This window comes from Pseudomonas sp. ERMR1:02 (assembly GCF_002277815.1).
Classification (GTDB): domain Bacteria; phylum Pseudomonadota; class Gammaproteobacteria; order Pseudomonadales; family Pseudomonadaceae; genus Aquipseudomonas.
In genome coordinates this window covers 57,672-173,014 of the sequence record NZ_NKJI01000009.1, presented here as the reverse complement: position 1 = coordinate 173,014, position 115,343 = coordinate 57,672, and the positions used below count along the sequence as shown (strand labels likewise).

Genomic DNA, 115,343 nt, shown 5'->3' with positions numbered 1-115,343 from the left:
CTCCCGAAAGGATCAGCACTCGAACACTCATAGATTAATAGCAGGTAACCCGGGATGACGCCTGTCGCCAACCGTATGTCCCGATGGTCGCCCCACCTGGCAGCCTTTCACTGGCCATCCAAAACCTACACAATTGCCGGCTTTTTCACGGCAGGAAGTCCTCATGCAACGGATTGTAATTCTGGGCAATGCCGGTAGCGGCAAATCTACCCTGGCCCGCGCCCTCGGCAAGCGCTTGAGCCTACCCGTGATACACCTGGATACGCTGTTTTGGGAACCCGGCTGGGTCGAACCTGACGCAGAGCAGTTCCGCGCACGTGTCCGCGAAGCGCTCGCACCGGATACCTGGATTTGTGAAGGCAACTATGCGCGGCGTACCTTCGACCTTCGCCTGCCCCGAACCGACCTGATCATCTGGCTCGACACGTCGCGGCTCACCTGTTTTACCCGGGTGATCATGCGCAGCGTAAGGAAACGCCCTCGCCCTGACCTTGCAGCAGGTTGTGCAGAGAAGCTTGACCGGGCGTTTCTGACCTTTCTCAACTTCGTGTGGAATTTCGATCGTGGCTACCGCCCAGGTATCGAGGCGGTGCGCCTGGCAATAAACCCGCAAGTTCCTACGGTGCACTTGCGCGGTAGCAGGCAGATTGCTGCTTTGTCGATAGCTTGCCGGTAACGTTTGGAGTCTGCGCTGAATAGATGGATGGTGACTTGCAAAAATGGGGATGTATTTATTCGCAGTAAACCAGCCGGGTCCTCACCTTGCCTTGGACTGAAAAATAAATCCGTCCCTCTTCCCTAGTCCCCTTTTCCCTATGCGTTCGGATTCAAGGCGTTTGAGCCAAAGGCAAAAGCCGTTGCGTTCCCAATACAAAATCTTCACCCGATTGCGGGGTTTGTTGAGAAAGACGAAAAGCACCGGATCGAACACCGCCACTTTGATATCCAGCTCCACCAGTGCGGCTAGGCCGTCGATGGATTTTCGAAAGTCTGCGTGTCTAGGGTAAAGGTACACTTTTTCAATTTTGGCATCGGGACGCATCATGGCCGCTGGCTTCTGAAAGAGATAGGGAGCACAGCGTCAGGCATCAAATCGCGGCTTTGAATGTGGGGTTCGTGGAGCAGTTACGCTACACCGGCTGATCACGACCCAGTCAATTCCATCCCTGGACTTCACGAACACATTACATCCCCACCGGTATAATGCCGACCGTTCCCGTTTTTTAGGTTTGGTCGTCATGGTTAATCGCCGGAATTTATTAAAACTCAGCGCACTCGGTACCGCCTCTTTCGCGGCGCCGCTGGCGTACTCTGCGAGCAAGATAACCATGGCCTATAACACCGGCAACCCGCCAGGCTCATCCTCTCCGAAAGATTTAATTGATAACGCAGAAGACTTCGATTTTCTATTGACCGGAGCTGGCGTGTCTCATCCAAACCGCCTAGGTGTTCCACTCAAGTCATGGAAGGGGATGGAGGCTGAGTTTGATGCCGATCAGGCCGAGCGCGTTGCCGAATTTGACGACTCGCAGGACCTTCGTGAAGTGCAGTTCAATACCTATTTGGACTCGACCGGGTTTGAAAACCCTCCACTGAATTATGTGGACGGTACGCCGCTTCAAGTCGACAGAGCTACGCAGCTGGTAGTGCGCGACGGCAACCTTTACACAGTAAAGCGTCCCGCATCATTCCCGCACACTCTGACCGGGACATGGGGTGCTGACCAAACCCACTTAGTTTTGCGTAGCGATCAAACTGTACGACAGGACTTGGCAGACCCACTAACTGGGCCTGAAATGCTTGGGTTTCGCCAACTTTCAACCAACGCGTCAAGCCGTACAGTCGCTGATAGATTGCGTGAAACTGTTAGCGTGAAGGATTTTGGCGTTAAAGGTGATGGGATCACAGACGATACAGCGGCTATTCAGGCGGCATTGGACTCCATTACCAATGGTTTTTTGACCACGCAACAGAGATATGGCGGCATATCGCTATTCTTCTCGGAAGGCATTTACCTGATCTCTAAGCCATTGGTTATTAAGTCAGTAAATACGACTCTTACTGGGGCGGGCGCAGGCGCCACGATAATCCAAGCAACCTCCGGCACCTTCTCCGCTGATACGGGATCAGCCCTCATGGGCAAGTGGATGATCATATGGGAAGCGGCGTACGTATTAAGCGGTGACGACTTATATAATTGCCATGTCTTTGACATGTCGCTTGATTTCAACAACAGAAACGACGTGAAGGGAATTTGGATTGGCGGTGGTCGAAACTCATCGTCTATTGAACGAGTCCAATTCATTCGATATTACACGCACCTTATCGAGCTGGGTAAGTCCGCAAGGGACTTTCATTCGATAACCCAAGGTTTTCTTGTAAGCAACTGCCTTGCTATTTGGGATGGTAACGTTGGACAACACACGGCGGATCGAGATGGGCTGTTGTTCGTTATATCCGCAGGTAATGAAAATACGTTTTTTAATGTAGACGCTGCATCCGGCTCAGGCGAAACCTCTATCGGCACCGCGTTTATTGTTGGTAATGGGAGTTATCAATGCGGCGGAAACAAGTTCATCGCTTGCGGGGTTGCTAACCTAAAGGCCGCTCATGTCATTGCAAGTACCGTTAGCGGGTTTGTGGTGGGGGAAACTGTCACCACAGGCGACGGCTTCAAAGGCGTTATCACGTCCATTGCCGGCTTAACCCTTAAAATGACCGTTCCTGTAGGGGGCGGATCGGCGTATGTCCCGCGAACTGCTGACTCTATCGTCGGCGGAACTAGCGGCGCAACCGCTACTATTACTTCAGCGGTATTCGGGAAGGCTTGGCATCTTTCCAACTCTTGGGGTACTGTCATTGAGAGCGTCAAGGCCATTGAAAGCACGGCTTGTGGGGTTTTCATGGACAACAGCGACGCGTCGAAATGCACTCAGAACGTTGTGCGCGGGGGCCGCTTCTTTGGTTTTACCGCATCTTGTTTTGTAGCCTTCGGTCGCAGTCAATTCAACCGTTGCGAAGCGGATGTATATTCGTCTTCGGTGTCGGTATTGTCGGGAGCGAAATTTGCTACAGCGCAGTTTTATACGGTTGGTTCTGCTAATGCCAGCTTAGTAAAGTTCGTCTCAACTGAACCGAGCAACTCAGCCATCGAGTACCTGTCCATTGGCGGATTAAACGTCCGAAACTCTGCCAACACAGCCATATTTGCAGGAAAGAATGCTACGGGGGGTGTTCGCGTCGATAACTTCAGAACCGATCTTTTCGACGCTAACCAAGTCCGTCTTCTTGATCGTGAAGGTAACGTTCGTGTTTCGACCGAGAACGGGGACAACGGCAAGCTCACCTTGCATGATGGCACTGGAGCCGCACGGGTTATCGTTGCCTATGACGGCTCGATTACGGTTAACAGCGCTTCTGGCAAGACTGTCGCAATACAACAAAACGGTGCGAGCAAGATCGTTATCGATGCGGCAGGGTTGATACGTTTTTTCGGGCTGACCACCGCAGTCCCTGCCGCAACCGAGGCCGTATATAAAGACGCTAGCGGTTTCGTGAAGGTTACGCCGCCGTAAAACTTTAAACTGCACGGCCTCTAATGTCAGGGGCTCACTTTATTTAGGGGCACTTATGGCTCTTAAGCAAACCATAAATTTTCGAGGCATCTATGTCGCGGACGCCTATATCAAGACCAGCGGAGTCACGATTAGCCTTGGAAATGAGCGCATCGATTTCGTCGCGTTTTACATGGCGTCCAGCACTGATGCGCCTTTCAACAACGGGAGCATTCAGTGTGCCTATAACCTAAACGGGGACAACCCGATCAAGCAGGGTTATGAATACCTTAGAACGCTATCAGAGTTTGCGGATGCAATCGACTGCTGACCGCTATCCGAACAACAAGCAGCCTGCCGTCGTGCGGGCTTTTTTTCGCCTGGAGAAAAGTTGTGACAGTAAATGAAAAAGAGCGCAACATTTTCGCCCGAACCTTGTGGGCTGAGGCCCGAGCAAAGAAAGGGGACTGCAAAGAAAGGGGACGGATTTATTTTTTGCGAAAAATATGCGCAAAATAAATCCTCCCCCTTTTCACTGGTTTGAACCCAACGCAGAGCGTTCCACGCACGTGTCCGCGAAGCGATCGCCCCTGATGCCTGGATTTGTGAAGGTAGCTATGCGCGGCGTACCTTCGACCTTCGCCTACCCCGAACCGACCTGATCATCTGGCTCGACACGTCGCGGCTCACCTGTTTCACCCGGGTGATCATACGTAGCCTAAGGAAACGCCCTCGCCCTGAGCTTGCAGCAGGTTGCACAGAGAAGCTTGACCGGGCGTTCTGACCTTTCTGAACTTCGTGTGGAATTTCGATCGTGGCTACCGCCCTGGGATCGAGGCGGTGCGCCTGGCAACAAGCCCGCAAGTGCCTACAGTGCACTTGCGCGGTAGCAGGCAGATTGCCGCTTTTGTCGATAGCTTGCCGATAACGTCTGGAGTCTGCGTTGAATAGATGGATGGTGACTTTCAAAAATGGGGATCAAATTGTGCGCAGCGAACCAGCCGGGTCTTCACCATGCCTTGGACTGAAAATAAATACGTCCCCTTTTTCCCTTTTTCCATACGCGCAACGCTGTTCACTTAAGACCGTGTCCATACGAAAGCATGGGAAAACACGTAAACCTGTAGGAGCAAAGCTTGCTCGCGATAGCGGTCTGTCAGCCAGGATCCCTGTTGAATGTACCGCCGTCATCGCGAGCAAGCTTTGCTCCTACGGAGGCAAGCCTTTTTATCGTGTCTTAAGTGAACAGCATTACCGCATACGCGGGCCTTTCTCGTTTTACATGGCGACTCTCGTCAAACGCTGCAGATCAGAGATGACGACAGGGTTTCTATGTTCAATCACATCCTCCTGGATGTGCCAGATCACAGACTTGAGAAGATCTGTGCGAGTCATATGGGTCGCCTCGAGGAGTATTATGAAGTCGTCTGCCACATAAGAATTCACCTTCATCGACAGCCGCTTCATCGAGCGCGAGGGAGTCAAGTGGCGACACGTCATCTGCTTCGAGAACCACTGAGAAAATTCGTAATGTGTTCTCTGCAAGCGGTCAGCAGCTTTTGTCTCTACCAGCTCTCTCAAGTAGTAACTGATGAATAACTTTCGAGTCTGCACGCTAGCCTCTTTGGTCACCACATGCATAGCTGCATCCAAGACATCAAGGTAGATCGCTGGCAGTCGCGCTTCGATGGGGGTCAATTGATGCTTGCGCGCCTCTTTGATCGCCGGAGTCGATTGCGCCGGGATTGCAACGACAGTTTCACAAACGTCGCAAATCCCAACCAAGACGTCCTTCGCCTCGCCGTGGCCATCACTGAAGGGCACATTACGGCGCACATAAGTCGTAGTGACAACCTGTTGGCAGTGCTCACATAGAGCCTTACCGTGATCGCCTTCGAATAGAAGCTTCATGAAGTTCACTCACCGATGGACGCTAATGAACCAAGCGCTTGGATCGATAAAAAAGAATTTTATGTACCAGGTCCCTGTCTTTAGCACATGGACTTCGATACCGGGGACAGAATGATGTGGGCTACAGCTGTGCTGCGTGCCGCTGCATTTCTTGATGATCTCAATCACCTCCTGAGCTGAGACCTCCCCAGTTGCCAGTAAGTTTTTGACATTGATCGAGCCGCGAGCAACATGCTGATAATCGCCCGTCTCCAGAGCCGCTAGCACATCGCGCTTGGCTTTTTTGAAGCCTTTTTCCATTGCGACCCTTAATGTGTACGAGGATTATCGTACACTATGTGTGCGACATCCAGCCGCTATTTTGTCGCTGGGTTTACCCGAAGGAGGGACAAAAAATGGGGACAGATCTATTTTCTCGCAGAGCCTTGTCCCCTCCCTGCTCTCGCTTGCCTGAACAACCACCACTAGACTCCCTTCAGCCCCGCTAGCCCCATTCCTGTTAAACTCCCCCACCTCCCAGCCTCACCGATTCCAGATCCCCAATGCCCGCACCCATCGCCACACCCGCCCCGCTCTCCCGCCGCTTTTCCGTCGCTCCGATGATGGACTGGACGGATAGACACTGCCGTTTCTTCCTACGCCTACTGTCGAAAAACGCCCTGCTCTACACCGAAATGGTCACCACCGGTGCCTTGCTCAACGGCGATCACGAACGCTTCCTGCGCCACAACGAAGCCGAGCATCCGCTAGCCTTGCAGCTCGGCGGCAGTGTGCCGCTGGACCTGGCCGCCTGCGCACGCATGGCCCAGGAGCACGGCTACGACGAGGTGAATCTGAATGTCGGCTGTCCGAGTGATCGGGTGCAGAACAATATGATTGGCGCGTGCCTGATGGGGCATCCGCAGTTGGTGGCTGATTGTGTGAAGGCGATGCGCGATGCAGTGTCGATTCCGGTGACGGTGAAGCATCGCATCGGTATTAATGGGCGCGACAGTTACGAAGAGTTATGTGATTTCGTCGGTACGGTTCGCGAGGCCGGGTGCACGAGTTTTACCGTGCATGCGCGGATTGCGATTCTGGAGGGGTTGTCGCCGAAGGAGAACCGCGACATTCCGCCCCTGCGTTATGACGTGGCGGCGCGGTTGAAGGCAGATTTTCCGGAACTGGAGATTATTCTCAACGGCGGGATCAAGACGCTGGAGGCCTGTCACGAGCATTTGCAGACGTTCGACGGCGTGATGCTGGGCCGCGAGGCGTATCACAATCCTTATGTGATGGCTGAAGTGGATCAGCAGCTGTTCGGCAGCACGGCACCGGTGATCACTCGCGCTGAGGCGCTGTCGCAGTTGCGGCCGTATATCGCCGCGCACATCGACGCAGGCGGTTCAATGCACCACATCACTCGACATGTGTTGGGGCTGGGCACCGGGTTTCCGGGGGCGCGCAAGTTTCGGCAGTTGTTGTCGGTGGATATTCACAAGGCCAAAGAGCCGTTGGCATTGCTGGATCAGGCGGCGCAGTTGCTTGAAGGGCGTTAAACGTTCTTCAACACCAGGCTGCGGGCTCCGCAACCTGGTGCGCATGTTCAGAGCGCCGCCGCGTCAGTCCAATTGACCCAACCGAATCCCCATGTCGCCAGGGTCAGCAAGCCGAATGCAATCCGATACCACGCGAATGCGGCGTAACTGTGGCTGGCAATAAACTTGAGCAAGCCACGTAAGGCGATCACGGCGAAAAAGAACGCTGTCACGAAGCCTGGGGCAAAAACCGGCAAGTCACTGGCCTGGAACAGGTCCGAAACTCCCAGACAACAGCCAGGATAGCGCCCAGTTGATAATGATATTGAACGCCATCGCTCGTTCACCGCCGAAGTCGAGCAAATCCGCAACAATAATCTGATGCGGTACTGATATGGCAAAAACTCGGTAAGTCCTACAACCAGTCCAAAATCAAACAGTTACGGTAGTCCACAGATCCATTAATCCCCCGTTCGCCCGTTGATCGCATGAGGGCCTGTTGCTATTCAAACACCTGGAACTCATCGCAACTGAGCTTATCCAACCCCCGACAAAGACCACCTGGCGAACGCGAAATTAAAACGCATCAGGCCGCGTAAGAAAATCCTTTGTTATCAAATGTCTATCACCAAAATTAACGCTTGAAGAGTTATATATCGCTTATCACTGGACATATTGTTAGGCAAAAACACCAAAACTTTAGCGCGAAAAGGCAAAGTCCCAAGGGTTGATCATTTCTGTTAAAAAACTGAAAACCAATCTACGCTTCATCCACACGTACCGCTTATTGGTTCGGGAAATCAGGAGATCGGGACAAAAGATAGCACAATGCTATGTCACGTTAAAACCAGAAACGGACCTGGAGAGCTCGGCATCCAAACCTCACGAACCCAATCGATCACGTCATATTCGCCCCCAATGTTAAAAAAAACGTGACGTCCACTTCAAAATTCGATGAAATGTTACCAATTGTCAGTCACAGATGAGAATCAGTGCTTTAACATCCAACCGTCAGCACCCAGCCGAGTCAAAGCATGATGCTTACAGGGAACAAAACGACATTGAGTCACAGCCTAGCAAAGGAGCAGACAGGGATTCTCACCATTGGGCGGACCCCAATGTTAGCGGAGGGTTTCAGGGAATTAGTCGCCAGCCACGTAGGTAACGACGTAACCGTTGATGCAACGTGCTACAGCAACTCATTCAACAGAAACCAGCACCTTGAGTTCTACCGTGCGGTCTTTATCGTCATTGATAGCCCCCAGGCGTTTACTGAGAGCGTTGCCTTGATTGAAGGTCTTCGTGCCAACAATATGGCGTCAATAATTTTTGCAGCTATCACCGGTTCAGGCACCTACAACAAGATGAAATATTATCTTGCTGGCGCCGACTACTGCATCAAAGTCAATAGCACGTTAGTCGATAGCGGTGAAGAAATTTCCGGCATTTTGAGTAGTCCGGAATTGCAGGTAAAAGACAGCCTGATGTTAGACCCGACTCGCATGTGCCTCATCGCAGATGATAAAAAACTCGATGTATCGTTTGCGGAAATGAAAATCCTTGAAGCTTTTTCCCAAACAAAATCGCATATATTAAGCCATGATGAAATCGCCAGAATCATGGGCCTGAATATAAATTTTTATGACCCAAGAGCCTTGGAAAAATCGATCAGCCGCCTTCGTGGTAAAATAAAAGACATGTATGGCACCAACGCCATTCATAGTATTCGCGGATATGGATATCGTTTAATCAGGGGTCTGATCTCTACAACCTGATTACTTAGGTGCAACGGAGTTTTTGCATTATGAACGCAATCGAATGCGTACCTCGCTTCGAGCGTGCGAATCACTACTTGTCTCGGCAATTGATTCTTACACGCGATGACCGCCCATTTGGCAGCGAGATCAGAATAAAATCCGACGACAGTCAGATCCTGTCCGCTCTTGCATCTCATGCACCAGCGACGAATCCGATGAGTGGCATCTACAGCGAAGCCCTGATGCAGACTCGACTGATGGCTTTCTCGTTAAAAGATCGCACCACCTCGAGCCAGAACAAATATCTGAGCCGTCGATTTGTCTGTGTAGATCAGTCAGCACTCGCCCATGCCGCGCTCACTGAAGAATTGATCCAGTGCAGCGACGCCCTGCGTGGTCTTGGACAGACGTTGGTGGTCGCGCTAAACGAGCTACCCTTGCCGGCGGTCAGATTCACTGACAAAAAGAAAATCCTCCATAACGTGTATCTATTGAAAGATCACGGTATCGAAATCGCATTCGATGGATTTAATGTTTACGACGAAAGTATCGAAATTTTTACAAGCCTGAATCTATTCGACTATATAAAGATTTCGATTTCGGCCCTAGACTTGGGCTTTAAACTCGGTGAAAAACCCGAGCTATTCAACCGACTCTACGAACGCATGACCCTGCAAGCTCACAATACCAAAGTCAGCTTTATAGCAGACAGAGTCGAGCATGCTGCGGGTCACGTACTGGCGCGAGCGTTGCCCTTTGATTACTTCCAAGGGAGCCACTACTCCCCTGCCGACAACATTTAAACCAACTATCAGGCGTTGCAATTAAGGAGAGATGGCCATGGAAAGCAGTTCAACCCCCCCAGAAAATATTTTGTTGTAGTCACCCACAGCCCCGCACTACAACTCGAGCTGGAGGCGCTGCTATCGAGCAAGCGCTACAACTCGTTCGGTACGTCACAAGCAAAAATGTTTGTAGAAAATGTGCCCGCACACTTCTCCCCCCCTAAACTCATGGAGTTTATTTACCCACACGTGGAAAGAATTGCCCCGCCTGTTATCAAACATGATACACAGCGCATTCTTTCGACATTCAAGACCGAGTGGCAAGCGGCGCAATTCAACACTCTGTACAACAACATTACCTCTATGACGGATGAAGCCCAGGACGACACCCGGAATTACACCCCCAATTTGGCCGAACCGCGCACTGTAATTGCTGAAACCTGGCGATTCAGCAATGGCGGTGGTGCGTTGATCAAAGATGATATGGAAATTGTCTTGACCGGACTGGAGGCCACCCTGCTCAAGAAAATGCTGCATCATGAAGATCGCGTGGTCAGTAAAGAGGATCTTATCCGCAGCATCGGCAGGGAACCCGAACACTATCGAGGTCTCGAAATGTGCCTGAGCCGACTACAGGAAAAGTTCAAGAGTGCCAGCAACGGCGAACGTCTTTTTCGTGCTGTCAGGAATCGTGGGTATTGCTTGATACAAAAAATCGCACGCGGGAAAAGCCCGAGCTGAGCAAATAATACGCTCATACTGGTAGTGCACTACAATAATAATAACGCACTCCGGCTTCCTGTCAGCTCCTACCCTCGACACATGTAAATCTGTACTACCCCCAGCTATTTTCCCGACCTTTTATAACGCACCCTGCCTCCCAAAACATATTAGCCAGCGATACTAACCTCTCGTTAGAAGTCGTCAGACAGCCTTCGCACCGATAACTTATTCTATTTACTGATAACAGCGCCGCCATTGGCGCTTCAGTTCGTCGGCGCATGACCATTTTATAAAAACAATAACGCATGCCAGATCAACTTTGGCTTTGTCTGTCGACACGCAAATGGACGTATTTTGAGGATATCGCATGGTTAACAATCTTCGTATCAATCGAAATACCACTCTCAAAGGATTGACCTTCTGGGGACAGTGGGTACTGGGCCTGGGCTTTGTTGTCGCCCTGTTACTTCTATTGGTTTATAACCAGACGGGAACGGTAGAGTTCTATTATCGAGTGTGCGCAACACTGACCGTACTGGCATCGGTGCCAGCATATTCCTGGTGCGGCGTTTATGCCAAGAAGGACAATTACCTGGAGGGCTTGATCAGACTATTTATGGGCTGGTCAATGACTCTGGCAGCGTTAGCTATTGTCGCCTTCCTCTGCAAGGCCAATGAACTGTTTTCCCGTCAAATCATTCTGGTATGGGCTGTCTGCAGCTACATCGGGCAGGCGTTGTTGTACGTCCCACTGCAAGGTTTCTCGAAGTACTACCAACGGTCACTTCAAAGTGAGCGCAAAACGCTGATCGTCGGTACCGGCGAGCTGGCGTTGGGACTGGCTAACAAGCTTCGTACCCTCGAGCACTTCCCGTTGGTCGGCCTGGTAAGTTGCGACACCAGTCCCGTCCTGGAGGCGGGTGCGCCACCTGTTGTAGGTCCGCAAGAAGCACTACTGGAGCTGATCAAGACCCACGACATTAGTCGTCTGTACATCACATTGCCCCTGAGTGAAGCGGCACAAATCGAAGCCATGTATGGCGACTTGCTGGATGCCCACGTAGACGTCGTCTGGGTTCCGGACTTGAACAGCCTGACCCTGCTCAATCATTCGGTCAGCGATGTTGACGGCCTTCCGGCGATCCATTTGAATGAAAGCCCGCTGACCAGCCAACCCACCGCCGCATTGAGCAAAAGCCTGCTCGACAAAAGCGTGGCACTGATGGCCATTGTCGTTCTAAGTCCATTGCTGCTGGTGATTGGCCTGACGGTGAAACTTACCTCCCAGGGTCCGGTTTTCTTCAAACAGGATCGTCATGGCTGGAATGGCAAGGTCATCCAGGTGTGGAAGTTTCGCTCGATGCGCGTTCATGACGATCACGAGGTCAAGCAAGCCAGTCGTAATGACTCGCGGATTACCCCGATCGGGCGCTTTATCCGTCGCACTTCCATCGATGAGTTACCGCAGTTGTTCAATGTCTTGCAAGGCCATATGGCTCTGGTCGGACCACGTCCGCATGCCATTGCACACAATGACTACTACTCCGGCAAAATTCTCGCCTACATGGCCCGCCACCGAATCAAACCGGGGATCACCGGGCTGGCTCAAATCAGCGGCTTCCGCGGCGAGACCGACACACTCGACAAAATGCAGAAGCGCGTCGAGATCGACCTTAAGTACATCAATAACTGGTCGTTGTGGCTGGATGTGAAAATCCTGGTAAAGACGCCCTTCACCTTGCTGTCAAAAGACATCTATTGATAGCGAGACTTCAGTTTATTGATGGTGCGCCATCGGTTTAATCAAGGGACGTGAGTCGGGACGCGGCCCCCTTGCACTGTGCGATTGCGCCGTCACTCGTGACGGCGCTTTCCCCAGCCATGCTTGCAACGGCGCCAACCCCGGCAGGCTGTTTTGCTATCGATTTTCAGGGCGGTGTACAACGCCGACTTCTGGTAAATCTCGCTCGATACCGCACAGCTTGTTGATCCGATTCAGGGCGATATCGGCACGCCAAGTGATGGCGCACCCAAGACGTTTTAACCTGCGTAATCGTCGGCATCAGGTAGCCGCGATAACCTTTAGGCAAGCGCACCGGAAGCAGGCGAACGTTAATAAAGTGAATGCCGGGCAATCGCGCGACGTTAAAAGCCGTATTCGGGAGCCGGAACATGAGGTGCGCCGCAAGGTTGCGGCCTTGGTGGAGAGCACTGCTTTCTTGATGCTACAAAAGAAGCTCAATGCCTACTGGGGAAGCGACAACAACGGCAACTGACCTTGTGGCTAGAACCGTATCCGCTCGTTAGCTGACTGACCGAGGCTATTGCAGTGCGCGCAGGCGCACGATAACTACCTTGGCTGATGATGAGAGCAATGCGCCATCTCAACGTTTACTAATACCCACCAAGGGCACACTGATTCTTTGCTCACGTTGCAGCAGTGTCATCAGGAGCAACACTCGCTGCTCTCCCTCCATCGCCAGGAAAATCGCTTCCAGATCGACAAAAGGCCCTCATTGATACGCACCCTGTCTCCACAAGCAAACCGCGCCTCCACAGGGGCACCACCATCGTGCTCATAAAGTTGCGCGATCAAGGCATCACCTACGGGCAGCGGCTTGCCTCCAAAACTGACAACTCGCAGAACACCGCGGGTAGAACGCAAAGGCGCCCAGCTTTCACCCGAACCGAGCCGGATAAACAGATAACTGGGAAACAGCGACTCGCGAACAATCCTCCTGCTCCCCTGTAAAACACGCTCGCGCCGGTGTGTAGGACGAAAACAGGTATATCCCTGGTTAACCAGATTGATCTCCGCACGCTCGTCTTGGCTCGCCTTGCATTGAACCAAATACCAAGCGCTGGCAGTAAGGCTCTCACGCAAGGTCGTTTGAACAGCCGCAGTATTATGGATGGACACAATCGGCACCTTTTCCGTCTATGCGGTCATGCAGCTCCGTGGTTATCGCCTGCATAGAATCCTCGACCTTGCTACGGATTTCTCCCAAGGATGGAAACGCACCTGAAAAACGGAGTTGGCGGGTCATGGAAATTTCGCCCTTTAAAAACATAAAAAACTTATAAGTAATGAGCGAACGATAGAGATCCCTCCACGCAAGGCAATACTCCTCACTCTTAGCATCAAACTAAACATCAAGATATTTAACACACCTCCAATACTGGACAACACATAAAAATCCGAAACGTTAAAATTCGTCCGACAAAAACCAACAATGTTATTTTTTATCTGACTTTATACATGGCTATTATTTTTGCCATGTGGCATTCAATAATTGCATGACATTTAATGGTTGATGTTGTCGTGGGTTGGCAGTTATGATTTTTAGCATAGCCGTTGTTAACCACGCTCGACCTCCAGATTGCAGCAGGTCAGGGTCTTTGCAGTGGAAAGGCTCATTCAGTACGGTAAACCTCACGGAAAGAGGCGCACACCCAATAGCTGCAAGCCGTCAAAGAAGTGCCATTGAAGAAAAGCATAATTGTAGTCTTTCCAATTGCACCATCACAGCAAGTGTGGAATTTCCAGGGAGGTTGCCTTGTTTAACAATATTCTAATCGTTTGCATTGGCAACATTTGCCGAAGTCCTACTGCAGAAAATTTGCTGCGAGAAGCACTGGGGCAGTCTGATATCAAAGTTAGCTCCGCGGGTCTTGGCGCGCTACAAGACCACCCGATCGAACCCACCGCCCGGGTCGTACTGGAAGAGCATGGCCATCTGCCAAAAGAGCACAAAGCCAATCAACTGACCCCTGCCGTCATCAGCGAATCGGACCTGATCCTGGTAATGGAGCAGTCGCACATAGACCGTGTTCTCAAGATCGCGCCTGAAGCGCGAGGCAAGGTCTTTTTGCTGGGCAAGTGGCAGGACAACCGCGAAATCAGCGACCCCTACCGTCAAGGCAAACCTGCTTTTGTGCATGCGTACGCGTTGATTGAAGAAGCAGTAACCGCCTGGGCAAGGCGTCTCGCACGCTAAACCATTCCTCGAATACCTGTTAAAAAAGAACCCACTTATGCAGCAAGCTCCAGCATTAACCTCACATGACGATGATGAAATCGACTTGATGGGCCTACTCGGGACACTGGTCGATCATAAATGGTTGGTTGCCGGGATCACTGCCGCCGCTATGGCCGTTGGAACGGCGTATGCGGTGTTGGCCACTCCTGTTTACCAGGCAACTGCCTTGATTCAGGTGGAGGCAAAAAAAAATGACATGCTCGGTTTCTCCGATATCAACAGCATGTTGGGTAAAGAGTCACCTTCAGCCACAGAAATCGAATTAATCAAGTCGCGCGCCATCATTGGCAAGGTTGTCGACAATCTATCGCTTGATATTACGGTCGAGCCGAACCGTTTTCCTGTGATCGGCGACTTTATTGCTCGTCGGTTCAAACCAGACGCTGATAATACGGTCGCGAAGCCCTGGCTTGGCATGAGCAGTTTTGCCTGGGGCGGCGAAACCCTGAAAATATTTCAGCTCGAGCTCCCACAAGAGCTCCTGAGCCAGGAACTAACCTTGGTCAGCGGTGAAAACGGTCACTTCACGTTGCTGGACGAGGACGACAATGTCCTAGTCCGAAGCCAAGTGGGTCAAGCCTATAACCAAGATGGCATTAAACTGCAGGTCGAAGTGTTGCACGCCAATCCTGATACAACGTTCAAAATTGTGCGTGACCCACGCCTGACCAGTATCTTGAAGTACCAAAAGGTACTTGATGTGTCAGAGCGTGGTAAGGAATCCGGCATGATCGGGCTTGCTCTTGAGAGCGAGGAACCGGCTGAAGCCATTCAAATCCTCAATGAAATCGCCAATCTCTATGTACGGCAGAATGTTGAGCGGACATCGGCCGAAGCCGCTCAAAGCCTGGAGTTTCTGAAAGATCAACTGCCTCAGGTCCGTAAAGACCTGGAAACTGCCGAAAACGCCCTGAACAAGTATCAAATTCGTAGTAAATCCATCGATATCAGCCTGGAAGCCAAAGCCATTCTCGATCAGATCGTGGCGCTTGACACCAGCATCTCCACACTGAAATTGCAGCAAGCGGAAATGGATCGCAAGTTTACCCCCAGCATCCCGCCTATCGGGCCTTGCTCAGTCAATTAGGCGAACTGACAGCCAAGCAGAATAACTTGGCCAAAAAAGTCGAGGGCCTGCCTTCAACGCAGCAAGAACTCCTTAGTCTCACCCGCGATGTAAAAGTCAGCACCGAAATTTATACCCAGCTCCTGAATAAATCCCAGGAACTGGATGTGATGCGTGCCGGCACCGTGGGCAACGTGCGCTTGGTCGACACCGCCGATGTTGATTTGCGCAAGCCCGTTAAACCCAAGAAGGCCTTGATTGTACTGATTGCTACCCTGCTTGGAGCATTCCTAGCGATTGCATTGGTGCTTTTTCGCAAAGCCCTTAACCGCGGCGTGGAAAATCCGGATCAAATTGAACAGCTGGGGTTGCCGGTATACGCATCCATTCCTTTCAGTACGCTGCAAAAAAGTGAAGAAAGCAAAATCCTCCGCAGTGGCCGAGGCCGCGCCAACAAGGCCGCCCCCATACTGGCCAGCAGTCACCCGACCGACTTGGCCATAGAAGGATTACGCAGCCTGCGCACCAGCCTGCACTTCGCCATGCTAGAAGCCGGCAATAATCGCCTGATGGTCTCCGGCCCGAGCCCCAAAGTAGGTAAAACGTTCGTTTCCGCCAACCTCGCCGCAGTCATCGCTCAAACCGGCCAGCGTGTATTGCTTATCGACGTGGATATGCGCAAAGGCTATCTGCACAAGGTATTCGGAACTCCAGCTGAAAACGGACTTTCTGATTTACTAGTCATGCGCTGCGACCTGGCTACCGCGATCAATAAAACTGAATTCGAGCACCTTGACGTTATCGGCCGCGGACAAATACCGCCCAACCCTTCAGAACTGCTAATGCACGCGAACTTCAGTGCCTTTCTGGAACAGGTCAGCGCCCAGTACGACTTGGTGATTCTGGATACCCCACCACTGCTGGCAGTGACGGATGCTGCGATTGTCGGTCGCCAGTCAGGTACCAGTTTAATTGTGACGCGGTTTGCGCTTAACCCGGTTCGTGAAATTGAATTGACCATGCGTCGCTTTGCTCAAAACGGCATTGATTTGAAAGGCGCCATTCTCAATGGCGTTGAAAAACGCGCCTCGGCCAAATATGGCTATGCCGATTACGGTTATTACAACTACGAATATAAGTCAGAGAACGTTTAGCTCACTAACTGTACCGATACCTCACTACCGCCAAGCAGAAGTGCATGGCGGTAGCAATTTAACTCAGCCTTGCTACTGCAGCTGAAAAAAAAGATGCAGAGACATCAATAAACAATGTGGCTTTCAGGGACTAGCAATTAATCCTGGGGCGGTAGCGTGGCAAAAATCAAATTCGTACAGCCCCACGTCGATGGTTATCCGTTAATACGGCGTAGTTCTATGGACAAACAAAAGCTGGGTACAGATCTTTTAACAGCATAGATCTGAAACGACATTTGTTAGTCAGTCCAAACATACCCTCACCTTCAATTACGAACATATGGACCGTCCTATGAAGACCTTATGCATTTTTGGCACCCGTCCTGAGGCCATTAAAATGGCTCCTCTTGCGTTGGCATTGGCGGCAGATGAACGCTTTGAGGCGAAAGTCTGCGTCACCGGCCAACACCGTGAAATGCTCGATCAAGTGTTGGGATTGTTTTCCATTGAGCCGGACTTCGACCTGAACATCATGAAACCCGGCCAGGACCTGACCGATGTAACTAGCGCGATCTTGCAAGGGCTGAAAAAAGTCCTGGCCGAATTCAAACCCGATATTGTGTTGGTTCACGGTGATACCGCCACCACCTTTGCTGCCAGCCTCGCGGCCTACTACCAGCAGATTCCGGTTGCGCACGTGGAAGCCGGTTTGCGCACGGGAAACCTTTACTCTCCGTGGCCAGAAGAAGGCAATCGTAAACTCACAGGGGCGTTGGCCAACCTGCACTTCGCGCCTACCGAAACGTCGCAAGCCAATCTGCTGCGCGAGGGCATTAATCCAGACACTATCGTCGTCACGGGCAACACAGTGATTGATGCCTTGCTGGATGTCGTCAAACGCCTCGATCAGGACCAGCAACTGCTTGCCCAAGCCTCTGCACCGGCCGCCTTCCTAAACCCGGCTCGAAAATTGATCCTCGTTACAGGCCATCGCCGGGAAAGTTTCGGTGACGGCTTCGAGCGCATCTGTCAGGCGTTGATGGAGGTTGCCCAGCAACATCCAGAGGTTGATATCGTCTATCCCGTACACCTCAATCCCAATGTGCGCGAGCCCGTCAATCGACTACTGACCGGCATTGACAACATCTACCTGATCGAGCCCCTGGACTACCTGCCTTTCGTCCACATGATGAGCCGTGCGCATATCATCTTGACCGACTCCGGAGGCATCCAGGAGGAAGCCCCGTCGTTGGGCAAACCCGTGCTGGTGATGCGCGATACAACAGAACGGCCAGAGGCTGTTGCCGCAGGCACGGTCAAACTGGTCGGGACCGAAACCGCCGATATTGCCCGCGAGTTGAACCGCTTGCTGTCCGATACCGTGGCCTACCGCACCATGAGCTACGCCCATAACCCTTACGGCGACGGTAACGCCTGCCAGCGCATCATCGAGGCGCTGCTCGCTCGTTAACCCCTTCCTTACTTAACAGCCGTTGCTTTGCTCGGCTGTTATCTAGATTGAAAAACGTATCTACACAACACATTCAAGGACGCACCATGCCTTTTAAACCATCTCCGTCGTTGGTCTCGGGTATATCGGCTTGCCCACTGCGGCTGTCTTCGCTTCGCGCAAAATACAAGTGATCGGCGTCGATGTTAATCAAAACGCGGTTGATATCATCAACCGTGGTCAGATTCATATCGTTGAACCGGATCTGGATATGGTGGTGCATGCGGCTGTGACCGAAGGCTATCTACGTGCCACCACCCAACCAGAACCCGCCGATGCTTTCTTAATTGCCGTGCCTACGCCGTTCAAGGGCGACCATGAACCCGACCTGAGCTACATCGAATCGGCCAGTAAAAGCATTGCCCTAGTGTTGAAGAAAGGCGATCTGGTCATTCTTGAATCGACCTCCCCGGTCGGCGCCACCGAACAGATGGCCACATGGCTCGCCGAAGCTCGCCCAGACCTTAGCTTTCCGCAAACCCACGGTGAAAGCTCCGACATCCGCATTGCTCACTGCCCGGAACGTGTACTGCCAGGTCATGTGCTGCGTGAACTAGTACAGAACGACCGTGTTATTGGTGGCATGACACCGAAGTGCTCCGAATTGGCCATCAGCCTTTACAAAATTTTCGTCCAGGGCGAATGCATCGTCACAAATGCCCGCACTGCGGAAATGTGCAAGCTGACAGAAAATAGTTTCCGCGATGTAAATATTGCTTTCGCTAATGAATTATCGATGATTTGCGACAAACTGCAAATAAATGTTTGGGAGCTAATTCAACTGGCCAATCGGCATCCGCGAGTAAATATTTTACAACCCGGCCCTGGGGTCGGTGGACACTGCATAGCAGTGGACCCATGGTTTATTGTAAGTAAAACCCCGGAACAAGCTCGCTTGATCAGGACTGCACGAGAGGTAAACGATAGTAAGCCACAGTGGGTACTCGGTAAAGTTAATGAGGCAGTTAACGATTTATTGCGGACAAACCCTAAAAAAACCGTACGCGAATTAACGATCGCATGTTTTGGATTATCCTTTAAACCAGACATTGACGACCTTCGAGAAAGCCCTGCAGCATCTATTACGAAAAATATCGCTACTAACCACCCCGGACGCACTCTTGCAGTAGAACCTAATATTTCAGAGTTACCAGTTAAGCTCAAAAGTAACTTAACGCTTACTAGCCTTGATGAAGCATTAGCTGAAGCGGATATAATAGTCCTCCTCGTCGACCACAACGAATTCAAGTCTGTACCACGTGACAAAATTTCTGGAAAAATCATTGATACCCGTGGAATATGGAAATAATCTCGCGTGTCAGAGGTAAGGTAGAAAACCACGCCGCCGCTCTAGCCCTTATGGCTGGGGCGGCAGCCTTTTTTATAGCAAATGCTTCACTATCCAAGATAATGAATAGCGTCGATTATGGAGCTTACTCTTTAATAGCTACGCTGCTAACGATATCAACATCGTTTGGACTATTAGGGCACGAACAAAGCATTTTAAGACTATCTTCCATAAAAAACAAAAGTCTTGAAATACCCAAAAAAGAGCTTCACACGTCTGTATCACTCTGTTTTATTTCGCCAATTGCAGGGATATTGTATCTATATAACTTTACAACCACCCCCATCATTGGAATATTAGATATAGCGATAGTATACACGCTATATACCCTAGGGCTCGGAGCTACATTATTCTGCTACATTGACCGAGGAAGAGACCTAAAATTTCACTCACAACTACACGCTGCGAGCTGGAAGATCTCGTTCCTGGCTGGCGCAGTTACTTGCTTACTTCTGCCATCCCCCACACTAACCTCGCTGCTTTTACCAAGCACAATATTTCAAATAATATTCGTAGCAATCACACTCAAAACATATCCAATCTCAGCCCCTCGTGCAACCATCTCCAAGGACAACAAAACATACAATTCAAGTTTAAATTTCAGCTTCCTTCTAACTATGCTTACAGGAGCGGCACTTTCATTTGGCGATAGATTATTTATTCAGACAAATTTTGGACTGGAAACACTGGGTCAATTTTTTCTATACCAAAACCTTTTACTCTCCCCTCTACTGATAATTTCAAGCTACTTAGCAATAAACCAAACACAGCACATTAAAAATGGAAAATGTAAAAAAGATGTTATTACCACGATAAAAAAACAAGCATATACATCAGTCGTCATCTACACTTCAATTCTACCAATAATTTTATTCGTTCCGCTTTTCGACGACGAGCATAAATTATCGTGTTTGATTATGCTAGCAATTGGCGCCAGCAGAATTCCGTACTCAACAATTTCTGCTATCCAGAGCATAGGATCCTCACCTCGCTCTCACCACATAGCCAACATTATATCTTTATGCCCTTTACTATTATTTCTATTATTTTATCATTTTGACTACCTAACAAATAATGCGATCACTCCAACCCTTTATTTAAGCATTCTTGCAGGCTGGCTTTTAAGATCAGCTTACATACTAAAAACATACGTCGGAGCTACAGATGTCCATATTAGTTAAAATGACTAAAGCACTTGGTCTCTTAGAAGAAAAAAACAAAAAGCTTTCAATGAAAAAACACACCCATGCGCCCTGCATCCGATGAAATATGTTTTCCACGAAGAGAAAGAGAGCCGAAGTCTTGTTGTTGTATTTTCTGCTTTCCCTGCCGCAAACAGCACAGCGCGCTATAACTACATGCGCAGCCTCAAGGATGTAACCACAAATAGACTCTTCATCTTAGATGACTTCGGCTTCGACCAAAGGGGTCTTACTATCTAGGCCGAGACGGAAACTTTCAAATACAAGACGCTACAATTTCCTTAATCAATAAAATAAGAGCAGAAAATAAAATAGAAAAGATGGTATTTGCTGGCTCTAGCAAAGGTGGGTATGCGTCAATTTTTTTCTCATCCTTCTATGAAAATACACATATAATAGCGGGTGGCCCTCAATATTTACTGGGGGAATATCTCAATACCCCAGATCACGCACATATACTCAAGTTCATATGCGGGGATAACTCGATAGAATCAGTCAATTCTCTTAACTCATTATCAAGAAAAATCCTTGAAAAGAAAATAAGCGCAACTTGTACCTATGATATTTTCTGCTCAAAAACTGACAGCATGTATCCATTACATATTAAAGAACTGCTTAACGACTTAGAACGCAACAAGTTGAACTTTGTGTTCAACCTAGGGACTTATGCGACACATGACGACTTGGCGGTAGAATTTCCTGCCTTTCTAAAAACAACAGTTCAGAATATTCTTTGCCCAAAGAATAGTGGCGTGCATAGTTGAGGAGCAAAGTCCAAACCAAAAATCTTGATGGTTAGATTTTTACAGCAAATCAAATCATGCATATGCACACCTTCAAAAGGTTTTCTCCAGGCACAACTACATTTGAATAGAAACGCTGTGCTAAAGCAGCTTAACCCCTTAAATAAAATAGAATATATGTACGCGATATACTCATTAGCTGCACTAATGACAAGTCTACTGACCCTAACTCATAAAAGAAAATCTCTAAAATTTTTTATAATTTTGAGTTGCGTCATTCCTTCTTCTTTCGCATTTGAAACGCAAGTGTCAGTTCTTGGCATATATTTTTTTGAGCACTTTTATTGGGTTGCACTGCCAATTTCTGCAATTTTTGTTGTAAAAAAAGGAATACCAAAAAAACTAAAAATTGTGGCAATAGCAATCCTCATATATTTCGCATATATTTTATCAGCCATATACCTCTATAACGGCGAGCCAAAGTACCTTATAAGAGACATTAGACCCTTAATAACTTTAACGGCCCCACTACTACTAATATGCCTTTTCAGGAAAATTACGTTATCCCCGAGTGAAATTGATAAAATCATCGTGATTTCCTCGACAGCCACAATAGCAACTTACCTTACGATCTTATTAGGCATACTGAGCTTTTCTAATGCTTTTTATGATGAGGAAAATAGATACAGATATTTTGGTATCTGTACTTATCTATGCTGCGCATATGTGATTAGTGCGTTCACAAATCCTGCCACAAACAAAACCAATCTCCGCCGACTAGCAATTGCCTTGAGCCTTGTAGTGGTTTTGATTTCAGGTTATAGAGTTTTTATCATTGCTGTCCTTTTGTCTGTAATCATGTCCAACATTAAAAATCCAGCCACTGTTATCAAAGCAGCATTTTTATCTATCGCCATGTTATTCACTGGTGTGCAAATCGCAATAAACTTAGGAATTGAACGAATTACAAGCGCCTTAAGCCTATCCGGAATTTTAACGCAACTAACTACAAGATTCTCTCCCGCAATGGCTCACATCAATGACTATGAATTTAGCAATTACATTTTCGGATCTGGACTAGGCACAACATTTTAATTCCTTGGTTTGACTACCAGAATCTTGACACTAGGAATAACACAGTAGACTCAACATATATAACCCTATACGTAAAAATCGGAATATTCTCGATAATTTATGTTTTAGCCTTGCTAAGGCTTGCCTCATTTGATGCACCAGATCGAGCAAAGACTGCATCTCTTATATTTTGTGGAATAATCATGCTGACATTCCCAATTGCATACCATCCTGCACTAGCTATATACATCCTTTCCTTTTATCTGATGAACAAACGAGAGCCATTGCAACAATGGAAAATCACAAATTGAAAATTTGTCATGTATCCCATCAAACATGGCCCTCTGTCTGCGGCTCAGTATCGAGACTGGAAAACATATTATCGGCACAGAAAATGTCGGGCATATCAAGTTTTGTTATTAGTTCGCCATTTCAAAAAAGCTTAAATAGTAATGCAGATATCGAGCTGAACAATGGCGTAACATACTACCGCTGCGGACCTGAGAAAGAAGCTGACGGCGTTAAAAATCAACGAACATTACTAGAACGTATTGGGAGAGCATTTTCAATAATACCTTTCACAAAAAGAATTATTGATATTTGCAGAAAAGAAGATCCCGACGTGATTCATGCACACGCTACATTTGCTATGGGCATTCCCGCTCTTATTTCAGGATTTATCCTGAATAAGAAAGTGGTATATGAAATGCGCTCCACTTGGGAAGACGACATCAGTGGTGGCGCATTCATCTCACTGCAAAAAAAACTTATTAAGTATTTGGAATATTTTACAGGCACTTATTCCAGCTATGTATTTTTTGTATCGAACGGAATAAGAGACCATTATTTTAAGACTGCCCCTCGTAACAACCAAACGATTCATAATTGCGTCCCACCGCCTAGCGAACAGCACACTTTAAAGAGCGAAAATTATTCCTTCGGTTATATTGGCTCAATCGTCTATTACGAGGGACTAGAAACGCTTATTGAAGCTAGCGCCATTCTCGCCCAGAGAAGAGACGATTTCTCCGTAAACATCTACGGTGAGGGAAAAGAGAGAGATTTTCTTCAGAAAATGGTTGAAGAATTAGGTCTTAGCTCCAACATAAAATTTCATGGCCGCATTGAATACTCGGATATTGGAACAGCTTACTCAAAAATAAACTGTATAGTTTTGCCTCGCCGGGATTTACCCATTACTCAAAAAGTGGCTGGACTAAAACCAATTGAAGCTTTCTCCTATAAAAAGCTAGTTCTCGCTTCTAATGTTGGTGGAATGCGGGAGTTATTCACAGACAAACAGCATGGCCTGATGTTCGAACCTAACTCTCCTGAAACATTAGCAGGTCTTATGGAAGGTGCTATTGATGGAAAAATTAATGAAGCAAAAATAATTTCTCAAGCACTTCATCACTATCAAAAATACTTTACTCTTGAAGAGATGGGGAATAGATATTTAAGCGCCTATAAACAGGTTATATCAAAATGAACAACTCTACCAAATCAATAAATGCCTTTGGCGTGAATATCTCAACATTAGATATGGAAGGCACCGTTGAGTACTTATTTTCTGAGACGCATACCTCGCACCCCATAGTGAGGGAGGACATGAACGCTTTCAAGGCATGCCTCAAATACAAGAGCGCCGAGGTACACACTGCTCTAAACGAGGCGAATATAATAAACGCGGATGGCATGTCAATTGTTTACGCTATGCGATTTTTGCAAGGCATAAAGTTACCACGCGTGACTGGATGTGATTTGCTTTCGGAACTAATTAAAGAATCTCACTTCAGAAGAAAAAAGATTTTTCTTCTGGGTGCCAACGAAGAAGTAGTATCAAAGCTTGCCTTAGAAATAACGAGCACTTTTCCAGAAAACATTGTAGCTGGCTACAGAAATGGATACTTCACGAAAAATGAATGGCCAGAAATTATTGAAGTTATCGCAGCCAGTGAAGCTGAATTAGTTTTCATCGGAACACCCTCACCACAAAAAGAAGAGTTCGTCAATTACGCAAAGAAAAACATACACCGCAAAATTATCTTAATGGGCGTCGGCGGTTCATTTGATGTTCTTTCAGGAAAAACGAAGCGCGCCCCTTTATGGATGCAAAACTTCGGTCTTGAATGGTTTTTTCGATTAACCCAAGAGCCCGGGCGGATGTGGAGACGCTATCTTACTACCAATAGTAATTTCATTTGGCTGGTCATCAAAGAAAAACTTAAAATCCAACAAAAGAAACGCCAACAGTTCCCGCAATAAATTGTGCCCAACGCCTCGCGCAATTCATAGACAGCCATCAGGTGGATCTAAGTGCTCTGTGGTTCGTTAGCCAAAAGGTCATTCTCTCCGGTGCAGTCATGAAGACCACTCATTGACTTAAATATCGCTGCGCATGCGAAAGGTGCAGATGCATTAGGGATAAGTCATTCTTGTTACCCATGACAACCGGCTTTACATGTAGTGGGGCGATCAATTTCGCCTAGTGGCTCAAAGCAATCACTTACCAGGCCAACCAACAAGAGCCGCCAGTCACTGGATCAATTGTCTTTGATTCATTTTTTGCGGAATACTTCGTATCCCTTCGCATCTTGGCCATGCAAGTGAAACGTGTTTTTGTCGATGTCGATACCTAAGGAAGCTCCGATCAACTTGCCGCAACCGAGCGGCAAGTTGAGTATTCCATACCGTTCAGCGCCATTTATCGCGATAACGTCACATGCGCAACACGTTGTCGGGCTTTTCAGTCCATTTCTTCGTATTACACGCGTAACTCGCCCATACCCATCAGCTTTTTCCAGCCATCCACAGGTTTGATAGAGAGTATGCGATCCATCAACACGATCCCCGAAGCTATGCTACCGATTTCTCTCAGGAGCCAGTACGTCATGATGCGACCCGACGCTAAAGTCGAAAAGGTATACCTCTGGCCTGGTGCACAGAAAGTACAGCACGGGCGGCAAGGCGAATTTGCTGGGGATCAGCAAGCGCAGTGACAAGCATCTCAGGCGAATGCTGGTTCAGTGCGCCAGGATTTACATGCAGCGGCTTGAACACCAGAAAGGGGCTCTGGCCGATGGGGTGCGCTTGCTACTGATGCGACGGCATTCCAATGCGGTGGCCTGCGCACTGGCGAACAAGCTGGGCAATAGCAGCCCACCATGGCGAGTTTGAAGCAGGGCCAGACATCTTGATGTGTCTGACCCTGCGGTTGTTGCAGTACCACGATTTGGCTTCCAGGTTTTGCGATAGCTGAATAACGAATGATGTAAACGGCCTTCCGGCCTGGCGAAGAACCTGATCCATGAACAGGCTATATGAAGCCGCTGGTTTTTTTTAGGTTCGTCAGGCGCGACTCACATTGTGGCGCGGGGCATGCCCCAGATAGACGCCGGATAGATTTAAGCAAGCCAACCACTTCGCCCGCTAATCAGTATTGCAGAAACGGGGTGACCATAGATTCATGGATTGCATACATTGGACTCGCCCTCTGGCATGGCTAACCAATGTTAGAAACCGCGATCACGTTAGAAAACGTCAGACCTGTTAGGCGTCCTACACAGGTATTCTTGAGGCAATAATCGCAAGATAATCTCACTGAGGAATGACCCAGAGGTCAACTCTCATCGAGTTCGAATCAATACTATCCTTAACGTTACTGGACGCTCCGAGTTTTTGGCCTTGCACGCTTGCTTCTTAGTTTCACCGCCAATACCGACGATGCATAAAAAAGGAATCTACCATGACCAAATTTCTTGCTTCCGCTCTAATGCTTTCTTTAAGTGCTTCCGTTTTCGCCGCTGAGCCTCCCGCTGCGTCTTCTGCTCCAGGCACACCTGCAAAACCCGCAGCAAACGCTTCTTTGAATCTGTCCACCCCTCTCGTGGGCAGCCTGACCACAGGGACTGCTCTCGGCATCGGCGCCGCGGTTATAGCCGGCGCCGCAGCGCTGTCATCCAGTGGCGGCGGAAGCAACAATGACGGCGGCACTACTGGCACTACCGGGACCACCGGTACCACCCGCTAAGCCCACCGCCAGGTTGATCGCCCTCCCCCCCCCAGAGTAATCCGGGGGTGGTTTTAACGTGTTCCCTCCACAAGTGTCCCCTATGATGATTCGTAGTTTGTCGCTCGCTGTGCTTGCAGGCGTTGCCCTGCAAGGCTGTATGTTCTCGCCCGGTCAACACCTGGATACCAGTCAGGTCGGTCGTGATGGCTCACCGGAAAGCAGTCGGGTCGAGTTGATTCCGATAACGCCCAAACTGATTGCCCAGAACGCGGCGACAAAAGTGAATACCTCGGTGCCAGCCGAGTTGCTGGCGTTCAAGCCGGGGGCTTACCGGATTGGCGCCAACGATGTGCTGTATATCACCGTGTGGGACCATCCAGAGTTGACTGCACCCTCGGGGCCACAGCAGCAAATTGACGCTAACGGACGTCTTGTACGCCCGGACGGCACTATGTTTTACCCCTATGTCGGCAATATTCAAGCCGCGGGTAAAACCATTGAAGAGCTGCGCTCGGTTATCTCCCAGCACCTTGCACAGTTTGTCGACAGCCCTCAAGTCGACTTGAGTGTTTTACGTTTCGCCAGCCAAAGGATCGTCCTTTCCGGTGCCGTTTTGAAAGCGGGTCCACAGCCCATCACTACTTCGCCGCTCAGTGTCGTCGAAGCTGTCGGTGCTGCCACTGTCGACCCATTGAATGCCGACCTCGCCGGACTGACGCTGACCCGGGACGGACGTGAGTATCCGCTGGACCTGGACTCGCTCAACAGCAAAGGCTCGCAGTTGCAAAACGTCTATTTGAAAGACGGCGATCAGTTGTACCTTCCTACAATGACCGGAAAAAGATCTACGTCATGGGTGAGGTCAACCAGCCTCGGGCGCTCACGTTCAAAATCAACCACATGAATCTGGCGGATGCGATCGGAACGGTCGGTGGACTGAGCCAGACCACGTCCAACGGCAATGCGCTGTATGTCATTCGGGGTGCGGAAAACATTGAAACCGAGCCGGCAAAAGTCTTTCAGCTGGACGCCGAATCGCCTATTGCTTTTGCCCTCGCCAGCCGCTTCGATCTGCAACCCCAGGACATTGTCTACGTCGGCCCTGCAGGCGTGACCCGCTGGAACCGCTTGATCAGCCAGTTGGTACCATCGGCCGTTATCGTGGGTACTGGAGCGGCGGCTCAAAACAATCTCAGTGAAGCCAGCAGTCGATAAGGTTTGAGCCGCTTTGAAAACTTTGCGTAACAGCGCATGCCTGGCGGTGGGTTTACTGCTGTGTGGCTGCAATCCGTTGATGCAGGCGTCCCTGGATACCTTTAAAGACTCCGTGCTGGGCGTTCGACCACTGGAAGTGACTGCGGCGCAAGTGGAGGCCGTGCCCTATGCGCAGATCAAGGTCACCACGGACGCCAGCGAAGGTGTGTTAGCGAAACTTCGCCAGCAGGGCGACCTGGAGTTCTGGGTCGCCTCCGGCAAGCAGGTGTTGTTGATGCGCGATGGTCTGGTCGTGCGCACCGTCGGCCTGGGCGTCAATCTCGATGGCACCCGCTTCGACGGTGATTCGCCGTTCAAGCTTGGCTTGCAGCGATTGCCAGATGGTTACAGCAGCACCCGCTGGATAGATCTCTATCAGGGTCCGCGGGTCGGGCTGACGGTCAACAGTCGTTTCAGTCGAGAGTCCATCGAAACCGTCACCATCCTGAACAAGGACTATGCGTTGCAGCGCATAGACGAACGCATTGACATACCCGAGTTGGGATTCAAGGCCACCAACCGTTTTTGGGTCAGGCCTGACGATGGCTTGATCCTGCAGAGCGAACAACATCTCACGCCGGAACTTTTCTTGAAGATTGTGCAATTGCGCCCTGACCGGGAGACGGCTCGGTGAGATATTCAAAAATGCTGTCGGCTTGCCTGTTGCTGGCCAGTTCTGCAATGACTCAGGCCGCTGTCACGGTCACGGGTGATGTACAAAACGCCGGTTCCTTCACGTTCGTGCCAGGTGCACGCTTGCTCGATGCCGTCAGCCAGGCACAGCCGAACGCCGAAAGTTACTGGCTGGCCGCCGCTTGGCTGCACCAGCCATTGTTGGAGCAGCAAACCCGACTTAAAGCTGGGGTGCTGTTCGATCTGAAGATGCTGCAACGCGGTGCCTTGCTGGAAGAAAAAAGCAGCCTTGCGGCCCTGGCTGCGCGCCTGTTTGAAGAGGTCAGCCGACTACGCGTCACCGGCCGAAGAGTCGCGGTGCTCGACCCTGTGGCGCTGGAGGTCGCGTTCGCCCGCAATTACTCGCTCAATGACGGCGACCAGCTGATTTACCCCCGACGCCCGACTACGGTCACTGTCCTGGGCGCAGTGGAAAACCCTGCACGCTGCCTTATCGCGCCCTGCAACCAGCCCATGAATATCTCAAAAGCTGTCTGCCGGTGAGCGACGCAGATACCGATTACTTGTGGTTGATTCAGCCCAACGGCCAGGTCAAGCGAGTCGGCATCGCCGCCTGGAACCGCGAAGATGGGATATTTGCCGCTGCGGGCAGCATGATTTTGGTGCCCGTGCGAAACGATAATCCGGATCTACCCACACCCGATTTGAACGAGCAGCTGGCTCAGTTTCTCGCCACCCAACCGCTGCCCGAGGTGGCCCCTTGAAGTTACGTTTTGCCGCCGTAGTGTTGTTGCCCTACAGTTTGGCTCATGGCGAGCCGCGCTTTACCCAGAATGATTTCGGTGGCGTGGGTTTGTTGCAAACCCCTACCGCACGGATGGCGCCAGCCGGTGAATTCAGCTTGAACGCCAACCGCACAGACCCTTATTCCCGCTATAGCATTTCAGTCCAGCCCCTTGATTGGCTGGAAGGTACTTTCCGTTATACCTCCATCGGCAATCATAAATACGGGACCGAGGCACTCAGTGGCGACCAGACCTATAAAGACAAGGCGGTCGATGTCAAAGCCCGCCTCTGGCAAGAAAGCCATTGGCTGCCCGAGGTCGCGCTCGGTTTTCGCGATGTCGGGGGTACCGGCCTGTTTTCCAGCGAATACTTTGTGGCGAACAAACGTTACTACAATCTGGATTTCAGCCTGGGCGTTGCTTGGGGCTACATCGGTAACCGGGGGGATTTCGACAACCCGCTGGGGCACATCGACTCGCGCTTTGATACACGCCCGGTAAAAACCGGCGCGGACGCGGGCGACGTCAATACCAACTCGTATTTTCGAGGCTCGCCCGCGTTGTTTGGCGGTGTGGCCTATCAGACGCCCTGGGCCCCCTTGAGCGTGAAACTCGAGTTCGACGGTAACGACTACAAGCACGAGCCGCTGAACAGTAGCCAGAAGCAGGACTCGCCCATAAACCTCGGGGCGGTCTACAAGCTCAGCGACTCTGTCGATTTGACCGCGGGTTGGGAGCGCGGCAATACCGCGTTGTTCGGCATCACTTTGCATACCAATTTCGCCAGCCGCAAGGCGCCGGCCAAGCGCTACGATCCCGCTGTCGAAGTGCTTCCGGCACGCGCGCCGACTACGCCGCTCGATCAGGTCGACTGGGCCGGGGTTTCCAAACGACTCGAAAACAACGCAGGTTATAAGGTCGAGCGCATTGCTCAGCGCGATTCCGAGCTGATTGTGTATGGCGAGCAGTCGCGCTATTTCTACTCGGCTAAAGGCGTGGGCCGGGCCAGCCGGATTCTGGACAACAGCGCGAATGACGAAATCGACTGGTTCACGGTGGTGAACAAGCGTTACGACATGCCTGTGGAAGAAACCAGTGTGCCGCGCGAAACCTTCCGGGCCGTGGTGAACAACCAGCAAGACCTTACAGACCTGCACCGCACCACCGAATTGAACCGGGCCACGCCACACGTTGAAAACACTCTGTACACCCAGGCACTCGAACCTTTTACCTATGGTTTAGGCTTGGGTTACAAGCAAAACATTGGTGGTCCTGACGGTTTGCTGTACCAGCTGACCGCTGATGTGGACGCAGAATACCGCTTTACCCGCAACACGTGGACAAGTGGGGTTATCAGCACCAATCTGCTGAACAACTTCGATAAGTTCAAGTACGACGCGCCGAGCAACCTGCCCCGAGTGCGGACTGATTTGCGCAAGTACGTCATCACCTCAGACGTAACAATGCCGACCTTTCAGCTCAACCATGCCAAGCAGCTGGATCAAGACTTGTATGGCATGGTGTATGGCGGTTATCTGGAGTCCATGTTCGCCGGGGTCGGCGGTGAATTGCTGTACCGCCCCATGGGCGAGCGCTGGGCCTTGGGTGCTGATTTGAACTATGTACGCCAGCGTGACTTTGACCAGGGTTTTGGTCTGCGCGGATATAAGACCGTGACCGGTCATATCACCACCTACACAGAACTGCCGTTCGACTTGCAGGGAGCGATCAGTGTTGGGCGTTATCTGGCGCGCGATTGGGGTACCACAATCGATCTGTCGCATGAGTTCAGTAATGGCGTGAAGTTCGGTGGCTGGGTCACCCGCACCACGGTCTCGAAAGAAGAGTACGGTGAGGGTAGCTTCGACAAAGGTATTTATATCTCGGTCCCTTTCGACGAATTGATGAGCGTTTCGACGATGCGTCGCGCCAACTTGGTCTGGGCTCCGTTGACCCGCGATGGTGGCGCGCGTCTTAACCGCCAGTATTCGCTGCACACCATGACCGATGGCCGCAACAGCGATGCATTCTATAAAAACTTCGAGAAAATCACCGAATGAGTACGTTGCTCCTGGGTCTCACGCAACTTCCCCTCTGGATACGTACTCTGTTTTTCATCACCGTTGCTGTGGTCTTGCTGACTGCCGGGTTACGAGCGCAACCGATTCCCGAAGCCTTTGCCCAGGAAGACAAGCTGCATCATTTGGTTGGTTTTCTCGCGTTGTCTTTTAGTTGCCGGCTGGCTTTCCTGCGGGTCAAGTTGCACTGGATCGCCTTGGGTTGCCTGCTGACGGGGATCCTTATCGAATATGCACAAGGACTGATGCCGCTGCGCACTGCATCACCTTACGACGCCTTGGCGAATGCCTTTGGTGTGTTGATCGGCTTGATGATTGCTTGGCGCTGGATGCGCCATTAATCGTAAGCAAGATGACTTAAAACAATAATTAAAAGCTCTTTTCCGTTACACACATCTCTATCGGCGATCTAACAGGACCCCTACATGATCCGTAAATGCCTATTCCCCGCAGCCGGCTACGGCACTCGCTTTCTGCCTGCCACAAAGGCAATGCCTAAGGAAATGCTGCCGGTTGTGAATAAACCTCTGATCCAGTACGGCGTAGAGGAAGCTCGGGATGCGGGCCTTCAGCATATGGCGATCGTTACCGGTCGTGGCAAACGGGCTTTGGAGGATCACTTCGATATCAGCTACGAGCTGGAACACCAGATTCGCGGCAGTGAAAAGGAAAAATTCCTGGCGAGCACTCGCGAGCTGATGGAGACGTGCACGTTCTCTTACACCCGTCAGGTGGAGATGAAGGGGCTGGGGCATGCGATTCTTTCTGGCCGTCCGTTGATTGGTGACGAACCTTTTGCGGTCGTCCTGGCTGACGACCTGTGTTTGAACATTGGCGGCGATGGTGTGCTGTCTCAGATGATCGCACTCTATAAGCAGTTCCGCTGTTCGATTGTGGCGATCCAGGAAGTGCCCAACGATCAGACACATAAGTACGGGATTATCGCTGGCGAGCAGATTCGCGAAGGTATTTATCGGGTCAACAGCATGGTTGAAAAGCCTAAGCCGGAAGATGCTCCGTCCAATCTGGCGATTATTGGCCGTTATATTCTGACGGCCGATATCTTTGACCTGATTGCCGATACCGAGCCCGGCAAGGGCGGTGAAATCCAGATTACTGATGCGTTGATGAAGCAGGCGCAGAGTGGCTGTGTGCTGGCTTATAAATTCGAAGGTAATCGTTTCGACTGCGGCGGAGCGGAAGGCTACATCGACGCTACCAATTTCTGTTATGAGAATTTGTATAAGAAAGGCCTGTAATCTAATACCGATCAGTTAAGCCAAACACAACCGGTAGCAGCTGGCGAAGCCTGCGTTCGGCTGTGCAGCAGTCGTAAAACCTGCGCGTGCGGTTTTCCTGAAACACCGCGTAGCCTGATTTCACGACTGCTGCGCAGCCGAACGCAGGCTTCGCCAGCTGCTACACGATGCGTGTTACGGCTTAACTGATCGGCATTAGGCCTGTAAACGGTATTTTTCAGCTCTTGGGTGCCGCGTTTCTGGGCGGCCATAAACCTTGTGCAAGGCAGACCGCTATGAACGCTTCCAGATCACCAATCGACGCTGTCTATAAATCGCTCACCGAGGGCAATAGTGGATTGATGGCCTGGTTGCGGACGCACGAAAGAGCTCCCTCCCCCACTTCACCTCAACCAAGGTTGTTGGTGGAGCGGATCGGGCTGTTTCCTTCCTCAGGGGAAATTGGCTGCGCAGTGCGTAATCCGATTGCCGTGCTGGAGCATCTTCGGTCGCTGTATGCCAGTAAAGCGCTGGACGCGGACGACAGTGACGGTCTATGCCTGACGTTCGCGCAATGGCGCTTCAAGGTTCAGCTCTCGCAGACTCAGGCGGAAATCCTGCTGAACGTTGAGAGTCGTGGCGATGTTGCGCTGATGCAGTTGAAAACCGCAGAACTGCTGGCTCGGATCGATGAGATTAGTACAGCCCTCTCGGCGCGAATCGCAATCAGCCAACGTCTACAACCGTGACGGCTCACCAGACGTGCGCCAATGAGGCCGCGTAAACGCCTTTTCAGCCCCCGACAAAGTCACTGCAACCGAGTTCAAGACACCCTCAGCCGTGTACTTCGGAATACTCGTACTCAACACGATGACCACGAGCCCCAGTGCGAGGACCGGCATGGGAATTTTGCGGATTTGCTTTTTCTCCAGCCTGAAAAGAAATACACAGGCCGCAGCTGATCCCACAACCGCCCCGGCAATGGCTTCCGACAGTGGATGAATCGACTGCGCGACATACTGGATACTGAACCACCAGGTCGACAGCAGCCCCGCACCCAGTGCCAGCCATCGAAGGCGATGATCCAGCTGGCGCAGTAGCAAACTCAATACAACGGTCGACACCAGGCAGGCGTTCATCGCGTGGCCGCTGATGACCGCGATATCCAGACTTTCCAGGCCAATTCCCCAGCCCTTGAAAAGCACTTTACTGAGACCGACGACAAAATAGGCTACGGACAGTACGCCTAGCCATACGAGGGCGAGTTTTCTTGATGCAGTGCTCCACAACCAACCGGCAACCACCAGCGCTGCCGGGAGCATGACGGTGATGCCGGCGAATTGAGCAATGTACAGTCTTGACTCCAATCTACTTCCTCACGTCTCGCGCAGACTTCTAGTGTTTTGGATATGACATGTGCTCAGCAGGCAAAATTCAGTGATCCACAAAGCACTTTAGCCGTTTCTCTACGACGGCGACCGAATAACTCGCTACGTGCATCGCCAGCCCCTCCTCCACCAGCGCCTCGAGCAAGGCAGCTTGTGCCGCGAAGCGCTCGTCGCGGTTGAGCTTTCGAGCAGCGTGCATCTGATCGATCAATACATGAGTCACTTGATAAGGAGTGTTGGCTCGCAGGCGCCCCAGCCAGACGGGAAGTTTTTGTGTGGTTTTAGTTTGTCTGAGATCCATTACGCCCGTGGTCTTATCCGAAGAGGAGCTGTTGGAAACTTCCAGGACCTCTTCAAACACGTCGGTTAATTTTTTTAGTGCGTAGCCAAGCATCAAATCATCAAATGCATCCAATAACATATACCTCTTCACTGTGTGAAGTCGTTTCTACCAAGCGCAGATTCACAATTATCACACTACACTTTATTCGATACATGTATTGGACGTATTCTAACGATCGCACCCTTAGCAAATAACATATGATTACGCGCCGATTAACCACCAAGGATTTAATTGACTATTTATAACAATTACTAAGACAACTACCAAACTAGTTAAACTTCAACCCTATCGGAAATACAAGTAACTATTGCGACAGTTAGCAAAAAACCCTGGAGCCAGATGATCTGATTGCAAGGGCGCTAACCGTCAGATGAGTTGAACCTGTGCGCCCGCCTGGCATCCTAACTACCGATACCGTGCTCCACCTTTCAAACACCTGTTTTCAGGTTGTTGCCCCCGGAGCCATCGATACACGTACACGCCCTTGAGTGGCTGTCAGCGCTCGGGTAATGTCATTAGACCCATAGGACAGAGCACGCCCATGACTTCCAAGCTGGAACAACTCAAACAAATCACCACCGTGGTTGCCGACACTGGCGACTTCGAAGCGATCGCTCGCGTTAAACCGGTGGACGCTACTACCAACCCTTCCCTGCTGCTCAAGGCAGCGGCCCTTCCTGCTTATGCCGAGTTGCTCAACACTTGCGTTCACGACTGCAAGGGCGATGTGGGCCTGGCTAGCGACCGATTTGGCGTCGCGGTGGGACAGGAAATCCTCAAAGTGATCCCGGGCCGCATTTCCACCGAAGTGGATGCTCGCCTGTCGTTCGACACTGATGCCGTATTGAAGCGCGCGCATCGTCTGATCGAGCTGTACGAAAAGGCCGGCATTGGCCGCGACCGCGTGCTGATCAAGATCGCCTCCACCTGGGAAGGCATCCGCGCTGCCGAAGTCCTGGAAAAGGAAGGCATCCAGACCAACCTGACCCTGCTGTTCTCCTTCGCTCAAGCTGCCGCTTGTGCTGACGCCGGGGTATTCCTGATTTCGCCTTTCGTGGGCCGTATTTACGACTGGTACAAGAAAGCCACTGGCAATGAGTACACCGGCGCGGATGATCCGGGCGTGCAATCGGTGACCCGCATCTACAACTACTACAAGGCCAACGATTACAAAACCGTGGTGATGGGCGCCAGTTTCCGTAACTTGAGTCAGATCGAGCATCTGGCCGGTTGTGACCGACTGACCATCAGCCCGGACCTGATCGATAAGCTGGCGGCCGACACCGGCAAGCTGGAGCGCAAACTGGCGCCGGGCCACGCCGGTGAAGCGCGCTTGAACCTCAATGAAGCGCAGTTCCGCTGGTTGTCCAACGAGGACGCCATGGCAACCGAGAAACTGGCTGAAGGGATTCGTCAGTTTGCCCGGGACCAGGAAAAGCTTGAGGCGTTGCTGCAGGCCAAGCTGTGATCTGAGTAGCTGGAATGCAAAAAGGGCGAACCTTGGTGGGTTCGCCCTTTTTTGTGTTTGCTGTGCAACGGGTTGGCTTCGCGCTAGAAGATGTGGAGATTGGGCGGACGCCTTCGCGAGCAAGCCCGCTCCCACAGGTGATGCATCTTCCTGTAGGAGCGAGCTTGCTCGCGATGAACCTGAGAGCACCACGGGGTGCCAGGTTTCCCTCGTCATCGTTCACGACCTTCGCGAGCAAGCTCGCTCCTACAAAAGCGGCGTCAAGTGATTCAAGGAATCAATGCCGCTCCAACGCATTCACCAGATCATGAAACGCTTCACGATTGGTGACCCGCATCTACAACTACTACAAGGCCAACGATTACAAAACTGTGGTGATGGGCGCTACCGGCAAGCTGGAGCGCAAACTGGCGCCGGGCCACGCCGGCGAAGCGCGCTTGAACCTCAATGAAGCGCAGTTCCGCTGGTTGTCCAACGAAGACGCCATGGCGACCGAGAAACTGGCTGAAGGGATTCGTCAGTTTGCCCGGGACCAGGAAAAGCTTGAGGCGTTGCTGCAGGCCAAGCTGTGATCTGAATAGCTGGAATGCAAAAAGGGCGAACCTTGGTGGGTTCGCCCTTTTTTGTGTTTGCTGTGCAACGGGTTGGCTTCGCGCTAGAAGATGTGGAGATTGGGCGGACGCCTTCGCGAGCAAGCTCGCTCCTACAGGTGATGCATCTTCCTGTAGGAGCGAGCTTGCTCGCGATGAACCTGAGAGCACCACGGGGTGCCAGGTTTCCCTCGTCATCGTTGACGACCATCGCGAGCGTGCTCGCTCCTACAAAAGCGGCGTCAAGTGACGCAGGGAATCAATGCCGCTCCAGCGCATTCACCAGATCATGAAACGCTTCACGATTGGTGACCCGCATCTACAACTACTACAAGGCCAACGATTACAAAACTGTGGTGATGGGCGCTGCCGGCAAGCTGGAGCGCAAACTGGCGCCGGGCCACGCCGGTGAAACGCGCTTGAACCTTAATGAAGCGCAGTTCCGCTGGTTGTCCAACGAGGACGCCATGGCAACCGAGAAACTGGCTGAAGGGATTCGTCAGTTTGCCCGGGACCAGGAAAAGCTTGAGGCGTTGCTGCAGGCCAAGCTGTGATCTGAGTAGCTGGAATGCAAAAAGGGCGAACCTTGTCGGGTTCGCCCTTTTTTGTGTCTGCTGTGCAACGGGTTGGCTTCGCGCTAGAAGATGTGGAGATTGGGCGGACGCCTTCGCGAGCAAGCCCGCTCCCACAGGTGATGCATTTTCCTGTAGGAGCGAGCTTGCTCGCGATGAACCTGAGAGCACCACGGGGTGCCAGGTTTCCCTCGTCATCGTTCACGACCTTCGCGAGCAAGCTCGCTCCTACAAAAGCGGCGTCAAGTGATTCAAGGAATCAATGCCGCTCCAGCGCATTCACCAGATCATGAAACGCTTCACGATTGGAGTCGTTCAGGCCCATGAGGATCTTGTGCGCTTCAAGCACCTTGATCCGCACCACTTCTTCGGACTGATCCTGATCCGGCAAGTCGTCCAGGCATTCCGGGCACGCCACAGGCTGATCAACGATGTTGAACACTTGCTCGAAGCCCATGGACTGCAGCAGACGGGTGATGTCCTCGTGGGTGGTGACGACGGTCGGCAGCAGGCCGACCTTTTGCCGCGACAGGATCGACAGTTTGGCCAGCAAGCCAAGGGTCGTGCTGTCGATGCTGCGGGTTTCGGTCAAATCAATCACGATCGCGTTGAAATTCATCGCGGTGAAGATTTTCTCAATAGTCGCATCCAACGCCGAACACAGGGTCAGGCGAACTTCACCGACGAACTTGAGGACGAAGGTGCCGTCCTGCTCGGCGAACTGGATTCTACCAGTACTCATTAAAGATTCCTGCTCAACACCAACAGGGCGATATCATCCGGCATCTCCCCTAGCGTGGCCAATCCGAAAACCTGCCGCAGACCATCCAGGCTGCCGCCCGCTGACTTGACCCGTTGGGGCAACGCAGCTTCTTTTTCTTTGAGTGTTGGTTCTGGCAAAAGGTCCAGTATGCCATCAGACATCAGCGTCAGGCTGAACGTCGGCGGCAGTTCCAGTACGTGGTCTTCGTAGGTGGCTTCATTGAAGAGGCCCACCGGCAGGCCACGCCCTTCCAGATAACAAACACTGTCGGGTGTGTACAACACAGGCAACGGCAAATGACCGCCGATGCTATAGGTCAACAAACCTGTCTCCTCGTCGATGACTCCACCGACCATTGTGACGTGTTTTCCCAGCTTACAACTGATCAGGCCCCGGTTGATATGACCAAGAACCTCTGAAGGCTTGAATTCCGGCAAGGTACCGCTGCGCTTGGACTCGAACAACAAGCGCGTGGTCATGAATTTCAGCAGCACGGTGACGAAGGCTGAAGAGGCGCCATGACCGGAAACGTCCGCCAGGTAGAACGCAACACGACGCTCGTCGACCCGGAAATAGTCGACAAAATCACCCGACAGGTACAGCGACGGGATGATCTGGTGAGCAAACTTGAACTCGTCGATGGTCCAGGGGCTGACCGGCAGCATGTTCATCTGCACCTGGCGACCGGCGTTCTGGTCTTCCTGGAGCAGGTTCAGGCTGGCCGCCAGCTCGCGATTGGCCTTTTCCAGCTTCTCACGGTAGCGCTGGTTTTCCAGCAGCAGGCGCGCACGATCCAGGGCCCGACGTACAGAGTGCTCAAGCACAGCCAGATCTTCGAGAGGTTTGATCAGGTAGTCCGCTGCGCCCAGACGCAGCGCTTCGACCGCATCGTTCATCACGCCGGCACCCGACACTACGATCACTGGCGTTTGCGGTGACAGCTCGGTGATCTGGCGAATAAGTTCGAGTCCACCCATCTGCGGCATGCGCAGATCGCAGATGACCAAGTCGGGCTTGTCTTGCTCGAATACCTGAAGGCCCTGCTGACCATTGCTGGCCTGCAAGACGCTGAAACCACTGTCTTCCAAATAGGCGGCGAGGCTCGCGCGCACTACTTCGTCATCATCGATTATCAGCAGCGTGGCACTGGTTTTTGGCATGTGGGCAAACGGCGCCAGAATTAGGTTGGCGTAGCGGCTCGGGTTATGGCCCGGCTCACACTACTGGATTCGCTTTCTAGCCTCTCTATTGCACTGTTTTCGAGCATTTGCCCTACTCACATGTACACCAGAGGTGCCCTTCTAAGGCGCAGACGGTACTCCCATCCGCGAGGCGTTTCAAGCTCACACCGATGGTCGCTTGAGCGCCTGCACTCTTCAAATCACCGGGAGTTATAAGAACCGTCAAAACGGTAACTCAATGGAAGGACCGAAGTGGGCGAAAATGAAGAAGGCGGCTCAATGGCCGCCTTCTTCATTTACTGGTCAGGATCAGAAATCGTCTTCGACGTGGCCGTCCTTCACTTTGAATTCACGGTTCTGCAGGTACGCGTTACGAATAAAGGTGTATTTGTCACCTGTGATCAATTTTTCCGAGGACAGCAAGTTCGCGCGGGTATCGACAATGTTCAGACCGAAAACCGAATTACGCACCGGTACGTCGTTGATGTAGCGGTACGGGCCGGTATAACTATCGACGAACTTCGATGGCGCGTCACGCAAGGTACTTGGGCCGAGCAGCGGCAGCATCAGGTACGGACCGCTGCCCATGCCCCAATAACCAAGGGTCTGGCCGAAGTCTTCGTCGTTGCGTTGCAGGCCCATTTTGGTGCCGACGTCGAAGAAGCCCAGCACGCCGAAGGTGGTGTTGAAGATAAAACGTGCAGTGTCGACCCCTGCCGCCGCGGGTTTGGCCTGCAGGATATCGTTGGCGAGGTTGGACACTTCGCCGACGTTGCGGAACATGTTGTGGATGCCGTCTTCCAGGAATTGCGGCGTCACGAACTTATAGCCCTGGGCCAAAGGCTTCAGCGCATAAGTGTCGACCACGTCGTTGAATTGGTAGATCGGGCGGTTGATGCTTTCCCAAGGATCGTCTTCCGAAGCTGCCTGGGCAACGAACGGAACCAGCAGCACGCTGGCGGACACACAAAGCTGAGCTAGATAATTGCTCCAGCGCATAGACAAACTCCTTGGACTGTACCGTCGCCGGGCGCCTGGCCCGACGTAAAGACCGATAGTATAAGACGCAAATGCCATTTTAGGCAGCATCGCTGCGCCTGGGCCTGTGGATGATTGGTGTCAATTGTGAGCGTTTCACATCCATGTCACTCAACTGTCACCGACGATCCTTAGCCTTGAGGCTATTTCAGGGACGTTGACATGCCGCACGCCGAAACTTTGCCTCAAACCGCGCCTAACCTGACCGCCGTGCTGTTCGGTCTCAGTGGTTGCCTGGTGGATTTCGGCGCTCGTACGCGCTTGCTGGGCGACCATTGCGCCGAGCACGCCGAGGCCACGCCTGGCGCCCTCGACAGCCTGCGCAGCTTGCAGCGCCAACAAATACCCTGCGCCTGGCTCGATGAACTGCCCCCTGCCCTCAGCCATTCCCTGGCCCGCACACTGCCGGAATGGATCAAGCCTTCACAACCTTCACAGCCATCGCAACAACCAGCAACAATCCAACCGTGGCCAGCACCGAATGCGTGCTGGCAAGCGCTGATGGCATTGAACGTTGAGCGACTGGATGGCTGTGTGCTGGTCAGCGGCGAACCGCGCTTGCTGCAGGCGGGGCTCAACGCCGGACTATGGACGATCGGATTGGCGTCCTGTGGCTCACTCTGCGGGCTTTCGCCCACGCAATGGCAGGCATTGTCGCAACAGGAGCGGGACATTAAACGCGGCAAGGCAACGGTCCAGCTGTTTGGCCTGGGCGTGCATTCGGTGATTGATCACCTGGGCGAACTCGACACTTGCCTGGCAGATATCCGCCTGCGTCGGCTCAAGGGCGAAAAGCCCTGATCGCCGCCTCACACCTATGAAGGCATGCAGGTTGCGCGGGAGTGGATTAATCTAAAGGTCAGCCATAGATTTTTGCCAGCTGCGCTGCGGTCTATGCCAGTGCCAATCGAGAAAAGGAAGAACGCCATGCCTGCCCGCGAACTGCAAGAACAGCTCAATGCCCTGCGCGAGCAATTGGAACAGAATCCTCCGCTGTCCGAATCAGAGCGCGAGAACCTGCACGAACTGATGCAACAGATCGAACTCAAGCTTGAGCTCGAAACCAAAACCCATGACGCCAGCCTCGCCGATGGCGTCAACCTGGCCGTCGAACGCTTCGAACTCGAACACCCGACCCTTGCCGGCACCCTGCGCAACATCGCGCAAGCCTTGGGTAACATGGGGATCTGAACCCACCGAATGCAATGTAGGAGCAAGCTTGCTCGCGATGGTGTGTCAGTCGACGCCAAGGTAGCTGACACTCCATCGCGAGCAAGCTCACTCCTACAGGGGTTATTCTTATTGGCGGACCAGGCGATGGTTCGGCAGCCGCACTTCTTCAGTGCTGCGATACGGATTGATATCCAACCCGCCACGCCGCACATAGCGCGCATACACCGTCAATTTCTCTGGTTTCAGCAACCGCTGCAGATCAAGGAAAATCCGCTCCACGCACTGTTCATGGAAGTCCGAGTGCTGGCGGAAGCTGACGATGTACTCCAGCAAACTCGCGTGATCCAGCGCCGCGCCGCGGTACTCCACCGCCACGCTGCCCCAGTCCGGCTGACTGGTCACCGGGCAATTGGATTTAAGCAGATGGCTATGCACGCTCTCTTCGACAATGCGCGATTCGTCGCAACGCAGCAGCTCCGGACGCGGATGCTCATAGTTGCTGACGCTGATATCCAGCTCGTCGATGCACACGCCCGGCAATGCCACGACGCCTTCAGCCTCGACATCTTTCAGGCTGCGGATGCGCACGCCGACCGCGTTGCCGGCGGCGGCAGACAGGTCTTTGCACAGCGTCGCTTCCAGGCTCGCGGTGTCGGCAAACGGCGTCTGGTTCAGGGAGTTGAGGTACAGCTTGAACGACTTCGATTCGATGATGTTCGGCGAATCCGCCGGGATGCTGAACTCGCCGATCGCCACAACCGGCTTGCCCGACGGCAACAGCCACGACAGTTCGAAGCAATTCCAGAAGTCCACGCCTTTGTACGGCAACGTTTCAGCCGTCAGGCCCAGCTCGGCCCACTTCGCGGTACGCGGGATCGGAAACAGCAAGGACGGCGTGTATGTGGCGATGTATTCGCTGGACTTGCCCAGCGGCGAATGTTCGGCGGCGGGATGCATGGTGGAATCCTGACTGAAGAATCAGCGGATTCTACCAGCCTTTGCTCCCGCCTTTGAGTGCTTACTGACTGACTGTCAATTTGCCGACCATGCCGGCCTGGTAATGACCGGGGATGTTGCAGGCAAATTCCAGGTTGGTGGCCTTGCTGAAGGTCCAGGTCAATTCAGCAGTTTTGCCCGGTTCCACCAGCACACTATTGGGGTCGTCGTGCTTCATGCCGCTTTTCATGTCGCTCTCCATGTTGTGCCCCATGGCGCCGTGATCCATACCGGCCATGGCGCTGTGGTCCATTTCCTTCACGCTTGTAGGCGTGAGCATGCCGCTTTGCTGCATCTGTAACATTTCCTGCTGGTGTTTGGCATGCATCGCCGCGTCACCAATATTGAATTCATGCAGCAACTGGCCTTTATTCACCAGCACGAAGCGCACGGTTTCCCCGGCCTTGATCTCGATGGCCTTGGGGGTGAACGTCATGTCACCCATCACCACCTCGACACTGCGGCTCGCCTTGGCCGCCGGCGCCGGTTGACCGAAGTCATAGGTCTGCAACGGTGATGCCCACACCGGCGAATTCAATGCCAACACACAGGCGGCCAGCACCACGGATTTGCGCAAAACATCGTCGTTCTCCAACAAAATAAGGTTCAGCCTGGGGAAAACTCTAAACTGCCACCGCTGCCCGCAACCTGACAGCCAGATTACAACTTTGTCAGGTTGGCCTGCACCACCGTCGCCCACGGTATAAAGCTTTCGTTCCATCAAGAAGCCCGAGTCGCCCATGAAACTGCTGATCGTCGAAGACCAACCGAAAACCGGCCATTATCTGCGCCAAGGCCTGACCGAGGCCGGTTTCAATACCGATCTGGTGGCCGATGGCAGCACCGGCCAGCAATTGGCGTTGAGCGGCGAATACGCGTTGCTGATTCTCGATGTGATGCTACCGGGGCGCGATGGCTGGCAGATTCTGCAAGCAGTGCGCAGCGCCGGCCTGGACACGCCGGTACTGTTTCTGACTGCACGGGATGCCGTGGAGGATCGGGTTCACGGCCTCGAACTCGGCGCCGACGATTACCTGGTCAAGCCTTTCGCCTTTTCCGAGCTGCTGGCCGGGTGCGCAGCCTGTTGCGTCGTGGCAGCGCATCACCTCAGGAAACCAGCCTGCAACTGGCCGACCTGCGCCTGGACTTAATCCGCCGTCGAGTGGAGCGCAGCGGCCAGCGCATCGACCTGACGGCCAAAGAATTCGCCCTGCTGGAAATGCTCCTGCGCCGTCAGGGCGAAGTGCTGCCCAAATCGCTGATTGCCTCACAGGTGTGGGACATGAACTTCGACAGCGACACCAATGTCATCGAAGTCGCGATTCGCCGTTTGCGTCTGAAGGTCGACGACGAATTTCCCTGCAAATTGATCCACACCGTACGCGGCATGGGTTACGTGCTCGAAGAGCGTCCCGCCTGATGCAGCGACTTTCGTTGAGCAGTCGTCTGGCCCTGCTTTTTGCGGCGTGTACTGCAGTGGTGTCGTTATTTGCCGGGTACTGTTCAGCCGCGCCAGCGAGGTGCACTTCATTGAGCTCGATCAGCAATTGCTGGATGCCAAGTTGATTGGCTTGCGACGGGCGCTGCACGATATTCAATCGAGCGACAGCGAAATCAAACTGGCCGATGAGTTGAGCCGGCAAACCGATCTGTCGTTGCGTATCACCGGCAGCGATGGCAAACGCTGGTACGACAGCTCGGCGAACCTGCCCGGCAAACTCCCGCAAAAACCGGGCTATCGACGATCAACAACGACGGCACCGATTACCGTGTCCTGAATGCGCCACTGTTTTGCGACCAGCCTGATTCACCGCAATTGACCCTGCTGCTGGACATCACCCATCACCAGCACTTCCTGCAACGCATGCAGCACCTGATCTGGCTGACTGTGGGTTTGTCGGCCCTGGCCACCGCGCTACTTGGAGCCTGGGCAGCCCGTAGTGGCTTGCGACCGTTACGGCGCATGAGCGCGGTGGCCAGCGGTGTTTCGGCGCAATCGCTAAACGCCCGCCTGCCCGAAGAGGACATGCCGCCGGAACTGGCGGAAATGGCCCACAACTTCAACGCCATGCTCGGACGTCTCGACGACTCCTTTCAACGGTTGTCGGCGTTCTCCGCTGACATTGCCCATGAACTGCGCACACCGCTGTCGAATCTGCTGACCCACACCCAGGTCACCCTCACCCGCCCACGCCCCATCGAAGACTATCGAGAAGCATTGCATAGCAACCTTGAAGAGCTGCAATGGATGGCGCAATTGGTCAACGACATGCTTTATCTGGCGAAAGCGGACCACGGTTTGTTGATGCCCAAGCGCGAACGACTGGAGCTGGCGGAGGAAGTGGACGTGTTGCTGGAGTTTTTTGCGCCGTTGGCGGAGGACGCCCGGGTGACGCTAAACCGCGCAGGAAATGCCCGCATAGAGGGCGACCGCAGCATGTTGCGGCGGGCGTTATCGAATTTGCTGGACAATGCGTTGCGGTTTACACCGGTCGATGGCGAGGTTCGGGTACGGATCTTCGATCAGCCCAAAGGCCTGAGCCTGACTGTTGAAAATAACGGTGACGGGATTTCCGAAGAATTGCTGCCACGCCTGTTTGACCGTTTTTATAGGGCAGACCCGGCGCGTCATGAAGGTAGCAGTGAGCATGCGGGGCTGGGATTGGCGATTACCCAGTCGATCATTCGTGCCCATGGTGGGCAGATTCGCTGTGTATCGGATCAGGGGTGGACGCGGTTTGTGATCGAGTTACCGAAGGGAGATTGATAGCGGCAGGACCGGCCCCATCGCGAGCAGGCTCACTCCCACAGTGACCGAGCTGAATCACAATAGTGTGAACAACTCAAACCCCTGTAGGAGCTGGCTTGCCAGCGAAAGCGGTCTATCAGGTTACGAATACCGCAACGCGTGAGCCGGCTCGATCTTCGCCGCACGCCACGCCGGATAGACGGTGGCCAGGAAGCTCAGCACAAACCCAGCCGAGCAAATCAACAACACATCCCCACCCTGCAGCTCTGACGGCAGGTTGCTGACGAAATAAACATCGGAACTGAAGATGTGCTGACCGCTGACCCGCTCGATCCAGCCGACCATCTCACTCACGTTCAGCGCCGCGATAACGCCGAGCACACCGCCGATCAAGGTGCCGACAATCCCGATCACTGTGCCCTGCACCATGAAGATCGCCATGATCTGCCGTGGCGTGGCACCGATGGTGCGCAGGATCGCGATGTCCGCGCCTTTGTCGTTCACCACCATGATCAGGGTCGCGATGATGTTGAACGCTGCGACGGCAACGATCATCAGCAACAACAGGCCGATCATGGTTTTTCCATCTTCATCGCGCTGAACAGGCTGCCCTGAGTGTGGGTCCAGTCATCAGCCTTGTAGGCGGCGCCCAGCCCACCGGCAATATCGCCGGAAACCTTGGGCGCGGCGTACAGGTCCTTCACCGCCAGACGCACGCTCTGTACCTGATTTGGCTCCCAGTTCTGCATCTGCGCAGCGTCGGCGACGTGGATCAGTGCCATCGAACCGTCCAGCTCGGCGCCGACCTTGAACACACCGACCACGTTCAGGCGCTGCATGCGCGGGGTAATGCCGCCCGGTGCGTTGCTGACTTCCGGGACGATCAAGGTGATCTTGTCACCGACGTTCAGGCGAAAGCGTCGCGCCGTGATCTCGCCGATCACCACGCCAAACTCGCCCGGCTTCAAGGCATCAAGCCGCCCCTGGACGATGTGCTTGGCCACGATCGACACCTGGCCTTCCAGCGCCGGATCGACACCACTGACCTGGATCGGCTGCATCGTGCCCTTGTAGGACAGCATGCCTTCCATCTCGGTGAACGGCACTGCTGCCGTGACTTCCGGGTTTTTCATGGCAGCTGCGGCAACGGGCTGCCAATCATCAATCGGGTTGACGCCAACGATGGTCGCGTGCGGGACCATGCCGAGGATGCGCGAACTCATTTCGCGCTGGAAGCCATTCATCACCGACAGCACCACGATCATCGCCAGCACGCCCAGGGCGAGGCCGATCATCGAGGTCATCGAGATGAAGGAAACGAAGCGATTGCGGCGCTTGGCGCGGGTATAGCGCGTGCCGATAAAGATCGATAACGGTCTGAACATTCGCTGGGGCACCGTATAAAAATAAAAGACCCGACGCCTTTACAGGCATCGGGTTTCGACCAATCAGATAGGCGTCAGGCAACCTTCCTGCAGGTGCAGGACGCGATCCATCTGGCGGGCCAGGTTCATGTCGTGGGTCACCACCAGGAACGCTGTGCGCATCGAAGTGCTGAGTTCGAGCATCAGATCCTGAATGCCTTCGGCGGTGTGAGAGTCGAGGTTGCCGGTCGGCTCGTCGAGCATCACCAGGCCTGGATTGTTCACCAGGGCGCGGGCGATGGCGACGCGCTGGCGTTCACCACCGGACAGCTCTGACGGTTTGTGCTCCAGGCGATGACCCAACCCTACCCGCTCCAGCAACGCGGTTGCCCGTTTGCGAGCTTCCGGAATCGCGGTTTTGCCGATCAGCAGCGGCATGCAGACGTTTTCCAGCGCGGTGAACTCGGGCAGCAAGTGGTGGAACTGGTACACAAAGCCCAAGGCACGGTTACGCAGCAGGCCGCGACTCTTTTCGCTCAGCGCCGAGAGTTCTTCACCGTCGAGCCAGACACTGCCCTTGGTCGGCGTATCGAGGCCACCCAGCAAATTGAGCAAGGTGCTTTTGCCCGAACCCGACTTGCCGATAATCGCCACGCGTTCACCCGGATGCAGTTCCAGCTGCAAACCGGCCAGAACCTCCACCGACTCCGGGCCTTCCTCGTAGGATTTGCCCAGGTTGCGGCAGCTCAAGATTGCTTTATCACTCATGCCAACTCACTCATAACGTAGCGCCTCCGCAGGCTGGGTGCGCGCGGCACGCCAGGCTGGATACAGGGTGGCGAGGAAACTCAGGACCAACGCCGCGGAGCAGACCATCACTACGTCCTGGCTCTGCACCTGCGACGGCAGGTAATCGATGAAGTACACGTCGGCGTTGAGGAATTTGTGCCCGATCAGGCCTTCAAGCGCCGAGATCGCGGCGCTGACGTTCAGCGCGGCGAAGATCCCGACCACCGCGCCGATCGCCGTGCCTACCACGCCGATGACCGTGCCCTGCACCATGAATGTGCGCATGATCGTGCCCGGTGTGGCGCCAAGGGTACGCAGGATCGCGATATCGCTCTTTTTGTCATTCACCACCATCACCAGCGTGGAAATGATGTTGAACGCGGCGACGGCGACGATCAGCAGCAACAGCAGGCCGATCATGGCTTTTTCCATGCGGATCGCCTGATACAGGTTACCGTGGGTGCGGGTCCAGTCGCGGGCGTAGTAATGATCCTCACCGAGCTCCCGGGCGATGCTCCACGCGGTGCGCGGTGCCTGGAACAGGTCGTCGAACTTCAGGCGAATGCCCTGGACCTGATCCGGTTTCCAGCGATGCAGCCGCGCCAGATCCTGGAGATTGGTGATGCCCAGATAGCCGTCGATCTCGCCGGCGCCGACATGGAAGATGCCGACCACGGTAAAGCGCTTCATGCGCGGGAACATCCCGGCCGGGGTTACGGTGACCTCCGGCGCCACGAATGTCAGCTTGTCGCCGACCGCCGCACCGAGCTTGGCCGCCGCCTTGTCGCCGATGACGATGCCGAACTCGCCCGGCTTGAGATCGTCTAGTTTGCCCTGCTGCATGAAGTTATCGATGATCGACACCTGGCGTTCCAGCGCCGGGTCGATGGCATTGAGCAGGACTTTGGAGACTTTGCCGTTGTTGGTCAGCAAACCCTGCATCTGAGTAAACGGCGCCACGGCCGTCACCTGCGGGTTCTGCTTGACCTTGGTGGCCAGGCTTTGCCAATCGCTGATCGGCTCACCGGCCTCGATGGTCGCGTGGGGCACCATGCCCAGCACGCGGGTACGCATCTCATGATCGAAGCCGTTCATCACCGACAGCACCACAATCATCACGACCACGCCAAGGGCGAGCCCGATCATCGAAGTCAGGGAAATGAATGACACAAAATGATTGCGACGCTTTGCACGGGTATAACGCGTGCCGATAAATACGAAGAGAGGTCTGAACATGTCGGGGCTTGTTCGGAGGGAAAAGGAACGTCCTTGTGGCGGGGGTCGATAACCAGCTTTACACTCAGACCACCGCCGCTACCATGGGTTCGCCATGTCGACATTAGATGAAGAAGATCGCCGCGAATACTACCGTATCGAGGACACGATCGCACTGGAAATTCGGCCCCTGTCCGCTCCCGAAGCCGCAGGCCACGAAGTGTTGCAGGATGCTTCCCCACTCTTCAATTTGCTCAGCGAATTGCACCTGAGCGAATTCGAGTCGCAACATCTGCTGCGCCAGATCAGCGAGCGCGACCGCAACCTCGCGGCCTTCCTCAAATCCCAGAACAAACGCATCGATTTGCTCAGTCAGGTGATCGCTATCACTGTGCTTGGGGAGATCGGCGAGCCGCAACCGGTAATCATCTCCGAGGGCGGTATCGACTTTCAGAACCCGACCCCCATTGCCGCCAACGCACGCCTGTCGGTCAAACTGGTGCTGATGCCGCAAGCCCTGGGCCTGTTGCTGCGCGCCCGTGTCACTCATTGCGACCGCAAGGGCGATGGTTACGACGTCGGCACCGAGTTCGAACACCTGACCGATGCCCAGCGACAGCTGTTGGCCCGTTACATCTTGCAAAAGCAGGCCCAGGAACGACGTCTGGCCCGCGAACTACTCGAATCAGGCAATTAATTTAAGGAAGAACCGTGACCCTCATTTACGGCCATCGCGGCGCCAAGGGCGAAGCACCGGAAAACACCCTGACCAGCTTTCAGCAATGCCTCAAGCACGGCGTACGCCGTTGCGAACTGGACCTGCACCTGTCCATGGACAACGAGCTGATGGTCATCCACGACCCAACACTCAAGCGCACCACCGACCGGCGCGGCAAGGTCGCCGAACAAACCGCGGCGGATTTGGTGACCTACGACGCGCGCAAGGGCGGGCCCGGCTGGATCAAGCCATGTCCGATCCCGACGCTGGAAGCGTTGTTCGAACAATGCGATTTCGAGCACTGGCAACTGGAAGTCAAAAGTGCTTCGCGCACACGCGCCGCGACCACCGTGCTGGCGATCCGTGAACTGGCGCAGCGGCATGGCCTGCTGGACAAGGTGACGATCACCTCAAGCTCGCGCGAAGTATTGAAGGCCGCGCTGGACCTGGTGCCGGATGTATCGCGCGGGCTGGTGGCCGAATACGCCTGGCTCGACCCGCTGAAGGTCGCGCAAAGCTATGGCTGCGAGATTCTGGCGCTGAACTGGACCCTGTGTACGCCGGAACGCCTGCAGAAGGCGCAGCGTCAGGGGCTGCATGTGTCGGTGTGGACAGTCAACGAGCCTGCGCTGATGCGCAGACTCGCCGACTTCGGCGTTGACAGCCTGATTACAGACTTTCCCGGTTTGGCCACCGCCACGCTCGAGAATTGCTGAAATCGGTCTCCCCGGCCGGCTCAGGCCACCGGCCGGAGCCGCTCAAAAAAGCCGGTTGAGGCCGTCGTACGCCGCGACCCGATAAGCTTCGGCCATGGTCGGGTAGTTGAACGTGGTGTTGACGAAGTACTTCAGGGTGTTGAGTTCGCCCGGCTGGTTCATGATTGCCTGGCCGATGTGCACAATCTCGGAGGCCTGATAACCGAAGCAGTGAACGCCCAGCACTTCCAGGGTTTCACGGTGGAAAAGGATCTTCAGCATGCCTTGCGGCTCGCCGGCGATCTGCGCCCGCGCCATGCTCTTGAAGAACGCCTTGCCCACTTCGTACGGCACCTTGGCCTGGGTCAGCTCCTGCTCGTTCTTGCCGATCGAGCTGATCTCCGGAATGGTGTAGATGCCGGTCGGCACGTCATTCACGAAGCGCCAGCTACCGTTATCAACAATGCTGCCAGCAGCCGAACGACCCTGGTCATGGGCGGCACTGGCCAGGCTCGGCCAGCCGATCACGTCGCCCGCGCCGTAGATATTCTGAATGCCGGTGCGGTAAGCCTGGTCGACTTCGATCTGACCACGGCTGTTGACCTTCACGCCGATGTTTTCCAGACCCAGCTGATCGGTGTTGCCGGTCCGGCCGTTGCACCAGAGCAAGGCGTCGGCCTTGATCTTCTTGCCGGATTTCAGGTGCAGGATCACGCCGTTGTCCACGCCTTCGACGCGGTCGTAGTCTTCGTTATGGCGAACCGTGATGTTGTTGTTGCTGAAGTGGTAGCTCAGGGCCTGGGAAATTTCCGAGTCGAGGAAGCTCAGCAATTGACCGCGGTTGTCCACCAGCTCGACCAGCACACCCAGACCGCTGAAGATCGACGCATATTCGCAACCGATCACACCGGCGCCATAAACGATGAGTTTACGCGGGGTGTGGCCGAGGCTGAGGATGGTGTCGCTATCGTAGATACGCGGGTGATGGAAATCGATGTCGGCCGGACGGTACGGACGCGAGCCGGTGGCGATGATGATGTGCTTGGCCACCAGTTTTTCGACCACACCGTTGGCGCAGACCACTTCGATGGTTTGCTCGTCGGCAAAGCTGCCGGTACCGAAGAACACGTCAACGCGATTACGGGCGTAGTAACCGGTGCGCGAAGCGACTTGTTTGGAGATGACTTTTTCAGCGCTTTTCAGCACGTCCGGGAACGAAAACCAGCGCGGTTCACCAATGGCCCGGAACATCGGGTTGGTGTTGAACTGCATGATCTGCCGGACCGAGTGACGCAGTGCCTTGGACGGGATGGTACCCAGGTGGGTGCAGTTGCCGCCGACCTGACGACGGCTGTCGACCATCGCCACCTTGCGCCCTGCTTTGGCGGCGTTCATTGCCGCGCCTTCTCCCGCCGGGCCGGAACCCAACACCACCACGTCGTAGTTGTAGACAGCCATGCGTACTCCTCAGAACAGGCCGTGGCGCCATCGGCACCTGCGGCTAAATCACGCCGATCTGTGGCGTGAAGGAACAATTTGGGGCCAGTGCAGAACCCGGACACAGTCTATAGAAGCGTCAACGCCGCGCACATTAACCCTTGGTCGCGTCGTAGGCTACTTTTGCCTGCACTACAACGCCAGTTTTCGATGCTTGAATCGCCGCAATCACTCGGTTTTGCCGCCACTGAGGCGATCAAAAGCGTGACTGGTGCGGGTGACGAAACCTGTATCGGCGCGAATCACAAAAAATGCACCGATATCGTGCTTTTCTGCGTAATCCCAACCGCGCTCCGGGCCGAGAATCAGCAACAGCGTCGATAGGCCATCGGCCATCAACGCTGAAGGATGAATGACCGTGACAGACGCCAGCGTGTGTGAGATCGGCGCGCCGGTACGGGCATCGAAGGTGTGGGAATAACGCTGCCCACCTTGCTCGAAATAATTACGGTAGTCACCGGACGTGGAAAGGCCGTAACCGTCGACGGCGACGATGCGCTCGGCCACTTGTTGATCGTCGCGGGGCTCTTCCAGGGCAATGCGCCACGGTGAGCCGTCGAGTTTCTTGCCGGCAGCCTTGAGTTCGCCGGTGGCTTCGGCCAGGTAATTATGAATACCCAGCGCTTCGAGCCTTGCGGCGATTAAATCGACCGCGTAACCGGCGGCGATGCTGTTGAAATCCACTTCGACGGCGGCGTCCTTGCATAACTGATCGCCGTCGATGTGCAAATGTGCGTGACCTACTCTCTGCCGCACCTCGGCGAGCGCTTCGGCAGTCGGGACTTTCTCCTCGCGAGCCTGGGGGCCGAAGCCCCAGAGATTGAGCAGAGGCTCCACCGTCAAATCGTAGGAACCTTCACTCTGCTTTGACAGCTGCTCGCCGACGCGGACCAATTCGAGGATCGAGGCGGGCATTGTCTGACAACGGTTAGCGGGTAATTGATTGAAGCGTTCGATATCGGAGTCGCTGCGGTAGGTCGACATTTGCCGGTCGACTTCGGCCAGGATTTTTTCGACTTCAACCTGGACTTGCGCAGGAGCTGGGAGACCGGCGTGGCGTACGTACTTGATCGAATAGGTGCTGCCCATGGTCGGGCCGCCGAAGCTTTCCATAGAGTCGCCGCTGCCGCAGCCTGAGAGGATGCCAGTCAGCACTACTATTGCAATCAGCCGCCAGCTCAACAAATTCACCCCCATAGACCAACCTGACACGGCGCCAGGGCCCGCCATTATGCACTAGCCTCTGTAGGAGCGAGGCTTGCCCGCGAAGACGGTGTGTCAGGTTAATCGCCTTCGCGGGCAAGCCTCGCTCCTACAGGGATCTAATTCGCTCCTGTTCCGTAGACGAGCCGCGCAATGGCAAAAACGTTTAAGCAGCCAGCTAACTAATTGTTGCCTATCCACCCCTTCACACATATTGTTACAAGCTGTTGCAAGGGACATTCGTCTTCCCAGGCCACGCAGATGGACGCGTCTAAATCAGGGATTTCCGATAAGACAGCTAAAAGCGAGTACCTTCAAATGTCCTCTAATACGGGCAAAGGCAAAGCGATTTTTCGCGTTGTCAGCGGCAACTTCCTCGAAATGTTCGACTTTATGGTCTACGGCTTTTATGCCACGGCCATCGCCAAAACCTTCTTCCCTGCCGATAGCGCTTTCGCTTCCTTGATGCTGTCGCTGGCCACCTTCGGCGCCGGCTTCCTGATGCGCCCATTGGGGGCGATTTTTCTCGGTGCTTACATCGACCGCCATGGTCGGCGCAAAGGGTTGATCATCACCCTTGCCTTGATGGCTGCCGGTACGGTGTTGATTGCCTGTGTGCCCGGTTACGCCACCCTTGGTGTTGCCGCTCCGCTGATCGTGTTGTTCGGTCGCCTGCTGCAAGGCTTCTCGGCGGGCGTTGAATTGGGTGGTGTGTCGGTGTACCTGGCCGAAATCTCCACGCCGGGCCGCAAAGGCTTCTTCGTCAGTTGGCAGTCCGCCAGCCAGCAGGCAGCGGTGGTCTTCGCCGGGCTGTTGGGGGTGGGCTTGAACCACTGGCTGAGTCCGGAACAAATGGGTGATTGGGGCTGGCGCGTTCCGTTCCTGATCGGCTGCATGATCGTGCCGGCGATCTTCGTGATTCGCCGCTCCCTGGAGGAAACACCTGAATTCCAGGCACGCAAGCACCGCCCTACCCTGCGGGATATCGTCCGTTCGATCAGTCAGAATTTCGGCATCGTCATCGCCGGCATGGCACTGGTGGTGATGACCACGGTGTCGTTCTACCTGATCACCGCCTACACCCCGACCTTCGGCAAGGCCGAACTGAATTTGTCGGACATGGATGCGTTGCTGGTAACGGTGTGTATCGGGCTGTCGAACTTCTTCTGGCTGCCGGTAATGGGTACCCTGTCCGACAAAATCGGCCGTAAACCCCTGCTGCTGGCGGCGACCATTCTGGCGATCCTCACGGCGTATCCGGCGCTGTCGTGGCTGGTGGCGAACCCGAGTTTCAGCCATCTGCTGATCGTCGAGTTGTGGCTGTCATTCCTCTATGGCTCGTACAACGGCGCCATGGTCGTGGCGCTGACCGAGATCATGCCGGTGGAAGTGCGTACAACCGGTTTCTCTCTGGCCTACAGCCTGGCGACGGCGACCTTCGGCGGCTTCACACCAGCGGCCTGTACTTATCTGATCCATGTGCTGGATAACAAGGCGGCACCGGGGATCTGGCTGAGTGCGGCGGCGGTAATGGGGTTGATTGCGACGCTGGTGTTGTTCCGGGGCAACCGGCATGAAGAGCGGACGGCGCGGGCGGCAGTGGTAGGCGGCGGCGCCTGATAGATCGCATTCGCGAGCAAGCCCGCTCCCACACTGGATCGTTAGTGAACACAGAAATTGTGTTCGACATAGATCAAATGTGGGAGCGGGCTTGCCCGCGAAGAGGCCGGTCCAGACAACAGACCTGCAATTGACAAACCGCACAATCGGCATAGGGGGCGGCCTTCATAGGCCGCTCCCCTGCCACACCACCCGGCATGCGGGTCCGCACCGGGCGGTTCGAGAGATTGAGGTTATGAGAGTCGCACCAGACCCAGTCTGTCGAACCACGCCACATTCAACACTCGATTGAGCTCAAAGCGGCTGTTACGCCACCAGCTATGAGAGTTGGCCGCCACTTTCCGAGCCGTTTGGCTGCTGGCTCCCAACCCCCGCAGTTCGCGGTAAATCGTCGGACCACGCCTCCATTGTTTAAGCTGGATCGCTCGCAATCGGTGTCGCATCCACTCGTCCAGCTCTCGCCAGATTTTCGGCGTTTGTGACAACCCGAAGTAAGTTTTCCAGCCCATAAGATAAGGGCGTAGGTTCTCGACAACTTGTCGCAGACTGCGACCGCCTGAGCGACGGGTGAGTTCGCGTATCCGTTGTTTGAACTGCTTGCGCGCCTTGACCGCCACTGCTCTTTTGACGCCTTGTGGAGAAGCCCAGAAGGCGTATCCCAGAAACTTGCGGCCAAACGCGCTCGCCACCGCACTCTTGCTCTCGTTGACGCTCAAGTGCAGCCTTTCATACAGACGCTTCAGCAAGTCCATCACCCGTTGCCCCGCCTTATGACTGCGGACATACACATTCGCATCGTCGGCATAGCGCACGAAGCAATGACCTCGACGCTCAAGCTCCCGATCCACTTCGTCCAGCAGCACATTCGCCAGCAACGGCGACAGCGGACCGCCTTGCGGCGCCCCGCAGCGGCTTTTCTCGACCACGTCATTGATCAGCGTTCCCGCATCCAGATAAGCCCGGATCAAGCGAACAACCGCCCGGTCCGCGATCCTTTTGCCTAGACGATCAATCAAAATGTCGTGATCGACCCGGTCAAAGAACTTCTCCAGATCAACATCCACCACCACTCTGCGCCCTGAAGACACATGACGCTGAGCCGCTAGAACGGCATCCTGCGCCGAGCGCCCCGGGCGAAAGCCGTAGCTATGTTCACTGAACGTCGGATCGAGTATTGGCTGCAAGACTTGCAGGAACGCTTGTTGGATCAAGCGGTCGGTGACCGTGGGAATACCCAACTCGCGCTGACCGCCGTCAGGTTTGGGAATGACCACTCGGCGTACCGGACTGGGCCGGTAGACACCTGATAGAAGCTGTTCACGAATTGTTGGCCATCGAGTCAGCAGATGCTCGGCGGTCTGTTCAATATCCAGACCGTCGACTCCCGCCGCACCTTTGTTGGCCTTGACCCGCTTCCACGCCCGTTTCAGGTTTTCTCTCGCAAAGGCCCGCTCCAGCAGCCCTTGCCCTGCGTTGTCGGGTTCATTTTGCGGGCGATTGACCTCGTCGCTGACGGAGCTTCTCACGGTTTCACCGTTCGCAGTCTCTATCCGCCCCGCGTTTGGCAGGCATCTGACTTCCGGTCGTTCGCATCAACATGGCCTATAACGCTTTCTCTCGTTCGGCCCTTCGTCAAAAAAAAGACTACTACGGCCTCTGCTGACTTCTCGCTCCGGCTTACGCCGTCGCCCTTTCAGGCACGAGGCGAGATCTCCCCAGGTAAGAACGCAATCCTTCCCCGCACAACCGCCGGATTTACGTTGCCGCCCTTTGACCACAAGAGCTTTGCGATTTATTGCCCGCTCGCCCTGGTCGGCATCGCCTTATATCCGGTTCTTGTCCATCGGCTCACGGTTTCGATTCACGCTTCCTCCCCACACTCGGTCACCCTCATGCAGTTGCGCTTCACTTCGTTCGCTGTGGTCAGCTCACGGCGGGACTTTCACCCACAAGATTGCGCCCATGCTGGGCGCACAATAAAAACGCCCCGACCAAAGTCGGGGCGTTTTCATGAGCGGCTAAGGCTTAGCGCGGGAATGCTGGCGGGTTTACACCGGCCATGTCTTCCATCACGCGAACCACCTGGCAGCTATAACCGAATTCGTTGTCGTACCAAACGTACAGAACAACGCGGTTATCCTGGGTGATGGTTGCTTCAGCATCCACGACGCCAGCGTGGCGCGAGCCAACGAAGTCGGTGGAAACCACTTCCTGCGAGCTGACGTAGTCGATCTGCTTGTGCAGATCCGAGTGCATGGCCATCTGGCGCAGGTACTCGTTGATCTCTTCGCGAGTGGTGGCCTTTTCCAGGTTCAGGTTCAGGATAGCCATCGACACGTTCGGCGTTGGAACGCGAATCGCGTTGCCGGTCAGCTTGCCCTTGAGCACTGGCAGTGCTTTGGCGGCTGCGGTGGCGGCACCGGTCTCGGTGATAACCATGTTCAGCGGCGCGGCGCGGCCACGACGGCTGCCCTTGTGGAAGTTGTCGATCAGGTTCTGGTCGTTGGTGAACGAGTGAACGGTTTCGACGTGGCCGTTGATGATACCGAACTTGTCATTGACTGCCTTGAGCACCGGCACGATGGCGTTGGTGGTGCAGGAAGCCGCCGAGATGATCTTGTCTTCAGGGGTGATCTCGCCATGGTTGATGCCATGCACGATGTTCTTCAGCGCGCCCTTGCCAGGTGCGGTGAGGATCACGCGGGCAGCGCCCGGGCAAGCCAGGTGCTGGCCAAGACCCTCAGCGTCACGCCATACACCGGTGTTGTCGACGATCAGGGCGTTATCGATGCCGTACTGGGTGTAGTCGACTTCGGCTGGGCTCTTGGCGTAGATAACCTGGATCAGGTTGCCGTTGGCGGTGATGGTGTTGTTGGCTTCATCAATGGTGATGGTGCCATCGAACGGACCATGAACCGAATCACGACGCAGCAGGCTGGCACGTTTGACCAGGTCGTTCTCGGCGCCCTTGCGGACGACGATGGCGCGCAGACGCAGGCCGTCGCCACCACCGGTTTTCTCGATCAGGATGCGCGCCAGCAGACGGCCGATACGACCGAAGCCGTAAAGAACAACGTCGGTGCCTTTGCGGGCGGAAGCGTTCTGCTGGCCAACCACGTCGGCCATTTCTTCACGGACGAACTGCTCGGCAGTACGGCCATTGCCTTCAGCCTTGAATTTGGCCGCCAGCTTGCCCAGGTCCACCGAAGCGGCGCCGAGCTTGAGCTCGCTCATTGCTTTGAGCAGCGGGAATGTTTCGTGGACGGACAGCTCGGCGTCGTCGGACTGACGGTGACGAGCAAAGCGGTGAGCTTTGAGAATCGCAATGACTGAACGATTGATCAGGCTGCGGCCATAGATCGAGCTCACCACGTTGTTATTGCGGTAGAGCTGACCGATAAGCGGAATCATCGCTTCTGCGAGTGCTTCACGGTCGATCCATTCACCAAGACACTGGTCGGGCTTCTGAGTCACGGGAACCTTCCACATGTAGGGGCAGAAAAAAGGGGCTACATTATGCCGCCGAGTGTCCCGTGTAGCAATGCGCGCTTGTCGCACTGCCCGTAACAAATTTCCGTTCAAAAAAATCGCGCTGCGCTGAAGCCCAATAAAACCGGGGCCTCCAGCATCGTCAATTTTTTGTGGATAGCGCCCCCTTGTCCGTAACCATCCGTAACACCGGCTCGTTTTGCCACTACATAATCAGTGATTTCCGCTAAATAACGGCCTGATTTTGTCATTACCACTACATTTCGCTCCACCCGCGTAATAGACACATCTGCAACTGACAGCCGGCACCCGAGACCGCTACAATTACCGACTTTGTCGCAACGCTTGGAGCTCAACCTTCCGTGCCCGTTCTGCGTCTACCGCATCTCCCTGCCGCGGCAGGTAAACAGCACTGGGGCAACCTGCCCGGTGCTTCCCTGAGCCTGGCCATTGCCGAGGCCGCCAGCGCTGCCAAGCGCTTTACCCTGCTGCTGACCGCCGATAGCCAAAGTGCTGAACGGCTGGAACAGGAGCTGGGTTTCTTTGCGCCGGATTTGCCTGTACTGCATTTCCCCGACTGGGAAACCCTGCCCTACGATCTGTTCTCGCCGCACCAGGACATCATTTCCCAGCGCATTGCGAGCCTGTATCGACTGCCGGAACTGGAGCACGGCGTGCTGGTGGTGCCGATCACCACCGCCCTGCACCGCCTGGCGCCGACCAAATTCCTGCTCGGCAGCAGTCTGGTGCTGGACGTCGGCCAGAAGCTCGACGTCGAGCAGATGCGCACCCGGCTTGAAGCCACCGGTTATCGCTATGTCGATACCGTGTACGAGCATGGCGAATTCACCGTACGCGGATCCTTGATCGATCTGTTCCCGATGGGCAGCAAGTTGCCTTATCGCATCGACCTGTTCGACGACGAAATCGAAACCCTGCGCACCTTCGATCCGGAGAACCAGCGCTCCATCGATAAGGTCGACTCGGTCAAGCTGTTACCGGCCAAGGAATTTCCGCTGCAGAAAGAAGCCGTGACCCGCTTCAAGGCGCGGTTCCGCGAGCGCTTCGATGTCGACTTCCGCCGCTGCCCTATCTTCCAGGACTTGAGCAGCGGGATTACCCCGGCCGGCATCGAGTACTACCTGCCGCTGTTCTTCGAGGAAACCTCGACGCTGTTCGATTACCTGCCCCAGGACACGCAAGTGTTTTCCTTGCCGGGCATCGAGCAGGCCGCGGAAAACTTCTGGAACGACGTGCGCAATCGCTATGAAGAACGTCGCGTCGATCCATCCCGTCCATTATTGCCGCCCGCCGAGCTGTTCCTGCCGGTGGAAGACTGCTTCGCGCGCCTGAAAAACTGGCCACGGGTGGTGGCAAGCCAACAGGACGTGGAAAGCGGCTCCGGCCGTGAGCGTTTCCCCGCGCGGGAGTTGCCGAACCTGGCCATCGAAGCCAAGGCCACCCAGCCGTTGGCCGCGCTGTCGAGCTTCCTCGACGAATTCCCCGGACGCGTGCTGTTTACCGCCGAATCCGCGGGCCGGCGCGAAGTGCTGCTGGAACTGCTGGAGCGCCTGAAAATACGGCCGAAGACCGTCGATAGCTGGCCGGACTTTGTCGCCGGCAAGGAACGCCTGGCGATCACCATCGCGCCGCTGGATGAAGGTTTGCTGCTGGACGATCCGGCCCTGGCACTGGTTGCCGAAAGTCCGCTGTTCGGTCAGCGCGTGATGCAACGCCGTCGCCGCGAGAAACGCGCCGACGCCAACAACGACGCCGTCATCAAGAACCTCACCGAGCTGCGCGAAGGCGCACCGGTGGTGCATATCGATCACGGTGTGGGTCGTTACCTCGGCCTCGCGACTCTGGAAATCGACAGCCAGGTCGCCGAATTCCTCGCCCTGGAATACGCCGAGGGCGCCAAGCTCTATGTGCCGGTGGCCAACCTGCATTTGATCGCGCGCTACACCGGCAGCGACGATGCCCTGGCCCCGCTGCACCGTCTCGGCTCCGAGACCTGGCAGAAAGCCAAGCGCAAGGCTGCTGAGCAAGTGCGTGACGTCGCGGCGGAGCTGCTCGACATCTATGCCCGCCGCGCCGCCCGCGAAGGCTATGCATTTGCCGACCCGAAAGCCGATTACGTTACGTTCAGCGCCGGATTCCCGTTCGAAGAAACCCCCGACCAGCAAACCACCATCGAAGCCGTGCGCGAAGACATGCTCGCGCCAAAACCGATGGATCGCCTGGTGTGCGGCGATGTCGGCTTCGGCAAGACCGAAGTGGCGATGCGCGCGGCATTTATCGCAGTGCACGGTGGTCGTCAGGTCGCCATTCTGGTGCCGACCACCCTGCTGGCCCAGCAACACTACAACAGCTTCCGCGACCGCTTCGCCGACTGGCCGGTAACTGTGGAAGTGATGAGCCGTTTCAAATCGACCAAGGAAGTGAACGCTGCGGTCGCGGACCTGGCTGAAGGCAAGATCGACATCGTCATCGGCACGCACAAGCTGCTGCAGGACGATGTAAAAATCAAAAACCTGGGCCTTGTGATCATCGACGAAGAGCACCGTTTTGGTGTGCGCCAGAAAGAACAGCTCAAAGCCCTGCGCAGCGAAGTCGACATCCTCACCCTGACCGCCACACCGATTCCGCGCACGCTGAATATGGCGGTGTCGGGCATGCGCGACCTGTCGATCATTGCCACGCCACCGGCCCGTCGCCTGTCCGTACGGACCTTCGTCATGGAGCAGAACAAGCCCACGGTCAAGGAAGCCCTGCTCCGTGAGTTGCTGCGTGGCGGCCAAGTCTACTACCTGCATAACGACGTGAAGACCATCGAGAAATGCGCCGCCGACCTCGCCGAACTGGTGCCGGAAGCGCGGATCGGCATCGGCCACGGGCAGATGCGCGAACGCGATCTCGAACAGGTGATGAGCGACTTCTATCACAAGCGCTTCAACGTGCTGATCGCCTCGACCATCATCGAGACCGGCATCGACGTGCCGAGCGCCAACACCATCATCATCGAGCGTGCCGACAAATTCGGCCTGGCGCAGTTGCACCAGTTGCGCGGCCGGGTCGGGCGCAGTCACCACCAGGCCTACGCCTACCTGCTGACACCGCCGCGTCAGCAAATCACTCCGGACGCAGAAAAGCGCCTGGAAGCGATCGCCAATACCCAGGACCTCGGCGCAGGCTTCGTTCTTGCCACCAATGACCTGGAAATCCGTGGCGCCGGCGAACTGCTTGGCGACGGTCAAAGCGGGCAGATCCAGGCCGTGGGCTTCACGCTTTACATGGAAATGCTCGAGCGCGCCGTGAAGTCGATCCGCAAGGGCGAACAGCCAAACCTCGATCAGCCGCTGGGCGGTGGTCCGGAAGTCAACTTGCGCGTACCGGCGTTGATTCCCGAAGACTACCTGCCGGACGTTCACGCACGCCTGATTCTCTACAAGCGCATCGCCTCGGCCACCGACGAGGACGGCCTCAAGGATCTCCAGGTGGAGATGATCGACCGTTTCGGCCTGTTGCCGGAACCGACCAAAAACCTGATGCGCATTACCGCCCTGAAATTGCAGGCCGAGTTGCTGGGCATCAAGAAAGTCGATGGCGGCCCGCAAGGCGGTCGAGTCGAGTTCGCCGCGCAAACTCCGGTCGACCCGCTGACCCTGATCAAACTGATCCAGAGCCAGCCAAAACGCTACAAATTCGAAGGCGCCACGATGTTCAAGTTCCTGGTCCCGATGGAGCGCCCGGAAGAGCGCTTTAATACTGTAGAGGCGCTATTTGAGCGCCTTATCCCGAAAACTGCTTGAAGGACGCCGCATGCGCCTGTTTCGCTCACTGACCTTGTTGATAACGTCGCTCTTGATGGCGTTGCTCGCCCCTGCGGTGTTTGCTGATGATCTGTATCAGATTGAAATGATTCTGGTGCGACAGAATGCCGTGCCGGCGATTGTCAGCCGTGCAGCGCCGGAAGACTGGGATGCCGGTGCCCAACGCATCAACCCCGACAGCTTGCGCACGCCGAGCCTCAATGGCGAAGTGGAGAAGCTCACTGCCAGCAATGAATACGAGGTGTTGCTGCACAAGACCTGGCAACAGAACCTTGGCGAGGAAGCCACCAAAGTCGCGATCAGCGATGGCAAGGAGCAATTCGGCCAATTTCCGATCGAAGGCACGCTCAGCGTGAAGCTGGGGCGTTTCACCGACGTTGACGCAGACTTCTGGGTCAACCAGATCAGCACTGATGGCCTGGTCACCGCCAGTGAACGCTTGAAGACAGATAGCCATACCAAAAACGGACAGCTGAACTTCCTCGACGCCGGCCATCTCGGCCTGCTGATCAAGATCACCTCGCTGACCGCCCCCGCGCCTCCGCCAGTCCCCGAAGAAATTCCGGACTGATCGAGTCCTTATGTCTGCGACCCTAAGCAAACCCCTGGCACCCTCCTGGGTCAGCCGATTCAAGGAACAGAGCCTGGAGCGCGGCCGCCGCTACGCACTGGAGAATCGCGTCAGGATCGTCGAGGCCGGCGACGCTACGATCATCGCAGCGTGTGAAGGCTCTGGCGGTAACGTTTACCGTCAGACCATTCGCTTGCGAGAGTCGGCCAAAGGCACTTTGCTGATGATCGACGCCACATGCTCCTGCCCGGTCCACAGCAACTGCAAACATTGTGCGGCGGTATTGCTGCAAGTGCAGGAAACCCTCAACTACCCCGCGGCGGCAAAAGACGCCGAGTTGCTGGAAAAACTCCAGGCCGTGCTGGAAAACCGTAGCCCGAAGGCGCCACCGCAAGTGTTGGTGGACAACGTGCAACCGGTACCGCGCCTGTGGCTGGCGAGCATTGAGTTCAGCGCCTTCGAACCGCGCAATGGCCGGATGCAACGCTACATCCAGCACCGCGCAGCCCTGTCCTTCAGCTATCTGGATGAGTACGTATCCGGACAGAAAAACGCCGACATCCTGATTCGTCAGGAGACACAAACGTTACGGATAAAACGCCACCCGGAAGTGGAACAGTCCTACCGGGAACAGCTACGCATACTCGGCTTCAAAATCGCCACCCGGCAAAGCAAGGCCTTGCCGGAAAGCGCCGGTGAACTGTTCGAGATGGTCAATGACAGCGCCTGGCTGACCTTCACCCTGAACGAACTGCCGAAGCTGCGCACCCAAGGCTGGGAGTTGCAGATCAACGAAGACTTCGGTTTCGACCTGACCGCGGTGGACGACTGGTACGCCACGGTCGAACAGGCGCCGGAACGCGACTGGTTCGATCTGGAACTTGGGATCATCGTCAACGGCGAGCGGCTGAGCCTGCTGCCGATCCTGTTGAACCTGATGCGCTCCCACACTGAAATCCTCAACCCGGAACGCCTGGCACGACGTCGCGACGACGAACTGATCCTGGTGAACATCCCCAATCGGCCGAACTCCGAATACGGTCCATTGCAAGTCGCCCTCCCCTTTGGCCGATTGAAGCCAGTGCTGGCGACGCTCGGCGAGTTCTATCTGCAAGAACCCGGCGAAACCACGCTGCGCCTGAGCAAGGCCGACGCTACGCGCCTGAACCCGCTGGAAGACCTGCCGTTGCGCTGGGAAGGTGGCGAACAGATCCGCACCTTTGCCCAACGCCTGCGCGACATCAAGGACTACACCGCCACCGCGCCGGAAGGCCTGAACGCGACACTGCGCCCCTATCAGCTGGAAGGCCTCAGCTGGATGCAGTCGCTGCGGCAATTGGAGGTTGGCGGGATTCTCGCGGATGACATGGGCCTGGGTAAAACCCTGCAAACTTTGGCACACGTTCTTTGCGAGAAAAACGCCGGACGCCTCGACCGTCCTTGCATGGTGGTGATGCCTACCAGCCTGATCCCCAACTGGCTCGACGAAGCAGCGCACTTCACGCCGCAGCTCAAAGTACTGGCGCTTTATGGTGCCAGTCGCAAAAAGCATTTTGAGAGCCTGGCGGATTACGACCTGATCCTGACCACCTACGCGCTGCTGCCCAAGGACGTCGAACGCCTGGCCGCCCAGCCGCTGCACATACTGGTACTGGATGAAGCGCAATACATTAAGAACCCGGGCAGCAAAGCCGCGCAGGCCGCCCGCGAGCTGAACGCCCGCCAGCGTTTGTGCTTGAGTGGAACGCCTCTGGAAAACCACTTGGGCGAGCTGTGGTCGCTGTTTCACTTCCTGCTGCCGGGCTGGCTCGGCGATGTGAAAAGCTTCAACCGCGATTACCGCGTGCCGATTGAAAAGCGCACCAGCGAAGTACGACTTCAACACCTCAATGGTCGGATCAAACCTTTCCTGTTGCGTCGGACCAAGGAACAAGTGGCCACCGAGCTGCCACCGAAAACCGAGATCATTCATTGGGTGGACCTCAACGAGGCCCAGCGCGACGTGTACGAAACCATGCGCCTGGCCATGGACAAGAAAGTCCGCGACGAGATCACCCGCAAGGGTGTGGCCCGCAGCCAGATCATCATCCTCGAGGCGCTGCTAAAACTGCGTCAAGTGTGCTGCGATTTGCGCCTGGTCAACGATGCCACCCTGCCAGCTCGCGGCAGCACATCAGGCAAGCTCGACAGCCTGATGGAAATGCTCGAAGAGTTGTTTGACGAAGGCCGGCGAATCCTGTTGTTCTCGCAATTCACTTCAATGCTGTCCTTGATTGAAGACGAACTGAACAAACGTGGTGTGGCTTATGCACTACTGACCGGTCAGACCCGCGACCGCCGCGCGCCAGTGAAGGACTTTCAGAGCGGTAAACGTCAGATCTTTCTGATCAGCCTGAAGGCCGGTGGCGTCGGCCTGAACCTGACGGAAGCAGACACCGTGATTCATTACGACCCGTGGTGGAACCCGGCGACAGAAAATCAGGCGACCGACCGCGCCTATCGCATCGGCCAGGAAAAACCGGTATTCGTCTACAAGCTGATCGCGCGCGGTACGGTGGAAGAGAAGATTCAGCATCTGCAGAAAGAAAAATCCGACCTTGCGGCGGGGGTATTGGATGGGCGCCAGGCCGGGGACTGGAAACTGCAGAACGATGATATCGAGGCGCTGTTTGCGCCGTTGCCAGATAAGCTGGAGAAGCGCTGAGATTGCGGCGCCAGGTAGATCGCTTTCCCTGTAGGAGCGAGCTCGCTCGCGATGATCTAGAGAATGCCGCGTTTATCCAGGAAACACGCGCTTTCGTTAACGACCATCGCGAGCAAGCTCGCTCCTACAGGTGCGCGCGATCAGGACTTGGTAGCAGGCAACGGCGCAAACAGCGCCTCAATATCACTCTGCTCAAGTTTCCACCCGCCGGTCGTTCCGCCCTCAAGCACTGCCACGGCCAGCGCCGCCTTCTCTTGTTGCAGTGCCTGAATTTTTTCTTCCACCGTACCGCGCGCGATCAACTTGTAAACAAACACCGGCTTATCCTGACCGATCCTGTAAGCACGGTCCGTCGCCTGGTTTTCAACCGCCGGATTCCACCATGGATCGAAGTGGATCACCGTGTCTGCCGCCGTCAAGTTCAGTCCCGTGCCACCGGCCTTCAGACTGATCAGAAACAACGGGACTTTGCCGTCCTGGAAGTCTTTGACGGGTGTACGTCGATCCGTGGTTTCGCCCGTCAACAACGAATAGCCAATACCCCGCTGCTGCAATTCTTCCTCGATCAACGCCAGCATCGAGGTGAACTGCGAGAACATTAAAATCTTGCGTCCTTCAGTGAGCAACTCTTCGAGCATTTCCATCAAGCCGCTCAGCTTGCCGCTACCCGCGCGCAGTGCTTTGGCCGTAAGCGGCATCTTGATCAACCGCAAATCGCAGCACACCTGACGCAACTTCAGCAAAGCATCGAGAATGATGATTTGGCTGCGCGCAACGCCGCTACGGGCAATTTCCTCGCGCACCTTCTTGTCCATCGCTACACGGACGGTTTCATAAACGTCCCGCTGCCCATCGCTGAGTTCAACCCAATGCACAATCTCTGTTTTCGGCGGCAACTCGGTGGCGACTTGCTCTTTCTTGCGACGCAGCAAAAAGGGCTTTATCCGCGCCGTCAGGTGATGCATCCGTTCGCTATCACCGCGTTTCTCGATAGGGGTACGGTAATCACGATTGAAGGTTTTACTGTCGCCAAGCCAGCCGGGCAACAGGAAGTGAAACAGTGACCAGAGCTCGCCGAGGTGATTTTCCAGCGGTGTGCCGGACAGGCACAAACGCTGCCGGGCCTCCAGATCCCTTGCAGCTTGTGCGGCCTTGCTGATTGGATTCTTGATGTTCTGCGCCTCATCAAGGATCAGCACGCTCCAGACTTGCGGCTTAAGAACCTCAAGATCTCGCGGCAACAACGCGTAGGTGGTCAGCACCAGATCGTATTCGGCAAGGTTGACGAAGTCCTTCTGCCGCGTGGTGCCATGCAGCGCCAGGACTTTCAATTGCGGAGTGAAACGCGCGGCCTCATCGAGCCAATTGGGAATGAGGCTGGTCGGCATCACCGCAAGAGCCGGCAGATCGAGTCGGCCAGCCTGTTTTTCCACTAGCAGATGAGCCAGGGTTTGCAGAGTCTTGCCCAAGCCCATATCGTCGCCGAGGATACCGCCGACCTCAAGCTCACGAAGGGTTTGCATCCAGTTCAAACCTTCGAGCTGATAGGGACGCAACGTGGCGTTGAGGCCTTGCGGAGCAGCCACGTTTTGATGAGTCGACTCACGCAAGCGTTTGGCGAAACCACGCAGGCGCTCGCCGCCCTGCCAGACCAGCGGCAGGCCATCCAACTCACTCAAGCGTGCTGCGTCAGGGCCGTTCAAACGTAATGAGGCGCCGACGCTTTCATTCAAATACAACTCGCCTAGCGTGGCCATCAACGGCTTGATCCGCCCCAGCGACAGCGCAACTTTCAGGCCTGGTCTGGCACCCAACTGCCCACTGTTGAGATCGATCAGTACGAGCTCATCATCGTCACGCAAGGCCATCTCTTTCGGGTTCAACAGTTGCGGCTGTCTGCGCAACAACTGCAACAGGATAGGCAGCAGACTATGGCGCTCGCCATTGACCACGACGCCTAACTGCAGGTCGAACCACTCACGACCCGGAGACTCCTCGACATCGGCGTACCATTCTTCTACTGGCTGCAGGTTGAAATGAAAGCCGTCATTGATATGGATCTGCCAATTGGCCTCTCTGAGCGCCGGTATGCCAGTTTGCACAAAGCCCAGCCATGCCGAGTCATCCGGCAAATCGAACATTTCACCTGCGCTATCGGGTAGTGCATCACTTTTACGCGTGGCTTTTTTCAAGCCTTGTTTTTGCAAGGCCAGACGCAAGGCCTTTTCGGCAGCGGGTTTGCGCTGAATGCGCAGGGTTTCAGTGCCGGAAAGAATCAGCACTTCCGCGGATTTCTTGTCTGTTGCGATGTGGCCGCTGTAAGTGAACGCGAGCGCGGCGCGGTGCTCAGGTTCGTAATTCCAGTTTCTGTAACGATTGGTACTTGCTAGCGTCAAGATGGCTTGGGGTTCGATGTCGTCGACGATCCGCTCGGTCAATGCATGCGGTGGAGGCACGACGCGAGTCGCTGCACCCATACGATGGCTGAACTGCGTCGCCTGGCGCGCCGGAATGTCAGGAACCAATGACAAATGGCAGGCCAGTTTTTCGTCCATTTCACTTTGTAGCAGTCCAACCTCCATCCGTTCGCGGTCCAGATAGTACAAAGGCTCCAGTGCAAGAATCGTTTCTTCGCACACTTGCTCGCTACGCCATTGAGGGCGAAAGCTGCCGCTGACTTGCTCGGCCCAGGCAAACTGCGCAGACCTGCTCGCCCCTGCTACCAGTGGCTGCGATTTTTCGAAGTCCAGAAATAACCTTGAGGTTTTCAATGCCAACTGCAGGACTTCGGCACCGCTGCTGCCTTGCAGCGGGTAACCGCTGTAAAACGAATGGTAGGAGTGGATGGCGACCAGCAATCTGGCAATGCGCAAGTCTAGCTCGGTCAGATAGGCTGGCTCTCGCATCAGCGCTTCCGAAGGCGAGCCCACCGATCTGATGTCCGCCAGCCGGCCATCCTTGAGCTGACGGGCCTTGTGTATTTCCAGTAACCACTTACCAGCAGTCGATGTTGCCTTGAGTTTGTATACCCAGCACGCGCCGTTGCTTTGAACAGCCCCATCGTGACGGACGGCCTGATGAGGAATATCGTTAAGCCAACGTTCTAAATCACGATTAAGCTGGACCGGAGCATCACCCTTGAACGAGTCTGCCGGGAGCTCTTGCAAACTCAAAAGTACGGTTGCGCAGTGCTTGCAATTCATCATGACGGGACACGAGCAGCTGCAGTACAGTGCGAAATTGCCGCTAAGGTCTTCGATGAGTTCAATGACCTGTTGATAGACATTCCCTTGGGAGCCTTTGCAGGTCGCACTAATTGTGAAGTCGTTCAGGTCGTGAATCTGGACTCGATCCTGGTGGGCGTACCGGCGCGCCTTGTCCAGCGCGCGATGACTGAACTCATCCTCCCACGGCAACTGATGTATTTGCTCAATGATTGTCGGCATTAAATCTAGGCTTCTGGAAATGATTGGAGTTTTGGCGCTACCAAGGCTTAGCCCTTGAGCACCCGCGCCAACGTCGACTTCACCTTGCCCATCCCGTCATGCAACGCCTGCTCGATCTCGGCCATGGTAATCACCGCCGTCGACTTGCCTGCCGCCGGGTTCACCACCAGCGCCAGACAGGCGTATTCCAGCTCCAGTTCTCGGGCCAGGGCCGCTTCCGGCATCCCGGTCATGCCGACGATGTCGCAACCGTCACGTTCCAGGCGCGCGATTTCAGCGACGGTTTCCAATCGTGGGCCCTGGGTGCAGGCATACACGCCGTGACTGCTGTAACCAACGCTTTCAGCCGCCAGTGCCGCGATCAATTGCTGACGCAACGGCTCGCTGTATGGAAAGCTGAAATCGATGTGCGTGACCTGTTCCAGATCATCGGCAAAATAAGTGTGTTGGCGACCGCTGGTGTAGTCGATCAGCTGATGCGGCACGCAAAAATGCCCAGTGCCCATCGCTGAGTGGATTCCACCTACGGCGTTGACTGCAAGAATCGCCTCGGCCCCGGCCTGTTTCAGTGCCCAGAGGTTGGCGCGGTAATTCACCTGATGCGGCGGGAAACGGTGCGGATGGCCGTGACGAGCGAGAAACAGCACTTCCTTGCCGGCATACTCGCCGATCTGCACTTCGGCCGAGGGCGCGCCGTAAGGAGTGTCGACTGCCAAAGACTGACGAATGCTCAGGCCTTCGAGTTGAGTCAGGCCGGTACCACCGATAATCGCGTAAACCGTCATAACGAACAGTCCTTAATCAATCAATTGAGCTTCTTTGAGCGCGCCGACGGCTACCAGCCAGCGCGGATCTTGACGGTATTCGGTGTTTGCAAACGACTGACCGCGCATCCGCGCGATACGTTCAGATGGCTTGACCTTCAGGCGTTGCGCGGCGCTCAGAGCCAGTTCGGCGGCCGCACGATCGTTGCACACCAGCCCCATGTCGCAACCGGCGGTCAGTGCCGCTTCAATGCGGCTGGCGGCATCGCCCACCACGTGAGCGCCTGCCATGGACAGGTCGTCGCTGAAAATCACACCGTCGAATTGCAGTTCGCCACGCAGGATGTCCTGCAACCAGCGACGGGAAAAACCGGCGGGTTGGGAATCGACTTGCGGATAAATAACGTGAGCCGGCATGACGGCGGCCAGTTGCTTGCTCAACCTGGCGAATGGCACCAGATCGTTGGCACGGATTTCGTCGAGGCTACGCTCGTCGTTCGGGATCGCCACATGCGAATCCGCCTCGGCCCAGCCATGGCCGGGAAAATGCTTGCCGGTGGCGGCCATGCCTGCGCTGTTCATGCCGCGGATGAATGCCCCAGCCAGCAGCGCGGCACGCTCCGGATGGCCTTCGAACGAACGGCTGCCGACTACAGCGCTGCGCTGGTAATCAAGGTCCAGGACCGGGGCGAAACTCAGATCGAGACCGACGGCAAGCACTTCGGTGGCCATGATCCAGCCACATTGCTCGGCTAGATATTCGGCATTCGTGTTGTCGGCAATGGCACGCATGGCGGGCAGCCGCACGAAGCCCTGACGCAGGCGCTGAACCCGCCCGCCTTCCTGATCCACCGCCAACAGCAGATCGGGACGAATGGCGCGGATCGCCGCACTCAACTCACGAACCTGACGCGGGTGTTCGATGTTACGGGCGAAAATAATCAGACCGCCCACTTCAGGTTGACGCAACAATTGGCGATCTTCAGCCGTCAGCCAGGTACCGGCGACGTCCACCATCAACGAGCCTTGCAGGCCAGCAGTCATAGAGATTCCTTGATATCGATAAACGCGGCCCACACGAATTCGCCGCCGAGGGCAATGCCCGGCAGGACGGCGATATCAATGGGGTGCAGGTTCAGAACGAGAGTCGGCATGGGCGGCTAGCTTAGCGGATGTCAGCTGCCGCGCCCACCCGTGTGCGGTCAAACCTTGGCGGCAACCGGTGTCGATTTACTACGCGGACGCAGTTGCGCGGTGGCCATGGCCGTGTCAGTGACGCCGGATTCGGCACGCATGCCGGCCGCGAGGAACGGCACCATCAGACGCATGACTTGCTCGATGGAGGTGTTCACCCCGAAGTCGGTTTCGGCAATCGCACGCAGCGCCTTGATGCCGGACATGCTGAACGCGGCCGCACCGAGCATGAAGTGCACGCGCCAGAACAATTCGATAGGCGGAATGCGCGGCGCGGCCTCGTTGACCAGCATCATGTAGCGGCGAAACACCTTACCGTACATGTCTTCCAGATAACGACGCAAATGCCCCTGGCTCTGACTGAAGGCCAGGCCCAGCAAACGCATGAAGATAGACAGATCGTTGCCGCTGCGCGGCTGCACCACCAGGGCCTGTTCGACCAGGATTTCCAGTAGTTCTTCGAGGGTGGGCTTGATTTCAGGCTTGGCCTGGCGCCGCTCCAGCTCTTTATCGAGACTGATGCAGAACGGCCCGAGAAAACGCGAAAAGACAGCTTGAATCAGCGCCTTTTTCGATCCGAAATGGTAGTTCACCGCAGCAAGATTGACACCGGCCTTGCTGGTGATCAGGCGCAACGAGGTTTCAGCAAAACCTTTTTCCGCGAACAATTGCTCGGCAGCATCGAGTATGCGTTCAACGGTTTCCGACTGGGCCATGACTACTCCGCCTGACAAACACTTGTTTGAAACATACGTTTCAGCCTGTGCGTTGTCAAGTCTGGCAGTTCGTTTCGGGAATGGTCGGTCAGACATTTAACCATACAACCGCAAAGCTTCAATAAGAAGGCTGTTCGACCGTCCGGCGGCGGGCAAAAAAACGGGCATTGCCAAGACCGCTCTACTGTATATAATCCCAGTCACTGTATAAAAAAACAGAGCGATCAATATGCTAAAGCTGACGCCACGCCAAGCCGAGATTCTGGCCTTCATCAAACGCTGCCTGGAAGACAACGGCTACCCGCCGACCCGCGCGGAAATCGCTCAGGAACTGGGTTTCAAATCGCCCAACGCGGCGGAAGAACACCTTAAGGCACTGGCCCGCAAGGGCGCGATCGAAATGACTCCTGGTGCGTCCCGCGGGATCCGCATTCCCGGCTTCGAGACCAAGACCGATGATTCGACCCTGCCCATCATTGGCCGAGTAGCGGCCGGCGCACCGATCCTCGCCCAGCAACACGTCGAAGAGTCCTGCAACATCAATCCTTCCTTCTTTCATCCGCGCGCAGACTACCTCCTGCGAGTGCATGGCATGAGCATGAAGGACGTGGGTATTTTCGACGGCGACCTGCTTGCAGTCCATACCACCCGTGAGGCCCGCAATGGCCAAATCGTGGTTGCACGGATCGGCGACGAAGTGACCGTCAAACGCTTCAAGCGTGACGGCAGCAAGGTCTGGCTGTTGGCCGAAAACCCCGAATTTGCCCCTATCGAAGTGAACCTTAAAGATCAGGAACTGGTGATCGAAGGCTTGAGTGTCGGCGTTATTCGCCGCTAAAGGAGGCTTTATGCAGTTCCCACACACATCACAGCAAGCCCAATTGCCATTGCTGTTCGAGGCATTCCTGGCGCCGCCACTGGCGCCGATCCTGAAAGAAGTGGTCGAGTCGCCCTGGAGCGCCGAACCCGAAGTCTTCAGCGAATTGTCTCTGCGTGGTGCGGCCGGGAACTGCCTGAACCTTCTGGCTCCAATCCTCAGGGAGCTGAGCGAGGATCAGGATGCGCGCTGGCTGACGTTGATCGCCCCTCCCGCGAGCCTGACTCAGGCCTGGTTGAGGGACGCCGGCCTCAATCGCGAACGCATCTTGCTACTGCAACCTCGCGGAACCCAGAGCGCCCAGCAACTGACCTGCGAAGCCCTTCGTCTTGGTCGCAGTCATACGGTCGTCAGCTGGCTCAAACCGCTGAGCACAACTTCGCGGCAACAGTTAATCAGCGCCGCCCGGGCCGGGAACGCTCAAAGCTTGAATATTCGATTGGGTTAACTGGCAAGTACGGCGCACGCTGAACAGCGCGGGGCTTCTCGAAGGATGAGAAGCCGATTTCCAGAGGTATTCGTAAAGATAGACGGACGGGTATCAATGAAGAACCCGCGACCCCTCTTCCTTGTCGAACTCACCCTCAACCAGACGTCCGGCCATCTGAACACCGACGCTCAACATCGCTTTGGCGACTTCTACGTGCTGGCCTTGCAAGAATGCTTTGGCGTCCTCGGAGAAATCCAAAGTAACCAGAGAACCTTCGTCCTCAGCCCTGCGCAGCTCGATACGGCCGTCTGGCAACTCGACAATTTCTAGAAAGGACGTTGGCATAAAGGTTTGTTCTCCACGAAAGGCAGCGATTATATAGGCATCAGCCATGCTTCGCTCGAGATCTTGACCAGATGCCATCACGAAGAGAAATATCTGACAACGCTCTTCCCTGAACCGACAGCCTTCCATGTAGTCCGTCAAAACACTCAGTCCTTTAACACTCGTTCAATCCTTCGCGAAAACGAATCGCAAGGCTTTTGAGGTTCTGACGCCAACTCTCCAGCTCCTCACGACTCAGTTCCTGAGGCGCGTCCTCTTCATCCAGGTTTACTGCCAGGATCAGCGGCTGCGTCACGTCGCCCTTTGGTTTGTGCGGAGCCCGTGGCGGCTGAAACAGCGCGGCATGAGCCGCCAGCAGCTTGGCCAGCCAGGTTTCCGGATTGTTGGCCAGTTCGACCATCTCGGCCATTTCAGGAATGGCGATGCTTTCCAGCACTTCCCGAGTCAGCAGCAATTCTGCCCGGGACGCATTAGCCTGGGGCAAACGATAGAAACCGGCGATTTCATGACACAGCCCCAGCAACGCCCCGTACAGGTGGAACAATGCCGATTCGCGGCCAGCCTGAATCAGCGCCAGGGAATTCATCGCCCGGCCCTCTTCGGCCCTGGCGAGTGCTTCCAGCGACAGGCCGGCGAAATAAATCTTCTGGTTGGTACGGGTATAGAGTTCGTGGGCCATGACGGCAGCCTCCACAACGAAATGATGCTTCACACAGGTCAGACAGTGTCGTGGATCACCCAAGCCGACCGCAAGCGGCTTTCACCACTATCTACCCCTTGTAGGAGCGAGCATGCTCGCGATGGTCGTGAACGATAATGCGTAAAGCCAGATGCCCCGCGGCGCCCCTGGGTTTTTCGCGAGCAGGCTCGCTCCTACAGAGGGCGTATCAGACATGAATAACAAAAAGGCCGCATGAAAACCCGAGGGTTCTCATGCGGCCTTTTCTGTTCAGCGCCTGTTAAGACTTCGCGGCGGGCCGCTTGTCCTCAACAGTCCACTTGCCGCCGTCGTAATACGCTTTCCAGCCAGTCGGCTTACCGTCGACTTCTGTCTGCACGTATTGCTCTTTGGTCTTGCGGCTGTAGCGGATCACGGCAGGGAGGCCGTCCGGATCTTTCTTCGGAGCTTCACAAAGGAAGTGGTACTTCGGATCGATCTCATCCTTGTGCGGGATGATTTCCATGACCAGCGGAGCGCGGGTCTCGCGGTTTTTCGGGAACTGGCTGGCCGCCAGGAACAGGCCGGAAGCACCGTCGCGCAGGATATAAGTGTCGTTGACCTTTTCGCATTTCAGCTCAGGCATCTTCACCGGGTCCATCTTCGGCGGCGCCGCGTCACCGCTCTTCAGCAGTTTGCGGGTGTTCTTGCAGGTCGCGTTAGTGCATCCGAAGAACTTGCCGAAACGGCCAGTCTTGAGCTGCATCTCGCTGCCGCACTTGTCGCATTCCAGGCTTGGACCTTCATAGCCCTTGATGCGATAGACACCCTCTTCGATTTCATAGCCGTCGCAATCCGGGTTGTTACCGCAGATGTGCAGCTTGCGCTTCTCGTCGAGCAGGTAGGCGTCCATCGCCGTACTGCAGATCGGGCAGCGATGCTTGCCACGCAGTACCAGCGATTCCGACTCACCCTCGTCGTCCGCAGCGATCTCATCGCCCGGCACCAGGTTGACGGTAGCCTTGCAGCGTTCTTTCGGAGGCAGGCTGTAGCCCGAGCAGCCGAGGAACACGCCGGTCGACGCGGTACGAATCTGCATCGGACGGCCACAGGTCTGGCACGGAATATCGGTCATCACCGGCTGGTTGGCACGCATGCCGTTATCCGGGCTCTCCGCCACCTCGAGCTTCTTCTTGAAGTCGCCGTAGAACTCGTCGAGCACGTTTTTCCAGTCGCGCTCGCCCTGGGCCACGTCATCGAGATGCTCTTCCATGCCGGCGGTGAAGCCGTAGTCCATGAGATTGGAGAAGCTTTCGGCCAGACGCTCGGTGACGATGTCGCCCATCTTTTCCGAATAGAAACGACGGTTGTGCAGCGCCACATAGCCGCGATCCTGAATGGTCGAAATGATCGCCGCGTAGGTCGAAGGACGACCGATGCCGCGTTTTTCCATTTCTTTAACCAGGCTGGCTTCCGAGTAACGCGCCGGTGGCTTGGTGAAGTGCTGGGTCGGATCAAGCTTGATCAGCTTCATCGCGTCGCCCTGGGCCATGTCCGGCAGTACATCGTCATCGCCCGGCTTGGCGATCTGCGGCATGACGCGGGTGTAACCGTCGAACTTGAGGATACGGCCCTTGGCGCGCAACTCGAAGTCGCCAGCACCTACGGTGACCGTGGTCGACAGGTATTGCGCCGGCAGCATCTGGCAAGCGAGGAACTGGCGCCAGATCAGCTCGTAGAGCCGCTCTGCATCACGCTCCATGCCCGACAGCTTGCTCGGCTCGGTGTTGGCGTCGGACGGACGAATCGCTTCGTGAGCCTCTTGTGCGCCTTCCTTGCTGCTGTAGACGTTCGGGTTTCCGGCAGGTACTTCTTGCCGAACTCGCCTTCAATATAGGTACGCGCCATCGCCACGGCATCGGCCGAGAGGTTGGTGGAGTCGGTACGCATATAAGTGATGTAGCCGGCTTCGTACAAACGCTGGGCCATCATCATGGTTTTCTTCACACCGAAGCCCAGGCGGTTGCTCGCAGCCTGCTGCAGGGTGGAAGTGATGAACGGTGCCGACGGCTTGCTGCTGGTCGGTTTGTCTTCACGCTTGACGATGCTGTAGCTGGAAGCCTTGAGCTTCTCCAGCGCGGCCATGGCCTGGGTTTCGTTGAGCGGCTTGAATGCTTCGCCCTTCTCGCGAGCGACGTCGAAACGCACGGTCGCGCCTTTGGCGCTGCCGAGGTCGGCGTGAATTTCCCAGTACTCTTCCGGGATGAACGCGCGAATCTCACGCTCACGCTCGACCACCAGCTTCACCGCAACCGACTGCACGCGGCCGGCGGACAGGCCACGGGCGATCTTGGCCCACAACAGCGGCGAAACCATGTAACCCACCACGCGGTCGAGGAAACGACGCGCCTGCTGGGCGTTGACACGATCGATATCCAGCTCGCCTGGCCGGGAGAAGGCTTCCTGAATCGCCTTCTTGGTGATTTCGTTGAACACCACTCGCTTGTAGCGGCTGTCGTCACCACCAATGGCTTCGCGCAGGTGCCAGGCAATGGCTTCCCCCTCGCGATCCAAGTCGGTTGCGAGATAGATGGTGTCAGCATCTTTGGCGAGCCGGCGCAGCTCTTCGATGACCTTTTCCTTGCCCGGAAGGATCTCGTACTTGGCTTTCCAGCCATGATCGGGATCGACTCCCATGCGAGCGACCAGCTGCTTGCGCGCCTTTTCTTTGGGCGACAGTGCCGGCGCTTCGCCCGCAGCAGCCTTGCCGCGCTTGGCGGCTGGCTCTTTGCTGGCGCTAGCCGAACCGCTGGTGGGCAGGTCTCGGATATGGCCGATACTCGACTTCACCACGTATTCGTTGCCCAAATACTTGTTGATGGTCTTGGCCTTAGCCGGGGATTCCACAATGACCAGCGATTTGCCCATGGATCAGAAAATTCCTGAATTCTAGAAGTGAAAGGCGATTGGCGCCTGACGCGGCACCGCTATATATAGTGGCTACAAGGTGAGGTCAAGCGCAGGGTTTTGCGCGCACTCAGCTTATGGCTTGGTAAAAAGGCTTTCTTCGGCTTGCACCAAAGCGAAGCGTGGCACCTGTTCGCCGTCAACCTCGACCGACTCCAGGAACATGCTCAAGGGACGTACCCAAAAGCCGTAATCGCCATACAGGGCTTGGTAGAAGACCATTTCTTCCTCGGTTTCCGAATGCCGCGCAATACTGAACACACGGTACTGCGGACCTTTGTAATGTTGGTAGAGCCCAGGTGGTATCGGCATGCTTTGGCCCTCACTCAAATTTTTTCAAAATAAAAATAAAAATAAATCCGGAAAAACAAAAACCGGGGCACTTGGCCCCGGCTTTCGTCGACGAAACGCTTAAACGCGTTCGAAGACGGTGGAGATGCCTTGGCCGAGACCAATGCACATGGTGGCTACCCCGAAGGTGCCGCCATTCTGCTTCATCACGTTCAGCAAAGTGCCGGAAATCCGTGCACCGGAGCAACCGAACGGGTGACCCAGGGCGATTGCGCCGCCGTGCAGGTTAACCTTCTCGTTCATCTTGTCGAGCACTTTCAGATCTTTCAGCACTGGCAGGGCTTGTGCGGCGAAAGCTTCGTTGAGCTCGAAGAAGTCGATATCGGCAATACCAAGGCCCGCGCGCTTCAGTGCTTTTTGTGTGGCCGGTACTGGACCATAGCCCATGATCGCCGGGTCCACACCTGCCACTGCCATCGAGCGAATCACCGCCAGAGGCTGGATACCCAGGTCCTGTGCACGCTGCGCCGACATCACGATCATGCACGAAGCACCATCGGTGATCTGCGACGAAGTACCGGCTGTCACGGTACCGCCCTTCGGGTTGAAAGCAGGCTTGAGCGCCGCCAGGCTTTCCAGGGTGGTTTCCGGACGAATGGTTTCGTCGTAGTCGAACAGTTTCAGGAAACCGTTCTCGTCATAACCCTGCATCGGGATGATTTCGTCTTTGAACTTGCCTTCCACAGTCGCCTTGTGGGCGAGTTGGTGGGAGCGCACGCCGAAAGCGTCCTGTTGTTCGCGGGTAATGCCGTGCATCTTGCCCAGCATTTCCGCGGTCAGGCCCATCATGCCCGAAGCTTTCGCCGCGTACAGGGACATGTGCGGGTTCGGATCGACACCGTGCATCATGCTCACGTGGCCCATATGCTCGACGCCGCCAACGACGAATACGTCACCGTTACCGGTCATGATCGCTTGTGCAGCAGTGTGCAAAGCGCTCATGGACGAGCCACACAGACGGCTGACGGTCTGGCCGGCCGAAGTGTGCGGGATCTGGGTCATCAGCGACGCCATGCGGGCGATGTTCCAGCCCTGCTCCAGGGTCTGGTTCACACAGCCCCAGATCACGTCTTCGACTTCGTTCGGGTCGACCTTGACGTTGCGTTCCAGCAATTTGCTGATCAGGTGCGCCGACATGTCTTCGGCGCGGGTGTTGCGGTGCATGCCGCCCTTGGAACGGCCCATCGGAGTACGACCGAAGTCGACAATCACGACGTCTCTAGGATTCAAGCTCATAAGTTCACTCTCACTCTAGTTGGGGCGCTTAACCGAAGAAGCTCTGGCCGTTTTTGGCCATTTCGCGCAGCTTCGCGGTCGGGTGGTACAGCGCGCCCAAATCAGCGTACTGGTCAGCCAGGGCAACGAACTCTGCAACACCGATCGAGTCGATGTAGCGCAGCGCACCGCCACGGAATGGAGGGAAACCAATACCGTAGACCAGACCCATGTCGGCTTCGGCAGCGGTTTCGACAATGCCGTCTTCCAGGCAACGCACGGTTTCCAGGCACAGCGGGATCATCATCCAGTTGATGATGTCCTCGTCAGTGACTTCGCGCTGTTCAAACACGATTGGCTTGAGCACTTCCAGTACCGATGGATCGGCGACTTTCTTCTGCTTGCCCTTCTTGTCGGTCTCGTAGGCGTAGAAGCCCTTGCCGTTCTTCTGACCCAGGCGCTTGGCTTCGTAGAGCACATCAACGGCCGAGCGACGGTCGTCTTTCATACGGTCCGGGAAGCCTTCAGCCATCACGTCACGACCGTGGTGGCCGGTGTCGATGCCGACCACGTCCATCAGGTACGCCGGGCCCATCGGCCAGCCAAATTTTTCCATGACCTTGTCGATACGGACGAAGTCCACACCAGCGCTGACCAGCTTGGCGAAACCGCCGAAGTACGGGAACAGTACGCGGTTGACCAGGAAGCCCGGGCAGTCGTTGACCACGATCGGGTTCTTGCCCATTTTCTTGGCGTAGGCGACGGTAGTGGCAACTGCCAGCTCGCTGGACTTCTCGCCACGGATCACTTCCACCAGCGGCATCATGTGCACCGGGTTGAAGAAGTGCATGCCGACGAAATTTTCCGGACGCTTGAGGGCTTTGGCCAACAGGCTGATGGAAATGGTCGAGGTGTTCGAGGCGAGGATGGTGCCCTCTTTGACCTGGTCTTCGACTTCGGCCAGAACAGCTTGCTTGACCTTCGGGTTCTCGACGACCGCTTCAACCACCAGGTCTACGTGACCGAAATCACCGTAGGACAGGGTCGGACGAATGCCGTTGAGCACTTCTGCCATTTTAGCGGCGGTCATACGGCCTTTATCAACGCGGCCAACCAGCAGTTTGGCGGCTTCGGCCAGACCCTGCTCGATACCGTGCTCGTTGATGTCCTTCATCAGGATCGGCGTGCCTTTGGAGGCCGACTGATAGGCGATACCACCACCCATGATGCCGGCGCCCAGTACCGCGGCCTGCTTTACGTCCTTGGCGATTTCGTCGTAGGCCTTGGCCTTTTTCTTCAGCTCCTGATCGTTCAGGAACAGACCGATCAAGCTCTGCGCGGCAGAGGTCTTGGCCAGTTTGACGAAACCGGCAGCTTCGACTTCCAGCGCCTTGTCACGACCGAAGTTCGCGGCTTTCTGAATGGTCTTGATCGCTTCGACCGGGGCCGGGTAGTTCGGGCCAGCCTGGCCGGCCACGAAACCTTTGGCGGTTTCGAAAGCCATCATTTGTTCGATGGCGTTCAGCTTCAGCTTTTCCAGCTTCGGCTGACGCTTGGCCTTGTAATCGAACTCGCCGGAAATGGCGCGTTTGATCAGTTCCAGTGCAGCCTCTTGCAGCTTCTCAGGAGCAACCACGGCATCGACGGCGCCGACTTTCAGCGCGTCTTCAGGACGGTTTTCCTTGCCGGCGGCAATCCACTCGATGGCGTTGTCGGCACCAATCAGGCGTGGCAGACGCACGGTACCGCCGAAGCCCGGGTAGATGCCCAGCTTGACTTCCGGCAGACCGATCTTGGCCTTGGTGGACATGACGCGGTAGTCCGCTGCCAGGCACATTTCCAGACCGCCACCCAACGCGATGCCATTGATCGCGGCGACGGTTGGGACGTTGAGGTCTTCGAAATCGCTAAAAATCTTGTTGGCTTCCAGGTTGCCAGCAACAAGCTCTGCATCCGGCAGCTTGAAGTTGTCGACAAATTCGGTGATGTCGGCGCCGACGATGAACACGTCCTTGCCACTGCTGACGATCACACCCTTGATCGAAGTATCTGCCTTGATAGTGTCTACGGCCTGACGCAGTTCGTTCAGGGTTAGACGGTTGAACTTGTTGACGGACTCACCCTTGAGGTCGAACTTCAGTTCGACGATGCCACTTTCAAGAGCCTTAACCGTGATGGCTTTACCTTCGTAAATCATCAACTGATCTCCACGATATGGAAGCTGAACAGTACACGTCGGACGCAGGCGAATGGCTGGGCAGGGACGTCAATCGTCAATGCTACGCCTATCCACCCGGCACACCCGCCAACGCGATAGTCGGGATTCTGTAAGAGCGTTTTTCGAAACAAACGCTCAATTCATACGCCCGTTTGATTTGGGTACGCCACCTTCACGGAATTTCCGACAATTGTCAATCGCCCAAAATGCGGGTTGAAATGAGACTTTGCGGTCATTTCAGTAAGACGAAGGCCTGCAACACGCGGCTGCATGTATATACATTCATAGGATCAATCATTAGAAAAGTCGCCCTAATTCACTGCAGCCTGTGTTTAACAAGCTACGCTGGCGGAACCTCAGGGAACATTTGAACGCTTTTGGCGAATGCCAAGCGCAAGATCAGCCCAAACCGAATTACCGGCCTGCCTGGCCAATCCCCGCCCGATGAAGTTGTCGGGCTTTTTATTGGGCGCGAAAAACCTGTAGGAGCGAGGCTTGCCCGCGAAGGCGGTGTGTCAGGTACGACGCCTTCGCGGGCAAGCCTCGCTCCTACAGGGAATCGTTTTTTCAGGCGAGGGCTTTGAGGGTGGCATCGATGTGTTGCAACACTTCGGCTTCGCCCTTTTCGCCCCAATACAAGGTGATCATTTGCTTGTCGGCTTCGACCTTGTAGACGTTGTCCGGCAATTTTTCGAAATGATTGAGCAGCGCTCGATCCTCGCAGGTTTCCTGCCACTGATTCACCCACAAACCCGGTGATTTTTGCCAGTAACTCCAGCAGACAGGCTGAGTGCCACGTCGTGGTCGATGGTATTGCGCACAAGGGTTTGGCGGCTCCTGACCGAGCCAGTGCGGCCATTCCTGAGGCGCCAGTTGCATGGCCAGCCCGATGCGTCGCGCCTCCATGCGCAGGGCCATGCGGCCACTCTGGTGGCGGGACGGTCGCAACCACGCCAGGGGGCTGAGCACCACCAGCAGGATTGACACCACTATCCAGACCGTCATATCTGTACTCCCGATTTTGAATGAGCGCATTGCGCCACTTTGGAACCAATGCGCTTGAAACCAGCCATACTTACCAATATTGCATTCCTCAGGAGTAGCACCTCATGCCCTACAACCACATTCTGGTCGCTGTAGATCTAACCGAAGAGTGCGACCCTGTAATCCACCGTGCTCGCGAACTGTCGGTTAGCAATGGCGCGAAATTGTCCCTGGTGCACATTGTCGAGCCGATGGCCATGGCCTTTGGTGGCGACGTGCCGATGGACCTGTCACAACTGCAACAACAGCAGTTCGATCAGGCCAAGGAGCGCCTCGACCGGCTGATTGTGAAATATCCGGAGCTCTCCAGGGAATACAGCCACCTGACCTACGGCCAGCCACGCCAGGAAATTCACCACCTGGCCAAGGAGCAAGGGTGCGACATGATCGTGGTGGGCAGTCACGGCCGGCATGGCCTGGCATTGCTGCTGGGCTCTACCGCTAATGATGTGCTGCACGGCGCACCTTGCGATGTGCTGGCGGTTCGCCTGCAAAGCAAAAACTGACAGCACCGCTCCCTGTAGGAGCGAGCTCGCTCGCGATGGTCGTCAACGATAACGCGGGAAGCCTGACACCCCGCGGTGCTCTCAGGTTCATCGCGAGCGAGCTCGCTCCTACAGGGAATTGATCGGATTACATATGAAAAGCCCGGCATTCATCCCTGAATGCCGGGCTTTTTTATAGCAAGATCAATCAAGCATCCAGTTCGGCCCAGCGCTCGACCATCACGTCGTGCTCAGCCTGCAACTGTGCCAGCTGAGCGATCACCGCAGCGGTCTCCGCAGCCGGACGCAGGTAGAAACCGGCATCCGCCATCTGCGCTTCCACCGCAACGATCTGCTGCTCCATGGCTTCGATCTGCCCTGGCAATGCTTCCAGCTCGCGCTGCAATTTGTAACTGAGTTTCTTCTTCGCCACTGGCGCATCGACGGCTGCCGCGACAGGCGCAGGCTCTGCCTTGACCACAGCAGAGTTCAGGTCGGCCTTGCCGGACTTGCTCTCGGTCACGCCCAGCAGGCGCGGCGAGCCGCCCTGACGCAGCCAGTCCTGGTAACCGCCGACGTATTCGCGAACCTGGCCTTCGCCTTCGAAGACCAAGGTGCTGGTGACCACGTTGTCGAGGAATGCCCGGTCGTGACTAACCATCAGCACGGTGCCGTTGAAGGTCAGCAAGACCTCTTCCAGCAGCTCGAGCGTTTCGACGTCGAGGTCGTTGGTCGGTTCGTCGAGGACCAGCAGGTTCGCCGGTTTGCTGAACAGCTTGGCCAGCAACAGACGGGCACGCTCACCACCGGACAGCGCCTTGACCGGCGTGCGGGCACGCTGCGGGCTGAACAGGAAGTCGCCCAGGTAGCTCAACACATGGCGGCTCTGGCCGTCGATATCGATGAAGTCGCGACCTTCGGCGACGTTATCGATCACGGTTTTTTCCAGATCCAGCTGATGGCGCAACTGGTCAAAGTAGGCGACATCAATACGCGTGCCCTCTTCCACCTTGCCGCTGGTTGGCTGCAAGCCGCTGAGCATCAGTTTCAGCAGCGTGGTCTTGCCGGTGCCGTTGGCGCCGAGCAGGCCGATACGGTCGCCGCGCTGCAACACCATGGAGAAGTCCTTGATCAGGAACGGCCCGCCCGGGTGAGCGAAGCTCACATTCTCGAGGACCATCACCTGCTTGCCGGACTTGTCGGCGGTATCCAGCTGAATGTTGGCCTTGCCGGTGCGCTCACGACGCTCGCTGCGCTCGACGCGCAGGGCCTTGAGTGCGCGAACGCGACCTTCGTTACGGGTACGCCGGGCCTTGATGCCCTGGCGGATCCACACTTCTTCCTGGGCCAGTCGCTTGTCGAACAGCGCGTTCGCGGTCGCTTCGGCGGCCAGTTCGGCCTCTTTATGCACCAGGAAACTGGCGTAGTCGCCGTTCCAGTCGATCAGCCCACCACGATCCAGTTCAAGGATGCGGGTTGCCAGGTTTTGCAGGAAGGAACGGTCGTGCGTGATAAACAGCACGGCGCCCTGGAAATCCTTCAGCGCTTCTTCGAGCCAGGCGATCGCACCGATATCCAGGTGGTTGGTCGGTTCGTCGAGCAGCAGCAGATCTGGCTCGGACACCAGTGCCTGGGCCAACAGGACGCGACGACGCCAGCCGCCGGACAGTTCGGCGAGGGTCTTGTCGGCCGGCAATTGCAAGCGGCTGAGGGTGCTGTCGACCAGGGTTTGCAAACGCCAGCCATCGCGGGCTTCGAGGTCGTGCTGAACATGCATCAGCTTGTCCAGGTCGGCATCGGTAACGATGTTCTGGCTCAGGTGGTGGTATTGGGCAAGCAACGCACCGACACCGTCCAGGCCTTCGGCCACGACATCGAACACTGTCCGCTCGTCGGCTACCGGCAATTCTTGCGGCAATTCGCCGATCTTGAGCCCGGGTGCGCGCCAAACGGAGCCGTCATCGGGCTTCTGGTCGCCCTTGACGAGCTTCATCATGCTGGACTTGCCAGTGCCGTTACGGCCGATGATGCACACCCGCTCTCCACGGGCGATCTGCCAGGACACCTTGTCCAACAACGGCATAGCGCCGAAAGCAAGGGACACATCGCTGAATTTGAGCAGGGTCATGAGCTTCTCCAAAAACCGGGCGCGCATTCTACCTGAATAGAGGCTTCAGAAGGCCGGCAATTTCACAGTCGGAGCACTCTGCACTACAAATGTTGCGAACTGATGCAGACAGCTCCGCAAACCTTTCGCCCGCTGCTGGCAAAAGGCTAAGCTACGGATAATTCAGTGCAGGCATCGCCAGCACTTGTCATGATTTTCTGTCCGGACGTCTCATGCGCAGTCGCCTCTTCAAGTTTTTATCCTGTTTTTTACTTTCTGCCGCTGCCGTTCAATCCGCCCAGGCGGTGGACCTGTCCACCCAACGCCAGTACTACGATGAGGCCAAGCGCGCCCTGGCCAAGGGCGATACCGGCCCTTATTTCCGTTACAGCCAGGCCTTGGCCGACTATCCGCTGGAACCGTATCTGGCGTATGACGAACTGACCGCGCGCCTGAAAACCGCGAGCAATGCCGAAATCGAAAAATTTCTCGCCGAACACGGAGACCTGCCCCAGGCCAACTGGATGAAACTGCGCTGGTTGCGCTGGCTGGCCGATCGCGGCGAATGGGCGACCTTCGTCAAATATTACGACCCCAAAATGAATTTCACTGAACTGGACTGCCTGAATGCGCAGTATCAGATCAGTCACAATCTCAAGACCGAAGGTTACGCCAACGCCAACAAGCTCTGGCTGACCGGTAAATCCCAACCCGAGGCCTGCGATGCATTGTTCGGAATGTGGGCCGCCGAAGGCCAGTTGACCGAGCAAAAACGCTGGGAACGCACCAAGCTCGCCGCCCAGGAGCGCAACTATCCGCTGGCCATCAGCCTGGTGAACGGTCTAAACACCCTCGCCCCTCGCGGTCGCCTGTTGATCGATGTCGCGCAAAAACCCGAACTGCTCAACCAGCCGTCGCGCTTCACTCCAGCTGACGAACCGATGTCGGACATCGTCAGCCTTGGCCTGCGCCGCTTCGCCCGCCAGGACCCGGACAAGGCCATGGACCTGCTCGACGGCTATGCCAGCAGCATGCACTTCTCACGCGACGAAAAAGTGGCGATCGCCCGTGAAATCGGCCTTACCCTCGCACGTCGTTTCGACAGCCGCGCGCTGGACGTGATGACCAAATACGACCCGGAATTGCGCGACAACACCGTGTCCGAATGGCGCCTGCGCCTGCTCTTGCGCCTGGCTCGCTGGGACGATGCCTATCAGTTGACTCGCCGCCTGCCCCAGGACCTCGCCACCACCAACCGCTGGCGCTATTGGCAGGCCCGCAGCCTGGAACTGGCACAACCACAGAATCCCCAAGCGCAAACTCTCTATAAGAGCCTTGCTCGCGAGCGTGACTTCTATGGCTTCCTTGCCGCCGATCGTTCGCAGTCGCCCTATTCGCTGGTCAACAAGCCGCTGGTGCTGAGCCAGGCGACTATCAATAAAGTACGCAACACGCCTGGCGTACGCCGCGCCCTGGAGTTCCATGCGCGAGGGCAGATCGTCGACGGTCGCCGCGAGTGGTACCACGTCAGCCGGCACTTCAGCCGCGACGAAATGGTCGCCCAGGCGAAACTGGCCTACGACCTGAAATGGTATTTCCCGGCGATTCGCACCATCAGCCAGGCGCAGTACTGGGATGACCTGGACATCCGCTTCCCGATGGCTCACCGCGAAGTCCTGGTCCGCGAAGCCAAAGTCCGTGGCCTGCATTCGAGCTGGGTGTTCGCCATCACCCGCCAGGAAAGCGCCTTCATGGACGACGCCCGCTCCGGTGTCGGTGCGTCAGGCTTGATGCAACTGATGCCCGGCACCGCCAAGGAAACTGCGCGCAAGTTCAGCATTCCGTATGCCTCGCCGCAGCAGTTGTTCGAACCGGACAAGAACATCCAGCTCGGTGCGGCGTACCTGAGCCAGGTCCACAGCCAGTTCAACGGCAACCGCGTCCTCGCCTCCGCCGCCTACAACGCCGGCCCCGGCCGTGTCCGCCAGTGGCTGCGCGGCGCTGATCATTTGAGTTTCGACGTATGGGTGGAAAGCATTCCGTTCGACGAAACCCGTCAGTACGTGCAGAACGTGTTGTCCTACTCGGTGATTTACGGCCAGAAACTCAACTCACCGCAACCGCTGGTGGATTGGCATGAGCGGTATTTTGATGATCAATAAGAACGGCAGCGGCAAGCTCTAAGCCTCTAGCTGCAAGCAGTCCTTCATGGCTGTAAGAAAAATGCCCGCATCGAGAATGCGGGCATTTTTGTTCAGACAGCTAGACCGATTACAACCGGCCCACCGCCTGCTTTCCAAAATCGGTCAGTAGATAGCGTTGAACCGGGCTGCGGGGCGAGTCGGGATCGGTCATTTCAATCAGGCCAGCAGCCAATGCTGGCTTGAGATAGTTAGCTCGAAAAGTAGCCTTGTGAGCTAATCCGACCTCCACCATCATCTCGCTTACCTTCATTGGACCGGTTCCACGGAGCGACAAAAGCAGCTTCGCTACTTGGTCGGTTACTTGATCGGTTACTTGATCGGTTACTTGGTCGGTTACTTGGTCGGTTACTTGGTCGGTTACTTGGTCGGTTACAGGTTCGCTTCGCACTGCCTCTTTAAGCGCAATGCTCAACGCTTGCAGCATGAACTCGACAAAAGGTGTCGACTCAGCCAATTGATCCGCTGCTGACAATGCGCGTAGTAATCGTCCTGCTGCTCTCGGATCACTGCTTCGACTGGCAAATAAGCCAAAACTGGTCGCCACTGACTAAGTATGAGGGTTTGCCAGAGACGCCCCATGCGTCCATTGCCGTCGGCGAAGGGATGGATGAATTCGAACTCGTAATGGAAGACGCAACTGATGATCAGCGGATGCCAATCAGAATCGCCAAGCCATGCCAGCAAGTCTTCAATCAAATGCACAACGCGACTCGGAGGTGGAGCCATATGGACTAGTTTATCGCCACGGTAGATACCCCCACCCGCTCGACGAAAACGCCCGCAATCGTCAATCAATCCACTCATCAAGAGTTCATGGGCATGAAGCAAGTCGGCGCGGTTGCTCGGGTGCCAATCCGGCATGGAGTCGTAGGCCGCAAAGGCATTACGCACTTCCTGGATTTCCCGAGGCAACCCCAGTACTCGCTGCCCAGCCAGAACTGCAGTCACCTGTTCAATACTGAGGGTGTTGTTCTCGATGGCCAAGGAAGCCTGAATCGTTCGGATCCGATTACCGCGACGTAACTGAGGCGTCTGCAGGCGCTCATCTACAGCCGTAAGCTGACCGATCTGCTCGCTGATTTCAGCGATTAGCGACAACATTTTCGTAGTCAAGGTCAGTGGTGGTTGATAACGGCTCATATCCTCATCCGGGCTCATGATTGAGGACGATATAGTGCCCGAACCGGGCAGCTTTACTGAGCGTCATGGCCATTTCCGATTTCCGCTGATTCGAAAAGATCGCAGCCTTCGGCAGCTCCTGCAAACTGCAATGCCGCCAACCGCGCATACAGCGCATTGCTGGCGATAAGCTCCTGATGTGTACCAACAGCCACCAATTTCCCTTGATCCATCACCGCAATTCGATCGGCGTTTTTGACCGTGGCCAGACGATGGGCGATGACCAACGTAGTGCGGTTTTTCATCAGGCTTGGCAGGGCTTGCTGGATCAGGTGTTCGCTCTGGGCATCGAGGGCGCTGGTGGCTTCGTCGAGCAGCAGGATGGGGGCATCCACCAGCAGCGCCCGGGCGATAGCCAGGCGTTGGCGCTGGCCACCGGACAAGCCCAGGCCACCGTCACCCAGATGTGTCTGGTAACCGTTGGGCAAGGCTTGGATGAAGTCGTGGGCGTAGGCAATTTTTGCCGCCTCCTGAACCTCGGCCAACGTCGCCGTCGGATTGCCGTAGCGGATGTTGTCTTCGATGCTGCCGTAAAACAGCGCCGGGGTTTGCGAAACCAGGGCGAAGCAGCGACGCAGGTCCAATGGATCAAGTCGGGTCAGTGGCACGCCATCCAGCAGGATGCGTCCTTGGGCAGGGTCGTAGAAACGCAGCAACAGGTCATACACCGTCGACTTGCCGGCACCGGACGGGCCGACTAGAGCCAGGGTTTCGCCAGCCCTGACCGACAGATTCAAGCCATCGACGGCATAGCTTTCGGGGCGTGACGGGTAGGAAAAGCGCACGTCCTGCAGCAGCAGGTTGCCCTTCACCCGCGCGGGCAGCTTCACCAGATCGGTGGTCGGTGGCAGGATGATGTTTTCCGAACGCAACAATTCGGCGATCCGCTCCGCCGCGCCTGCCGCGCGCTGCAATTCGCCGATCACCTCACTCAAGGTGCCGAACGCACTCCCCACGATCAGGCTATAGAAGACAAACGCCGCCAGTTCACCCGCGGAAATCCGCCCGGCAATCACATCCATGCCGCCGACCCAGAGCATGACGCCCACGGCGCCCAGCACCAGGATGATGACCAGGGTAATCAACCAGGCCCGCTGAAAAATACGCTTGCGAGCGGTATCGAAAGCCTCTTCTACGGTCACGGCAAAACGCTGTTCGTCCTGACCTTGATGGTTGTACGCCTGCACGGTCTTGATCTGGCCAAGGGTTTCAGAGACATAGCTGCCGATATCGGCGATCCGGTCCTGACTCAGGCGCGACAGATTGCGCACCCGGCGACCGAAGATCAGGATCGGCGCGATCACCAGCGGCAAGGCGACCACCACGATACTGGTGAGCTTGGGATTGGTCACAAACAGCAGGACGATCCCGCCGATCACCATCAACAAGTTGCGCAGAAACAGCGACAGCGAAGAGCCAATCACTGATTGCAGCAGTGTGGTATCGGCGGTCAGTCGTGACTGGATCTCGGAGCTGCGGTTGTTTTCGTAAAAGCCCGGATGCAAATAAATCAGATGATTGAACACCTGGCGTCGGATGTCGGCAACGCAGCGCTCGCCGATCCACGACACCAGGTAAAACCTCGCAAAAGTGCCAACCGCCAGACCGATCACCAACAGCATGAACAAGCCGATGGACTGGTTGAGCAAGTGCGGCGACTGGGTCATGAAGCCCTGATCCACCAGCAGACGAATGCCCTGCCCCATGGACAGGGTGATGCCCGCCGTGACGATCAACGCGAGCAAGGCACCGAACGCGTGCAAGCGATACGGCGCGATGAAGTGGCTGGCCAGGCGAATCGCACGGCGGTGTCGTACTGAGAGCATTGGCATCATCCGCAACAGAACAATTGATAGTTTCACCCTACACCGCTCAATGGGGTGGATCCTGGTTAATCACAATGAGTCAGGTTAATTATGACCGCCAACACTAGCTCCTAGACGCTATTGGTCTAAAGTCCGGGTGGCAACGTCGCGGTATTTCTGGTGCACTGGTGTTGCCGCCATGAAACGATCGCAGGGAGTTGTCACAGCCCGGTCACTTGGTGGTTCTACAGTAAGCACACAACCTGATGAGGAGACAGGCCATGTCCTTGCAAAACAGCAGCGATGACAAGATTGAAGTGATCCGCACGCAGCCGAGCCAGTCTCTGGGTTGCTCGATAATCGATAAGGAAGGGCGCGAAGTACCGATCACTGAAGACATGATCCAGCAAGCGTGCCGCGACCTGGAAAAGCGATTGGTCAAGCCTGCCGAACAAAAGTGATATAGCCACCGTCTTCTTGACCCGGCCCTTGATGGCCGGGTTTTTTATGGGTGTTTGCTGGAAGATTTGTGGTGCGGCCATTCGCGGGCAAGCCTCGCTCCTACAGCGAATGGGCCAATTCGGTCTCTAGACTGCCGTCGCACCCAAAGCCGCCACAATCTGCCGCAATGCCGGCGCATCCCCGTCAATGCGCACCTGCAACCCGTCGATCTCACGTCGCAACGGGTAGTTCTTGCGCAATATATCGAACGCCGCCCGCTGTTCACTCACACTGCCTACGAGACTGCGGCGCAAATCCGCATCGTCACGGCGCGGGTCGTACACCCCGCGACACAACATCGCCAGCGCCCAGGCAGGATCACTTTCAGCGCTCAAGGTCACTTGTGACAACCACGGTGCCGGCAGCAAATCGCTCAAGCTAACCCGGGCCGGTTGCCCGATAAAATCGCAATACGCCTGATAGATCTGCGCCGTGCCGCGCTGCTTGCCATCCAGGCTGTACCCGGCAATGTGCGGCGTCGCCAGTACACAGAGCTCGGCCAGCGCCACATCGACTTCCGGCTCGCCTTCCCAGACATCCAGCACCGCTTGCAGATCTTCGCGCTCCAACAACACATCGCGCAACGCAGCGTTATTGACTACGGGACCGCGACTGGCGTTGATCAGCCAGGTGCCGGGTTTGAGTAGGTTCAGACGCTTTTTATCGAACAGGTGCCAGGTCGACTGAGCGCCACGCTTGTTCAACGGCGTGTGCAGGCTGATCACGTCGCACTGCTCGATGATCTCTTCCAGGCTGACGTAATCTCCACCCTCGAAAGCGTGCCGTGGCGGGTCGCAGACCAATACCTTCCAGCCCAGACCTTGCAGGACCTTGACCAGCCGTCCGCCCACCTCGCCAGCACCGACCACGCCGTAGGTACGCCGAGTCAAGTCGACGCCTTCGATTTCGGCCAGGGTCAGTAGACTGCCGAGCACATAGTCGACAACGCCCCGAGCGTTGCAACCCGGAGCACTGGACCAGGTGATGCCGGCCTGCTGGAAGTATTCCAGGTCCAGGTGATCGGTGCCGATGGTGCAAGTGCCGACAAACCGCACCTTACTGCCTTCGAGCAGCGCGCGGTTGACGTTGGTCACCGAACGCACCAGCAACAGATCAGCCTGTTCGACGGTGGCACGGTCGATGGAACGTCCCGGCACCCGGCGGACTTCGCCGAAACCTTCGAAGAAGGCATCGAGCAGGGGGATATTTTCGTCGGCAACAATCAGCATGGCAGGCTCCTTTGGCGGGTTGGCAGTGTAGGCGTAGATGACGGCACTGAGCCAGCGGGCATTGTTCACCTTGATCCGAACTACACCGCTTACTTTGTGGGAGCGGGCTTGCTCGCGAAGGGGAGCGTCCGTAAACATTGATGTATCTGATACACCGCTTTCGCGAGCAAGCCCGCTCCCACAGGTTTTCCTGCACCGTCAGTCCCCATTACAAATCCCTAACACAGTCTTTTCCTGACCGATGCGTCAAGGCGTAGAATGCGCGGCCTTGTATCAAATTCTTTCGGACGTTTCGCCCTTGAATTCCGTGACTGACCACCCCGCCGCCACTTCCCTCACCCGTCCGGCCCGGGTTCGACTGGAGCTGAAAAACCTGCTGAGCCTGGCGCTGCCGATCATGATCGCGCAGCTGGCGACCACGGCGATGGGTTTCGTCGATGCGGTGATGGCCGGCCGTGTCGGGCCCCGTGATCTGGCGGCGGTGGCGCTCGGCAACTCGATCTGGGTGCCGGTGTTCCTTCTGATGACCGGCACGCTGCTGGCCACCACGCCGAAAGTCGCCCAGCGCTTCGGCGCCGGCAACCACAGCGAAATTGGCCCTATCGTCCGCCAGGCATTGTGGCTGGCGTTGGTCGTGGGGCTGATGGCGACCGGCATGCTGTTTAGCGCCGAACCGATCTTGCACCTGATGAAGGTCGACCCCGAACTGATCGGCCCGTGCATGCAATACCTGCACGGCATCGCCAGCGGTTTACCCGCCGTCGCCTTCTACCATGTGCTGCGCTGCACCAGTGACGGCCTGGGGCGCACCCGCCCGGCGATGGTGCTGGGCCTGTGCGGGCTGGCGCTGAACATTCCGCTGAACTACGTGTTCATTTATGGCCACTTCGGTGTACCGGCCATGGGCGGTGTCGGCTGCGGCTGGGCCACGGCGATCGTGATGTGGGTGATGGCCCTGGGCCTGACCGGTTGGGAACGCTGGGCGCCGGCCTATCAGTCGAGTCAACTGTTCAGCCGCTTTGACTGGCCACAGTGGTCGGTGATCAAGCGTCTACTGGCAATCGGCCTGCCCATTGGCATCGCCGTGTTCGCCGAGTCGAGCATTTTTGCCGTGATCGCCCTGCTGATCGGCAGCCTGGGCGCAACGGTGGTTGCCGGGCATCAGATTGCCCTGAACGTCAGCTCGCTGGTGTTCATGATTCCTTACTCCCTGGGCATGGCCGTGACGGTGCGCGTCGGTCAGGCACTGGGCCGTGAAGAGCCACGCGAGGCGCGTTTTGCCGCGGGTGTCGGCATGGGCACCGCGCTGGCCTACGCCTGCCTTTCGGCGAGCATGATGTTGCTGATGCGCGAGCACATCGCTGCGATCTACACCGCAGACCCGACGGTGATCCATATCGCGGCGATGTTGATTGTGTACTCGGCGCTGTTCCAGTTTTCCGATGCGATCCAGGTAACGGCGGCCGGCGCCCTGCGCGGCTATCAGGACACCCGGGTGACGATGATCCTGACCTTGTTCGCTTACTGGGGCATCGGCTTGCCGGTGGGTTACGCCCTCGGCCTAACTGACTGGCTCGGCGAACCCCGCGGCCCGAGTGGGCTGTGGCAGGGGTTGATCGTGGGATTGAGCTGCGCTGCGCTGATGCTGTCGATCCGCCTGACGCGCAGTGCACGCAGACGGATTCGCATCCACCACTCGGCGGGCTGACACAGCGCCGTGTAGGAGCTGGCTTGCCAGCGATGGTCGCGAACGATTACGCGTGTTGATGGTTAACCGTGTCGCTCTCGAGTTCTTCGCTGGCAAGCCAGCTCCTACAGGGGCGAATGCGGTCTTTTTCGATGGCGTTAACCGGACTTCTTGCGAATCCAGTACAGGTAGGTGCCAGCATCTTCGTGTTGCGCCACCAGTTCGTGGTCGAGAAACACGCAGAACTTGGGGATGTCGCGACGGGTCGACGGGTCAGTGGCGATCACCTTGAGCAGGCCGCCGGGCACCAGGTCACGGATGTGCTGGTGCAGCATCATTACCGGCTCCGGGCAGTTGAGGCCGGTGGCGTCGAGGGTGCCGTCAACCGGCGTGTCAGTCATTTCGCTCATGATTCACTCCTGAAACTTGCCGGCATTGTCGCGCATTGCCGGGCACATCGTCATCTGCGGCGTACACGGCTGATCGTTCCCACGCTCTGCGTGGGAACGATCAGCGCACAACTTCAGCGGGACTTGGGTTTCTTCACGTCGAGCCGGCGCAGATGGCAGGTCACTTCTTCACGGTCGTGATACAGCTGCTTGCAGCCGATCTCAACGCGGATGCCCCGCGCCTTGAAGCCGTCGGCGATGCGCTCCAGCAGGCGCTTCACTTCGGCGTATCGCTGTTTCATCGGCAGCTTGAGGTTGACCACGGCTTCGCGGCAATGGCCCTCGCCGATCCACTCTTCCAGCATCGCGGCATTGCGCGCCGGTTTCTCGACGATGTCGCAGACCATCCAGTCCACCGGTTGCTTGGGCTTGAAGGTGAAACCGTCGGCCATCAAATGCTGTACCAGACCAGTGTCCATCAGGCTTTCAGCCATCGGGCCGTTGTCAATGGCAGTCACCAGCATGCCGCGATTGACCAGCTGCCAGGTCCAGCCACCGGGCGCGGCACCGAGGTCGACGCCGGTCATGTCGCTGTGCAGGCGCTCGTCCCACTGATCGCGCGGGATGAAGTGGTGCCAGGCCTCTTCCAGCTTCAGGGTCGAACGGCTGGGTGCCTCGCGGGGAAACTTCAAACGCGGAATGCCCATTGGCCACATTGCACAATTGTTCGCCTGCGCCAGACCGACAAACACTTCGCGACCGGACTTGAAGGTCAGCAGCAGGCGCGGCTTGTTGGCGTCGTCCACCAATTTGCCGGCACCGATCAGCGCCTTGCGCAGCGGGCCTTCGAATTTCTTGCAGAAATTCGACAGCTCTTTGCCGTCGTTGGTGTCGACCACTTCCAGCCATAGGCTGCCGCAGATCGGGAAGTCCGCCAGGTGTGCGAGGATCACGCTGATGCGGTCGGTTTCCGGCAAATCGATGAACATTCCCCGAGCCCATTGACGCGGGAAGATCAACTGATCGAAACGTTGACCGCGCATCAGGCGCTCTGCACCGTCTTCTTCAGTGCAGACAAATTCGGCGCAGGCGCTGGCGGTTTTGGCCTTGGCATAACCGGCCACGTTCAACTGCGCGGCGAGGTCGGAAATCTCGGAACAGACTTCGCCTTCGAAGCCCGGCCGGCAATGCATAAAGAGGGTGTTCATTCTTACTCCTGGGCAGATGGCGAGAAATTCAACCACTGCGCGATGCCCAGACTTGCTTTGGAGCAAAGCCTGTCACGAAAACCGGCGCATGATAGCCGACTTCGCAACCTCGGACTTGTCCATAGAGTCCAGTAATTAGCCTTAAACACTAAAGAGGACTAGGTTTAATCCTCTGCCCGTTCCCTCTGTCCGTAGCCCTGCGGACCAAAAGGAGTGATCGTAATGCCGTCTCTCGATAGCCTGAACACCCTTAAAACCTTGCAAGTCGACAACAAGACGTACCACTATTTCAGCCTGCCGGACGCCGCGAAAAGCCTGGGCGACCTGGACAAGCTACCGATGTCGCTGAAAGTGCTGCTGGAAAACCTGTTGCGCTGGGAAGATGCAAAAACCGTCACCGGTGCCGACCTCAAGGCGATTGCCGGCTGGCTCAAGGAGCGCCGCTCCGATCGCGAAATCCAGTACCGCCCGGCGCGGGTGCTGATGCAGGACTTTACCGGCGTGCCTGCCGTGGTCGACCTGGCCGCCATGCGTGCGGCGATGGCCAAGGCCGGCGGCGATCCGCAGCGGATCAATCCGCTGTCGCCGGTGGATCTGGTGATCGACCATTCGGTGATGGTCGACAAATACGCCACCAGCAGCGCCTTCGAACAGAACGTCGATATCGAAATGCAGCGCAATGGCGAACGTTACGCGTTCCTGCGCTGGGGCCAGAGCGCCTTCGACAATTTCAGCGTGGTGCCGCCGGGCACCGGGATCTGCCACCAGGTGAACCTGGAATACCTGGGCCGCACCGTCTGGACCAAGGACGAGGACGGCCGCACCTACGCCTTCCCGGACACGCTGGTGGGCACCGATTCCCACACCACCATGATCAATGGCCTCGGCGTGCTTGGCTGGGGCGTTGGCGGCATCGAGGCGGAAGCGGCGATGCTCGGCCAACCGGTGTCGATGCTGATTCCGGAAGTGATCGGTTTCAAACTCACCGGCAAGCTCAAGGAAGGCATCACCGCCACCGACCTGGTGCTGACCGTCACCCAGATGTTGCGCAAGAAAGGCGTGGTCGGCAAATTCGTCGAATTTTATGGCGACGGCCTTGCCGATCTGCCGCTGGCGGACCGCGCGACCATCGCCAACATGGCCCCGGAATATGGCGCTACTTGCGGTTTTTTTCCGGTGGACGACGTGACGCTGGAGTACCTGCGTCTATCCGGCCGCCCCATCGAAACCGTGAAACTGGTCGAGGCCTACAGCAAGGCGCAAGGCCTGTGGCGCTTGCCGGGCAAGGAACCGGTATTCACCGACAGCCTGGCGCTGGACATGGCCAGCGTCGAAGCCAGCCTCGCAGGACCCAAGCGCCCGCAGGACCGGGTTTCGCTGCCGAATGTCGCGCAAGCGTTCAGCGACTTCATCGGCTTGCAGGTCAAGCCCACCAGCAAGGAAGAAGGTCGCCTGGAAAGCGAGGGCGGCGGCGGTGTCGCGGTGGGCAACGCCGATCTGGCCGGTGAAGTGGACTACGACTTTGAAGGGCAAACGGTTCGGCTGAAAAACGGCGCGGTGGTGATTGCCGCGATCACTTCCTGCACCAACACATCCAACCCGAGTGTCATGATGGCCGCTGGCCTTGTGGCGAAGAAAGCCGTGGAAAAGGGCCTGCGCCGCAAACCCTGGGTGAAAAGCTCACTGGCCCCCGGCTCGAAAGTGGTCACCGACTACTACAAGGCTGCCGGCCTGACGCAATACTTGGATGAACTGGGTTTTGCCCTGGTTGGTTATGGCTGCACCACGTGTATCGGCAACTCCGGCCCCTTGGCGGAACCGATCGAAAAAGCCATCCAGAAAGCCGACCTGACCGTGGCCTCCGTATTGTCGGGCAACCGTAACTTCGAAGGCCGGGTCCATCCGCTGGTGAAAACCAACTGGCTGGCCTCGCCGCCACTGGTGGTGGCTTATGCACTAGCGGGCACTGTGCGCATTGATCTCAGTCGCGAGCCCTTGGGCGAGGACCAGAACGGCAATCTGGTTTACCTGCGCGACATCTGGCCCAGCAGCAAGGAAATCGCCGACGCCGTGGCGCAGGTCAACACCGCCATGTTCCACAAGGAGTACGCCGAAGTGTTTGCTGGCGACGAACAGTGGCAGGCCATCGAAGTGTCGCAAGCGGCCACCTACGTCTGGCAGGCGGATTCGACCTACATCCAGCATCCGCCGTTCTTCGATGACATCGGCGGACCGCCGCCGGTGGTCAAGGATGTCGCTGGTGCCCGTGTCCTTGCGCTGCTCGGCGATTCGGTGACCACCGACCACATCTCCCCGGCCGGCAACATCAAGGCTGACAGCCCAGCGGGCCGCTACCTGCGCGAGAAAGGCGTGGAACCGCGGGACTTCAACTCCTACGGTTCGCGACGCGGCAACCACCAAGTCATGATGCGCGGCACCTTCGCCAACATCCGCATTCGCAATGAAATGCTCGGCGGCGAAGAGGGTGGCAATACTCTCTATATCCCGACCGGGGAGAAACTGGCGATCTACGACGCAGCCATGCGTTACCAGGCCGCGGGCACGCCGCTGGTGGTGATCGCCGGACAGGAATACGGCACCGGATCAAGCCGCGACTGGGCGGCCAAGGGCACTAATCTGCTCGGAGTCAAAGCGGTTATCGCCGAAAGCTTCGAGCGGATTCACCGCTCTAACCTGGTGGGCATGGGTGTGCTGCCGCTGCAGTTCAAACTCGATCAAAATCGCAAAAGTCTTAATCTGAAAGGCACCGAAACCCTGGACATCCTCGGCTTGACCGGCGTCGAACTGACACCACGGATGAACCTGAACCTGGTCATCACCCGTGAAAACGGGACCCGCGAAAAAGTCGAAGTACTGTGCAGGATCGATACGCTTAATGAGGTGGAGTACTTCAAGTCGGGAGGAATTTTGCATTACGTGTTGCGGCAGTTGATTGCCTCGTAATCGCGCGCTGACACAGACACCGCCTTCGGGCGGTGTTTTTCATTTTGCGACGCATCACTGATCATCGAAAAATAATCTCAACAAATCGCAACGGTTGCCGATACAGCATTTGGAATGCCTTGCGGATTGAAAAAGCCATGCGAAACAACCAGCCCATTACACAACGCGAACGGACCTTCCCGGCTCAGCAGCGGTTGATTTCCACTACCGATGCCAAGGGTATGATTACTTACTGCAACGACGACTTCGTCGAGATCAGCGGGTTTTCCCGGGAGGAACTGATCCGTGCGCCGCATAACCTGGTGCGTCACCCCGACGTTCCGGTCGCGGTGTTCGCGCACATGTGGGGCACACTGAAACAAGGCTGCCATGGATGGGTATTGTCAAGAATCGCTGCAAGAGCGGTGATCACTATTGGGTCAACGCCTATGTGACGCCGATCTTCGAAGGCAACCAGGTGATCGGTTACGAGTCGGTACGGGTCAAACCCACCGCCGAACAGATCCGCCGCGCTGAAGCGCTGTACCAACGCATCAACCAGGGCAAGTCGGCCGTTCCTGCAACCGATAAGTGGTTGCCGCTTCTTCAGGACTGGCTGCCGTTCATTCTGGTCAGTCAGCTGAGCTTCATGATCGGTGCCACGCTTAACTCCCACTGGGGATTTGCCCTGGCCGCCGGTCTTTCGGTGCCGCTGGGCCTGATGGGCCTGAGTTGGCAGCAACGTGGCATCAAGCGTTTGTTGCGTCTGGCCGAGCAGACCACGTCCGACCCATTGATCGCGCTGATGTACACCGACAGCCACGGCGCCCAGGCGCGCCTGGAGATGTCGATCCTCAGCCAGGAAGCACGCCTGAAAACCTGCCTGACCCGCTTGCAGGACACTGCCGAGCACCTCACCGAGCAGGCGAAACAGTCCGATGCCCTGGCGCACAACAGCTCCAGCGGCCTGGAACGCCAGCGCGTCGAAACCGAGCAAGTGGCCACCGCCGTCAATCAGATGGCTGCCACCACGCAGGAAGTCGCCAGTCATGTGCAGCGCACCGCCGATGCGACTCAGGAAGCCAATCGCCTGACCGGCCGTGGTCGTGACATTGCCGGGGAAACCCGCGAAGCCATTCAGCGCCTGTCGGTGGTGGTCGGGGAAACCGGTCTGACCGTGACCCAACTGGCCAAGGACAGCGATGAAATCGGCGGCGTGGTCGATGTGATCAAGGGCATTGCCGACCAGACCAACTTGCTGGCGTTGAACGCGGCCATTGAAGCGGCTCGTGCCGGTGAGATGGGTCGTGGCTTTGCAGTGGTGGCCGATGAAGTAAGGCAACTGGCGCAACGCACCAGTGAATCCACCGGGCAGATTCACGCCCTGATCGCCAAACTGCAGCAAACCGCCGGCACTGCGGTGCAAACCATGGAAGCCGGGCATCGCCAGGCTGAAGAAGGTGTGGCACGGGTACTGGAGGCGGATCAGGCATTGGTGGGGATCAGTGAAGCGGTGGCCAACATCACCGACATGACCACCCAGATCGCTGCTGCTACCGAAGAGCAAAGCGCCGTGGCCGAAGAAATCAGCCGTAACATCAGCAACATCTCGCACCTGGCTGACCAGACTTCGGAGCAGGCGCAAAACTCGGCACTGTTGAGCGAAGAACTGACCAAGACCGCCAATACCCAGTATTCGTTGGTGGAGCGGTTTAACCGCTGATTGGTGCTGGAAACAAAAAACCCGGACGGTGAGAACCTCCGGGTTTTTTATTGCCAGTCTGGAAGTGATGTTGCCTTTTCGGGCCTCATCGCGGGCAAGCCTCGCTCCTACAGGTTGTCGGTGTTTATATGAGCGGCGCATGACCTGTAGGAGCGAGGCTTGCCCGCGATGAGGCCATGACCGGCACTGCACAACCTATTGAAGAAACGCAGCAACCTTCCCCGCTGCAGCCGCCAAATGCTGCTCATGGCTAAACCCCGATGCCTTCAACGGCTTCAAATCATGATCCCCCGCCACCAGCCAGAACACCTCGATATTCGGTGAAAGGTCGTAGCCCTCGACCGCCTCACGATTACCCAACGCATCCCGCTCGCCCTGCACGATCAACGTCCGTGTCTTCAGCCCGGCCAAATGCTCGACCCGCGGTTTTCCGGCTTGCCCACGGCATAAAACGGATAGCCCAGGCACACCAGCGCATCCGCGCCCAATTCGTCAGCAAGCAAACTGGCCATCCGCCCGCCCATGGACTTGCCGCCGATGGCCAGTGGCCCAGCGACATGACGTCGCACTTGGGCATACACCTCACGCCAGCATTCCAGCAGTTTCGGCGCTGGATTGGGTGGTCGCTTGCCGCCATCGACACGCCGTTGCGCCATGTACGCAAACTCGAAGCGCAACACGTTGACGCCCAGTTCCGCGAGGCGTGCGGTCATGTCGTTCATCCAGTCGCTGTCCATCGGCGCACCGGCGCCATGGGCGAGGATCAGCGTTGCCGACGCCGGCGCGACGGCGGCATTCCACAACCATCCATGATCCTGCACGCACTGCGCCCATTGATCCCCGTCAATACCGGCCTTGTGCTGTTTGTCCATGCTTGCCTCGCTTTTAGTCTGCCTATAACTCCAGGCGAAGGACGCTGCCAAGCGCTGCGCGCCCACTTCGGCTGAACCGTGGATGGGGAACCATGAACACTTCTATCAGTACCGCCTACAACTATAAGGTGGTCCGCCAATTCGCCATTATGACGGTGGTGTGGGGCATCGTCGGCATGGGGCTCGGGGTTTTTCTCGCGGCCCAGTTGGTCTGGCCCGAACTCAACTTCAATTTGCCGTGGACCAGTTTCGGGCGTTTGCGCCCGCTGCACACCAACGCGGTGATCTTCGCCTTTGGCGGCTGCGCCTTGTTCGCCAGTTCGTTCTACTCGGTGCAACGCACCTGCCAGACGCAATTGTTTGCGCCGAAAATTGCCGCGTTCTGCTTCTGGGCTGGCAGCTTGTGATCCTGCTGGCGGCCATCAGCCTGCCGCTGGGTTACACCAGCTCCAAGGAATACGCCGAGCTGGAGTGGCCGATCGACATCCTGATCACCATCGTCTGGGTTGCCTACGCCATCGTATTCTTCGGCACGGTGATGAAGCGCAACACCAAGCATATCTATGTGGGCAACTGGTTCTTCGGTGCATTCATCATCACCGTCGCCATCCTGCACATCGTCAACAACCTTGAGTTGCCGGTGAGTTTCACCAAGTCCTACTCGCTGTATGGCGGTGCGACCGATGCCATGGTGCAGTGGTGGTACGGGCACAACGCCGTGGGCTTTTTCCTGACTGCCGGTTTCCTCGGCATGATGTATTACTTCGTGCCCAAGCAAGCCGAACGCCCGGTGTATTCCTATCGCCTGTCGATCGTGCACTTCTGGGCGCTGATCACTTTGTACATCTGGGCCGGTCCACACCACCTGCACTACACCGCTCTGCCGGACTGGGCGCAGTCGCTGGGCATGGTGATGTCGCTGATCCTGCTGGCGCCAAGCTGGGGCGGGATGATCAACGGCATGATGACCCTGTCGGGCGCCTGGCATAAGTTGCGCAGCGACCCGATTCTGCGCTTCCTCGTGGTTTCCCTGGCCTTCTACGGCATGTCGACCTTCGAAGGGCCGATGATGGCGATCAAGACCGTCAACGCCCTCTCCCACTACACCGACTGGACCATCGGCCACGTACACGCCGGCGCGCTCGGCTGGGTGGCGATGATTTCCATCGGCGCGCTGTACCACATGATCCCGAAAGTCTTCGGGCGCGAGCAGATGCACAGCATCGGCCTGATCAACGCGCACTTCTGGCTCGCCACCATCGGCACCGTGCTCTACATCGCGTCAATGTGGGTCAACGGTATCGCTCAAGGGCTGATGTGGCGCGCGGTCAACGAGGACGGCACGCTGACCTACTCCTTCGTCGAAACCCTGGTGGCCAGCCACCCAGGCTTCGTCGTGCGGCTGGTGGGCGGGCGGTCTTCCTCAGCGGCATGTTCCTGATGGCTTACAACACCTGGCGCACCGTGCGGGCCTCGCAGCCTGCCGAAGTCGCCGCTGCCGCGCAGATGGCCTGAGGAGTCCGCCATGAAACACGAAACAATCGAGAAAAACGTCGGCCTGCTATTGATCCTGATGGTGCTCGCCGTGAGCATCGGCGGCCTGACCCAGATCGTCCCGCTGTTTTTCAGGACGTGACCAATAAACCGGTGGAAGGCATGAAGCCGTACACCGCGCTGCAGCTCGAAGGTCGCGACATTTACATCCGTGAAGGCTGTGTCGGTTGCCACTCGCAGATGATCCGCCCGTTTCGCGCCGAGACCGAACGCTACGGTCACTACTCGGTGGCCGGTGAAAGCGTCTGGGATCACCCGTTCCTGTGGGGTTCGAAACGTACCGGCCCGGACCTGGCCCGGGTCGGCGCACGTTACTCGGACGACTGGCACCGCGCGCATTTGTACAACCCCCGCAACGTGGTGCCGGAATCGAAAATGCCTGCCTACCCGTGGCTGGTGGCCAATCAACTCGACAGCAGTCACACCGAAACCAAGCTGCGCGCCATGCGCACCCTGGGCGTGCCCTACACCGACGACGACATCGCGGGCAGCGTCGAGTCGCTCAAGGGCAAGTCCGAAATGGACGCACTGGTCGCCTACCTGCAAGTGCTCGGCACTGCCATCAAGAGCAAGAGGTGAGCCATGGCCATGTTCTTTGAAATAAGCACTGGAATGATCCGCGGCCTGGGCACGGTCGTGGTATTCGTCGCCTTCGTCGGCCTGACCTTGTGGGTGTTCAACAGCAAGCGCAGCCCGCAATTCGCCGAAGCACGCCTGCTGCCGTTCGCCGACGAGCCGCAACCCGATAACCCCCTCAAGAATCCGCAGTAACAAGGAGTACCCGGCCATGACCACCTTCTGGAGTACGTGGATTTGCGTACTGACCATCGGCAGCCTGATCGGCCTGACCTGGCTGCTGATCGGCACCCGCCGGGGCGAAACCAAGGGCAGCGTCGACCAGACCATGGGCCACAGCTTCGACGGCATCGAGGAGTACGATAATCCGCTGCCACAATGGTGGTTCATGCTGTTCGCCGGCACCTTGGTGTTCGCCGTTGGCTACCTGATTCTCTATCCCGGTCTGGGCAACTGGAAAGGCATCCTGCCGGGCTACGACAACGGCTGGACTGGCGTACATGAATGGGAAAAGGAGATGGACAAGGCCGACGCGAAGTTCGGGCCGATCTTCGCCAAATTGCCGCCATGCCGCTGGAAGAAGTGGCCAAGGATCCACAGGCGCTGAAAATGGGCGGCCGCCTGTTCGCCTCCAATTGCTCGGTGTGCCACGGCTCGGATGCCAAGGGTGCTTTCGGCTTCCCGAATCTGGCGGACAGCGACTGGCGCTGGGGCGGCAACGCGCAAACCATCAAGACCACCATCATGGGTGGACGCATGGCGATGATGCCAGCCTGGGGTGAGGTCCTCGGCGAGGCCGGCGTGAAAAACGTGGCAGCTTTTGTGCGCCACGAACTGGCCGGCCTGCCATTGCCGCAAGGCAGTGGTGCCGACCTGCAAGCCGGACAGCAGGTGTTCAGCACCACCTGCGTAGCCTGTCATGGGGCAAACGGCCAGGGCACTGAAGCCATGGGTGCGCCAAACCTGACGCACCCGGCCGGTTTTATCTATGGAACAGGCCTGACGCAGCTTGAGCAAACGATTCGTCATGGTCGCCAGGGCCATATGCCGGCACAGAGCGAACTGCTCGGCAACGATAGGGTTCAATTGCTCGCCGCCTATGTGTACAGCCTGTCGCAGGACTGAATACAGAGCGTTTGCAGGCTGAAGGCAAAAACGACTAATTCTCGACCGCTCTGCTGCCGCATTCTCCCGGATGCGGCAGTTCCCTTCCCCTTTGCGACCCATTGTCGCACCCTTCGTTAGTCCGCCTTTCGAATCCCCGGATTCGGGTCTAAGCTTCTCCCGATGCGGACTGGCCAGTGCCGGTTCCAGGTCGACCCTGAACGATGTGTTCGATGAATCTGCCCGATAACAGGCCGCAAAGGCTGGTAGATACCGGCTGTCGCGCCAATTGCCTTCGGTCACCCAATCGTTGCGTTTGAACACACCCCGTTACATCCGACCTGACCCCTCGCCTGATCGGTCTTGCGGGACGTTTTGTCCGTGGGCAATTTTGTCCCTACGCGGCGCATGGAAAGGCCGCAGAATCAGCATTTGAACGCATTGACCCAGGTCATGGCGCGTTGCAATGACCCTACTCTTTCTACATACTTGCGGCCGATTTTAATCCTAATAAAACACCCAAACCGTGGAACCTTAGAATGAGCACAGCAATCAGTCCGACTGCTTATAACTATAAGGTAGTCCGCCAGTTCGCCATCATGACGGTGGTCTGGGGGATCCTTGGCATGGGGCTTGGTGTCTTCATCGCCTCACAGCTCGTATGGCCGGAATTGAACTTCGGTCTGCCGTGGACGACTTTTGGACGCCTACGCCCGTTGCACACCAACCTGGTGATTTCGCCTTCGGTGGTTGTGCACTGTTTGCCACTTCTTATTACGTCGTGCAGCGAACCTGCCAAACGCGACTGATTTCCGATAGCCTCGCGGCCTTCACCTTCTGGGTTGGCAAGCGGTGATCGTCGGCGCCATCGTTACCTTGCCGCTGGGTTACACCACCACCAAGGAATACGCTGAGCTGGAATGGCCCCTGGCTATTCTGCTGGCCATCGTCTGGGTCACCTACGGTCTGGTGTTCTTCGGCACCATCACCAAGCGCAAGACCAAGCACATCTATGTGGGCAACTGGTTCTACGGTGCGTTCATCGTCGTGACTGCGATGCTGCACATCGTCAACCACGCGTCCCTGCCGGTCAGCTTCTTCAAGTCCTACTCGGCCTATGCCGGTGCGACCGACGCGATGATCCAGTGGTGGTACGGCCACAACGCCGTAGGCTTCTTCCTGACCACCGGTTTCCTGGGGATGATGTATTACTTCGTGCCTAAACAGGCCGAGCGTCCGATCTATTCCTATCGCCTGTCGATCGTGCACTTCTGGGCGCTGATTACCCTGTACATCTGGGCCGGTCCGCACCACCTGCACTACACCGCTCTGCCCGATTGGGCGCAATCGCTGGGTATGGCCATGTCGATCATCCTGCTGGCTCCGAGCTGGGGCGGCATGATCAACGGCATGATGACCCTGTCGGGCGCCTGGCATAAGCTGCGCACCGACCCGATCCTGCGCTTCCTGGTCGTCTCCCTGGCGTTCTACGGCATGTCGACCTTCGAAGGTCCGATGATGGCGATCAAGACCGTGAACTCGCTGTCGCATTACACCGACTGGACCATCGGCCACGTACACGCCGGTGCCTTGGGCTGGGTAGCAATGATCTCGATCGGCGCGATCTACCACATGATCCCGAAATTGTTCGGTCGTGCGCAGATGCACAGCATCGGCCTGATCAACACGCACTTCTGGCTCGCGACCATCGGTACCGTTCTGTACATCGCTTCGATGTGGGTAAACGGCATCACCCAGGGCCTGATGTGGCGTGCAATCAACGATGACGGCACCCTCACCTACTCGTTCGTTGAAGCGCTGCAAGCCAGCCACCCTGGCTTTATCGTCCGTGCCCTGGGCGGTGCGTTCTTCGCCACCGGCATGCTGTTCATGGCCTACAACGTATGGCGAACCGTACGTGCCTCGAACCCGGCCGAAGCTCAAGCCGCCGAACAGATTGTTGTAGTTGGAGCTCACTGATGAAGCATGAAGCAGTCGAGAAGAACATTGGCCTGCTGGCCTTCTTCATGGTTATCGCCGTCAGCGTCGGCGGCCTGACCCAGATCGTTCCGCTGTTTTCCAGGACGTCACCAACAAGCCGGTCGAAGGTATGAAGCCTCGCCCCGCCCTTGAACTGGAAGGCCGCGACATCTACATCAAAAACGGTTGTGTCGGCTGCCACTCGCAGATGATCCGCCCGTTCCGTGCTGAAACCGAACGCTACGGCCATTACTCGGTCGCCGGTGAAAGCGTCTGGGACCACCCGTTCCTGTGGGGTTCCAAGCGTACCGGTCCGGACCTGGCCCGTGTCGGCGGTCGTTACTCCGATGACTGGCAGCGCGCGCACTTGTACAACCCGCGCAACGTGGTGCCTGAGTCGAAAATGCCGGCCTACCCGTTCCTCGTGGAAAACAAGCTCGACGGCAAAGACACCGCCAAGAAAATGGAAGTCTTGCGCGCGCTCGGCGTTCCTTACACCGACGAAGACATCGCCGGTGCCAAGGATGCCGTGAAGGGCAAAACCGAAATGGACGCGCTGGTGGCCTATCTGCAAGGCCTGGGCACCATCATCAAAAGCAAACGGTGATCTAAATGGATATCGGGATGATTCGTGGCCTGGGCACCGTCGTTGTGATGGTGGCCTTCGTTGGTCTGGCCTTGTGGGTATTCAGCCCCAAGCGCAAGTCGGAGTTTGAAGACGCGACCTTGCTGCCTTTCGCGGATGATCCCGAAGCCATCAAGCACGTCGAGCAAGCTTCTAGGAGTAACAAAGAATGACTACATTCTGGAGTCTGTACGTCACAGTCCTCAGTCTCGGTACGATCTTTTCCCTGACCTGGCTGCTGCTGTCGACCCGCAAGGGCCAGCGCAGCGAGGCCACCGAAGAGACGGTTGGGCACTCCTTCGACGGGATCGAGGAGTACGATAACCCGCTGCCGAAATGGTGGTTCATGCTGTTTGTGGGCACCATCATTTCGCCCTGGGTTACCTGGTGCTGTACCCGGGTCTGGGCAACTGGAAAGGCCTGCTGCCGGGTTACAACTACCTGGATAACGAGAAGCAGACCGCGTTCGCCAACGGCCAGACCGGCTGGACCGGCGTTCACGAGTGGGAAAAGGAAATGGCCAGGTCGGACGCCAAGTTCGGCCCGATCTTCGCCAAGTTCGCTTCCATGCCGATAGAAGAAGTGGCCAAGGATCCGCAAGCCTTGAAGATGGGTGGCCGTCTGTTCGCCTCCAACTGCTCGGTCTGCCACGGCTCCGACGCCAAAGGCGCTTATGGCTTCCCTAACCTGACCGACGCCGACTGGCGCTGGGGTGGCGAACCGGAAACCATCAAGACCACCATCATGGGCGGCCGTCATGCGGTAATGCCTGCGTGGGCTGAAGTGATCGGCGAACAAGGCGTTGCGGACGTTGCTGCGTTCGTCGTGACCAACCTCGATGGCCGCAAGCTGCCGGAAGGCACCAAGGCTGACCCGGTTGCCGGGCAGAAACTGTTCGCTGCCAACTGCGTGGCCTGCCACGGTCCGGAAGGCAAAGGCACTCCGGCCATGGGCGCGCCTAACCTGACCCACCCGGCAGCGTTTATCTACGGTTCAAGCTTCGCTCAACTGCAGCAGACCATACGTTACGGCCGTCAGGGCCAGATGCCTGCGCAAGAGCAATTGCAGGGCAACGACAAGGTTCACCTGCTGGCCGCTTACGTTTACAGCCTGTCTCATGGCGAGAAGGCTGTGGCGGAAAACGCCCAGTAAGGCACACGCTTGAAGCAACAAGAAAAGGCCCCGCCAATGTGAATTGGTGGGGCCTTTTCATTTAAACCTGCAAGGTGATTCCCGCGTCAGTCATGCGCAGCCATGGACTGCCTCAGACAATATTGCCACCCCCCAAACTATCCAGAGAACCAAGGCTCTTGGTCTTTCGGGCTTTTTTCGGCCTGTCATTCCGGCTGTTTGCCTCACTTGTGAGACTCATGGCTTGGGGTAATGCGCCCCCTGATTCAAGCGCGGCAAGAGCCGCTTCCAGATAAGCCGTTAGCGCGGGAGCTCCCATGGCTCCCGAACTGAGGATTGCCCTCAATGCTTCGATTTCCCGACTGACATCCGACTCTTGTTCAATAGCGTCATTCATAAACTTTCATCCTTGAAAAAAATCCGCCGCAGAAACAAAAATCAATTTTGCGGCGCTCGTTTAATGCCATAGGCGGCGCAAACAACAATACAGCCGTAGCAGTTCGTCCATCAGTCTGCCTTTGTCACAAGGCATGTAGGGCAGATCCTTAAACGATGACCGGCGGTCGAGCATTCGCCTTACGAGATTGCGAGACTTACAAGTAGGTAGTAACGTTTCTACATTAAGACGCTCAGGAGGGTCAGGCATGATGGCCATCACCACCATTTCCAGCCGTGAATTCAACCAGGACACAAGCGGTGCCAAAAAAGCCACGCGTCAGGGACCGGTTTTCATCACCGACCGAGGCAAACCGGCCCATGTACTGCTAAGCATTGAGGACTACCAAAAATTGACCGGCATTAACGCTGACATCGTCGAACTTTGGTAATGCCAGAAGCGGCAGACATCGAGTTCGAAACCGAGCGCGCCGTGATCACTCATCGCCCCGTGGATTTGTCCTGATGTTCCTACTCGACACCAATGTGATTTCCGAACTGCGCAAACCCCAGGCTGATGCGAATGTCGTCGCCTGGGCTAAAAGCATCATCGCCCTCGCATGTTTATTTCCGCCATTACCTTGAAGGAACTGGAGACAGGGGTTCTACGCATGGAGCGGCGCGATCCCGCTCAAGGAAAGGTATTGCGCACTTGGCTCAAGCGCCACGTCCTACCGGCTTTCGATGCCAGAATCCTGCCGATCGACGCCGCCGTGGCCCTTCGGTGTGCCAGCTTGCATGTTCCGGATCGCGTCAATGAAGCAGATGCATTGATTGCAGCAACTGCGCTGGTTCATGGCCTTACTGTCGTCACTCGTAACGTCAGCGATTTCCAATCGAGCGGCGTTCAGTTAATCAACCCATGGACTGAATGAGAGCTGACACCCGTAAAACCGACCATAATTCACAAGTCAATTGATACAGGTCATTACACGCTCAGTTGATTTCCACCAACGTGACCAAAGGTCGCACCCGCAGGCTAGAGCGACAGGCGTATCATTGAGCCACTGCAACACCCCTTTTTGACCCCGGTCGGCACGTACTGACCGAGGCATTTTTCCACTGCCGTGGGATGCAACTGATGAGCAACCAGATTCCGGTACACGACGTTACCCCCCCTGCCAAAAACGCGAACAACAGCGTCGACCTCTACGCCTCTCGAGAAAAGATCTACACCCGTGCTTTCACCGGCCTGTTCCGCAACCTGCGAATGGCCGGCGGTGCTGTGTTGTTTCTGCTGTATTTCGGTACGGTGTGGCTGAACTGGGGTGGTCATCAAGCCGTTTGGTGGAATTTGCCGGAGCGTAAATTCTTCATCTTCGGTGCGACCTTCTGGCCTCAGGACTTCATCTTGCTGTCGGGCATGTTGATCATCGCCGCTTTCGGTCTGTTCTTCATCACGGTGTACGCAGGCCGGGTCTGGTGCGGCTATACCTGTCCGCAGAGCGTGTGGACGTGGATTTTCATGTGGTGCGAAAAGGTCACCGAAGGTGACCGTAACCAGCGCATCAAGCTCGACAAGGCGCCGATGAGTGCCAACAAATTCCTGCGCAAATTCAGCAAACACGCGATGTGGCTGCTGATTGGCTTCGTGACCGGCATGACCTTCGTCGGTTACTTCTCACCGATACGCGAATTGACCATCGAGTTCTTCACCGGTGAGGCCGAGGGCTGGTCTTACTTTTGGGTCGGCTTCTTTACCCTCGCCACCTACGGCAACGCCGGCTGGCTACGCGAGCAGGTGTGTATTTACATGTGCCCGTACGCGCGCTTCCAGAGCGTGATGTTCGACAAGGACACCCTGATCGTGTCCTACGACCCGCGTCGTGGCGAGTCTCGCGGCCCGCGCAAAAAAGGCATCGACTACAAAGCCCAGGGCCTGGGTGACTGCATTGACTGCACCATGTGCGTGCAGGTTTGCCCGACCGGCATCGACATCCGCGACGGCCTGCAAGTCGAGTGCATCGGCTGCGCTGCCTGCGTCGATGCCTGCGACGCCATCATGGACAAGATGGAGTACCCGCGCGGCCTGATCAGCTACACCACCGAGCACAACCTGTCCGGGCAGAAAACCCATAAACTGCGTCCACGCCTGATCGGCTACGCCGTGGTGTTGCTGGCGATGATCAGTTTGCTGGTGACCGCGTTCTTCATGCGTTCGCTGGTGGGTTTCGACGTCAGCAAGGACCGCGTGCTGTACCGCGAAAATGCCGAGGGCCGGATCGAAAACGTCTACAGCCTGAAGATTATGAACAAGGATCAGCGCGACCATACCTATGTACTTGAAGCGACCGGCCTACCGGACCTCAAGCTGCAAGGCAGACGCGAAATCAAGGTCGCGGCCGGCGATATCGTCAGTCAGCCAGCCGAATTGTCCGTGGCCCCGGAACACCTGCCATCGAGCACCAACGAGGTGAAATTCATCCTCAAGGATGCCGATGACACCAGCATCCATGTTGAAGCCAAGAGCCGATTCATCGGCCCACAAAATCGTTGAGAGAAGTGATCATGCCCGCAGCAAACGCCGCAAGTCCCTGGTACAAGCACCTTTGGCCATGGATCATCATCGGGATTCTGACCTGCTCGGTGACCCTGACGCTGTCCATGGTGACCATCGCGGTGAACAACCCCGACAACCTGGTCAACGATAACTACTACGAGGCCGGCAAAGGCATCAACCGCTCCCTGGACCGTGAACTGCTGGCGCAGACCTTGCTGATGCGCGCCAGTGTCCATCTGGATGACGTGACCGGCGAAGTCGATCTGCGCCTGAGCGGCAACAGCCAGCCAAAAACCCTTGAGCTGAACCTGATCTCGCCGACCCAACCGGAAAAAGATCGCAAGATCGTTTTGACCCGCAGCGAAACCGAACAGGGCCGCTACATCGGCCAGTTGAGCGACAAGATCGAAGGCCGCCGTTTCGTTGAACTGCTCGGCACTCAAGACGACCACATCTGGCGCATGTTCGAGGAAGAATCGGTCGATCATGACAAGGACCTGTTGCTCGGAGACGAACCGCTGCAGGGCGCCGAAGACCTGGAAAAATAGCACCACCTGATCGTTCCCACGCTCTGCGTGGGAACGCAGCCATGGACGCTCTGCGTCCCCGCCGAAGCGGACGCGGAGCGTCCGGGGAGGCATTCCCACGCAGAGCGTGGAACGATCATCGGATAATGTCTCGTGAAAGCCACATGACCACTCCACTTCCCTGCTACCACTGCGCCCTGCCCGTCCCGGCCGGCAGCCGTTTCACCGCGGCGGTCCTGGGGCAAACCCGCGAGTTCTGCTGCCCGGGTTGCCAGGCTGTGGCCGAAGCGATTGTCGCCGGCGGGCTGGAAAATTATTACCAGCATCGCAGCGAAGCGTCGGCCAACCCCGAAGCGCTGCCGGTGCAATTGGTGGATGAACTGGCGCTGTACGACCGCGCTGAAGTGCAGCAACCGTTTGTTCGCCATGAAGGCGAACTGGCCGAAACCACGCTGTTGATGGAAGGCATCAGTTGCGCCGCCTGCGGCTGGTTGATCGAAAAACACCTGCGCGCCTTGCCGGCGGTGGCCGAAGCGCGCCTGAACCTGTCGAACCATCGTTTGCATGTGCGCTGGGCTGACGCGCAATTGCCGCTCAGCCAAGTCCTCGGCGAACTGCGCCACATCGGCTATGCCGCCCACCCTTATCAAGCCGACCGCGCCAGTGAACAACTGGCCAGCGAAAACCGTCTTGCCCTACGCCAGCTCGGCGTGGCCGGGCTGCTGTGGTTCCAGGCGATGATGGCGACCATGGCCACCTGGCCGGAATTCAACATCGACCTCAGCCCTGAACTGCACACGATCCTGCGCTGGGTCGCGCTGTTCCTCACCACCCCGATCGTGTTCTACAGCTGCGCGCCGTTCTTCAAGGGCGCCATGCGCGACCTGCGTACCCGGCACCTGACCATGGATGTTTCGGTCTCACTGGCCATCGGCAGTGCCTATATCGCCGGGATCTGGACCTCGATCACCGGTGTTGGCGAACTGTACTTCGATGCGGTCGGCATGTTTGCGCTATTCCTGCTGGCCGGGCGCTATCTTGAGCGTCGCGCCCGGGAACGCACGGCGGCCGCCACCGCACAGCTTGTGAATCTGTTGCCAGCCTCCTGCTTGCGCTTGGGCGACGACGGCCAGAGCGAACGGATCCTGCTGAGCGAGTTGCGGGTGGGCGATCAGGTGCTGGTGCATCCGGGCGCGATCCTCCCGGCTGACGGCAAGATCCTCAGTGGTCAGTCGAGCATCGACGAATCGCTGCTGACCGGCGAATACCTGCCGCAACCTCGTACTCCAGGCGACCCCGTCACCGCCGGCACCCTGAATGTCGAAGGCGCGTTGACTGTGCAAGTCCAGGCGCTGGGCCAGGACACCCGCCTTTCCGCCATTGTCCGTCTGCTGGATCGTGCCCAGGCCGAGAAACCGCGGCTGGCGGAAATCGCCGACCGCGCCGCGCAATGGTTCCTGCTGCTGACGCTGATCGCGTCCGCCTGCATCGGCCTGCTGTGGTGGGAGCTGGATCCGTCGCGGGCGTTCTGGATTGTGCTGGCGATGCTCGTCGCGACCTGCCCCTGCGCCTTGTCCCTGGCGACGCCGACCGCCCTCACCGCCGCCACCGGCACCCTGCACAAACTCGGCTTGCTGCTGACTCGCGGTCATGTGCTGGAGGGCCTGAACCAGATCGACACGGTGATTTTCGACAAGACCGGCACCCTCACCGAAGGGCGCCTGGCGCTACGTTCGATCCGCCCCCTCGGCGCCCTCGATAGCGATCAATGCCTGAGTCTCGCCGCCGCTCTGGAAAACCGCTCCGAACACCCGATTGCCCGCGCCTTCGGTCGCGCGCCACTGGCCGCCGAAGAAGTGCACAGCTCGCCGGGCCTTGGCCTTGAAGGGCGGGTTGGCGAACAGCGTTTGCGTATCGGCCAGCCCGGTTTTGTTTGCAAACTCAGCGGTGCCGCCGCGCCATCGATGCCAGATGAAGCCGGCCAGTGGCTGCTGCTCGGCGACCAACAAGGACCGCTGGCCTGGTTCGTTCTTGACGACCGTTTGCGCGCCGACGCGCCGGCGCTGCTGGCAGCCTGCAAAGCGCGCGGCTGGCGCACGTTGTTGCTGTCGGGCGACAGCTCGCCAATGGTTGCCAGTGTCGCGGCCGAGCTCGGTATCGACGAAGCTCGGGGCGGCTTGCGACCGGACGACAAGTTGCAGGTTCTGCAGCAACTGCATCAGCAAGGTCGCAAGGTGTTGATGCTTGGAGACGGGGTCAACGATGTGCCGGTACTGGCTGCCGCCGACATCAGCGTGGCCATGGGTTCGGCCACCGATCTGGCGAAAACCAGCGCCGACGCGGTATTGCTGTCCAATCGCCTCGATGCACTGGTACAAGCCTTCAGTCTGGCCCGGCGCACCCGCCGGGTAATCATCGAGAACCTGCTGTGGGCGGGCTGTACAATGGCCTCATGCTGCCGGTCGCCGCCCTCGGCTGGATCACCCCGGTGTGGGCCGCGGTCGGCATGTCCATCAGTTCGTTGACCGTGGTGCTCAATGCCCTGCGCCTGACTCGCCTGCCGAGCGCGCCTGCGGTCGACACCACGCCAGAAACCCGCCCGTTGCCGGCCTGAGCCGCGCGGGCATGGAGTCCAGATGCCAGCTCTCTACGTGATGATCCCGGCCGCGCTGCTGATCGTGGCCATCGCTATCTACATCTTCTTCTGGGCGGTCGACAGCGGTCAGTACGACGACCTCGACGGCCCGGCCCACAGCATCCTGTTCGACGATCAGGACCCGAACCACACCGCCGCCGTCGACGAGGCTAGCGGCCATCCGGCCAAACCCGACGACAAGGCCCCGCCTCATGCTTGAGTTGGCACCATTGTTGTTGTCTGCGGTGATTCTCGGCCTGCTCGGTGGCGGTCATTGCCTGGGCATGTGCGGCGGCCTGATGGGCGCGCTGACCCTGGCGATTCCCAAGGAACAACGCAGCCGCCGCTTTCGCCTGTTGCTGGCCTACAACCTTGGGCGAATCCTCAGCTATGCCGCCGCCGGCCTGCTGATCGGACTGGCCGGCTGGGCGGTGGCCAATAGCCCGGCGGCGATGTTCATGCGTGTACTCGCCGGGCTGTTGCTGATTGCGATGGGCCTGTACCTGGCCGGCTGGTGGAGCGGGCTGACGCGTATCGAAAGCCTCGGTCGCGGGCTGTGGCGGCATATCCAGCCGGTTGCCAACAAACTGCTGCCAGTGTCGAGCATCCCTCGCGCGCTGCTGCTGGGCGCGCTCTGGGGCTGGCTACCGTGCGGGCTGGTTTACAGCACCTTGCTGTGGTCGGCCAGTCAGGGCAATGCGCTGGACAGCGCGCTGCTGATGCTGGCGTTCGGTCTCGGCACCTGGCCGGTACTGCTCGCCACCGGGCTGGCGGCCGAACAGGTGACGGCGTTGTTGCGCAAACGCATCGTGCGCATGACCGGTGGGGTGCTGGTGATGCTGTTCGGCATCTGGACCTTGCCGGGGCCGCATCAGCATTGGCTCATGGGACATTAGATCGGCGGCGCCCCTTGTAGCAGCTGCCGAAGGCGGCGACCGAGGACGCAGTCCTCGCAAACACGGCACACGCGGTTTCCAGATGATTCGCAGTCACAGGTTTTACGACGGCTTCGCCGCCGGACGCAGCCTTCGGCAGCTGCTACAGGTCGGCGTCTCCTTTGACGCAAATCAAGATCCCCAAATATCACACCCCCTAGACTGGCCCACACTGCCAGCCTATTCCGGGGATGCCCGCATGATGCTCGACGCCATTCGTTGGGATACTGATCTGATCCGCCGTTATGACCTGGCGGGACCGCGCTACACCTCCTATCCGACCGCCGTGCAGTTCCATGGCCAGGTCGGCAGCTTCGACCTGTTTCACGCCCTGCGCGACAGTCGCAAGGCCCTGCGCCCATTGTCGCTGTATGTGCATGTGCCGTTCTGCGCGAACATTTGCTACTACTGCGCCTGCAACAAAGTCATCACCAAGGATCGTGGTCGAGCACTGCCCTATTTGCAGCGTCTGGAACAGGAAATCCAGCTGATCGCCTGTCACCTCGACCCCACGCAAAAAGTCGAGCAACTACATTTCGGCGGTGGCACGCCGACCTTTCTCAGCCATGACGAATTGCGTCAGTTGATGGCGCACTTGCGCAAGCATTTCAATTTGCTCGACGACGACTCCGGCGACTACAGCATCGAAATCGACCCCCGCGAAGCCGACTGGTCGACCATGGGCCTGTTACGCGAATTAGGCTTCAATCGGGTCAGCATCGGCCTGCAAGACCTTGATCCCGCTGTACAGCGCGCGGTCAATCGCCTGCAAAGCCTGGAGGAAACCCGCGCGGTGATCGACGCCGCCCGCACCCTGCAATTCCGCTCGATCAATATCGACCTGATCTACGGCCTGCCGAAACAAACCCCGGAAAACTTCGCCCGCACCGTCGAAGAAGTCATCAGTTTGCAACCGGACCGGCTCTCGGTATTCAACTACGCGCACCTGCCGGAACGGTTCATGCCGCAACGGCGGATCAACAGCAATGAACTTCCGACGCCGACGCAGAAACTGGACATGCTGCAACGCACCATCGATCAACTGACCGCAGCCGGTTATCGCTACATCGGCATGGATCACTTCGCCCTGCCCGACGATGAACTGGCGATGCCCAGGAAGAATCGACCCTGCAACGTAACTTTCAGGGTTACACCACCCATGGTCATTGCGATTTGATCGGCTTGGGTGTGTCTGCGATCAGCCAGATCGGCGACTTGTACTGCCAGAACAGCAGCGACTTGAATCAGTACCAGAACACCCTGGCTTCTGCACAGCTGGCCACCAGTCGCGGCCTGTTATGCGACGCCGATGACCGGCTTCGGCGTGCAGTGATTCAGCAGTTGATTTGCAATTTCAGTCTCGAATTCGTCCAGATAGAACGCGCCTTCAATATCGACTTTCAAGGCTATTTCGGCGAACTTTGGCCGCAATTGCAGTGCATGGCCAAGGATGGCCTGATTGAGCTGGATCGAGAAAAAATCACCGTGTTGCCTGCCGGACGTTTGTTGGTGCGCTCGGTGTGCATGGTGTTCGATGCGTATCTGGAGCAACACAGCCAGCAACGATTTTCCCGAGTGATCTAGACAACTGCGACAAAAGCGCCATGCACTGGCCTCAAAGTCCTGCGCTGGGTTACCCTTACATCTTATGTGTGTTTTCCCACAAGGATTGAAGAAATGTCCGAGCCAGTAAAACTGCGCGCTCATAACCAGGCCCATTGCAAGGATTGCAGCCTGGCCCCGCTGTGTTTGCCACTTTCCCTGAATCTGGAAGACATGGACGCACTGGACGAAATCGTCAAACGTGGCCGCCCGCTGAAAAAAGGTGAGTTTCTGTTCCGCCAGGGCGACACTTTCGACTCGGTTTACGCAGTACGCTCGGGCGCGCTCAAGACCTTCAACCTGAGCGATGCCGGCGAAGAACAGCTCACCGGTTTCCACTTGCCGAGCGAACTGGTCGGCCTGTCGGGCATGGACACCGAGAAGCATCCGGTGTCGGCGCAAGCGCTGGAAACCACTTCGGTGTGTGAAATCCCCTTCGAACGCCTGGACGAACTGGCCCTGCAATTGCCGCAGTTGCGTCGTCAGTTGATGCGGGTGATGAGTCGCGAGATTCGCGACGATCAACAGATGATGTTGCTGCTGTCGAAAAAGACCGCCGACGAGCGCATCGCCACCTTCCTGGTCAACCTGTCGGCACGTTTCCGCGCTCGGGGCTTCTCGGCCAATCAGTTCCGCCTGAGCATGTCGCGCAACGAAATCGGCAACTACCTGGGCCTGGCGGTGGAAACCGTGTCGCGGGTGTTCACGCGCTTCCAGCAGAACGAACTGATCGCCGCCGAAGGCAAGGAAATTCGCATCCTTGACCCGATCCAGCTCTGTGCGCTGGCCGGCGGTTCAATCGAAGGCTGATTCAGGCGATAGCGGCTGAGCGAAACAGTTCAGCCGCCGTTATAATGCGT

77 protein-coding genes and 30 pseudogenes are annotated in these 115,343 nt (G+C 56.5%); 67 read left to right on the top strand and 40 right to left on the bottom strand.

All coding sequences use genetic code 11. The annotated features are described in order from the left end of the window. Positions 1 to 163: 163 nt before the first annotated feature. Positions 164 to 699 (top strand): annotated as a pseudogene (locus CES87_RS17995) (AAA family ATPase). Between the two features lie 58 nt (positions 700 to 757). On the opposite strand, the gene tnpB reads toward CES87_RS17995, so the two are convergent. Beyond that, on the bottom strand, positions 758 to 1,045 hold the full coding sequence (tnpB, locus tag CES87_RS32370; RefSeq protein ID WP_256590957.1) for an IS66 family insertion sequence element accessory protein TnpB: 288 nt from the start codon (positions 1,043 to 1,045) through the stop codon (positions 758 to 760). Between the two features lie 193 nt (positions 1,046 to 1,238). Here tnpB and CES87_RS17985 point away from each other — a divergent pair, with 193 nt between their 5' ends. The 3 genes and pseudogenes from CES87_RS17985 to CES87_RS33250 form a co-directional block, all read left to right on the top strand. Next, positions 1,239 to 3,575: a glycosyl hydrolase family 28-related protein gene (locus CES87_RS17985; protein WP_128607178.1), complete on the top strand. Its 2,337-nt coding sequence runs from the start codon at positions 1,239 to 1,241 to the stop codon at positions 3,573 to 3,575. 55 nt (positions 3,576 to 3,630) lie between these two features. After that, positions 3,631 to 3,885 carry a hypothetical protein gene (locus tag CES87_RS17980; protein WP_128607177.1) on the top strand — a complete coding sequence of 85 codons (255 nt, stop codon included), beginning with the start codon at positions 3,631 to 3,633 and terminating at the stop codon, positions 3,883 to 3,885. Positions 3,886 to 4,090: 205 nt separating this feature from the next. Further along, a pseudogene (locus tag CES87_RS33250) lies at positions 4,091 to 4,505 on the top strand (AAA family ATPase); the annotation flags it as partial. Between the two features lie 327 nt (positions 4,506 to 4,832). Here CES87_RS33250 and CES87_RS17970 read toward each other — a convergent pair. Next, a complete protein-coding gene (locus CES87_RS17970) occupies positions 4,833 to 5,465 on the bottom strand; it encodes a hypothetical protein (protein WP_128607176.1) in 633 nt (210 codons plus the stop codon). A gap of 9 nt (positions 5,466 to 5,474) precedes the next feature. Continuing rightward, complete coding sequence (locus tag CES87_RS17965; RefSeq protein ID WP_128607175.1) at positions 5,475 to 5,765, bottom strand: hypothetical protein; 291 nt, start codon at positions 5,763 to 5,765, stop codon at positions 5,475 to 5,477. Positions 5,766 to 6,007: 242 nt separating this feature from the next. On the opposite strand from CES87_RS17965, the gene dusA reads away from it, so the two are divergent. Then, positions 6,008 to 7,003: a tRNA dihydrouridine(20/20a) synthase DusA gene (gene dusA / locus CES87_RS17960; protein ID WP_128607174.1), complete on the top strand. Its 996-nt coding sequence runs from the start codon at positions 6,008 to 6,010 to the stop codon at positions 7,001 to 7,003. Positions 7,004 to 7,050: 47 nt separating this feature from the next. Here the strand turns inward: dusA and CES87_RS33245 are convergent. Next, positions 7,051 to 7,260, bottom strand: a pseudogene (locus tag CES87_RS33245) (undecaprenyl-diphosphate phosphatase); the annotation flags it as partial. Between the two features lie 756 nt (positions 7,261 to 8,016). On the opposite strand from CES87_RS33245, the gene CES87_RS17950 reads away from it, so the two are divergent. The 5 genes and pseudogenes from CES87_RS17950 (at position 8,017) to CES87_RS17930 (ending at position 12,523) form a co-directional block, all read left to right on the top strand. Then, positions 8,017 to 8,757 (top strand): winged helix-turn-helix domain-containing protein, encoded by a 741-nt coding sequence (locus tag CES87_RS17950; RefSeq protein WP_128607173.1) that lies wholly within the window; start codon positions 8,017 to 8,019, stop codon positions 8,755 to 8,757. A gap of 29 nt (positions 8,758 to 8,786) precedes the next feature. Then, positions 8,787 to 9,542: an EAL domain-containing protein gene (locus tag CES87_RS17945; protein ID WP_128607172.1), complete on the top strand. Its 756-nt coding sequence runs from the start codon at positions 8,787 to 8,789 to the stop codon at positions 9,540 to 9,542. A gap of 37 nt (positions 9,543 to 9,579) precedes the next feature. Further along, positions 9,580 to 10,265 (top strand): annotated as a pseudogene (locus CES87_RS17940) (transcriptional regulator). A gap of 349 nt (positions 10,266 to 10,614) precedes the next feature. Then, entirely contained in the window at positions 10,615 to 12,009 is a 1,395-nt protein-coding gene (locus tag CES87_RS17935) for an undecaprenyl-phosphate glucose phosphotransferase (RefSeq protein WP_128607170.1), read from the top strand. 256 nt (positions 12,010 to 12,265) lie between these two features. Beyond that, the gene (locus tag CES87_RS17930; protein ID WP_128607169.1) at positions 12,266 to 12,523 is read left to right on the top strand and encodes a hypothetical protein; all 258 of its coding nucleotides are present in this window, start codon (positions 12,266 to 12,268) and stop codon (positions 12,521 to 12,523) included. A 108-nt stretch (positions 12,524 to 12,631) separates the two neighbouring features. Here the strand turns inward: CES87_RS17930 and rfaH are convergent. Further along, positions 12,632 to 13,131: pseudogene (rfaH, locus tag CES87_RS17925) on the bottom strand (transcription/translation regulatory transformer protein RfaH). 673 nt (positions 13,132 to 13,804) lie between these two features. Between rfaH and CES87_RS17920 the strand changes: the two are divergent. From CES87_RS17920 to CES87_RS17885, 9 genes and pseudogenes are all read left to right on the top strand, one after another. Further along, complete coding sequence (locus tag CES87_RS17920) at positions 13,805 to 14,245, top strand: low molecular weight protein-tyrosine-phosphatase (protein ID WP_128607168.1); 441 nt, start codon at positions 13,805 to 13,807, stop codon at positions 14,243 to 14,245. Between the two features lie 37 nt (positions 14,246 to 14,282). Beyond that, a pseudogene (locus CES87_RS17915) lies at positions 14,283 to 16,507 on the top strand (polysaccharide biosynthesis tyrosine autokinase). 331 nt (positions 16,508 to 16,838) lie between these two features. Beyond that, positions 16,839 to 17,957, top strand: coding sequence for a non-hydrolyzing UDP-N-acetylglucosamine 2-epimerase (gene wecB, locus CES87_RS17910; protein ID WP_128607167.1), 1,119 nt, complete (start codon positions 16,839 to 16,841; stop codon positions 17,955 to 17,957). Between the two features lie 100 nt (positions 17,958 to 18,057). After that, the gene (gene wecC, locus CES87_RS17905; protein WP_128607166.1) at positions 18,058 to 19,305 is read left to right on the top strand and encodes a UDP-N-acetyl-D-mannosamine dehydrogenase; all 1,248 of its coding nucleotides are present in this window, start codon (positions 18,058 to 18,060) and stop codon (positions 19,303 to 19,305) included. Further along, entirely contained in the window at positions 19,296 to 20,525 is a 1,230-nt protein-coding gene (locus CES87_RS17900; protein WP_128607165.1) for a hypothetical protein, read from the top strand. Before wecC ends, CES87_RS17900 begins: the two co-directional genes overlap by 10 nt. 1,070 nt (positions 20,526 to 21,595) lie before the next feature. Next, positions 21,596 to 22,384: a DUF6369 family protein gene (locus tag CES87_RS17895; RefSeq protein WP_128607164.1), complete on the top strand. Its 789-nt coding sequence runs from the start codon at positions 21,596 to 21,598 to the stop codon at positions 22,382 to 22,384. Continuing rightward, the gene (locus CES87_RS34355; RefSeq protein ID WP_371858224.1) at positions 22,360 to 22,674 is read left to right on the top strand and encodes a DUF6369 family protein; all 315 of its coding nucleotides are present in this window, start codon (positions 22,360 to 22,362) and stop codon (positions 22,672 to 22,674) included. Before CES87_RS17895 ends, CES87_RS34355 begins: the two co-directional genes overlap by 25 nt. Next, positions 22,656 to 23,852, top strand: a complete 1,197-nt coding sequence (locus tag CES87_RS17890; RefSeq protein ID WP_128607163.1) for a glycosyltransferase — start codon at positions 22,656 to 22,658, stop codon at positions 23,850 to 23,852. The genes CES87_RS34355 and CES87_RS17890 overlap by 19 nt, the downstream gene beginning before the upstream one ends. Next, positions 23,849 to 24,628 carry a WecB/TagA/CpsF family glycosyltransferase gene (locus tag CES87_RS17885; RefSeq protein ID WP_128607162.1) on the top strand — a complete coding sequence of 260 codons (780 nt, stop codon included), beginning with the start codon at positions 23,849 to 23,851 and terminating at the stop codon, positions 24,626 to 24,628. Before CES87_RS17890 ends, CES87_RS17885 begins: the two co-directional genes overlap by 4 nt. Positions 24,629 to 24,851: 223 nt before the next feature. Here the strand turns inward: CES87_RS17885 and CES87_RS33240 are convergent. Further along, positions 24,852 to 25,017, bottom strand: a pseudogene (locus CES87_RS33240) (IS110 family transposase); the annotation flags it as partial. Between the two features lie 277 nt (positions 25,018 to 25,294). Here CES87_RS33240 and CES87_RS17875 point away from each other — a divergent pair. From CES87_RS17875 to CES87_RS17835, 9 genes and pseudogenes are all read left to right on the top strand, one after another. After that, a pseudogene (locus CES87_RS17875) lies at positions 25,295 to 25,540 on the top strand (transposase); the annotation flags it as partial. A gap of 568 nt (positions 25,541 to 26,108) precedes the next feature. Continuing rightward, entirely contained in the window at positions 26,109 to 26,393 is a 285-nt protein-coding gene (locus CES87_RS17870; protein WP_128607161.1) for a hypothetical protein, read from the top strand. Between the two features lie 85 nt (positions 26,394 to 26,478). Continuing rightward, positions 26,479 to 27,590: pseudogene (locus CES87_RS17865) on the top strand (polysaccharide biosynthesis/export family protein). Between the two features lie 13 nt (positions 27,591 to 27,603). Continuing rightward, the gene (locus CES87_RS17860; protein ID WP_128607160.1) at positions 27,604 to 28,263 is read left to right on the top strand and encodes a YjbF family lipoprotein; all 660 of its coding nucleotides are present in this window, start codon (positions 27,604 to 27,606) and stop codon (positions 28,261 to 28,263) included. Further along, positions 28,260 to 29,026 (top strand): annotated as a pseudogene (locus tag CES87_RS17855) (capsule biosynthesis GfcC family protein). Before CES87_RS17860 ends, CES87_RS17855 begins: the two are co-directional and overlap by 4 nt. Next, entirely contained in the window at positions 29,023 to 31,107 is a 2,085-nt protein-coding gene (locus CES87_RS17850; protein WP_128607159.1) for a YjbH domain-containing protein, read from the top strand. Before CES87_RS17855 ends, CES87_RS17850 begins: the two are co-directional and overlap by 4 nt. Then, positions 31,104 to 31,466, top strand: a complete 363-nt coding sequence (locus CES87_RS17845) for a VanZ family protein (protein ID WP_128607158.1) — start codon at positions 31,104 to 31,106, stop codon at positions 31,464 to 31,466. The genes CES87_RS17850 and CES87_RS17845 overlap by 4 nt, the downstream gene beginning before the upstream one ends. 84 nt (positions 31,467 to 31,550) lie before the next feature. After that, complete coding sequence (gene galU, locus CES87_RS17840; RefSeq protein WP_128607157.1) at positions 31,551 to 32,384, top strand: UTP--glucose-1-phosphate uridylyltransferase GalU; 834 nt, start codon at positions 31,551 to 31,553, stop codon at positions 32,382 to 32,384. Positions 32,385 to 32,836: 452 nt separating this feature from the next. Next, the gene (locus CES87_RS17835) at positions 32,837 to 33,112 is read left to right on the top strand and encodes a hypothetical protein (protein ID WP_128607156.1); all 276 of its coding nucleotides are present in this window, start codon (positions 32,837 to 32,839) and stop codon (positions 33,110 to 33,112) included. Here the strand turns inward: CES87_RS17835 and CES87_RS17830 are convergent. Both CES87_RS17830 and CES87_RS17825 read right to left on the bottom strand, forming a co-directional pair. Further along, positions 33,101 to 33,730 carry a hypothetical protein gene (locus CES87_RS17830; RefSeq protein ID WP_371858223.1) on the bottom strand — a complete coding sequence of 210 codons (630 nt, stop codon included), beginning with the start codon at positions 33,728 to 33,730 and terminating at the stop codon, positions 33,101 to 33,103. The two genes, CES87_RS17835 and CES87_RS17830, sit on opposite strands and share 12 nt — an antisense overlap. Before the next feature lie 67 nt (positions 33,731 to 33,797). Next, positions 33,798 to 34,166, bottom strand: a complete 369-nt coding sequence (locus tag CES87_RS17825) for a hypothetical protein (RefSeq protein WP_128607155.1) — start codon at positions 34,164 to 34,166, stop codon at positions 33,798 to 33,800. Positions 34,167 to 34,635: 469 nt separating this feature from the next. Here CES87_RS17825 and tal point away from each other — a divergent pair, with 469 nt between their 5' ends. The 3 genes and pseudogenes from tal to CES87_RS17810 form a co-directional block, all read left to right on the top strand. Beyond that, the gene (gene tal / locus CES87_RS17820; protein ID WP_128607154.1) at positions 34,636 to 35,562 is read left to right on the top strand and encodes a transaldolase; all 927 of its coding nucleotides are present in this window, start codon (positions 34,636 to 34,638) and stop codon (positions 35,560 to 35,562) included. Between the two features lie 326 nt (positions 35,563 to 35,888). Continuing rightward, positions 35,889 to 36,134 (top strand): annotated as a pseudogene (locus CES87_RS17815) (transaldolase family protein); the annotation flags it as partial. Between the two features lie 326 nt (positions 36,135 to 36,460). Then, positions 36,461 to 36,706, top strand: a pseudogene (locus CES87_RS17810) (transaldolase family protein); the annotation flags it as partial. Between the two features lie 277 nt (positions 36,707 to 36,983). Here the strand turns inward: CES87_RS17810 and rssC are convergent. The 3 genes from rssC to CES87_RS17795 all read right to left on the bottom strand — a co-directional run bounded on the left by rssC (position 36,984) and on the right by CES87_RS17795 (position 39,667). Beyond that, complete coding sequence (gene rssC / locus CES87_RS17805; protein ID WP_096512627.1) at positions 36,984 to 37,466, bottom strand: anti-sigma factor antagonist RssC; 483 nt, start codon at positions 37,464 to 37,466, stop codon at positions 36,984 to 36,986. Next, a complete protein-coding gene (gene rssB, locus CES87_RS17800) occupies positions 37,466 to 38,647 on the bottom strand; it encodes a two-component system response regulator RssB (RefSeq protein ID WP_128607153.1) in 1,182 nt (393 codons plus the stop codon). Before rssB ends, rssC begins: the two co-directional genes overlap by 1 nt. A gap of 330 nt (positions 38,648 to 38,977) precedes the next feature. After that, positions 38,978 to 39,667, bottom strand: a complete 690-nt coding sequence (locus CES87_RS17795; protein WP_128607152.1) for a VacJ family lipoprotein — start codon at positions 39,665 to 39,667, stop codon at positions 38,978 to 38,980. A 201-nt stretch (positions 39,668 to 39,868) separates the two neighbouring features. Between CES87_RS17795 and CES87_RS17790 the strand changes: the two genes are divergently transcribed. Together CES87_RS17790 and CES87_RS17785 are read left to right on the top strand one after the other, a co-directional pair. Further along, positions 39,869 to 40,507, top strand: coding sequence for an HAD family phosphatase (locus tag CES87_RS17790; protein WP_128607151.1), 639 nt, complete (start codon positions 39,869 to 39,871; stop codon positions 40,505 to 40,507). Positions 40,508 to 40,633: 126 nt separating this feature from the next. Then, positions 40,634 to 40,897: a DUF4404 family protein gene (locus CES87_RS17785; RefSeq protein ID WP_128607150.1), complete on the top strand. Its 264-nt coding sequence runs from the start codon at positions 40,634 to 40,636 to the stop codon at positions 40,895 to 40,897. Between the two features lie 108 nt (positions 40,898 to 41,005). Here the strand turns inward: CES87_RS17785 and queF are convergent, their stop codons facing one another. Both queF and CES87_RS17775 read right to left on the bottom strand, forming a co-directional pair. Further along, entirely contained in the window at positions 41,006 to 41,836 is an 831-nt protein-coding gene (queF, locus tag CES87_RS17780; protein WP_128607149.1) for an NADPH-dependent 7-cyano-7-deazaguanine reductase QueF, read from the bottom strand. Positions 41,837 to 41,897: 61 nt separating this feature from the next. Further along, positions 41,898 to 42,452 (bottom strand): plastocyanin/azurin family copper-binding protein, encoded by a 555-nt coding sequence (locus CES87_RS17775; protein WP_371858221.1) that lies wholly within the window; start codon positions 42,450 to 42,452, stop codon positions 41,898 to 41,900. A 163-nt stretch (positions 42,453 to 42,615) separates the two neighbouring features. Here CES87_RS17775 and CES87_RS17770 point away from each other — a divergent pair. Beyond that, positions 42,616 to 43,295: pseudogene (locus CES87_RS17770) on the top strand (heavy metal response regulator transcription factor). After that, a pseudogene (locus CES87_RS17765) lies at positions 43,295 to 44,642 on the top strand (heavy metal sensor histidine kinase). Before CES87_RS17770 ends, CES87_RS17765 begins: the two co-directional pseudogenes overlap by 1 nt. 123 nt (positions 44,643 to 44,765) lie before the next feature. Here the strand turns inward: CES87_RS17765 and CES87_RS17760 are convergent. From CES87_RS17760 to CES87_RS17750, 3 genes and pseudogenes are all read right to left on the bottom strand, one after another. Beyond that, a pseudogene (locus tag CES87_RS17760) lies at positions 44,766 to 46,009 on the bottom strand (lipoprotein-releasing ABC transporter permease subunit). Between the two features lie 63 nt (positions 46,010 to 46,072). Continuing rightward, complete coding sequence (lolD, locus tag CES87_RS17755) at positions 46,073 to 46,756, bottom strand: lipoprotein-releasing ABC transporter ATP-binding protein LolD (protein ID WP_128607147.1); 684 nt, start codon at positions 46,754 to 46,756, stop codon at positions 46,073 to 46,075. A gap of 6 nt (positions 46,757 to 46,762) precedes the next feature. Next, on the bottom strand, positions 46,763 to 48,013 hold the full coding sequence (locus CES87_RS17750) for a lipoprotein-releasing ABC transporter permease subunit (RefSeq protein ID WP_128607146.1): 1,251 nt from the start codon (positions 48,011 to 48,013) through the stop codon (positions 46,763 to 46,765). Positions 48,014 to 48,107: 94 nt separating this feature from the next. Here CES87_RS17750 and CES87_RS17745 point away from each other — a divergent pair, with 94 nt between their 5' ends. Both CES87_RS17745 and CES87_RS17740 read left to right on the top strand, forming a co-directional pair. After that, positions 48,108 to 48,689: a PilZ domain-containing protein gene (locus CES87_RS17745; protein ID WP_128607145.1), complete on the top strand. Its 582-nt coding sequence runs from the start codon at positions 48,108 to 48,110 to the stop codon at positions 48,687 to 48,689. A 14-nt stretch (positions 48,690 to 48,703) separates the two neighbouring features. Then, a complete protein-coding gene (locus tag CES87_RS17740; RefSeq protein ID WP_128607144.1) occupies positions 48,704 to 49,426 on the top strand; it encodes a glycerophosphodiester phosphodiesterase in 723 nt (240 codons plus the stop codon). Between the two features lie 42 nt (positions 49,427 to 49,468). Here the strand turns inward: CES87_RS17740 and sthA are convergent, their stop codons facing one another. Together sthA and CES87_RS17730 are read right to left on the bottom strand one after the other, a co-directional pair. Then, positions 49,469 to 50,863, bottom strand: coding sequence for a Si-specific NAD(P)(+) transhydrogenase (sthA, locus tag CES87_RS17735; RefSeq protein ID WP_128607143.1), 1,395 nt, complete (start codon positions 50,861 to 50,863; stop codon positions 49,469 to 49,471). Between the two features lie 207 nt (positions 50,864 to 51,070). Continuing rightward, positions 51,071 to 52,099, bottom strand: coding sequence for an FAD:protein FMN transferase (locus CES87_RS17730; protein WP_128607142.1), 1,029 nt, complete (start codon positions 52,097 to 52,099; stop codon positions 51,071 to 51,073). Between the two features lie 324 nt (positions 52,100 to 52,423). Between CES87_RS17730 and CES87_RS17725 the strand changes: the two genes are divergently transcribed. Next, on the top strand, positions 52,424 to 53,725 hold the full coding sequence (locus CES87_RS17725; protein WP_128607141.1) for an MFS transporter: 1,302 nt from the start codon (positions 52,424 to 52,426) through the stop codon (positions 53,723 to 53,725). 233 nt (positions 53,726 to 53,958) lie between these two features. Here CES87_RS17725 and ltrA read toward each other — a convergent pair whose 3' ends face one another. Next, complete coding sequence (gene ltrA, locus CES87_RS17720; protein ID WP_128606251.1) at positions 53,959 to 55,251, bottom strand: group II intron reverse transcriptase/maturase; 1,293 nt, start codon at positions 55,249 to 55,251, stop codon at positions 53,959 to 53,961. A gap of 499 nt (positions 55,252 to 55,750) precedes the next feature. Continuing rightward, positions 55,751 to 57,214, bottom strand: a complete 1,464-nt coding sequence (locus tag CES87_RS17710; RefSeq protein WP_128607140.1) for a glyceraldehyde-3-phosphate dehydrogenase — start codon at positions 57,212 to 57,214, stop codon at positions 55,751 to 55,753. Between the two features lie 362 nt (positions 57,215 to 57,576). On the opposite strand from CES87_RS17710, the gene mfd reads away from it, so the two are divergent. The 3 genes from mfd to CES87_RS17695 are packed head-to-tail and all read left to right on the top strand — an operon-like array spanning position 57,577 to position 64,322. Next, on the top strand, positions 57,577 to 61,026 hold the full coding sequence (mfd, locus tag CES87_RS17705) for a transcription-repair coupling factor (protein ID WP_128607139.1): 3,450 nt from the start codon (positions 57,577 to 57,579) through the stop codon (positions 61,024 to 61,026). Between the two features lie 10 nt (positions 61,027 to 61,036). After that, positions 61,037 to 61,618, top strand: coding sequence for a CsiV family protein (locus CES87_RS17700; protein WP_128607138.1), 582 nt, complete (start codon positions 61,037 to 61,039; stop codon positions 61,616 to 61,618). 10 nt (positions 61,619 to 61,628) lie between these two features. After that, complete coding sequence (locus CES87_RS17695; protein WP_128607137.1) at positions 61,629 to 64,322, top strand: DEAD/DEAH box helicase; 2,694 nt, start codon at positions 61,629 to 61,631, stop codon at positions 64,320 to 64,322. A 140-nt stretch (positions 64,323 to 64,462) separates the two neighbouring features. Here the strand turns inward: CES87_RS17695 and CES87_RS17690 are convergent, their stop codons facing one another. Further along, positions 64,463 to 67,228, bottom strand: coding sequence for a DEAD/DEAH box helicase (locus tag CES87_RS17690; RefSeq protein ID WP_256590956.1), 2,766 nt, complete (start codon positions 67,226 to 67,228; stop codon positions 64,463 to 64,465). 255 nt (positions 67,229 to 67,483) lie between these two features. On the opposite strand from CES87_RS17690, the gene CES87_RS33220 reads away from it, so the two are divergent. After that, positions 67,484 to 67,771, top strand: a complete 288-nt coding sequence (locus CES87_RS33220) for a hypothetical protein (RefSeq protein WP_256590955.1) — start codon at positions 67,484 to 67,486, stop codon at positions 67,769 to 67,771. A 44-nt stretch (positions 67,772 to 67,815) separates the two neighbouring features. On the opposite strand, the gene CES87_RS17685 is transcribed toward CES87_RS33220, so the two are convergent. From CES87_RS17685 to CES87_RS17675, 3 genes are all read right to left on the bottom strand, one after another. Then, positions 67,816 to 68,553 carry an S-methyl-5'-thioinosine phosphorylase gene (locus tag CES87_RS17685; RefSeq protein ID WP_128607135.1) on the bottom strand — a complete coding sequence of 246 codons (738 nt, stop codon included), beginning with the start codon at positions 68,551 to 68,553 and terminating at the stop codon, positions 67,816 to 67,818. A gap of 12 nt (positions 68,554 to 68,565) precedes the next feature. Continuing rightward, complete coding sequence (gene nagZ, locus CES87_RS17680; protein WP_178081436.1) at positions 68,566 to 69,564, bottom strand: beta-N-acetylhexosaminidase; 999 nt, start codon at positions 69,562 to 69,564, stop codon at positions 68,566 to 68,568. A gap of 170 nt (positions 69,565 to 69,734) precedes the next feature. Further along, positions 69,735 to 70,442, bottom strand: a complete 708-nt coding sequence (locus CES87_RS17675; protein WP_007974041.1) for a TetR/AcrR family transcriptional regulator — start codon at positions 70,440 to 70,442, stop codon at positions 69,735 to 69,737. A 229-nt stretch (positions 70,443 to 70,671) separates the two neighbouring features. Between CES87_RS17675 and lexA the strand changes: the two genes are divergently transcribed. Together lexA and sulA are read left to right on the top strand one after the other, a co-directional pair. Beyond that, on the top strand, positions 70,672 to 71,280 hold the full coding sequence (gene lexA / locus CES87_RS17670) for a transcriptional repressor LexA (RefSeq protein ID WP_128607133.1): 609 nt from the start codon (positions 70,672 to 70,674) through the stop codon (positions 71,278 to 71,280). Positions 71,281 to 71,290: 10 nt separating this feature from the next. Continuing rightward, entirely contained in the window at positions 71,291 to 71,767 is a 477-nt protein-coding gene (gene sulA / locus CES87_RS17665) for an SOS-induced cell division inhibitor SulA (RefSeq protein WP_128607132.1), read from the top strand. A gap of 93 nt (positions 71,768 to 71,860) precedes the next feature. On the opposite strand, the gene CES87_RS17660 is transcribed toward sulA, so the two are convergent. The 8 genes and pseudogenes from CES87_RS17660 to CES87_RS17630 form a co-directional block, all read right to left on the bottom strand. Beyond that, positions 71,861 to 72,094: a hypothetical protein gene (locus tag CES87_RS17660; RefSeq protein ID WP_046041430.1), complete on the bottom strand. Its 234-nt coding sequence runs from the start codon at positions 72,092 to 72,094 to the stop codon at positions 71,861 to 71,863. A 154-nt stretch (positions 72,095 to 72,248) separates the two neighbouring features. Beyond that, entirely contained in the window at positions 72,249 to 72,773 is a 525-nt protein-coding gene (locus tag CES87_RS17655) for a DUF6586 family protein (protein ID WP_128607131.1), read from the bottom strand. Between the two features lie 280 nt (positions 72,774 to 73,053). Further along, positions 73,054 to 73,278 carry a hypothetical protein gene (locus CES87_RS33215; protein ID WP_256590962.1) on the bottom strand — a complete coding sequence of 75 codons (225 nt, stop codon included), beginning with the start codon at positions 73,276 to 73,278 and terminating at the stop codon, positions 73,054 to 73,056. 63 nt (positions 73,279 to 73,341) lie between these two features. Next, positions 73,342 to 75,680 (bottom strand): annotated as a pseudogene (gene topA / locus CES87_RS17650) (type I DNA topoisomerase); the annotation flags it as partial. A 114-nt stretch (positions 75,681 to 75,794) separates the two neighbouring features. Beyond that, positions 75,795 to 76,031, bottom strand: a complete 237-nt coding sequence (locus tag CES87_RS17645) for a DUF1653 domain-containing protein (RefSeq protein ID WP_128607130.1) — start codon at positions 76,029 to 76,031, stop codon at positions 75,795 to 75,797. A gap of 99 nt (positions 76,032 to 76,130) precedes the next feature. Continuing rightward, complete coding sequence (fadA, locus tag CES87_RS17640; protein WP_128607129.1) at positions 76,131 to 77,306, bottom strand: acetyl-CoA C-acyltransferase FadA; 1,176 nt, start codon at positions 77,304 to 77,306, stop codon at positions 76,131 to 76,133. A 28-nt stretch (positions 77,307 to 77,334) separates the two neighbouring features. Continuing rightward, positions 77,335 to 79,482 carry a fatty acid oxidation complex subunit alpha FadB gene (fadB, locus tag CES87_RS17635; RefSeq protein WP_128607128.1) on the bottom strand — a complete coding sequence of 716 codons (2,148 nt, stop codon included), beginning with the start codon at positions 79,480 to 79,482 and terminating at the stop codon, positions 77,335 to 77,337. 588 nt (positions 79,483 to 80,070) lie between these two features. After that, positions 80,071 to 80,508, bottom strand: coding sequence for a hypothetical protein (locus CES87_RS17630; RefSeq protein WP_128607127.1), 438 nt, complete (start codon positions 80,506 to 80,508; stop codon positions 80,071 to 80,073). 104 nt (positions 80,509 to 80,612) lie between these two features. Here CES87_RS17630 and CES87_RS17625 point away from each other — a divergent pair, with 104 nt between their 5' ends. Then, entirely contained in the window at positions 80,613 to 81,053 is a 441-nt protein-coding gene (locus CES87_RS17625) for a universal stress protein (protein ID WP_128607126.1), read from the top strand. 187 nt (positions 81,054 to 81,240) lie between these two features. On the opposite strand, the gene CES87_RS17620 is transcribed toward CES87_RS17625, so the two are convergent. Then, on the bottom strand, positions 81,241 to 83,160 hold the full coding sequence (locus tag CES87_RS17620) for an ATP-binding cassette domain-containing protein (protein ID WP_128607125.1): 1,920 nt from the start codon (positions 83,158 to 83,160) through the stop codon (positions 81,241 to 81,243). A 212-nt stretch (positions 83,161 to 83,372) separates the two neighbouring features. Between CES87_RS17620 and CES87_RS17615 the strand changes: the two genes are divergently transcribed. Further along, positions 83,373 to 85,301: a transglycosylase SLT domain-containing protein gene (locus CES87_RS17615; RefSeq protein ID WP_128607124.1), complete on the top strand. Its 1,929-nt coding sequence runs from the start codon at positions 83,373 to 83,375 to the stop codon at positions 85,299 to 85,301. A gap of 109 nt (positions 85,302 to 85,410) precedes the next feature. Here CES87_RS17615 and CES87_RS17610 read toward each other — a convergent pair. Both CES87_RS17610 and CES87_RS17605 read right to left on the bottom strand, forming a co-directional pair. Further along, positions 85,411 to 86,483 (bottom strand): annotated as a pseudogene (locus CES87_RS17610) (Fic family protein). Positions 86,484 to 86,536: 53 nt separating this feature from the next. Beyond that, entirely contained in the window at positions 86,537 to 88,357 is a 1,821-nt protein-coding gene (locus CES87_RS17605; protein ID WP_256590960.1) for an ABC transporter transmembrane domain-containing protein, read from the bottom strand. A 251-nt stretch (positions 88,358 to 88,608) separates the two neighbouring features. Here CES87_RS17605 and CES87_RS17600 point away from each other — a divergent pair, with 251 nt between their 5' ends. Then, entirely contained in the window at positions 88,609 to 88,788 is a 180-nt protein-coding gene (locus tag CES87_RS17600; protein WP_128607123.1) for a PA1571 family protein, read from the top strand. A gap of 126 nt (positions 88,789 to 88,914) precedes the next feature. Here CES87_RS17600 and pdxB read toward each other — a convergent pair whose 3' ends face one another. Then, positions 88,915 to 90,057: a 4-phosphoerythronate dehydrogenase PdxB gene (gene pdxB, locus CES87_RS17595; protein ID WP_128607122.1), complete on the bottom strand. Its 1,143-nt coding sequence runs from the start codon at positions 90,055 to 90,057 to the stop codon at positions 88,915 to 88,917. Between the two features lie 298 nt (positions 90,058 to 90,355). On the opposite strand from pdxB, the gene CES87_RS17590 reads away from it, so the two are divergent. Beyond that, complete coding sequence (locus CES87_RS17590) at positions 90,356 to 91,765, top strand: MATE family efflux transporter (RefSeq protein ID WP_128607121.1); 1,410 nt, start codon at positions 90,356 to 90,358, stop codon at positions 91,763 to 91,765. A 137-nt stretch (positions 91,766 to 91,902) separates the two neighbouring features. On the opposite strand, the gene tusA is transcribed toward CES87_RS17590, so the two are convergent. Together tusA and rlmM are read right to left on the bottom strand one after the other, a co-directional pair. Beyond that, a complete protein-coding gene (gene tusA / locus CES87_RS17585) occupies positions 91,903 to 92,154 on the bottom strand; it encodes a sulfurtransferase TusA (protein ID WP_095197341.1) in 252 nt (83 codons plus the stop codon). A gap of 113 nt (positions 92,155 to 92,267) precedes the next feature. After that, positions 92,268 to 93,341 (bottom strand): 23S rRNA (cytidine(2498)-2'-O)-methyltransferase RlmM, encoded by a 1,074-nt coding sequence (gene rlmM, locus CES87_RS17580; RefSeq protein ID WP_128607120.1) that lies wholly within the window; start codon positions 93,339 to 93,341, stop codon positions 92,268 to 92,270. Positions 93,342 to 93,563: 222 nt separating this feature from the next. Between rlmM and acnA the strand changes: the two genes are divergently transcribed. Together acnA and CES87_RS17570 are read left to right on the top strand one after the other, a co-directional pair. Next, positions 93,564 to 96,305 (top strand): aconitate hydratase AcnA, encoded by a 2,742-nt coding sequence (gene acnA / locus CES87_RS17575; protein WP_128607119.1) that lies wholly within the window; start codon positions 93,564 to 93,566, stop codon positions 96,303 to 96,305. Between the two features lie 137 nt (positions 96,306 to 96,442). Continuing rightward, positions 96,443 to 98,007, top strand: a pseudogene (locus CES87_RS17570) (methyl-accepting chemotaxis protein). 195 nt (positions 98,008 to 98,202) lie between these two features. Here CES87_RS17570 and CES87_RS17565 read toward each other — a convergent pair. Continuing rightward, positions 98,203 to 98,879, bottom strand: a pseudogene (locus CES87_RS17565) (alpha/beta family hydrolase). Between the two features lie 92 nt (positions 98,880 to 98,971). On the opposite strand from CES87_RS17565, the pseudogene ccoN (CES87_RS17560) reads away from it, so the two are divergent. The 8 genes and pseudogenes from ccoN (CES87_RS17560) to ccoP (CES87_RS17525) all read left to right on the top strand — a co-directional run bounded on the left by ccoN (CES87_RS17560) (position 98,972) and on the right by ccoP (CES87_RS17525) (position 105,870). Next, a pseudogene (ccoN, locus tag CES87_RS17560) lies at positions 98,972 to 100,394 on the top strand (cytochrome-c oxidase, cbb3-type subunit I). Between the two features lie 10 nt (positions 100,395 to 100,404). Continuing rightward, positions 100,405 to 101,012 (top strand): annotated as a pseudogene (gene ccoO / locus CES87_RS17555) (cytochrome-c oxidase, cbb3-type subunit II). Positions 101,013 to 101,021: 9 nt separating this feature from the next. Then, positions 101,022 to 101,224: pseudogene (locus tag CES87_RS17550) on the top strand (cbb3-type cytochrome oxidase subunit 3). Further along, a pseudogene (ccoP, locus tag CES87_RS17545) lies at positions 101,221 to 102,172 on the top strand (cytochrome-c oxidase, cbb3-type subunit III). The pseudogenes CES87_RS17550 and ccoP (CES87_RS17545) overlap by 4 nt, the downstream one beginning before the upstream one ends. 480 nt (positions 102,173 to 102,652) lie before the next feature. Continuing rightward, positions 102,653 to 104,093: pseudogene (ccoN, locus tag CES87_RS17540) on the top strand (cytochrome-c oxidase, cbb3-type subunit I). Continuing rightward, positions 104,093 to 104,700 (top strand): annotated as a pseudogene (gene ccoO / locus CES87_RS17535) (cytochrome-c oxidase, cbb3-type subunit II). The pseudogenes ccoN (CES87_RS17540) and ccoO (CES87_RS17535) overlap by 1 nt, the downstream one beginning before the upstream one ends. 5 nt (positions 104,701 to 104,705) lie before the next feature. Next, positions 104,706 to 104,891, top strand: coding sequence for a CcoQ/FixQ family Cbb3-type cytochrome c oxidase assembly chaperone (locus CES87_RS17530; protein ID WP_032831505.1), 186 nt, complete (start codon positions 104,706 to 104,708; stop codon positions 104,889 to 104,891). Next, a pseudogene (gene ccoP / locus CES87_RS17525) lies at positions 104,888 to 105,870 on the top strand (cytochrome-c oxidase, cbb3-type subunit III). The gene CES87_RS17530 and the pseudogene ccoP (CES87_RS17525) overlap by 4 nt, the downstream one beginning before the upstream one ends. Before the next feature lie 112 nt (positions 105,871 to 105,982). On the opposite strand, the gene CES87_RS17520 reads toward ccoP (CES87_RS17525), so the two are convergent. Then, entirely contained in the window at positions 105,983 to 106,246 is a 264-nt protein-coding gene (locus CES87_RS17520) for a hypothetical protein (protein WP_128607118.1), read from the bottom strand. Positions 106,247 to 106,496: 250 nt separating this feature from the next. Here CES87_RS17520 and CES87_RS17515 point away from each other — a divergent pair. The 9 genes and pseudogenes from CES87_RS17515 (at position 106,497) to fnr (ending at position 115,293) form a co-directional block, all read left to right on the top strand. Continuing rightward, positions 106,497 to 106,750: pseudogene (locus tag CES87_RS17515) on the top strand (type II toxin-antitoxin system Phd/YefM family antitoxin). Continuing rightward, positions 106,750 to 107,159 (top strand): annotated as a pseudogene (locus CES87_RS17510) (type II toxin-antitoxin system VapC family toxin). The pseudogenes CES87_RS17515 and CES87_RS17510 overlap by 1 nt, the downstream one beginning before the upstream one ends. 206 nt (positions 107,160 to 107,365) lie before the next feature. Beyond that, complete coding sequence (gene ccoG, locus CES87_RS17505; RefSeq protein WP_128607117.1) at positions 107,366 to 108,781, top strand: cytochrome c oxidase accessory protein CcoG; 1,416 nt, start codon at positions 107,366 to 107,368, stop codon at positions 108,779 to 108,781. An 11-nt stretch (positions 108,782 to 108,792) separates the two neighbouring features. Beyond that, positions 108,793 to 109,332, top strand: coding sequence for a FixH family protein (locus CES87_RS17500; RefSeq protein WP_128607116.1), 540 nt, complete (start codon positions 108,793 to 108,795; stop codon positions 109,330 to 109,332). Between the two features lie 143 nt (positions 109,333 to 109,475). After that, positions 109,476 to 111,925, top strand: a pseudogene (locus CES87_RS17495) (heavy metal translocating P-type ATPase). 22 nt (positions 111,926 to 111,947) lie between these two features. Further along, positions 111,948 to 112,166 carry a cbb3-type cytochrome oxidase assembly protein CcoS gene (ccoS, locus tag CES87_RS17490; protein ID WP_059404569.1) on the top strand — a complete coding sequence of 73 codons (219 nt, stop codon included), beginning with the start codon at positions 111,948 to 111,950 and terminating at the stop codon, positions 112,164 to 112,166. Continuing rightward, on the top strand, positions 112,159 to 112,842 hold the full coding sequence (locus CES87_RS17485) for a sulfite exporter TauE/SafE family protein (RefSeq protein WP_128607115.1): 684 nt from the start codon (positions 112,159 to 112,161) through the stop codon (positions 112,840 to 112,842). The genes ccoS and CES87_RS17485 overlap by 8 nt, the downstream gene beginning before the upstream one ends. A gap of 241 nt (positions 112,843 to 113,083) precedes the next feature. Next, positions 113,084 to 114,465 (top strand): annotated as a pseudogene (hemN, locus tag CES87_RS17480) (oxygen-independent coproporphyrinogen III oxidase). Between the two features lie 93 nt (positions 114,466 to 114,558). Beyond that, positions 114,559 to 115,293, top strand: coding sequence for a fumarate/nitrate reduction transcriptional regulator Fnr (gene fnr / locus CES87_RS17475; protein WP_095197320.1), 735 nt, complete (start codon positions 114,559 to 114,561; stop codon positions 115,291 to 115,293). Positions 115,294 to 115,343 lie beyond the last annotated feature (50 nt).

Bases quoted from the DNA above. Each gene is read 5' to 3' on its own strand.
- wecB (WP_128607167.1), top strand. From the start codon at position 16,839: ATGAAGACCTTATGCATTTTTGGCACCCGTCCTGAGGCCATTAAAATG.
- CES87_RS17795 (WP_128607152.1), bottom strand. From the start codon at position 39,667: ATGCGCTGGAGCAATTATCTAGCTCAGCTTTGTGTGTCCGCCAGCGTG.
- CES87_RS17695 (WP_128607137.1), top strand. From the start codon at position 61,629: ATGTCTGCGACCCTAAGCAAACCCCTGGCACCCTCCTGGGTCAGCCGA.
- sulA (WP_128607132.1), top strand. From the start codon at position 71,291: ATGCAGTTCCCACACACATCACAGCAAGCCCAATTGCCATTGCTGTTC.
- ccoS (WP_059404569.1), top strand. From the start codon at position 111,948: ATGCCAGCTCTCTACGTGATGATCCCGGCCGCGCTGCTGATCGTGGCC.
- CES87_RS17625 (WP_128607126.1), top strand. From the start codon at position 80,613: ATGCCCTACAACCACATTCTGGTCGCTGTAGATCTAACCGAAGAGTGC.
- CES87_RS17655 (WP_128607131.1), bottom strand. From the start codon at position 72,773: ATGGCCCACGAACTCTATACCCGTACCAACCAGAAGATTTATTTCGCC.
- CES87_RS17900 (WP_128607165.1), top strand. From the start codon at position 19,296: ATGGAAATAATCTCGCGTGTCAGAGGTAAGGTAGAAAACCACGCCGCC.
- fadA (WP_128607129.1), bottom strand. From the start codon at position 77,306: ATGAGCTTGAATCCTAGAGACGTCGTGATTGTCGACTTCGGTCGTACT.
- fnr (WP_095197320.1), top strand. From the start codon at position 114,559: ATGTCCGAGCCAGTAAAACTGCGCGCTCATAACCAGGCCCATTGCAAG.
- acnA (WP_128607119.1), top strand. From the start codon at position 93,564: ATGCCGTCTCTCGATAGCCTGAACACCCTTAAAACCTTGCAAGTCGAC.
- CES87_RS17485 (WP_128607115.1), top strand. From the start codon at position 112,159: ATGCTTGAGTTGGCACCATTGTTGTTGTCTGCGGTGATTCTCGGCCTG.
- fadB (WP_128607128.1), bottom strand. From the start codon at position 79,482: ATGATTTACGAAGGTAAAGCCATCACGGTTAAGGCTCTTGAAAGTGGC.
- CES87_RS17745 (WP_128607145.1), top strand. From the start codon at position 48,108: ATGTCGACATTAGATGAAGAAGATCGCCGCGAATACTACCGTATCGAG.
- CES87_RS33215 (WP_256590962.1), bottom strand. From the start codon at position 73,278: ATGGAAATCATCCCGCACAAGGATGAGATCGATCCGAAGTACCACTTC.
- CES87_RS17790 (WP_128607151.1), top strand. From the start codon at position 39,869: ATGCCGCACGCCGAAACTTTGCCTCAAACCGCGCCTAACCTGACCGCC.
- rssB (WP_128607153.1), bottom strand. From the start codon at position 38,647: ATGCCAAAAACCAGTGCCACGCTGCTGATAATCGATGATGACGAAGTA.
- CES87_RS17700 (WP_128607138.1), top strand. From the start codon at position 61,037: ATGCGCCTGTTTCGCTCACTGACCTTGTTGATAACGTCGCTCTTGATG.
- CES87_RS17605 (WP_256590960.1), bottom strand. From the start codon at position 88,357: ATGATGCCAATGCTCTCAGTACGACACCGCCGTGCGATTCGCCTGGCC.
- CES87_RS17980 (WP_128607177.1), top strand. From the start codon at position 3,631: ATGGCTCTTAAGCAAACCATAAATTTTCGAGGCATCTATGTCGCGGAC.
- CES87_RS17520 (WP_128607118.1), bottom strand. From the start codon at position 106,246: ATGAATGACGCTATTGAACAAGAGTCGGATGTCAGTCGGGAAATCGAA.
- ccoG (WP_128607117.1), top strand. From the start codon at position 107,366: ATGAGCAACCAGATTCCGGTACACGACGTTACCCCCCCTGCCAAAAAC.
- CES87_RS17675 (WP_007974041.1), bottom strand. From the start codon at position 70,442: ATGGCCCAGTCGGAAACCGTTGAACGCATACTCGATGCTGCCGAGCAA.
- CES87_RS17935 (WP_128607170.1), top strand. From the start codon at position 10,615: ATGGTTAACAATCTTCGTATCAATCGAAATACCACTCTCAAAGGATTG.
- CES87_RS17685 (WP_128607135.1), bottom strand. From the start codon at position 68,553: ATGACGGTTTACGCGATTATCGGTGGTACCGGCCTGACTCAACTCGAA.
- pdxB (WP_128607122.1), bottom strand. From the start codon at position 90,057: ATGCTGATTGTTGCCGACGAAAATATCCCCCTGCTCGATGCCTTCTTC.
- CES87_RS17620 (WP_128607125.1), bottom strand. From the start codon at position 83,160: ATGACCCTGCTCAAATTCAGCGATGTGTCCCTTGCTTTCGGCGCTATG.
- CES87_RS17710 (WP_128607140.1), bottom strand. From the start codon at position 57,214: ATGTGGAAGGTTCCCGTGACTCAGAAGCCCGACCAGTGTCTTGGTGAA.
- tal (WP_128607154.1), top strand. From the start codon at position 34,636: ATGACTTCCAAGCTGGAACAACTCAAACAAATCACCACCGTGGTTGCC.
- queF (WP_128607149.1), bottom strand. From the start codon at position 41,836: ATGCATCCCGCCGCCGAACATTCGCCGCTGGGCAAGTCCAGCGAATAC.
- CES87_RS17615 (WP_128607124.1), top strand. From the start codon at position 83,373: ATGCGCAGTCGCCTCTTCAAGTTTTTATCCTGTTTTTTACTTTCTGCC.
- tusA (WP_095197341.1), bottom strand. From the start codon at position 92,154: ATGAGCGAAATGACTGACACGCCGGTTGACGGCACCCTCGACGCCACC.
- CES87_RS17785 (WP_128607150.1), top strand. From the start codon at position 40,634: ATGCCTGCCCGCGAACTGCAAGAACAGCTCAATGCCCTGCGCGAGCAA.
- CES87_RS17945 (WP_128607172.1), top strand. From the start codon at position 8,787: ATGAACGCAATCGAATGCGTACCTCGCTTCGAGCGTGCGAATCACTAC.
- CES87_RS17530 (WP_032831505.1), top strand. From the start codon at position 104,706: ATGGATATCGGGATGATTCGTGGCCTGGGCACCGTCGTTGTGATGGTG.
- CES87_RS17845 (WP_128607158.1), top strand. From the start codon at position 31,104: ATGAGTACGTTGCTCCTGGGTCTCACGCAACTTCCCCTCTGGATACGT.
- CES87_RS17630 (WP_128607127.1), bottom strand. From the start codon at position 80,508: ATGACGGTCTGGATAGTGGTGTCAATCCTGCTGGTGGTGCTCAGCCCC.
- sthA (WP_128607143.1), bottom strand. From the start codon at position 50,863: ATGGCTGTCTACAACTACGACGTGGTGGTGTTGGGTTCCGGCCCGGCG.
- CES87_RS17885 (WP_128607162.1), top strand. From the start codon at position 23,849: ATGAACAACTCTACCAAATCAATAAATGCCTTTGGCGTGAATATCTCA.
- rssC (WP_096512627.1), bottom strand. From the start codon at position 37,466: ATGAGTACTGGTAGAATCCAGTTCGCCGAGCAGGACGGCACCTTCGTC.
- tnpB (WP_256590957.1), bottom strand. From the start codon at position 1,045: ATGATGCGTCCCGATGCCAAAATTGAAAAAGTGTACCTTTACCCTAGA.
- CES87_RS17890 (WP_128607163.1), top strand. From the start codon at position 22,656: ATGGAAAATCACAAATTGAAAATTTGTCATGTATCCCATCAAACATGG.
- CES87_RS17985 (WP_128607178.1), top strand. From the start codon at position 1,239: ATGGTTAATCGCCGGAATTTATTAAAACTCAGCGCACTCGGTACCGCC.
- CES87_RS17645 (WP_128607130.1), bottom strand. From the start codon at position 76,031: ATGCCGATACCACCTGGGCTCTACCAACATTACAAAGGTCCGCAGTAC.
- CES87_RS17600 (WP_128607123.1), top strand. From the start codon at position 88,609: ATGTCCTTGCAAAACAGCAGCGATGACAAGATTGAAGTGATCCGCACG.
- rlmM (WP_128607120.1), bottom strand. From the start codon at position 93,341: ATGAACACCCTCTTTATGCATTGCCGGCCGGGCTTCGAAGGCGAAGTC.
- CES87_RS17660 (WP_046041430.1), bottom strand. From the start codon at position 72,094: ATGCCAACGTCCTTTCTAGAAATTGTCGAGTTGCCAGACGGCCGTATC.
- CES87_RS17725 (WP_128607141.1), top strand. From the start codon at position 52,424: ATGTCCTCTAATACGGGCAAAGGCAAAGCGATTTTTCGCGTTGTCAGC.
- CES87_RS17690 (WP_256590956.1), bottom strand. From the start codon at position 67,228: ATGCGAGAGCCAGCCTATCTGACCGAGCTAGACTTGCGCATTGCCAGA.
- CES87_RS17500 (WP_128607116.1), top strand. From the start codon at position 108,793: ATGCCCGCAGCAAACGCCGCAAGTCCCTGGTACAAGCACCTTTGGCCA.
- CES87_RS17750 (WP_128607146.1), bottom strand. From the start codon at position 48,013: ATGTTCAGACCTCTCTTCGTATTTATCGGCACGCGTTATACCCGTGCA.
- lexA (WP_128607133.1), top strand. From the start codon at position 70,672: ATGCTAAAGCTGACGCCACGCCAAGCCGAGATTCTGGCCTTCATCAAA.
- lolD (WP_128607147.1), bottom strand. From the start codon at position 46,756: ATGAGTGATAAAGCAATCTTGAGCTGCCGCAACCTGGGCAAATCCTAC.
- CES87_RS17970 (WP_128607176.1), bottom strand. From the start codon at position 5,465: ATGAAGCTTCTATTCGAAGGCGATCACGGTAAGGCTCTATGTGAGCAC.
- dusA (WP_128607174.1), top strand. From the start codon at position 6,008: ATGCCCGCACCCATCGCCACACCCGCCCCGCTCTCCCGCCGCTTTTCC.
- CES87_RS17870 (WP_128607161.1), top strand. From the start codon at position 26,109: ATGACCAAATTTCTTGCTTCCGCTCTAATGCTTTCTTTAAGTGCTTCC.
- CES87_RS17730 (WP_128607142.1), bottom strand. From the start codon at position 52,099: ATGGGGGTGAATTTGTTGAGCTGGCGGCTGATTGCAATAGTAGTGCTG.
- CES87_RS17950 (WP_128607173.1), top strand. From the start codon at position 8,017: ATGATGCTTACAGGGAACAAAACGACATTGAGTCACAGCCTAGCAAAG.
- CES87_RS17965 (WP_128607175.1), bottom strand. From the start codon at position 5,765: ATGGAAAAAGGCTTCAAAAAAGCCAAGCGCGATGTGCTAGCGGCTCTG.
- galU (WP_128607157.1), top strand. From the start codon at position 31,551: ATGATCCGTAAATGCCTATTCCCCGCAGCCGGCTACGGCACTCGCTTT.